This is a genomic window from Streptococcus sp. GS001 (genome assembly GCF_021595565.1).
GTDB classification, from domain to species: domain Bacteria; phylum Bacillota; class Bacilli; order Lactobacillales; family Streptococcaceae; genus Streptococcus; species Streptococcus xiaochunlingii.
The window spans coordinates 57,672-173,014 of the sequence record NZ_JACSYJ010000001.1 but is presented as its reverse complement, the minus strand read 5'-3'; the positions used below and the strand labels follow the sequence as shown (position 1 = coordinate 173,014).

Sequence of the window (115,343 nt, the reverse complement as noted above, 5' to 3'; positions counted from 1 at the left end):
GTCTGGGTGGAGAAAACAAAGTTAAGTACTTAATATTGAAAGCTCTTATCCAATTATTATGGATAAGAGCTTTTAGATTTTTTACAATACTATCTATCAAAAAAGAAATCAGAATAACTTCTGATTTCTTTTGAAATAAACTTATTTATTTACGTTTTCCCATTTCCAGTTGTGTACTTCTGGAATATCATCACCATGTTCACGGATGTAAGCATTGTGGAAGGCAATTGTTTCGTCCATTTGAGCTGCGAATTCAGCTGCTTCTGCTCCAAGAGCTGCATTGGCTGCATCTTGTGCCAAGTGGAAGCGATCCAATTCAGACATGACACGCATATCGAATGGTGTTGTGATATCTCCGTTTTCACGGTAACCATGTACACGAAGGTTATGGTTGTGACGGTTGAAGAAGATGTCACGGATCATGCCTTCATAACCGTGGAAGGCAAAGATCACAGGTTTATCAGTTGTGAAGACTTTGTCGAACTCTTCATCTAAAAGTCCACGCGCATCGACGGATGGGTGACGCAATTTCAAGATATCTACCACATTGACAAAGCGGATCTTCAATTCTGGGAAGGCCTTGTGCAAGATTGTAATGGCTGCAAGAGCTTCAAGGTTTGGCTCTGTACCTGCAGCTGCAATGACAAGATCTGGATCTTCATCTGCTGAAACAGTTGATGCCCAATCGATCACCTTGTATCCTTCACGAACCAATTCTTCCGCTTCATCAGCTGAGTAGAATTGAGGACGTGGGTGTTTAGAAGAAACGATCAAGTTAATCATATCTTCTGCCTTGAAGGCTTGGTCCATCACCGCAAGCAACGTATTCGTATCTGCTGGCAAGTACTCACGGATGTATTCTGGAGTTTTTTCTGCCAAGTGAGTCAAGATACCTGGATCTTGGTGAGTGTAGCCATTGTGGTCTTGTTGGAAAACAGTTGAAGTCGCAATCAAGTTTAAGGCAGGGTAGTTTTTACGCCATGTCGTGTGAGTCTTAGATTTACGCAACCATTTAAAGTGTTGAGTAATCATAGAGTCCACGACACGAAGGAATGATTCGTAAGAAGCGAAGAATCCGTGACGACCTGTCAAGACATATCCTTCGAGCATACCTTCTGCTTGGTGCTCTGACAATTGAGAGTCAATGACACGTCCAGCAGGGCTCAAAGCTTCATCGTAGTCTGGTTTCGTACGTCCTAACCATTGACGGCTTGTACGAGTGAAGACTTCTTGAAGACGGTTTGATTTGGTTTCATCTGGTCCAAAGATACGGAAGTTATGTGGGTTCGCATCCACAAGATCTGCCGCATACTTACCAAACTCGATCATATCTTGGGCCATGATAGCACCTGGTGTTTCGATCTTGAAGGCATGTTTCTTCCAATCAGCAGTGTCCATTGGTTTGATGACACCTGCGTTTGTGATTGGGTTCATAGCCATGCGACGGTCACCTTTTGGTGCAATTTCAGCAATTTCAGGAAGCAATTTACCAGTTTCGTCGAACAATTCAGCTGGACGATATGATTCCAACCATGAAAGAAGAGCATCCACATGCTCCATATGGTGAGCATCTACTGGGATTGGAACTTGGTGAGCACGGAATCCACCCTCGATTGGTGTACCTTCCCAAGCTTTTGGTCCAGTCCAACCTTTAGGAATACGAGCAATCAAGACAGGGTATACTGGTTGAGTTGCTTCTTCTGCAGAACCTTTACGAGCTTCTGCTTGGACTTTCTTGATTTCTTCAATCGCTTCGTCCAATTTTTCTGCAAACAAAGCATGAGCTGCTTCGTGGTCGTCAGAAATAGCCGTTACGTCTGCAAAGATTGGTTTCCATCCAAGACCTTCAAAGAAGAGGGCCAATTCTTCGTCTGTTTTGCGTTCGAAAATCGTTGGGTTGTGGATCTTCCCACCGTTGAGGTAGAAGATTGGAAGAACAGCACCATCGTTAACTGGGTTCAAGAAGGTATTAGCCAACCAACCAGCCATCAATGGACCAGTTTCTCCTTCGCCATCACCGATTACGGTTGCAGCAATCACATCTGGATTATCCAAAACAGCTCCAGCTGCGTGAGAAAGAGCATAACCAAGTTCTCCACCTTCGTGGATAGATCCTGGAGTTTCAGGTGCCGCGTGAGAGGCAATCCCTCCTGGGAATGAGAAGATTTTACATAGGTGTTTAAATCCTTCTTCATTTTGTGGGATATTTGGATTCAATTCTGTGTAAGAACCATCTAAGTAAGAGTTGGACACCATAACTTGTCCACCATGACCTGGTCCTTCAATGTAAAACATATCCAAGTCGTATTTGTTGATGGCACGGTTCAAGTGAGCATAGATAAAGTTTTGTCCTGGTACAGTTCCCCAGTGTCCGATTGGGTGAGCCTTCAAGTCGTTTTCAACCACTTCACGTTTCAACAATGGGTTGTCTTTTAAGTACATTTGAGCAGCCGAAATGTAGTTGGCTGCACGCCACCACGCATCCACTTTATCCAAGTAAGCTTTGCTGTTAAAATCAACAGTCATATTGTCTCCTCTCAAATTCTAGCTATGATTCTGATGAATTAGAATCCAGTGCAAGTATTTAGGTTATAAACATCCTGTTTCATTCATATGAAGACAGAACGAACGCGAACCAAATTTAATTCAATTCTTTTCTATTCTATCAATAATTTAGCTTTTTGTATATAGAAAAAATTAAAAAAAATATAGTTTTTTATAAAAAGTTGCAAATCTCTTTTAAAATCAAAGCATTTTTCAATCATTTTACAAACAAGTTTTTGCTTAAACCTCTCAAAAAGCCTTTGAAATCAGCTATCTATAAATTTCCTTGTCACATAAAATCTTTCATGATATACTTTAGATATCAAACTAAAGGAGATCGGTATGATAAAGGAAAAACGCAATAAAGGATTTGTGTCAGGTCTGGTGCTTGCCCTTGTCTTCCTTGCATTCGCAGGATTAGTATTTTCATTATGGATGGGACGCCAGAACCCTTCCACTAGCTTTGCGAAGGCAGAAAAGTCTGGGGACCCTGTAACGATGCAAGTCTATGATATTACACGAGAACCTGTCGGAACTGTGGACAACGGCCACGTCCTCTATATCGTCCAGTACGATATCCAAAACGATGGTAAGTTTGCAGGGATCGAAGCCAAAAAAGACGATGCGACGATTAAAGAAATCGTTGATAAGGCAAAAAATGGGGAACTGCTGACCAAACCTTATCGACTAAAAGGAACGCAATTAGCCCCTTTGGCAAAGGATAGCAAAAATACGTCTCGTAACGGTCGCCTTGTCGGCTATAGCGACTACATCCATTCCCTTCTCGACCCGACTTCTGTCGTGTCACTTAATATGACGACCAGCTATTACTTAAGCCTCACAGAGTACAACAAAGACTCCTTATTCCTCTTAATTGGTTCAGCTGCTCTTGCTGGACTTTCTATCATAATGGTCGTAGCCAGCTTCTCCGTACGGAAACGGACCATTGCTTCCTATCAGGAACTCCACCAAAACTATCCCGAACTCCAAGGAGATCTGTCCCGCCTGTCTGATGAAGCCAGCTACTACAATCAAGACTTAAAAGTTATCTTGTACAAAAATCATTTGATTACCTATTTCAGAGGAACGCAAACGATTGATTTACGAGAGGTTCAACAACTATACTTACATGTCACTCGAGTTCGTCAATCAGGGATTGCTCGCTCAATCTTCCAATTGTGCTACATCCGCAAGGACAAACCAAAGAAACAGCACCGCCTAGCCATTAAGAATAAGAAGAACGCTGAAGAACAACTCTACACTCTTTTTGCACAGGTATCTGAGAGATTCCCAGATGTCAAGGTTGGAATTTAAAGCTTTCCAACTCCCTTTGGAAATACTTTTCTCAGCACTAAAATCCCCTCATCAGAATCAGTTGATGAGGGGATTTTTTTCTATTTAGGTCACATTTGAAACGAGAGGATTAAATCACTTTTTTACCATTTTTATAGACATCTGTCACTAGGTTGGTCGCGAAGAAATAGAAGAGATAATCTAGATTTGGTGCATCGTAAATCGTGATATCGGCTTGTCAAACAAGATCTAAGCTTCCGATTTTTAGGATTACTATAAAAAAGTGTATCTTCGCATGTATTTTTCTTAAACAAAAAAATCAAAAGGGAGAGGAGCAAGAGGGTACTTTTGAATTCCCTCTGTTCTTCTCCCTATTTTTTGATTTCTCAACTCACTTCAAGTTTGGTTTTGTGGTGGAAGAGAGCTTCCGTAGCCTGATGCACTTGATGAGCTACTTCTGCATTATTCATCGTGTATAGATGAATTCCTGCTACATCTTGAGTAACCAAATCAACGATTTGATCCACCGCATAGGCTAAACCAGCCGCACGAAGGGATTTTGGATCATGTTCATACTTATCCAGAATGGCTTTGAATTTCCGTGGGATATGAACATTTTCACAAGTCTTCAACAAGCGAAGGGCCTGGTTTCTGTTAAGAATTGGCATCACCCCTGCATGAATGGGAACATCAATTCCCGCCAAGGTACACTTATCTTGAAAATCGTAGAAACGCTCATTGTCAAAGAAAAGCTGAGTCACTAGGCTCGAACATCCAGCATCCACTTTCTTTTTCAGATTTTGAATATCTGAAATTTGGTTTGGCGAATCTGGGTGACCTTCTGGGTAACAAGCACCGATCACATCAAAGTGAGGAGCTTCTGTTTTAATAAATTCAATCAAGTCCGTTGCATAACGAAAGTCTTTTAAAGGCTCAATACCAGGAATAATATCACCACGAAGGGCCAAAATCCGATGAACCCCTACTTGATCTAATTCATGAAGGGTATCTGCTACTTTTTCCTTGCTTAGATAGATGGCAGGTAAGTGGGCAATGGTCGGAATAGACAATTCATTCTGAATATGATTGGCTAAAGCAACCGTCGTCTCTTTGATATTGTATTTATTATTGCTAGCTGTCACACTGATAAAGTGTGGAGCTAATTCCTGCATATTTTCCAAGGCACGTAAGAGCTTGGCATTGCCTACTTCAGGATTTGGAGGGAAAACCTCAAAGGAGAGCGACGGTGTTTGCTTAGTCATCAAATGTATTCCTTTCTTGATTGAGCAATTTTTTTTGCTATCGAGCAAGCTTAGGAATTTCTACTTGCTTTATAGCGCTTTACGAGCAGCTTTTGCCGCTTCTACAAGACGGATCAAGCTTTCTTTTGTTTCTTTAATTCCACGTGTTTTCAAACCACAGTCAGGGTTGATCCAAACTTTTCTGCTTGGTACTTTGGCAAGGATCGCTTCGATAGTGTGATCGATTTCGCCTTCGTTAGGCACACGAGGTGAGTGGATATCGTAAACCCCAGGTCCAACTTCTGTTTGGAAGTTTTTCGCTTTGAGTTCGTCCAAGATTTCAAGGTTTGAACGGCTCGCTTCAAATGAGATGACGTCTGCATCCATGTTGTCGATGGCTGGGATGATATCTGTAAATTCTGAGTAACACATGTGTGTGTGGATTTGTGTGTCTGGTGCTACTGTTGAGTGTACCAAACGGAAGGCTGGAATCGCCCAGTCAAGATAGTCTTCGTACCAGTCGCTACGACGGAGTGGCAATTTCTCACGAAGAGCAGCCTCGTCGATTTGGATGATCTTCACGCCTGCAGCTTCAAGATCAAGAACTTCATCCTTGATCGCAAGAGCGATTTGAAGAGTAGAATCCTTGATAGAGATGTCTTCACGTGGGAATGACCAGTTAAGGATGGTAACAGGTCCAGTCAACATACCTTTTACAGGTTTGTCCGTACGGCTTTGTGCGTAGCTAGACCATTTGACAGTGATTGGGTTGAGACGAGTCACATCCCCCCAGATGATTGGTGGTTTCACCCCACGCATACCGTATGATTGTACCCAACCATTCTTAGAGAAGAGGTAACCGGACAAGTTTTGACCGAAGTACTCAACCATGTCATTCCGCTCGAATTCACCGTGTACAAGCACGTCAAATCCAACTTCTTCTTGCCATTTGATCCATTCGTCGATGGTTTCAGCAAGGAAGGCATCGTATTCTTCTTGTGACAATTCACCCTTACGGAAGGCCAAACGTTTCGCACGAACTTCTTTCGTTTGAGGGAAGGATCCGATGGTTGTTGTTGGAAGGGCTGGAAGTTTGAAGGCATCTTCTTGGATTGCTTCACGTTCAGCAAAAGCTGGCAAACGAGTGTAGTCTGCATCAGTCAATCCAGCGATACGCGCACGAAGTTCCGCATTTGCTCCGACACGTTCAGTCGCAAAGAGTTCTTTGTTTGCTGCAAGAGCTGCTTCACCTTGACCATTGCGGATAGCATCCAAGTCACGAAGTTCTTCCAATTTTTCAACTGCAAAAGCAAAGTGGTTCAAGATAGCTGGTTCAAAGTCTTCATTGGCAGTTGTAAATGGCACATGAAGCAGTGAGCAAGAAGTTGTCAAAACAATGTTTTCAGCTGGTACTTGTTTCAAGATTTCCAAGCTTGCTTCGTAGTTGTTGCGCCAGATGTTCTTACCATTGACAATACCTGCATAAAGAGTCTTATCAGCTGGGAAGCCACCTTTGACGAGTTCAAGAGTTTTCTTCCCTTCCACAAAGTCCAAACCAATCGCATCTACTGGCAAGTTCACAAGGTCATTGTAGACATCACGAACATCACCAAAGTAAGTTTGAAGCAAGACTTCAAGACCTTTTTTGTCAGCCAATAGCTTGTTGTAGATGTTCAAGAAGAAGGCTTTTTCTTCTTCTGTCAAGTCTTTGACAAGAGCAGCTTCGTCGAGTTGGATACGAGTTGCACCAAGTTCAGCCAATTTAGCAAAAGCATCTTGGTAAGCAGCCACTAAGCTATCCACGAAGTCTTCTGCTTTTACGCCTTCTTCGAAGTCTGATAATTGAAGGAAAGTGAATGGCCCAACCACAACCGGACGAGTATCGAGACCCAATTCTTTGGCTTCTTGGTACTCATCAAAAATCTTGTGACCAGCCAATTTGACTTCTGTTGTTTTTTCAAATTTTGGAACGATATAGTGGTAGTTAGTGTTGAACCATTTCTTCATTGGAAGAGCACGCACATCCCCTTTTTCTCCCTGGTAACCACGCGCCAAGGCGAAGTAGCGTTCAAGGTCAGACAAGTCCAAGTTTTGAACCGATGCAGGAACCACGTTGAAAAGGAAGGCTGCATCTAGGAAGTTGTCATAATGTGAAAAGTCATTTGATGGGATTTCAGTAATGCCTTTTTCTTTGACAATGTTCCAGTGTTTGGCACGCAATTCTTTTGCAGCATCCAACAAATCTTCAGCTGTAATTTCGTTTCTAAAATATTTCTCAGTTGTAAATTTTAGTTCGCGGAATTCACCCAAACGAGGGAATCCGATGATTGTAGTTGACATGTTTTGTCCTCCAAAAATTCAAGTTGAGTCTATCTTATCAGAAGAAGCCCCTTCTGTATAATTGCTTTTCAATGGTTTATGGTATAGCCAGAAGCTATAACCTTATAGATCAAGGGTTTTCGCCGCTTGCCATTGACCAGAACTAATAGTCCTTATAAAAAATAACTATAAGGCTTCTACCAGACAGACTGCCCCCCTCCCATTGGACAGTCCTCGTCCCCTCTAAAACAAAAAAAGAAGCTATCCGCTTCTTTTTTTGTAGGAACTTATGCTCAAGTTAGTTGCACACAAAAAGCATCCCAAGGTTCCAATACTTTTGTCTGTTTGACCTGCTCTACATTGGTATTGCTAATGAGGACCTCCTGATAGTCTTCCTCCAGTTCAAAGCTCTGAACTTGACTAGACAAATTGACCACAATCAAATAGCGTTGATTCCCATCTACTCGTTGGTAGGCAAAGACCTGGTCGACTGTATCCAGTAGCTCAAAGTCTGCCGAGATCAACCAGTCTTGCTCCTTACGGAGGGCAACCAATTGTTGATAGGTATAAAAAATGGATGAGGGATCAGCCAAAGCCGCTTCTACATTGATTTCCTGATAGTTTGGATTGACAGCTAGCCAAGGGTGACCGGTTGTAAAACCAGCCTGTGGGTGCTTGGACCACTGCATAGGGGTTCGAGCATTGTCCCGGCCAATATGTCGGATCTGGTCCATAATGGTGTCGAGATTCACTCCCTTTTCGAGGCTTTCCTTGGCGTAGTTAATAGATTCAATATCTTCGATTTCGTCCAGGCTCTTAAAAGGATAGTTGGTCATGCCAATCTCTTCCCCCTGGTAGATATAAGGTGTCCCTCTCATCAAATGAAGAAGAATAGCTAGGGCCTTAGCGGACTTCACCCGATAGGCTTGGTCATCTCCCCAGGCAGAAACAATCCGAGGGAGGTCATGGTTGTTCCAAAAGAGAGAGTTCCAGCCTTCGTCCATGCCCAGCTCCGTCTGCCACTTGTTAAAGATTTCTTTCAACTTAGGAACATTAAGCTTCTTCGCATAGTGCCATTTGGGCTGACCCTCTTGGAAGAGAAGCCCAATGTGTTCAAATTGAAAGACCATCGATAATTCTTCATTGTCAGGACCAGAGTATTGCTTAGCAATCTCAGGTGTCGCTCCCCAGGTCTCCCCGACCGTTAACAAATCCTTATCCCCGAAAGTCGCTCGATTCATTTCTTTCAGATAAGGGTGGAGCATGGGACCATTGGCTACGATCTTCTGATCAGGAATTTTCCCAATCATGTCGATGACATCCATCCGAAAACCACCGATCCCCTTGTCGATCCAAAAGTTCATCATGTCATAAATCTTCTGCCGAAGGGTCTCATTTTCCCAATTCAGGTCTGGTTGCTTCTTACTAAAGAAGTGCAAATAATACTGCTGGGAAGCCGGATCAAATTCCCAAGCTGAACCACTAAAGGTAGAGACAAGATCATTGGGTCGGTCCCTCCAAATATAGTAGTCTCGCTCTGGACTGTTTGGATTTTCCTTGGCCTCGATGAACCAAGCATGCTCATCAGATGTATGGTTGACCACCAAATCCATGATCATCTTAATACCGCGCTTTTGCCCCTCCGCAATCAATGTTTCCATATCTTCCATGGTGCCAAAGATGGAAGCAATATCCTCGTAATCAGATATATCGTAGCCATTATCATCCATAGGGCTTTGGTAGACAGGAGACAGCCAAATGGCCGTAATACCTAACTTCTCCAAATAATCCAGCTTACTGATGATCCCCTTGAGGTCACCGATTCCATCTCCATTGCTATCTAAAAAACTCTTGGGATAGATTTGATAAATCACGGCATCATGCCACCATTTTTTCTTCATGCGCTTCTCCTTTTTGGTTTCACTTGTAATCCCTTACATCATAACCAAACTGGAAAAGAATTGCAACTCTCAGCTGACCTATCAGTCTCCCTTAAAATAAAAAAGAAAGTCTCTCTAGAGAACTTCCTTTTCAAGACTTCTGTTTTTCTTTTCTTTTTGCCAAGAGTGATAAGAGAGCATGACCAATCCAAAGAGATGACTTCCCAACAAGGCCGTCACAAAAATCAACTTGCCCCTGTCTGGATAAGAAAGCGGGACATTGCTAAAGCCATAGCGAGCCCATTCGATAAAGATCGGATGCGAAAAATAAAGCGCCATGCTCATCTGCTTTAAGTACTGTAAATCATAGCTTTTCAAAAAGGACGATCGCAGACAAGCATTAACCAAATAGACCGTCACAAAGGGAAGGAGCAAGTAAAAGTTCTTATCGATTCCTTCATGTTGAAAAATGATGATGCCTTCCATACAGAACAAGCCAAAGGCGAGAGATAGCTTTTCCCAACGGTGAACCCTAAAGGTTTGTGCATGAAAATGATCATAGAGATAGTAACCCATAAAGATAAAAATGGGCGTGTAAAAGAGACCATTTCGAGCTGTAAAAAATAAATTGCTGTAGAGCTGGTAACCCTCGAGAAGACTCGTGGTGTCCAGATAAGCTGAATAGGTCTCGATCAAGCCCCAGCAGTAAAGAAGAAAGGTGATCACCCCCGTCCAAACCATACCTAAGCGTTTGACCAATTGATTGACCAAAAACAGGCCCAGCAAAAAGGCAGGGATATACCAGAGTTGGTAACACATTCCCAGATAGAGCAGAGCAATCAGAACGCCTGCTGGAAAGAGATAGACAGGGAGATGGAGACTAGAAAAAAAGACCCAGGCATAGGGAAGATAGACACAACTCCAAAATAAATAGGTTTTTACGATTTTGACCAGGTAGGCCTTCATTTTCCTTGCATCTCTTAGTGATGGCTTGAGGAAAAAGCTGGCACAGACGATAAAAAATGGCACCGCTAGCCGTCCAAGGATACTCTTAAGGCCAAAATGCACTGGCTCATAGGAAGTTAAGCGACCACTATGCACCAAAATCACTGCAATCGCAAAGAGGTATTGAAAAAGACTAATACTGGAAGTGTTATAGAGGGAATTCTTTTTCATGGTCCTACTCCTTCGCCAAATGCAGATTCTATGGTTATTTTAGCATGAAAGAGAGGACCAAGCAAGGAATCCTTGCCTCCTTATCTACCTTTTTTCCTCTATTTTTGATATACTCAAAGCATGCATAAACAAACAATTATTGATTTTAAAGAGCTTGGATTGCGACAGCTTTTCACCAAGCCGCTAAAGGAATTAAAAACAAGAGACCTTGACCAAGTAGAGACTCTTCTGAGAGAGGTGGAAGCCTATCAGGAAGCTGGTTTTTATGCCGTAGGCTATGTCAGCTATGAAGCCGCTCCTGCTTTTGAGAAAAAATTAGCCGTCCACCCAGCACCTCTCATGGGAGAGTATCTCCTCTATTTCACCATCCACGAAAAAGTAGAAACCCTTCCTTTCCCAGAGGACTACGAGGCAGTGGATCTTCCAGCCAATTGGCAGGAAGAGGTAGAGGCGCCTGCTTATCAAAAAGCCATCGAGACCATCCAGCACCACATCCGCCAAGGGGATACCTATCAGGTCAACTACACTGTCCAGCTTTCTCAAGAGCTAAAAGCTGACCCTTTGGCCATCTACAATCGCTTGGTGGTAGAACAGAGGGCCCATTACAATGCCTTCATTCAGCACGATGATGTGTCCATCCTCTCTATTAGTCCTGAGCTCTTTTTTAAACAAGATGACAGGCTACTGACCACGCGCCCTATGAAGGGGACGACTCGTCGTGGGCTTACCAACCAAACAGATCTTCAAGAGGCTGCTTGGCTAGAAGCTGATCCCAAAAATCGAGCAGAAAACATGATGATTGTCGATCTCCTCCGCAATGACATGAACCGGATTTCGGAAATTGGAAGTGAGCAGGTGACCCGTCTCTGCCAGGTTGAGCAATACTCTACTGTTTGGCAGATGACCTCGACCATTGAAAGTCGCTTGCGCCCCGAAGTCGACCTAGTCCAAACCTTCCAGGCCCTCTTTCCTTGTGGTTCTATCACAGGGGCACCGAAGATTTCTACTATGGAAATTATTCAACAGACAGAGGTTGCTCCTCGTGGCGTCTACTGTGGAACGATCGGTATCCTTCTTCCAAAAGGTAAACGAATTTTTAATGTGGCCATCCGAACCCTCCAAATGCAAGGGCATCAAGCCATCTATGGCGTAGGTGGAGGCATCACTTGGGACAGCAAATGGGAAAGTGAATACCGAGAGACCAAGCAAAAATCAGCAGTCCTCTACCGACAAGAGCCTCGCTTTGAGCTCCTGACGACCGGCCGCATCCACCAAGGAAAACTGACCTTCCTGGAGCAACACCTGACCCGTTTGAGAGAGGCCAGCCGCTACTTTGCCTACCCTTATGATGAGCCAAAACTCCTGAAAGAACTTCAAGAAGAGCTTGCTCGTTGTGATTCCAACCTTGACTATCGTTGTCGGATTGCCTTGCAAAAAAACGGGTCCTTCCAGCTGGCTATCACCGAACTGAAGGACTTGCCAGCTAGCTATCTGCAGGCTCAACTGACCGAGCAAAAGCTTGATTTAGCGAAGCCATTTACTTATTTTAAGACTAGCCAGCGAGCCCATCTAGTAGCTAAAGATCACGAGCAGATCTTCTATCTTCCTGATGGCAGCTTGTTAGAAACGACAATTGGCAATCTCATCCTTGAAATCAAGGGTAATCTCTATACCCCACCAGCTCACCTCCCTATCCTCGACGGGATTTACCGCCGCCATCTCTTAGAAACTGGACAAGTAGAAGAAAAACTGTTAACGCTGAAGGATTTAGGAGTCGCTGACCAAGTCTATGCCTGTAATGCCCTGCGTGGCCTCTATCCACTCGATTTCACTAGAGAGGAATCAGAATGAAACTTATTTTTATACATGGCCTAGGCCAGGATGCTCACTCTTGGCAAGGGGTCCAAGATGCACTTTCCCCCTTGCAATCTGAATCTTTCGCTATTTTCTCCCATCCAAGCGAAAGCTACCAAGAGGCCAAAGAAAGATTGACGGAGCACCTCCAGCAAGAAAGCGAGCCCTTTATTCTGGTTGGACTCTCACTGGGAGGCGTTCTCGCTCTCGATCTCTCCAGCCGAGACTTGCCACAACTCAAGGGCTTGGTGCTTTCAGGGACGCAATACAAACTCAACACCAATCTCCTCTATAGGCTCCAAATTCTCCTTTTTCGTCTGATTCCCAAACATGTCTTTGAAAAGCAGGGGGCCAATAAACAGCACATGTTGCAAATCTTTACCGAATTAAAAAGCCTCAATCTAACCGATACCGCTAAAACTTGCCCTCTTCCTAGCTTAGTGATTTGCGGCAGCAAGGATGGGGCCAATCAGGCTTCTTCTAAAAAGTTGGCCAATCTCCTGCCTAAAGGTCACTATCTAGAAATCGCAGACGGGGGCCATCTACTCAATACTCAGAAACCCCATGAACTTGCAGAAGCCATCAAGGAGTTTGTTGGTGAATTTAAAAATGAAGAGGCTAGCTTAAAAAACAGTTCCTCTTAATGTAGATAACGTATTTTTTCATGTTACATAACTTAAAAAATCAAGAAATGTTTATATTTTTAAGTTATGCATGAATATCTAGAGGCTTTCCGCCGTGAGAAAAGTGCCTGAAACACAATTGTTTCAGGCACTCGGGAGTTTTGGAACCTTAGGTCCAAAACTAAGTCATGGAACTTCTTCGAAGTTCGCTGACGTCCGTACTCACCTAAGGAAAGCCTCTAAGAAAACTTATTCTTAAAGTCACGGCTAACTTTTAAAAGGTTAGTCATTTTTTTAGAAATATTTTAGAATTGCTTGATAGTTATTTGAAAAGCAAGCTGTATACTAAGAGTGTAAAGAAAACAACTAGTCATTTGGACGAAGGAGAAAACCATGGAAAAAGTATTAGAAATTTCCCATTTGAGTAAAAAGTTCGGTCAACAATACGCCTTAAATGATGTGAATCTCACCATTCGCAAAGGCGACGTCTACGGCCTCATCGGTAAAAACGGGGCAGGGAAAACCACCCTCATCAAGGTCATCACCCAGCTGATTCAAGAAACTGATGGAAGCGTCTCCCTCTTCGCTTCCACGAATCGCTCTCAGTGGACACAAGCCCTGAAACGGGTCGGATCTGTCATTGAAAGTCCTGTGGCTCACAAGCATATGACCGCTTATCAAAACCTAATCTACTATTGCAAGGCACGCCATATCCCCAATCCCGACCAGGTCATCAAAGAAACCTTGAACTATGTCGGCCTGAATAATACGGGTAAGAAGAAATTCCGCGATTTTTCACTCGGGATGAAACAACGGTTGGGAATTGCGATTGCGCTCATTGCCAAGCCCGACTTCCTCATTTTGGACGAACCCATCAATGGTCTCGATCCTGTCGGAATCAAGGAATTCCGTCAGATGATCAAGCGCCTCAACGATGAACTCGGCATGACCATCCTCATTTCCAGTCACATCCTCTCCGAACTTTATCTGGTTGCCAATCGCTTTGGCATTGTCGACCAAGGACGCCTGATCAAAGAAATTAGCAAGGCTGAATTCGAAGAACAAGGAGAAGATTACATCATCCTCAAAACTAGCCAACTAGCTCTTGCCAGTCAACTGATCCAGGATCAGCTCCATCACCGTATCAAGGTCATCGATAAGGATGGAGAAATCCATATCTTTGGACAGACTCACGATATTAAAGTCATTGTCAAAGCGCTCGTTCAAGAGGATATTGACGTGGATGAAATCTACTATGCTCGCCAAGATCTGGAAAAATTCTTTACGGACTTGGTAGACTAGTCAACCCACCGTCTTGCATTACTTATCCCACATATTTCATTTAGGAGATTTATCATGTTGCATACCATTCAAGCAGATTTTTACAGACTTTTTCGCTCAAAAGGTTTTTGGATTACAGAAGCCATTCTCGTTCTCAACATCCTGTCTGGAGTCATCTTTGGAGCTACCGGCCACGTCGGCGTCAATACGGAATCCAAATTACCCCAAGCGACCGAAGTTTGGACGGGCTTTAAAGCCTTGACCAACTACTCTTCCAGCATCAGTGTGACTATCCTCTTTACCATTATTGTCATCACCTTGGTTCTAGGAACAGACTTAACGCAAAACTTATACAAGAATAATCTGGCCTATGGGGTTTCGCGCACCAGCTACTACTTTGCTAAAAGCGCCGTTGTCCTGACCATTGCCCTCTTCCAATTTCTTGTTTCTTATGGTCTCGTCTTCTTAATCGCGACCCTCTACAATGGACTTGGAACCATGCCAGAGCACTTCCTTGCTCATTTTGGACTGACCGTGCTGATTCAGTTCCTTTCCACCTTAGCTTGGGTCAGTATCATTTCCTTCCTCCTTTACGCTAGCCAATCCATCACCTTGGCCTTCGTCGGCTACTTCATTGGAAATATCCTCTTAAGCCTTCCTGCGCTTTTCTTTAAAGATATTGACATTCTCCACTATCTAAACTTGGAGTTCCAATATTCCATGGTACAGAGCACAACAGCAACGAACAACACTCTCTCGATTTCCCTTGGATTCATCCTTGTTTTCGGCTTCCTAGGACTCGCTACTTTCAAACACAAAGATTTATAACAAAAAGGCTTGAGCGATGCTCAAGCCTTTTTTCTTAGTGTAATGGTCAAAACAAACCAATCTGCCTCTGTTGCCAGTTGCAAGTCGCCCCCTAAGATCTCTACAAAATTTTGAATAATGTAGAGACCCAAGCCAGAAGACTCTTCTGTATCCGACAGATTTTCAGAGTAGAATCGACTAGCCAGTTGGTCTAAATGTTGAATCGGTTGTTGCACAATATTGCGCAGCTCTACCCGAATCGTGTCCGCGTCCGACATCAAGGTCAAACGCGCCTGCTCCTTTCCATGTTTGAGGACATTGCTGAGCATATTTTGCAAGAGGCGCTCCCAAAGCTCCGGATCCGTAGCATAATGAAGATGCTCCTCTATCTCCACTTCTAAGGCAATCCCCGCCTCAGACAAGCTATCATAATACTGGAACAACTGCTGGGTCAGGACTTGGCTGAGATTAACGTCTGTAAGCCGAGGCTGAATAGCTCCCTCCATCAAGCGTCTGTATTCCAAGAGAGATTCCAGGCGTTTTGAGACAACTTGAAGATTGGAAGCAATTTTCTTCAGCTTTTCCTCTTCCTGCGTCCCACCCTTGATGATTTGTTGGGTATAGCCCGATGCAATGGTCAAAGGCGTTCGGATATCATGAGCAATATTACTGATGGCCATATCCAAGGTCTTTTTCTCTTGAAAGGCAATCCGATTGGTCCGCTCGATCTGTTCAAAGAGATCACTTACCTGCTTGGTCAAGGCGACCATTTCTTTTTTTGAAACACGTGACGTTAACCGCACCCCACTCCCATTTTGGAGCTTCTTTTGAATCTGCTCCTGCAAATCTTTGAGAGCAGAGAGTAGGCGAAGGTAGCCAAGTCCCAAGAGAAGGACAAGGACGACTAGAATTAGAACCAATCCCCACATTACTTGTCTCCTTTCAAGCGAACACCCAAGCCCCAGACGGTTTCAATGTAATCCTCATTAGGATCAAGCTGGGCAATTTTCTTCCGGAGATTACTCAATTGGGCATTAAGGGTATTGTCTCCAGGCAGATAAACTTCTTCCCAGACCGCCTCATACAATTCTTCCTTGGTGAAAATTTTCTTTGGATGTGCCAGCAAGGTCTCAAAAATTTGAAATTCTTTTTTGCCCAAGCGAAGCGTCTGTTCGCCAGACTCCAGTTCAAAGGTTTCTGGGTTCAGGACCAGATTTTTAAAAGTCAGCTTTTTCGATGATGGAGGTTCCTGTGCCGGAGTGTTGTTATTTCTCAACTGCACCGTCACCCGAGCCGCCACTTCATCCAGATTAAAGGGCTTGACAATATAATCATTGGCACCGGCAAGGAGGTACTGGCTAATGAGGTGTTTGTCTCCAAGAGCCGTCATCATGATGACCGGCACCTGACTCTGCAAACGGATCTCCTCCAGGACCTGATCGCCATTTTTCCCAGGAAGCATGATGTCTAGGAGGACCAAATCAACGGCTTCTTGCTGGAAGAGCCGCAGCCCTTCTGTACCTGAAAAAGCCTGAAGGACCTCATGATCTTCACTTAAGAGACTGTATAAAATTTCTTGGATATCATTATTATCCTCGATTAATAAAATCCGTGCCACTTGCCTCGCTCCTTTTTCCTTTGAACTCCAAATCATTTCTATTACCCTAGCCTATCAAATAAAAGCTCCTTCGTCAATGAAAAATGCAAAGAAAACACTCGATCAAGAAGAACTTTCTTCCTAATCGAGTGTTGCATTAGTTGACAGAAGCTCCATTGGTCGCAATGACTTCTTTGTACCAATAGAAGGATTTCTTACGTGAGCGGGCTAAAGTTCCTTTTCCTCCATTGTCCCGATCAACATAGATAAAGCCGTAGCGTTTCTTCATTTCTCCAGTCCCGGCAGAGACCAGGTCAATACAGCCCCAAGTCGTATAGCCCCAGAGGACAACACCATCTTCATGGATGGCATCCCGCATGGCCTTGACATGGGCAGCCAGGTAGTCAATCCGGTAATTATCCTCAATCTCCCCTGCTTCATTTGGTGTATCAACTGCCCCTAATCCGTTTTCCACGATAAACATCGGCTTTTGATAACGATCCCAGATGGTATTGAGGGTAATGCGGAGACCAAGAGGGTCAATCTGCCAACCCCATTCCGAGCTTTCTAGGTAGGGGTTCTTCAGAGAGGCAAAGATATTGCCCGCTGTTTTCTCCCTTTCAGCTGGATCACCTGAAGCGACCCGACTGGCATAGTAAGAGAAGGAAATAAAGTCTACCGTGTGTTCTTTCAATAATTGAAGGTCCTGCTCGGTCATCTCAACCGTGATTCCCTGACGCTCCCACTCTTTCTTAGCATAGTTTGGGTATTCCCCACGCGCCTGCACATCGATAAAGAAATAGTTTTTGCGGTCTTCTTCTAGACCAGCCCAGACATCTCGCGGAGCACAGGTATGCGGATAGTTTTGCCCTGCTGCCAGCATACAGCCGACCTTATTGTTGGAATCAATCTCATGGGCTAGCTTGGTGGCAATGGCTGAAGCGACCAACTCATGGTGAGCCGCCTGGTATTTGACTTGCTCCTCATTCTCTCCTTCTTCAAAGCAGAGACCCGCTCCCATAAAAGGCGCATGGAGGATCATATTGATCTCATTAAAGGTTAGCCAGTAGTTGACCAAGCCCTTGTAGCGAGTGAAGAGGGTCCGGCAAAGACGTTCATAACATTCCAACATCTTGCGACTACGCCAACCTCCATACTCGGTAATCAAATGCATGGGACAGTCAAAGTGGGTAATGGTCACCAAGGGTTCAATGCCATACTTGTGGCACTCCTTAAAGAGCTCTTCATAGAACTGTAGACCTGCTTCATTTGGCTCCAGTTCATCCCCTTTGGGGAAAATCCGAGACCAGGCAATGGACAAGCGATAAGTTTTAAAGCCCATTTCCCCAAAGAGGGCAATGTCTTCCTTGTAGCGATGGTACATATCAATGCCATCCTTAGCCGGATAAAAATAGCCCTCTTCAAAGTCAAACATCTTTTTCTGACCCGTAATAATGGCGTGACGATCAGGACCAATCGGTACCACATCCACATTGGCCAAGCCACGGCCATCTTCATTATAAGCTCCCTCACACTGGTTAGCAGCCGTCGCCCCACCCCAAAGAAAACCATCTGGAAATTGAAGTTTATCGGTCATCTCTCTACCTCACTTGATTTGATAGTTCTATTATACCCTTCTCTAACCAGAAAATCTTACAACATCCTAGGAAAAACTGATACTATTCTAAGATTGTTTTTGTTCACGCGCAATACAAAAAGTCCGGAGGACTCCGATTTTTTAAAATGCATACCAATTATTTTTTGTCAAATATAAATATTGGTCTTTCTTAAATCTAATAAATTCTGTTAAAATAGAAAAATTTTATTCGTTAGAGTTATTCAATCATCTACTGAAACTTTCCGCCGTGAGAAAAGTGCTAGAAACACGATTGTTTCTAGCACTCGGGAGTTTTGAAACTTTAGGTTCAAAACTAATTGAACACTGGCTGCGGATTGTGTCAAAAAGATAAGCTTTCCTAGAATCAAAAGATTCTGCGTCAAACTTCCTATTTTGACTTTATCCGAAGACGCCCTTAGTATCTTGATTTAGTCATGGAACTTCCTGGATTGCTGAAATCATCCACTGGATAATTTCACCTAACGTCCGTACTCACCTAAGGAAAGTTTCAAAGAAGATTTTGTCTTTAATAAAAAAGACCGGATGGCTCCGATCTTTTCTATAGTTCATTTTCTCAAATTCTATTTTAAGAATAGCTAAGGTTGACGTTAAATGACCACGCCTCCTATTTCATACGATAAAAATCAATCACTAGACCAGCAGGGCCACTTACTAGCAGGGATTCGGTTCCCCAATCAGTTACAACTGGCCCATGTAAAATCTCAATCCCTAATTCTTTCACACGCTTTTGATTCTGTTCCAAATCTTCAACTTCAATGTGTAGAATGATTCCTGACTGAAAATTTTCCAAAGGAATCAAATGATTTTGGGATAACATGAGACAGTGACTGCCAATCGTGAACTGAGCAAAACTTTGGTCAACATAGTCCGCCTTTTTGTCCAAGATACGCTCCAAGCTAGCACATACTTGGGGAACATTTGAAACGATAATATCTAATTGATTTAAATTCATTTACTATCCTCCAGAAAAAGACCGGATAGCTCCGATCTTTTCAAGTTCTGCTCTAAGAAAATCAAAGTATAAACAAGGCATAGAACCGCAGACAGTACTGGAGTACGGCAAGGTGAAGATAACGCAGTTTACATTTGATTTTCGACGAGCAGGATTATTTGATTGCGCGTGATTGCAACCCTTCTTCTTCCAAGAAGAGGCGGAATGGTACAAGCTCTTCAGCTTCGTATTTTTCTTTGAAGGCTTTAATAGCTTCTTCTGAGTGTTGTTTTGGATCCAACTCAAGTACTTCTACTGGAAGTGGACGATGTGGAGTGATGTGAGCATCGATAACAACAGTTTTACCTTCTTTGTTCAATTTAACAGCTTCAGCAACGACTGCGTCGATGTCTTCGATACGGTCAACTGTAAATCCAATAGCTCCTTGAGCTTCAGCGATTTTCGCATAGTCAGCATTAGGGAAGTCACAACCAAACAAGTGTTTGTTTGTGTCTTCGTATTTGTCCTTGATGAAGGCATATTTACCATTTGAGAAGACAACGTTGATAACTGGAAGGTCGTATTGAACGTTTGTGATAACGTCTGGGTAGCACATGTTGAATGCACCGTCACCCATGATGTTCCATACTTGGCGATCTGGATTGTCTTTCTTAGCAGCGATACCACCAGGAAGGGCAATACCCATTGTCGCAAAGAGTGGAGATGTACGCCACATGTTCTTAGGTGTCATGTGAAGGTGACGAGTTGATGTTTGAGTAGTGTCACCTACGTCGATTGAATAGATAGCGTCTTGATCAGCATGTTTGTTGATTGCATTGTAAACTTGATACAATTGCAATTCACCCTCAGTTTTACCTTCGAGTTTGTTCATGTAATCACGCCAGTTTTGGTTATTCTTAACGTTTGCACGCCACCATGGAGTAGATTCAACTGGATTCACTTTATCAAGGATTGCTTTCGCTGCTTGACCTGCATCACCAAGGATTGAAGCGTCTAGGGCATGACGTTTACCAAGTTTGTAAGGGTCGATATCGACTTGGATGAATTTTTCAGTGTTCTTGAATGCTTCGTATACTTCAGCAAATGGGAAGTTTGAACCAAGGAAAAGAACTGTGTCTGCTTCAAAGACAACTTCGTTGGCTGGTTTCCAACCAACACGGTAAGCAGAACCTGTCAAACCTTCGTAGTTCCATTCGAACGCTTCAAAGTTTTTACCAGTTGTGATGATTGGTGCTTTGATTTTACGTGACAATTCAGTGATCACTTCACCAGCTTTAACACCACCGTAACCAGCATAGATCACTGGACGTTCAGCATTGTTCAAAATTTCAACAGCCTTGTCAATTTCAACTTCGTTCAAAGCAGGAGCGATGAATGAACGCTCGTAAGAACCTGATCCGTAGTATGAGTTTTCGTCGATTTCTTGGAAACCAAAGTTTACTGGAATTTCAACGACAGCTGGACCTTTTTTAGAAACGGCAGCACGGCAAGCTTCGTCAATCACTTTTGGCAATTGCTCAGCGTAAGCTACACGTTTGTTGTAAACAGCGATACCGTTGTACATTGGGTTTTGGTTCAATTCTTGGAAGGCATCCATGTTCAATTCGTTAACTGGACGTGATCCAAGGATAGCAAGGAATGGAGTGTTATCCATAGCTGCATCGTAAACACCGTTGATCAAGTGAGTTGCACCTGGTCCACCTGAACCAACTGCAACACCGATAGATCCGCCAAATTTAGCTTGCATAACCGCTGCAAGAGCACCTGTTTCTTCGTGACGAACTTGCAAGAAACGGATATCTTTGTCTTCAGCCAAAGCGTCCATAAGTGAGCTAAGTGTTCCTGATGGGATACCGTAGATAGTGTCTACGCCCCATGTTTTCAATACGTTGAGCATTGCTGCAGATGCAGTAATTTTTCCTTGAGTCATAAATATAACTCTCCTTCAATAAAAATAATTGTCAGTCTTTGAACTGAATTCGACAAAGAGTGAAAACGTTTCAAATAACTTTACTATATCAATTTATCACGTTTTATTGTCCTTGTATAAGAATATGCTCACTGAATGCCTGGAACTATTACATAACACAAAGCACATATCTGTTCTGTTTCTGCCAACTATTTTATAACAGAAGTCACAAACCGCATAAGGGCAAGGTTTTTGCTTGTTGTAGAATTAGTACAAAATAGAGTGTTTCCCCAAACTGTTTTATAGAAGACATTAAAAAATCCTAGCTGGAAAATCATTTTCCTTGCTAGGATGGGTTATATTTCTCTTTGAAGAGCCTTACTCAAGACCCTGTATCCTTCAATTGTTAAATGAAGTCCATCTGTTGTATAAGCCGGTTTGAGCTGACCATCTTCTCCAAGCAAATGATCAAAAACATTGATAAATTCAACATTTATCATCCCTTGGGCCAATTCGTGGTAGGCCTGGTTCAAGGTCTGAATCTTCTGATTGGTCCGAATATAGACTGTCCCCTTGTAAGGCTCTCCCTCATTCACAGGAAGAACCGAAACGAGTTTGATTTGCGCCAAGGGCAAGAGCCGCACCATCTCCTGCAGGATAATGCTCATGTTATCAATGGTTTCCGACAGGGGCATTTCCTTGCCAATGTCATTAGTTCCGATCAGTAAAAAGACCTTGTCCACTGCTTGACCGAAAATATGGGCATCTAGATGCTCTCTTAAGAGGTCTGTCTTGTAGCCTCTAATCCCCCGATTCACCATATACTGATTCGTCAACAGCAACTCTTGAAGGGGATAGTATTCGACGATAGAGTCTCCTATAAAAAGAATATCGGGTTCCCTCAAAGGATTTTGATTCAGTTCTCGGTAATTCTTCTGTATTTTTGCCTGTTCTTTCAACAGCCAGGTTTCTAATAATTGTACAGCCATAAAGGCTCCTTTCGATTCGTATAGTAGAAACTGTGCAAGGTAGGATAAGATCCTAGTCGAAGCTGATCCTTCCATCCAAGTAAGCTTCGATGACTTCGTAGACTCCATGATTCTGATGAGAAGGCGCCGTATAGCGGGCTGCTTGTCGCGCATGGGGATCCGCATTTTCCATTGCATAGGAATAGGTCGCTAACTCAAGCATCTCGAGATCGTTTTGGCTATCGCCAAATGCCATCAGATGCCCACCATCCACGCCCCAGCGTGCTTCTAAGAATTGAATGGCCGTAGCCTTATTGACACCCGGTTGCAGAATATCAATGGCTCCATAGCCACTAGCTGCTGGAAGCAGGCGCTCTCCAAACTTTTCTCGCAGCTCTTGCACAAAATCTTCGACTTTTTTAGTCTCCGTGACGACACTTAACTTCAAAACTTGCTCGCCATGTTCATGGACCAAATCATCCACAAAGCGCATCCGTTTGTAAAAAGCAGCTGCTAACTCAGGCGTCATCAATTGCTCTAAAAGAGGAAACTCTGTTCCTTTCTTGGCATAGCCTCCCGATAAGCTACTAACGACCAGATGAAGTTCTTCTTCTCGGCCTTCTAGATACTGCAAGACCTCCTGCACCAGCTCTTCCGGCCAGCTGCACTCTCGGATGAGCTTTCCCTTCTCTAATATCCGTGCCCCATTGGCCAGCACCAAGGTGACGCGATCTTTCAAGTCTCCCAATACATGAGCCATACGGCTATAGCCATTCCCTGTCGCAATGACAAAAGGAATCCCTCTTTGGTCTAGCTGATCCAGAATGCAACTCAAGCGCTCATGGTCCACTTCTCCTTGCTCGTCCATCAGAGTGCCATCCATATCTGTCGCAATCATTTGTAGCATACCGCCACCTCTTTCCATCTTTCCCCTATTATACACCATTCCCTCATCATTTTGGAGCCTTCTCTCCCATAAATCACCCTCTCCTCCTTCCTTAAAATTTAAGAAATTCCACTGAATCCTCTTTAATTTTTGGTCCAATTTTATTATAATATAGATAGTAGATTTTCCCTGTATGAGTAACTAGCAGACCCTTTCACACACCTGGTAAAAACGTCTGCTACTCCCGAAAAAGATCTAAGAGGTAGGCATGAACACAAAGACCTTATACCGCCAAACATCCTTTCCCAATAGCGATTTCCCTTTTTCAATCAGACAGATTAGAACACAAAATGGCCAGCCAGATATCTTATTTCACTGGCACACCGATATTGAGATTATTTATGTCAATGAAGGGACTGCTCAGTTCCATATCGACTATGAATATTTTAATAGTCAGCCTGGTGATATTATTTTGATCCGCCCCAATGCCCTCCACTCCATCCACCCCATCCAGAGTTCTTCTCATACTATGGATGTCCTGCATTTTAATCTGGACCTGATTGGGATTACCCATAAAAATATCGCCACTCTAAAATATTTACAACCCCTCTACAATGGGGATTTTGAATTCGTCCGACGCATTCAAGCCCAATCACCTGGTTACGAAGAAATCAAACAGAGCCTCTTAACCTGTATGGCAAACGGAAGAGAACAAGGACCCTACTATGAACTCCGACTTAAATCCCAGCTCAATGAACTCCTCTATCTCCTCTTCTCTCACAACTATATCGTCGAGAAGAAGTTCTCAACGGACGCTTACCGGAGAGAAGAAAAAATCCGTTTGGTCCTCGATCATATTTCGAACCATTACCAAGAGGAGCTCATGATCGAGCATTTGGCAGAGCTGTGCCATTTTAGCCCGACCCACTTCATGAATTTCTTTAAGAAACAATTAGGACTCTCTTGTATGGAGTACATCATTCAATATCGACTGAAAAAAGCAGCCCATCTCCTCCAGCATTCCGATCTGGCAATCATTGATATCGCGAGCCAATCCGGCTTCAACAACCTCTCAAACTTTAATCGCCAGTTTAAGAAATACTATCAGGTTACTCCAAGCCAATACCGAAAAGCTTGTCTATAACCAATAGATCAAACAATAAAAGCACATAAAACACAAGTGAAGTTTGCGTTTTATGTGCTTTTAATTTTTTACAACAGAAGGTCTGATAAAGCCTAGCAACCTTCCTCTTTATCACTCAACATTCTATTCAAAGACCATTTCCCTGTCTTTTCATATTGTCCAATTAATTCTTGGGAAGTTTGAGTGATTTCTGAAGGAAAATGAAGGCTTTTTAATGTATTGACCGCATTCTTCGTTACTGCAGCTCCCTGCTTTATCTGATAATCAAAGACGATTTTCCCGTCAACATAGCGACTGTCAAAATGATAATTATCATTGACTGCACCAGATGCCGCAACTAGCTCAATATCATGGCTTGAAATCATATACAGGCAATTGTGTCTCGATAGCCAGCGGACAATCCCTAAGCCAGAGCCAATTCGCTCAATGGTATTGGTTCCCTTAAAGAGTTCATCAATAAAGAAATAATGAAAACCTGACTTTTCCAGACTCTCAATCATTCGGAGGATCGTTTTGCTCTCTGTAATAAAATAACTATCTCCAACCTCGATATCATCGCTGACATCCATAGAGGTCATGACATGTCCATAAGAAAGCTCCAAACTGTCACCATAAGCGAAGCCCAAGCCCTGCGCTAAAATACAGTTAATGGCTACCATTTTCAAATAAGTGGATTTTCCGGAGGCATTATCCCCACTAATCACCATATTTTTTTCAAAAGTGACGTCATTAGCAACCGGATCCGCTAGTAAAGGATGGTAGATCCCCTTTCCTTTAATCCCAGCTTCTTCCTTAAAATTGGGATGACAAACCAAATTACCATCACGCTTATGGCGTAGAAGGCTGATGGCTACTTCCAATTCCCCCAAAAGATTGATTGTTTCCTGAGCTTCTTTCTGATGAGTCCTCACTTGCTGATAGATATAGATTTGAGCAATCTGCGGAATTAAGAAAAGAAAATTAAGGTAAATCAGGATAATTTCCATCTCGGAGCTTCCTGTTGGACTTTGTAAGATACTGGAAATGACTTTCGTCTTCTTAAATGGTTGGATAGCCTGTTTGAGGGCTTCTTGTTTTGGTAGCGCTAGACGGCTCAACTTTTCCGCTGAAGCAAAGATGCGAACCAGGTAACTAACTTGATCCAAGCGCATTTTATTCGACCAATTCCGAATGCTCGAAAAAATGATATTAAACGTCACACTCGCTATCAAGACTGACATGGCTTGAATTTGAAAAAACGGAAGAAAGAAAAGAGAGAGGACTGGCAAACACGCTAAAAAAATATAGAGAGAAAGATAAATCCTCGAATCTTGCTTCCCTGGATTCGCCACAATACTTCTAGCCATATTGTGGTTCTTTTTTCCTAACTGGTTCATAACAACCTGAACCTTCAGACGAAGATCCGGATGATGTTCAAAGAAATCTTCTAACTCCTGCAAAGATGCATCTGGTTGAAAGTTTATCAAACGCATCTTCTGGTACAAGGCCTCTGCCCCAATACTAGACTGTGTATGGTTCAGCTGATCAAAGACTCTATGCATGTCTAAATCATGCCAAGTTTGACCATCTACTTGACTATCCGTTGGCTGGAATGTAGATGCCAAAAGCATCGTTTCCACTAAACTCTCTTCACTATCATTTTTTATAAAAAAAGGTTTCCCCTCCCAAGCCTTGGCTAAATTTTTTCTCAGACGAATCGTTGATATCCGATTTGTTAGAACCATAATGATAATCAGTCCAACAAATCCAATTGGTAACCACTCCAGTTTGTCCATTCCTTAATCCTCCCTTCCTATTGCCAATTCAGATTCACATGTTCCTTCACTTCCTGGTAGGCTGTATCAACACGCGCCTTTGTTTCATCATCCAATTGATCCCGGTACTTGCCGCCTTCAATCCAGTCCTCCAAGATATAGGTCTGGAAATGATAGAGTTCATAACCTTCAGGAGAATAACTGTCCTTTGGCGTCCGGTTGACCCAAGTAGGATGAGCTGTGGCCGTTTTGATCCGTGTCTTGCGCCCTACCTTCTCAATGGTGATATCCATCAGGACACCCCGTTCGGTCCATTGCGCATTGTCTATCCCTTCCATGGTTTCCATCCGCTGATTGGAAAGGAAATTCCCCATAGAATAAACAATCAATTTCTGTTGCCCATCCTTATCCACAATCTCAGCAGGCTGGACAACATGAGGATGACCACCCAAGACGATATCCGCCCCCCAAGAAATCATCTTATGGTATAGCTCCTTTTGTTCCTCTGATGGCTCTAACTCATATTCATTTCCCATCTGAGGCATGACAATGGTCATGTCCGCTTCCATCTCCGCTTTTTGGATTTCTTGACGCATCCGCTCCTCATTGAGGTCCGATAGACGGTTGTCATAGTCCTCTTGTTCTAGATTATATTCCATCCCATTAAACCCGTAGGAATAGGCCAAAATCGCAATCTTGATCCCATTTACCTCCTTGATCAGGATAGGGGCTTGATCCCGCGTCTCATGTGGGTAGACACCAACCGTTTGGATCCCCGCGTCTTCAAAAGCCTTGGCAGTCGAAAACAGCCCTTCCAAGCCAGAATCGAGGATATGGTTATGTCCCAGATCCATCACCTGATAGCCTGCCTCCTTAATCGAAGCAACTACCTCCCCAGGGGCATTGAAAATCGGATAGCCCGAAAGCCCATAATCCGGATTAATGGTCCCTTCAAAATCCCCCAAGACCAGATTCCCTTGCTTTAACCATTCCTGAGCATAGTGATAATTCTCAGAAAAATCATAGCTTCCATCTTCCTTGGCGGCGCTCATATAAATCAAGTCATGATAGAGTTGATCTCCATTTGCCATGATCCGAGCCGTATGCGGTAACTGATCTGGATGAATTTCTTCTTGCTTTTCAACGACTTCCGGCATTTCTAGCGCTGTAATGGGAAAACCATTCCATTTTTGAACCCACAAGACCAGATTTGCTGCCGCAAATACTGTAATCAGCAAACCATAGACAAACTGTTCGTTGGTCAGGCGAAAAGCGGTCACCTTTCCCAAGCCAATATCAAGCCAGTCGTTGAGCATCCTGAGGATATCTTTCCCAAGCTCGCTCCATCTCTTTAAGAGATCCTTCCAATTCTTCATCATCTTCTCTTCCTATTTCTCTTGCACTTCTCAAAGGCCTCTCCCTAGCATCTTGATGGTACCTTTTACATTCTCACACTTCTCTAATCATCTCAGGTTTATACAATGAGCCACTAAAACCACATCAAACCTAGTATTCATTGAAATGCTTTCCCTTCATTGTATCACAAATTTTAAGAAGAGAAAAAAGAGAGCAGGACAGAAGCGCCATTGTTTAGAACTGCTTCTTTGTTCTGCTCCTACACAGTTGATTGATCCATGTATATGATCGATCATCACTTCTTATCGTTTGATTTGGACAAGCTAATCGCAACCATGACAAGACTTAGGAAAAAGGCCGAAATCAACCCTTTTGTCGTCCGATTCATAAAAGGTTGATGGAATACAAAATGATTATAGGCAGTAAATCCTAATCCAATCAGAGTTACCATAGCCGAAAGTGAAAAAATTGTTAACCACAAATTTCTATTTTTCATCATAAACTCCGTTTTTCGATCTACTAGAAAGGCCCTCTTATTTCAAAGCCTTTAACAAATAACCATAACCTTCTTGCTCCATTTCCTCTTTTGGAATAAAGCGCAGAGAGGCTGAATTGATACAATAGCGTAGGCCACCTTGGTCTTTTGGTCCATCGGTGAAGACATGTCCTAGATGGGCATTGCCTGAGCGGGAACGAACTTCGATCCGCTCCATTCCGTGGCTATGATCCTGATAATAGTGGACGACATCTTTGGCAATGGGACGGGAGAAACTTGGCCATCCACAGCCAGACGCAAACTTATCCTTGGCAAAGAAGAGAGGCTCCCCAGTCGTAATATCCACATAGATGCCCTCTTCAAAGGTCTGATCATAGACATTGTGGAACGGGCGTTCCGTCGCACTCTCCTGAGTGACTTGGTACTGCTCTGCTGTCAGTTTCGCCTTTAAGGTTTCTTGATCCGGCTTCTGGTAGGCTGCTGGATCAATCAAGGGCTGCTCAGCATCCGTCACATCGATATGGCAATACCCCCCAGGATTCTTCTTGAGATAGTCTTGGTGGTAGTCCTCAGCCAAGATATAGTGACGCAAGGGCTCTAGCTCCACCGCGATCTTGTGCCCCAGTTGCTCTTCTTGCTCCGCAAACAGGTGGGCGATCACCTGACGATCCGCCTCGTCTAGGTAATAGACACCTGTCCGATATTGGCGGCCTCGATCATTTCCCTGCTTGTTAACGGACAAGAGATCGATCACCCGGAAATAGTAGAGCAGAATTGCGCGTAAAGTAATCTTGTCTGGATCGTAGATAACTTGTACAGTCTCTGCATGATCCGTTTCTTTGATCAGTTGATAATTGGTCGTTTCTACCTGGCCATTGGCATAGCCCACCGTCGTCTTTTCTACACCGAGGATCCGAGAAAAATACTCCTCTAAGCCCCAAAAACAGCCACCTGCTAGATAAATCTCTGCCATCTTTTTTCCTCGCTTCCTGCATTCCCTAAGAGGAACGCTTAACATCTATTAGCTCCATCATAATCCAAGAGCCTCAGATTTTCAAGGATTCTGCATCAAAAATCCCTTCTACTATACTAGTAAAAGGGATAAAGGCACTCCCACTTATTTTTCAAATAAGAAAAAGAGCGAATAACCAAGATTTCGTAGAGACACTAAAAACTGATGGAAAAAATCATGCATGAGAGACATGTCCCACACCTCCTTTGAATATCTGTGGATAAACACAAAGCTAGCATCAACTACAAAACCACCGTCGGTCCGTAGACCTGTAACTGAGGCTTCACAACCTCGTAATGCCAGTGATCATAAGCTCGCCAAGATTGAAAGGTTTCTTCATTTAAACGCAACCCGCTCAGACCAATCAATAAACTAGCGGTCTGATAAAACTTCTCCAACTCGATCAACAGGTGATTGTCTATCCTTTGAGCCTTCAATAAAACTTTCAACATCTGATCTAGATTTTCTTTAAATCGAAAGGCATCATGACTGGCTTTGCATTCCCTAGAAAAGGCTGTTTGGAGAGTTTCGATCTTCGTCCTCGCCTCTTGAATCACATCCCTTTCTCCCATCGAAATCACCTTCCTTTTCACCTCCATTGTACACCTTTTTCTCTCTATAAAAATGGAAAATCTCTAAAACTAGGAACAGAATGTTGTCTCTGGATAAGAAACCATAAAAACTTCCCCAAGTTTCCACTCGAGGAAGTTCTTTTCAAAAAATTAGTCAATGTAGTGCAGTTTCCCACGGAAATCTTCCAGGCTTTGGTAGCCTTTTTCTTCCATGATGGCTTTGAGTTCCGCAGTGATGCGTTCAAAAGCCCCCACTCCTTCTTTATGAAGCGTGGTTCCGATTTGTACCATACTCGCGCCACAAAGGATATGTTCAAAGGCATCACGACCAGTCAAGACGCCTCCTGTCCCCACAATCTGAATTTCTGGATTCAACCGTTGGTAAAAAGCATGGACATTAGCCAGAGCAGTTGGTTTGATGTATTCGCCACCAATCCCACCAAAGCCGTTCTTCGGACGGATCACAACGGATTCATCCTCGATGTAAAGGCCATTTCCGATTGAGTTGACGCAATTAACAAACTTGAGCGGGTATTTGTTAAAGATCGCTGCTGCTTGATCAAAATGAACGATATCAAAATAAGGTGGCAACTTGATCCCAAGAGGTTTGGTAAAGTAGGCAAAGACCTCTGACAGGATTCGGTCCGTCGTCTCAAAATCATAAGCGATCTGGGGTTTTCCTGGGACATTGGGGCAGGAAAGGTTCAATTCTGTCAAACCTTTAAAATCACTTTCTTGCACCTTTTTCAAGATGGTATGGGTCTCTTCAGGAGACATACCGACGAGAGATAGGAAGAAAGTCCGATTGGGATCTGTTTCTTGCAACTCCAATAGGTAATTCAAATAATAGTCCAAGCCTTGGTTAGGTAGCCCCATCGAATTGATTGAGCCAAGTGGGACATCTTGGTAGCGTGGCTCTGGATTTCCAGAACGGAACTCCAAGGTGGCTGTCTTGGTCACAAAGGTCCCAGCAGCCGAATTCTTCACTTCTTCTAATTCCTCAGTGGTCATACAGGCCACACCTGCCGCATTCATCAGGCAGTTATCAAATTCAAAACCAGCAATTTGCGTCTTTGTCGATACCATCTTCTTCTCCTTGAAATGAATTCTTACAGCCATTATAGCACGAAAAGGAGGATTCATGACTAGAAAACCAGAAAAGAGCAAGAAACGTACGGAAATAGAAAAAATCACCTTAAACGTTATCCTTTTATTTTCTATATAGAGGGGAAAAATCAGACATTTTTCCAATCCTATCGTCCTTTCACATCCATTTTTTCCCACTTCATAGGCAGTTGTGAAAATTTTCAGAAAATTCAACTTTTTTCTTTACAAGTCAAAAAAAGTCTGCTATAATTATCGACGTAATAAAACATGACATTGCTCTCAGCAGTGCCTCCATATACCAGTAAGTTCGCTAACCTGCTGGAATTCGTTTCAATGAAAAAAGGAGAAACATGATGACAACTGCAAAAGAATATATCCAAAGCACTTTCGAAACCGTAAAAGCTCGCAACGGCCATGAAGCGGAATTCCTTCAAGCTGTTGAAGAGTTCCTTAGCACTTTGGAACCTGTATTTGAAAAACATCCAGAATACATCGAAGAAAACATCTTGGCACGTATCACTGAGCCTGAGCGCGTGATTAGCTTCCGTGTTCCTTGGGTTGACCGTGACGGAAAAGTTCAAGTTAACCGTGGTTACCGTGTTCAATTCAACTCTGCTGTCGGTCCTTACAAAGGCGGACTTCGTTTCCACCCAACAGTTAACCAAGGGATTTTGAAATTCCTCGGCTTCGAACAAATCTTTAAAAACGTTTTGACTGGCCTTCCAATCGGTGGAGGTAAAGGTGGATCTGACTTCGATCCTAAAGGAAAAACAGACGCTGAAGTAATGCGTTTCTGCCAAAGCTTCATGACTGAATTGCAAAAACACATCGGTCCTTCTCTTGATGTCCCAGCTGGTGATATCGGGGTTGGTGGACGTGAGATTGGTTACCTTTACGGACAATACAAACGCCTTCGCCAATTTGATGCTGGTGTCTTGACTGGTAAACCTCTTGGTTTCGGTGGTAGCTTGATCCGTCCAGAAGCAACTGGTTACGGTTTGGTATACTACACTGAAGAAATGCTCAAAGCCAACGGCGACAGCTTTGCTGGTAAGAAAGTCGTGATCTCAGGTTCTGGTAACGTTGCTCAATACGCTCTTCAAAAAGCAACTGAACTTGGTGCAACTGTTATCTCTGTATCTGACTCAAACGGTTACGTGATCGACGAAAACGGCATTGACTTCGACCTTCTTACAGACGTCAAAGAAAAACGTCGTGCTCGTTTGACTGAGTATGCTGCTGAAAAACCAACTGCTACTTACTACGAAGGATCTGTATGGACTTACGCTGGTAACTATGATATCGCTCTTCCATGTGCAACTCAAAACGAGATCAACGGTGAAGCAGCGAAACGCTTGGTTGCTCAAGGGGTAAAAGTTGTTTCTGAAGGAGCCAACATGCCTAGCGACCTTGATGCGATCAAAGTCTACAAAGAAAACGGCATCCTTTACGGACCTGCTAAAGCTGCCAATGCTGGTGGGGTTGCTGTATCTGCTCTTGAAATGAGCCAAAACAGCCTCCGTCTTTCATGGACACGTGAAGAAGTGGATGGACGTTTGAAAGACATCATGACCAACATCTTCAACACTGCTAAAACAACTGCAGAAACCTACGGTCTTGGTAAAGATTACCTTGCGGGTGCCAATATCGCAGCCTTTGAAAATGTCGCAAATGCGATGATTGCCCAAGGTCTTGTTTAATTTGATTCTTTTGCCACACCTCTGAAGCCCTTGGTTTCGGAGGTGTTATTCTTGATAAAAAAAGAAGATTGGAAAAACCAAATCTTCTTTTATTTTATAAATCATCCAAGGCATCTTTAACCTTATCAAAGAAGCCTTTTTTCTTTGGGTTGACCTTGATATCACCAGCTTCCGCAAATGCACGAAGGGCTTCTTTTTGCTTGTCATTTAGACCTGTTGGTGTCACCACATTAACAGATACATATTGATCTCCTACTGAGCCACCACGCAAGCTTGGTGCTCCTTTACCGCGGAGACGGAATTTCTTACCGGTTTGGGTCCCTTCAGGGATGACCAAATCAACATCGCCGTGAACCGTTGGAACATGGACCGTATCCCCAAGAGCAGCCTGAACAACGTTCAAGTTCAATTTATAGTAAATGGTTGATCCATCACGCTCAAATTTGTCGCTCGGCTCAACATTGACCACCACATAGAGATCTCCGTACGGCCCTCCATTAAAGCCAGCTTCTCCTTGACCAGAGAGGCGGATTTGTTGACCTGTTTCAACCCCAGCAGGGATTTTCACATTGACACTGTGCGCTTGTTTCTCGTGACCAGTCCCATGACAGGTTGTACAAGGATCTTTAATTTCTTTACCGCGTCCATGACAGACATCGCAGGTGATTTGACGACGCATCATCCCAAGTGGGGTTTGCGTATCCACATTGATAACCCCAGAACCATGACAGCGTCCACAAGTTACTGGACTTGTTCCTGGCTTAGCACCAGTCCCATCACATGTCCGACAGCTGGCTTCCCGATGGTACTTGACTTCCTTCTCAGTTCCAAAGATGGCTTCTTCAAACTTGAGATTGACGCGGTACTGAAGATCATCTCCCTGACGTGGAGCATTTGGATTGCGGCTTGCACCACCACCAAAGAAGCTAGAGAAGATATCTTCAAAGCCACCAAATCCAGCACCATCAAAACCACCAAAACCACCTGCTCCGCCACCGAAGCCGCCGAAACTACCATTGGCCCCTGCAGCACCGTATTGGTCATAAGCTGCCCGTTTTTGTTCGTCGCTCAAAGTCTCATAAGCTTCTTGAACTTCCTTGTACTTTTCCTCAGCACCAGGCTCCTTGTTGATATCTGGGTGATATTTTTTAGATAATTTCCGATAGGCTTTCTTAATCTCATCCTGAGACGCATTCTTTGAAACGCCCAAACGGTCATAAAATTCAGTATTGTTCATAATTCAAGATACAAAGGGCGTCAAACGGACACAGCCAAAATAGGAGTTTTGACGACGGACGCTTGCGTCCTAGAAAAAACTATCTTTTTGGCACCGTCCGTAGCCCGTGTTCAGTTGCGAACACCTTTGTTCCTTTCTATAATTTTTATGTACAGCTTTAGAGGCTGTTTTCTATACTCTGCTTCACTTGATCAAACTCTTGGTCTGATAGAGTAAATATCAAATCCTCTTCAGCATACTCGTTCTGTTCTTTAAAATAGTTGTCCGTATTCTCTGCCAACCCTAAGCTTAGAATCACTTTTCTTGCAAACTCTTGATGGGCAAAACCGATAGCCGTAATGATTTGTTTATCTTGCACAACCACTTTGGGTTGGAAATTCTCACGTGGAAGAAATTCAAAATAATCAAAGAAGTTTTGCCAAATTCCACCTGTAAATTTCGTGTCCTTCAACAGACCTGCTTTCGCTAATAAAAGAGGCGCTGAAGAAATGGCTGCAATGAGGATATCTTGCTCACCAAGGTCCCTCAAAAACGAAATCAATTTCTCATCCTGTAGAGCAGGCCCTATATTGACCATTCCTGGCAAAATCACACAAGAATACTCTTCTATACAGATTTGATCTAGTGTTTTGGTCGGTTGACAGAGCACCCCATCCTCAGAGACCACCATCGAATGATCTGAAGCGACATAATCAATCGTGACGTCAAAAGACAGAGCTAAAGTACTCGTTAAAGCAGTTATCTCATAAAGAGAAAAATTAGGATAAATCAAACAAAGTACTTTTTTCATAGGCAACATCCTCTATTTTACCGAAAAACAGAGGCTGGGTTGCAACCTCTGGATTTCTTTATCATTTACTAGTTAGGCGTTTAGGCAAATCGCTATAGCGATTGCCATAGAATGCCAATCATTAGAGTGAACAGTCATTCTTAACGCCTCGCTCCCCGATTTTCAAGCTCGGTATAAAATAGTCCACTGGACTATTTTATTTCTCCGTAAACTCTCCGTCTACGACGTCATCGCCTGCGTTGCCTGTTGCTTGTGCGCCTTCTGCTCCTGCTTGAGCTTGTTGTGCTGCTGCGGCTTGTTCGTAGAGTTTCACAGCAAGTCCTTGAGCTTTTTCGTTCAAGGCTTCAAGTTTTGCTTTCATTTCGTCCAAGTTGTTATCTTCTTGGGCCTTCTTAAGCTCATCAAGGGCAGCTTGTGCAGCATCACGTTCTGCATCGAAGCCTTTGCCTTCAGTTTCTTTGATTGTCTTTTCAGTCGCAAAGATTGCTTGGTCTACTTCGTTACGAAGGTCAACTTCTTCTTTACGTTTCTTATCTGCTTCAGCGTTAGCTTCTGCATCTTTCATCATGCGGTCGATTTCTTCGTCTGTCAAACCTGAGTTAGATTGGATAACAATTGTTTGTTCTTTTTGAGTTCCAAGATCTTTCGCTTTAACAGATACGATACCGTTCTTGTCGATGTCAAATGTCACTTCGATTTGTGGGATACCACGAGGTGCAGCTGGGATATCAGTCAATTGGAAACGTCCAAGAGTTTTGTTGTCCGCTGCCATTGGACGTTCACCTTGAAGAACGTGGATATCAACGGCTGGTTGGTTGTCTGCTGCAGTTGAGAAGACTTGTGATTTAGATGTTGGAATAGTTGTGTTGCGGTCGATCAATTTTGTGAAGACACCACCCATTGTTTCGATACCAAGTGACAATGGAGTTACATCAAGAAGGACAACGTCTTTCACATCACCAGTGATGACACCACCTTGGATAGCAGCACCCATAGCTACAACTTCATCAGGGTTCACTGATTTGTTTGGTTCTTTACCAGTTTCAGCTTTAACAGCTTCTACAACGGCAGGAATACGAGTTGAACCACCGACAAGGATCACTTCGTCAATATCTGACAAGCTCAAACCTGCATCTGAAAGGGCTTGACGAACTGGAACTTTTGTACGTTCTACAAGGTCACGAGTCAAATCGTCAAATTTTGCACGAGTCAAAGTCATTTCCAAGTGAAGAGGTCCAGCTTCACCAGCAGTGATGAATGGCAAGCTGATTTGTGTTGAAGTTACACCAGAAAGGTCTTTCTTAGCTTTTTCAGCCGCGTCTTTCAAACGTTGAAGAGCCATCTTGTCTGTTGACAAATCAATGCCGTTTTCTTTCTTGAATTCTGCTACCAAGTGGTCGATGATTTTTTGGTCAAAGTCGTCACCACCGAGTTTGTTATCCCCTGCAGTTGCCAATACATCAAAGACACCGTCGCCTAATTCAAGGATAGATACGTCAAATGTACCACCACCAAGGTCGAATACTAAGATTTTTTCTTCTTTATCTGTCTTGTCCAAACCGTAAGCAAGGGCTGCTGCAGTTGGTTCGTTGACGATACGTTCTACTTCAAGACCAGCGATTTTACCAGCGTCTTTAGTTGCTTGACGTTGAGCATCGTTAAAGTAAGCTGGAACTGTAATAACAGCCTTCGTTACTTTTTCACCAAGGTATTCTTCAGCGTAACCTTTCAAGTATTGAAGGATCATTGCTGAGATTTCTTGTGGAGTGTATTCTTTCCCGTTAGCAGAAACCTTTTCAGAAGTCCCCATCTTAGATTTGATAGAGATGACTGTATCTGGGTTTGTCACTGCTTGACGTTTTGCAGCGTCACCAACGATGATTTCACCGTTTTTGAATGACACTACAGATGGAGTTGTGCGATTTCCTTCTGGGTTCGCGATGATTTTTGATTCAGTTCCTTCAAGAACTGCTACTGCTGAGTTTGTTGTACCTAAGTCAATACCGATAATTTTAGACATATGTTTTTCTCCTTGTTGATTTTTCTTCTTTTTTTGATATTTCCCTTAAGTGGTGGGGACGTGAGCAACTCCCTTCGGGATTTCATCACTTATTTTTAAGCCTACTGTCTCAAAAATCCCCTGTCTCAGTAGCACAAGCTACTGAAACTTTCACCACGGCGGGAAATATCTTCCTTGCAAGCCTCCGGCTTGCATCTTATCTTTCTTTCATAGTTTAGTGTCGTTTCGGACAAGATTTTTTAAGTTTTCTAGCCTAATTGTAGACAACTACCATGGCTGGGCGCAGGATGCGGTCATGGAGTTTGTAGCCTTTTTGGAAGACTTGTGCGATAGTGTCTGCTGGATGTTCATTATCTGCAGGCAAGGTTTGGATAGCCATGTGGTAGTTATGGTCAAATTCTCCGTCTGCTGCAATTTCTTCAATTCCTTCTTCTTTCAGAGCATGTACCAAACTTTCTTGGACCATCTCCAAGCCCTTCTTCACATCATCTGTCAATCCTTCGACGGCAAGGGCGCGTTCGAGGTTGTCCAGTGATGGTAAGATCGCTTTTGCCAAATCTTGGCTACGGTATTTTTGTAATTGTTGACGTTCTTCATTGGCACGGCGCTGAATGTTTTGCATCTCAGCATGAGCACGAAGGTATTTGTTTTCAAATTCCTCGGCACGCGCTTGTGCTTCTTCTAACTCAGAAGGTTGGTTGCTTTCCTCAACAACTTCTTCAGTTGTCTCGGCAACTTCCTCTTCTTTCACATCTTCTTTTTTGATATCTTCTGTCAAGGCATACACCCCTTTCATTTGGTCTTAATTTACTTCATAATGGTTGCTGTTGAGGTAACGGTAATAATCCGTCAACTTCATGACCAGTACTCGGCCGATAACATTGACCAGGCTTATCACACGCCTGTAGTCCATCTCTACGGGACCAATCACATGCATGAGGGCCATCCCACGATAAGGAACTAAGAACTTGTGACTAATGACCGTCACATTTTTCAAGGCCTTCTCTTGAGATTCTGCAACCAGGATCTGGGTCATTTGGTCCTCTGGCATTCCCCCTCGTAACTCCAAGGCTACGTGTTGGGGATTATCTAAGAACTGATAGGTCTGAAGATCGGCATAACTCAAAGATGAAACCTTTCCTTCTACAAAGACCAGTTCTTGAAACAGTTGCGAGAAGACGTAATCGAATAGATCCAAGACATTGTCTGTCGTTTTGAAATAGCGCTGTACAATCTGTGGAATCTCCGTCCGCAAGCGGTAGTGGATATCCAAGACCGTATTTCCAATGAAACGTTCTTGAACTAGCTGATGAAAGATTTCCAAGTCACTGGTTAAGAAATTCTTTGGAATAGCAAACTGTACGGTGACAGGCTTTGATTCATCCAAGGTCAGAACTGCTAAGGCATCATGGTTGGATAATGGAACAATCTCAAAACCCGTCAAGCGCTGCCGTGTCGGCTCCACATCCTGAATCACTGCGGTGTAGCCCGTCATCTGGGCTAGTAACTTGGCCGTAGCATCCAAGATATCATCTAACTTAAAGGCTTCGAAATCAAAGGCCTTCACCACCTGGTAGACATCTTGCTCATCAATCAACTCTAGATCGAGCGAATTCTGAACGAAATATTGAAAACCAGCTCGGCTAGGCATGCGGCCACTCGAAGTGTGGGCCTTTTCTAGTAAGCCTTGTTTTTCGAGGGCAGCCATGTCGTTTCGAATGGTCGCACTACTGGATTGAATGACATCTTGTAGCGCTTTTGAACCGACTGGTTCGTGGGTCTTGGTAAAGATATCGACGACAAGATTTAGAATCTCATTTTGACGTTCTGTAACCACGACCTCACCTCTCTTTCATTTTTAGCACTCTAAACACTCAAGTGCTAAACCATGATTCTATTATACACCCTCTCAAAAGAAAGTCAAGAAAAAAATCCAAAAAATTAGCACTCTTTTTTCAAGAGTGCTAAAAATCATTCTTAAGACCGATACTAGGCCAAAAAAACTATAAACCTGCTTCTTTCAGCTTTTGAATATATTCTTCTAAGACCAGCTGGTGCTTGACCATATACTGGGCATTTTCTACACCGACGTAGCGGAAGTGCCAGTTTTCATAGTCCACACCCGTGATTGCGTTTTTCCCTTCTGGATAACGGAGAACAAACCCATATTGTGGCGCCAAGGCAATAATTTGTTGCACCACCTCTTCGGACAGCCCATTTGGGGCACTCATATCAATCGCAAGGCCTGTCTGGTGCTCACTAGCCCCTGGGACCTGTACTTGTGTTTGTGCTTGACGTTCTGCCTCTTCATGAGGAAGCCCAGTAGCTTCTAATTGAGCTACCCGCTCATTATAAACTTCTGTTTGCTCCTCTACACTTCGATAACCGGAAATCAAGGACTCCTCAGGAGCAACTGCCCTTGCCGCCACTAGAAATTGTTTGGTTTGTTCTGCGATCCGACTATCCACCTTGATTTCTTCAACATCGACTAACTGAGGATTCAGTTCAGCCAACTTGTTGTCTCGGTTGACCAGGACTAGGTTCCAATCCTTGCTAGAAACTTGTGGAAGGTCTGTCTTCGGTTTTTCTTCCTTTTTCTCAACCTTTTTAGGAGTAGTCGTTTCTACTTTTTTATCTTCAACAGAGCCCATATGAAGCCATTGAGGTTTCAAATAGAAAATACCCACTCCTGCTCCAATTAGACAGAGGCCTAAACAGCAGAGTACGATCCAGCTAACTTTCTTTTCTCTTTTCTTGGCAAGTTTATATTTAGTCATGATCTTCCTCTAACCATTTCGCTCCAACCTGGCGGTATGACAGATCTCCAACTGCTTCTAGTTTAAATTGGCCATCTTCATACTCAATAACAGTCACACTACCATTGTCCAAGACCAATTCTTTAAAGGCTTTTGGATCAATCAGGTAAATCAAGGTACTGATGGTCATCCCATGACTGACCACGATGGCATTCCCGCCACCTTGAGACTCGACATCCTTGGCAATCGTCGTAAAGCCATCCAAAATGCGGTCACGAAGAGTTTCCCAGGACTCTGCCCAGCCGGCTGTATCCACTTCGACAATCCCTTCGGCCAACTCCATCAAGCTCAAATGATGGAAGTCATCAACCCGAAAGACACGTGGTAGAACCCCCAAAAAGAGTTCCCCGTCATAGGCTCCATCAAAACTTCCAAAGCACCATTCGCGGATGCGCTTATCATAACGGTAAGGAATCTTACCCGTTAACCCTAATTCTTCTAGCACAATCCCCATGGTTTGAATGGTTCGACCGGAGTCGCTGGACACGGCTTGTTGGAACTGAATCCCGGCTTCACGTAGACCAATCCCCAATTCATGAATCCCTCGTTCCCCAGCTTCTGTCAAGGGACTATCAGACCAACCTTGGGCGCGACCAATGGTATTAAACATGGTTTTTCCATGACGGGCAATATACAATTTTGTCTTTGCCATTTTTATCCTCCTGCAATTGTTTTCTTCTTATATAAGGTTTCTTATTTTTTCAAACCAAGTTCTTCTGAGTGGGCTGCTAACCAGTTAGCACCCAGTTTGCGATAAGACTCATCTCCGATGGTCTGGATTGAAAATTGTCCATTTTCGTATTCTACCAAGGTGACACTACCATTTTCAACCCTTGGATCCAACTCAATCTCTGGATTCAAAATACAAACAAAGGATCCGATGGTCATGCTGTGACTAACAACCAAGGCATTTCCACCACCCTTGGCTTCAACTTCCTTGGCAATCTCCTCAAAGCCATCTACAATCCGTTTTTTCAACACATCCCATGGTTCAGCCCAACCAGCTGTATCTACTTGGTAAATCCCATTCGCTAGCTCTTCCAGACTGAGTTTCTTGTAGTCTTCAATATCTAGAACCCGAGGAACGACTCCACGGAAAAGTTCCCCTCCGTAGGCACCATCAAAACTTCCAAAACACCATTCCCGGATCTTTTTGTTGAAAGTATAAGGAATCTGATCTGTGAGCCCAAGCTCGTCTAAAACAATTCCCATGGTTTGAATGGCGCGACCTGAATCGCTGGAAACAGCACGGACAAAGTCTAAACCAGATTCTCTCAAACCAACCCCCAATTCACGGATGCCTTCTTCTCCTTGAGCAGTTAAAGGTGTATCCGACCAACCTTGGGCACGACCTATCGTATTAAACATGGTTTTTCCATGCCGAATAATAAATAATCTTGTTTTCGCCATGTGATCTCCTTTTACGTCCTTCTATTATATCATTTTTTATAAGGAAACTGGCAGCGATGACCTCTCGATTCACCTTCCCTTCTCCAGCCAACATTAAAAGCCCCGAACACGCGAAGTGCCCCAAGGCTTTCTTTTAATTTTTAAAACTATGAACTGGGGCCGGAATTTGACCACCACGGGCAATAAAGTCAGCTGACGAGGCCTTGTTGACCTTCATTACCGGAGCAGACCCAAGAAGTCCTCCGAGCTCTAACATATCACCTTCTTTTCCATAAGGAATGATCCGAACCGCTGTTGTCTTTTGGTTGATAACGCCGATAGCTGCTTCGTCGGCAATCATGGCCGCAATGGTCGAATCTGGAGTATCAGCTGGGATGGCAATCATATCCAAACCGACGGAACAGATAGCTGTCATGGCTTCCAATTTTTCCAGGTTGATATGACCGGATTGGACCGCGGCAATCATCCCCTCATCCTCTGAGACCGGAATGAAGGCACCTGACAAACCACCGACTTGATTACAAGCCATGATGCCACCTTTTTTTACTTGGTCATTAAGCAGGGCAAGGGCTGCGGTAGTTCCATGAGTTCCGACCACTTCAAGCCCCATGGCTTCAAGGACACGGGCAACCGAATCCCCAACAGCTGGCGTTGGAGCAAGAGACAAGTCGACAATTCCAAACTCAACACCGAGACGTTCACTAGCCATTTGACCGACTAATTGACCGACACGGGTAATCTTGAAGGCTGTCTTCTTGACTGTTTCAGCCAATACATCAAAGCTTGCTCCGGGAACTTTTTCAATGGCCCGTTGGACGACACCAGGTCCTGAAACCCCAACGTTGATGACGACATCGGCTTCACCGACACCGTGGAAGGCTCCCGCCATAAAGGGATTATCTTCTACCGCATTAGCAAAGACAACGAGTTTACCTGGTCCCATTGGATCTGCTTGGGAAGCTTCTTTAATGATGCGCCCCATGTCTCGGACAGCGGTCATATTGATCCCTGTCTTGGTCGATCCGATATTGACTGAAGAGCAGACAAAATCTGTCTCCGCAAGGGCACGAGGAATCGAATTAATGAGGATTTCATCCCCTTTTTGGTAGCCTTTTTGAACCAGAGCTGAGAAGCCACCGATAAAGTTAACCCCAACTTCCTTCGCTGCACGATCCAGCGCCTTGGCAAAGGGTACATAGTCTGTCGCATTGGTTGCGGCTCCGATAATAGAAATCGGAGTGACCGAAACCCGCTTATTCACAATGGGAATGCCAAGTTCTGCCGCAATCTCATCCCCAACAGCCACCAAATCTTTGGCCTTTGTCACAATCTTATTGTAGACTTTTTCTGCCGCCTTTTCGATATCCGGATCAATACAATCTAGAAGCGAAATCCCCATGGTGATAGTCCGAACATCGAAGTTCTGCTCCTCAATCATGGCAATGGTTTCTGTTACCTGTTTAATGTCCATAAATTCTCAACCCCTATCTTATAAATTGTGCATGGCATCAAAAATCGCTGCGCTTTGGATATTGATTTTCACATGAAGAGACTGACCGAATTCTTCTAACTCTGAACGAAGCTGGGTGAAATCTTTTTTCTCATCGGATGATACGACCGCCATCATGGTAAAGTATTCATCCAATACCGTTTGAGAGATATCATCGATATTGAGTCCTAATTCTGCCACTTTCGTTGCAACACCCGCTACGATTCCTTTTTGGTCTTTACCAACGACTGTAATAATTGCTTTCATTTCACTGCTCCATTCTATCTATTTGCTTCCATTGTAGCATAATCGCCTTAAAATCGCCCTTCTCAACTGGGAACGTTCGGATATTTTCCGCGTGTATAAAACAATAAAGAGGCTGGGACAAAAGTCCTAGCCTCTTTATTGTTTTTGGATTGTCGAGCAAGACGCAGTGGTTGAGTGGGCTCTACCACGCTGATTTCATCAGCTTTTACAGCCCTACTCAACTGTGCGGAGGTGAGACGACGAAATCGAATTCTAACGAATTACCGATTTCTGTCCCACTCTCTCTATTTTGACGATTCAGTTTCACCCTTTAAGAGCTCTTCCTTCACGCGCACGGTACTCTCATACTCGGCTCCAGCTAGACGGTCAAACGGAAAGCGACGACTGAGCAAGATGATGGCAAGGGTGAGGATCAGGTACAATAAGAGTACAAAGAAGAGCAATAAAATCATAGATAGAGTCAAAAGGGAATTGTCCGTCAAATCCTGATTCAAAAGCGAGATTAAATAGAACAGTCCTTGAGGAATCCAGTAGAAATAGCCTACCACTAGGATTCCTCGCCAGATGGTGCGAAGCCATTTTTTCTTGTCAAAACGCAAGCGGAATTTCAGTAAAGCCATTCCCAAGGTTTTGCCCCGCCACAAGGGAAGCAAACTAAAGTAAAGCACCAAAACCGCTACATAAGGAATCATCTCTAAACGCTCGATTACCGCGTAGAGAAGAGATAGCATCACAAAGTCAATCAAGAAAGCAAGACCAATCCGGAAACCAGATACTTTCGTCCCTACTCGGAAAGAATGCTCGTCAATCTCATCTCGTGTTGGCAATAACCAAACCAGGAACCAACCGAGCAGATAGCCCACTCCTCCACCAGTGGTATTTTGAATAATATCATCGACATCTGCTAGGCGGTAAGGACCCGGATACAGAAAGTAGAGACCTGACAACTGGGTCAGCTCCAAAAAGAGACTAAATAGGGCTGTTAGGAGAATCGTTTTCTTAAAACCACACTTGAAATAATAGCGTAAGTACATCCCAAAGGGAATCAACATTAGGACATTAAAAGCGGGTACATAAAAAGTTGGATGCTTGATGGCCTGAAGCCAAGTGCTTGTCTGCGCTAGATCAAAAGGACTCTCCTTGAAAAAATCTACCACAAAAGCAAAGGGATGGAGATTGACCATTTCCAAGTAGCTAGTATGGATCTTACTCGGATCTGGCAGAGGCAAGACCACCAAGAGATAGACCGTCATCAAGTAAAGCATAAAAGAATAGAAAATCAGCACCCGCAATTTATTGACCGAACCATATTTTCGATAATTCAAAATCATGTAGGGCAAGGTCAGCAAAAAGGCCAGGAAAGGAAAGAGCTGAACAGCTGTTTTGATTGTAGAAATGTATCCCATTGTGTCTCCCATTTACCGTTATAAAATCACCTTTTGCACAATGACAAAAGGTGATTTCTTCATTGATATAGAATATTATACGGCCTAGTAGAGGAAGAGTCAAGGAAGTATGATGAAAACCTCGCTCAATAGTTGGCTCCTCTAACTCCCATTTCACGCCCGGCCACAGAGACAAGGTTATTTAACAAGAAAATGCCAGTAGATATAATTGAAGATGAAAATCCAGATCGGTTTCCAAAAAGTGAGAAAATTGCTAAAGGCATGCAAGAAGATGGGCAACCGGATATCTTTAGTTTTCTTATAGACAGCTGCGAAGAAGAGTCCTGAACAGAAATAAAGAGAAAAGGTTACAGGATCCCGATATTGATGGATCAGATGAAAGGCCGCAAAGAGAAAACCCGAAAGCAAAACATCTAAATGAAACTTACTTTCTTTAAAGAAGACATTCATCAGATAGCCTCTAAAAATAAATTCTTCTATCATAGGAGATGTAACAGTTGCTAGGACAAAAAACAGAGTACCCGAAATACCAGGGCCATTTAGATAAATGGAGGATGGCAATTTGGTTTGATGAACGACAGGAACCAGCAAATCTTGAAAAGTTTGCAGCACCCATCTTTCAACAAAGAACCACAAGAGCACCAGAGCAAAATACCCCAGATAGTGCCACTTCCATTTCTGTATATTGGAACGAATGACTATCTTCTGTCTTTTGAACCACAATAAAATGCCAATGAGAAGCAAAGAGTAGAGAATCAAATAGATGAAATAAAGAAAACTTAAATCACCATTGAAAACTCCAGTTAGGTAGATACCAAGGCCTTCAATCCCAAAAACAAATAAATATAACAGGAACAGTAAAGCAAGTCCATGTTTGGCATATTTCATAACATCCTCCACCAACAAAAAAATTTAGCCGATACTCATTAAATTGCGAAGAAACTTCGCATTTCAAGTGGCGCAATCAACTTACGGAAGTATTCCCAACCATTCGGACCACCTGAAACTGGAGGCGGTCCCATATATATAGTATTAAAAACCCCACCACCTGCTACTGTTGAGAGAAAATCGCTATCTAAACTATCAAATTCTTCCAAAATCTTTGTATTCATTATGAATACCTCCTTATATTTATTAGATTAAAAAATATTGTCTAGTTGCAACTTTGACAATTTTAGTATAGCACACGAAAAATCTTTAAATCAACAAACTCCTAAATTGTCCCTTTTTGAACAGAAAGTGGCATCTTCTTTTGTTTTTTACTCCACTTTGCTAGGAGAAAACAGCCATTTAGATTTTCTAGCCTGACGATGCTACACTATATTATTCCTTAATCACCTGGACGATTTTATTTTGAAGTAGCGGAAGATCTATGCTTCTTCAATTAAAAACAAGGCAAGGACCTATTCATCCATCATTAGTTGCTATCTCATCATGACTCCTTCCCACTTTCAAAATACCGTAGCGAATATTTGACTTCCCATTTCAGAAGGCATATACTTATATTAATCTGAGCTAAATAGTTTTAATTTTTTAAATGAACTGTCTTGAATTCAGATTAATAAAACTATTTACTTAACGGAGGTGACACTATGTCATTAGAAGATAAATTAAACCAAGTTAAAGGTTCTGTTAAAGAAGGTCTCGGTAAAGTAACCGGTGATAAAAAAACAGAAGCTGAAGGCGTTGCTGAAAAAGTTGCATCAAAAGCAAAAGAAGTTGCTGAAGACGCAAAAGAAGCTGTCGAAGGAGCTATCAAGGGCGTGAAAAACATCCTTCACAAAGACGATAACTAATCGTTAACGTTCTAAAGCTACTCTATTTTCTACCGTCACGTTTGACTGTGGAAGATAGGGTGGTTTTTTGTTTATCTTTGATTTAGTTTGGGTATAGGAAAAAGCACCTCGAAAGGTGCTCTCTGTAAGTATAGTAATTCTTTTGAATGAACACTTAGAGTGCAGTGGTTGCCATCCAATTCAAACAACACTCGGGCTTTTACTGAAATTGAGCAAAGTAATTGCAGGTCCCTAAAACCATTTTACTTCATTCTCTCAAACCATTCTGAAACATTTGGGACAATATACTGCCCTCTTTCATACGATCACTTCCATTATCCCTTCGATCAGCTCCGTAAAACTTTCTGCCACATAGATAATTTCATCAGGGTCATGAATGTAGCAGATTATCTGCCCTTCTTGCCCTTCCTGGTCTGGATCAAAATCAAGCATGAGATAACAAGAATCGCAATACTCCGCGAAAGGAAGCCATTTTTTATTAAAAAGATAGGGTTTAACTCTGCTATCACGCATTTCTTCAACATCTTGGCTTGAAAAATAGTCAGGAAATTCCGTCAACAGAGCATCCCTATTTTGAAAAAATTTTTTTATCGACTCAATCTCTTGTAGGCTCATCAAAGAGAAAGCCATTTCTCTTTGGCCAATCACACAGGGTAGGACTGCTAAGAATTTACTGCCGTTTTTGTAACGATAGACTTCCTTAAGCTCATTTGGGAGAGAAATTCCAATTCTCTTCTCAAACTCCTGAATTTCCTCCTCAGATGCTCCAGAAATTTCCTGATAATCTTCTAGGTATCCTTCCTCTACAGGATCATCCAAACCCCAATCTTCAAAAGCTTCACAAATATAAGTTGCTATTTTCCTAACTTGGTTAACTATACACATAAGAACCTCCTTTTTTGATTTCTCTTACCCTTCGAATTTTCATCCCAAAATATGTTCAAAATATTGACAGACTTGCATCTTTACTTTTTCTAATATTATTTTTAGTATGGAATTGGATTTTTTTATTTCTTGATTAGATAAAGTCATTTCATCCGTTCGCTTTACTCAAGTTAACATTATAAACAATTTCTGCATTCGGACTGCCTTTGACATCCTTCACGACTCCTTTTAACTGACCATCTACTACTAATAATTCGATATTTTCATCTATAAGATCCTGTTTAGACAGTGTAACTTCATTATTCAGGAGGTATTTCCGTCATCGTAATCATCATATGACCAGTTATTTTTCCATTTTCCTCTTCAAACTTTTCAAGTACTCCTTGCTCACGGAGGATATTTTCTATTTTGAAGAACATTTCTTTAGCTGCCAACATTACTCCAGTCATATTTATTAGTGGTCTCTTGAGCAAAACCTTACATAAAAATACAAATAAAAAACAATTAGAATACATAATTAAAAATCTATTACAGCCAAAAAATTAGCAAGCATGTGAATTAGTACAGAGTATTCTATCCTTTTAGTTCTATAATAAATGTAAGACATTATACCGCCTAACAAACTATACAGTAAAATCGATCTAATAAAAATTCCAATACTAGGTTCGTTCATACAATGCACAAAACCAAACAATATATTTGATATGATGAAACCTTTCCTGCTCATATTATAGCAATAATTCATTATTGCACCACGAAAAGTTAATTCCTCTAAAACTGGTCCTACGAAAATTGCATAAAAATTGAATAACTCTACGCCCATAATATCTTTTAAAATTTGTAATAACGCATCATTTTGGGTATCTCCAAAAATGCCTACATACAAATGAACTATGAGTCTTAACAAAACAGCGAATGCTAAGCAATAAAATACTTTGTTCCACTCTAGTTTCTGAATACGATTAATGACATTATGTTTTATGCTTATTTTATAAGAGAAATATAATGTAAAAAATAAGAAAAGTACAAATAGCAACCTAGCATAGACTAATGAAATATCTTTCAAAATAAAACAACAAATCGGTAAATTTGAGAGTAAAAATAACTGCCCAGTCACTTTATATTTTTCTTTCATTTTTAACTACCTCCAATAAACCATTTTTAATATTTCAATCATTGCTTAATTCACTTAATTATTTTTCTGAAACTTAAAGCGGAAATGCTGAGATTCTTTGCATATACTTGTTCTGACATTTTATCTTTCCTAAAAATCCTCCTATCTTAAGAAAGAAACACAGATATCTTACAATATTAACCTCCCCAATAATCAAGTAAGCGCTTTTACATTTTTATTGTAACTAACTATTTTTATTTTTTCAAATAATTATATGCAATTCCCAATTTGTAAAATTAAAGTAGACAAAAAAAGACATCCAAGAGAATACTCTTGAATGTCTGTAAACGTTGATATAATCGTATTGATTAACGTTTTGAGAATTGTGATGCTTTACGAGCTTTCTTAAGACCTGGTTTGGCTAACCTAATAACTAAGTTCTTTCAATTGCCTTTAATCAAATCATTTTTAACTACCAAATATTTACTAGTTCTCAACTAATTTCAACTATTTTCATCTAAATAGGGCAAATTTTTCTACAAAAACAACCAAAACGAGTCAGCTTTATCAGTAATTTGCCCTAAATGATGAAATTTTATTATTAAATTCATTGAATATTTTTTTCTTGATAACTATTTATTATGTCTTTAATAATATGTCTTGGTAATTTACTGTAATAACCATCTAACATTTTCTTCAAAATTTCTTCTTTTAACATTTTTTCTACATCAGGATTCTTTAGTAGGGATATGAGTTCAAGCAGTTCAACTTCATCAATATCAATGTTAGCTAACCTATTTTCTGAATCAATATAATATACAACACTCGAGTTGTTTGACTCATTTCTTGCTCGTACATCTTTTTCTGCTTTATCTAAAATCCATTTTGGAAACGTAACAACATACTTCTTTTCTTCCTGAGCCTCTATCCTATCAATTTCATCTTCTGATAACTCTGTAATCATGTTTACGAGTGTAGTATTGTTTAATATATATAATTTTTTTCTACTACACATATATAATTCATTCATCAAGAAAATACTTGGACCAACTTTCATATTTGAAGTTTTATAAATTAAATCACTTTTTTTATTTGATTCTCCGTCATTAGTAATAAAGATAACTTTATCACCACGAGGTTGTTCCGTTGCTTTTTTTAATATATCCTTCCAAATAATTAAATCACCATATTTTTGATGATAAGATATGCCATTATATTTTCTTATTCCATCTTTATTTTCGTCATCAAATCCCGGTGGAATAGCTTCTGCAAAACGTTTTTCTCCTTCTTTCTCTATTTCATATATCCATTCCTGCTCATACATATCTCCAATAGAATCAGAAATAATATTAAGTAACTCTTTATAAACTTCATCTTCTTTATCAGTAATTTCATCTCTTACAAATGAACTCACCTTAGTCAAAAAATCATCAGTAAAAAGCTCCAAATTCCCAACCAAATGTTTTAGTTTACCATTTTCAATATCCATTTTAATTAAATCAGTATTCTGTACACTTGATTTTAATTGATTCAATGCAGATTCAACTTGTTTAAAGTATGAGTCTGCATTTCTCTTTTTAGTTTTCTTTTTATTACTTTTATTGAAATGAAATTCAAGAGCGACTAAATAAGGTATGTAAAGATTTCTCTTTATTGATTTTAATGAATCCACATACTTAGTAGCTATATCAATTGGCAACTCTAAAATCTGTAATAAAAAATTTGTATCAACTACAATTAAATTATTTTCATCTTTTATATCAGTTGTTTCTAGTTTCTCTTGGTGAAATTCTGGGAACATTTCAATTACTTTTTTCATATATATTTACCTCAATTACTTATATAGTTTATTATAACAAATATAGATACGAAAGGTAATGTAAATAGCCCTCTACATGTTGATTATCTCAATAACAAAATGAACTCCGTAAAAAGGCGACACCCAAAGTTAAAACACGCTACACCGCATAAATTGCGACATACAGGAGCGACACTTGCTAAGAAAGCTGGCATGAGCTTAGAAGCTATCTCAGAAGCATTAACCCATAGTGATACGATTACAACCAAGACTTATATCAATACTTCAAACGTTGTTCCCCTATCTGCTGGACATGTCGCCTATCAACACATTAAAAATGAATAGTGCAAATTTAGGGCAAATTTTATGGCAAATTCTCGTAGAAAGCATAGAAAAAAGCACCCATGAGATAAACTCTTGAGTGCTTTGAAACGTTGATATAATCGTATTGATTAACGTTTTGAGAATTGTGATGCTTTACGAGCTTTCTTAAGACCTGGTTTGGAAAGTATGGATTTCAGTTGGACTAAAAACAGCGTAATATCAAGGATTTTCTGAACAATATCTACTTTTTAATTTCATAAAATCTGAATCAATATTTTTAAAATAGGGGAATAGTTTAGGTCTCTAAGCATTAAAATAATACACCTAACTTTGGTCACCGTTTTTTAGTTATTCACTCTTTTTTCGGATAGTGTTTTTAAAGTTATGATGTAAAATGCCGCAATTAAAACACTATACATCATAATCGGAGGATAGAGAATTAAGGATAGAATCAATCCCACTCCTTTAATTATTAGGTCAGGTATCAATAACTTCCTATATTGTGCGGTAGCTTCAAGTAATTCTTTCTGATCTATATTGGGTTTATCAATTACTTTATGTAAAAACCAGTTTGCTACCGTTGAAACAATAACGATCAGTCCATAAAAGAGCTGTGCCGTATGATTCATGAAATGACTACTAACTATTCCAGTAGCATAGGGCATAAATGAAACAAAAAATAAAAGATACAAATTCTTTCAAATTTCTTCCTTTTCAACTTGGCTAACTTGACCTGCATTACCTAGGTCGCTTTGCTTTAAATTATACTTTTTTCTTAAACATTTGATACGAGTAGGTATTTCTTGTGAGTAATTTTCATCAAAAAATTTCATATATAATCTCCCTATAATCATGGAAAAGTAGTAAAAATAGTTGTTATCCTAGTTGATTAAAAAAATCTCTGATTTCCTCATCCTTTATAAAATAATATATAATTTTCCCCTCTCTTCTAGTGTCCAAGATGTTTTGATTGGCTAGTTTACGAAGATGGTGGGAGGCAGATGCCATACTGAGATTTAGTAAACAGGCTATATCACAGACACAGAGTTCTTCAACAGCAAGGAGATAAAAGATGATATTTATCTGTTTATTATCGGTAAATTTTGATAAAATGCGAAGTGATTTTTGGACTTTTTCCTTTCCAAGGTAGTTCGTTGCGGTTGTAACATTTTGTTGATTAATAACATCCACTTGACAGATACTATCTTTTTTCATAATTTTTTCTCCTAGCCTAACACAGCCCATAGCATGTCAAAGCTGTTGTTTTCAATCAGGATATACATCCCCAATCCTAAATAGACAACGGCAATAAACCATCTGCTATATTTTTCCAAAGTTTCTCCAACAGAAGGGACTTGTGCTAATTTTTGGGCAGAAAAAACCAAGAGATAAATCATGACTAGAAAAGTAAGTAAAGTCACTATCAAATTCGCTAAATTTAAGGTGGTAAAATATGGGACAAAGACACCAATATTGTCAGCGCCACAACTTGCAAAAGTAATCATAGCGACTAGAAAAATCAGGTTTTTATTGTCTTTTCGCAAACCATCTTTTGCAATAGCTTCTCCATCAGAATCTCCTAAAAGCAAAACTTTGAGGCCTAGGAAAATTGGAATCAAACCGAGTAAACCTAAAATCTCTTTACTAGGAATATAATTTAAGACAAATGCAAAAAGCAAACTTAGGAATATTAGACTAACAGAGCCTAGAAATTGTCCTAAATAGATGTTAATGATGTCCTTTCTGCTTTTTCTTTTGGCAAAAAATAACATTAGGATAATAAGTAAGTCTACGGCTGTCCCAGAATACAGGATTATTGAAGTAACAATATTTTGAATCATAAAACACCTTATTCAAATATATTTTTGAATGTATTCTAACATTAAACTTTGTAGATGTCAACTTAAAATCCACCAATTAATAATTGCATGTCAATATTTGTATTGTGAAACTAGTTTCAGAAATATATAGTCTTAAAGTATGTCCACTGCCAATGGTTTTTTCAATATTTAAAAGGAGAGAACCAATTTGGTCCTCTCCAGGGTATAATTTTCCATCAACCCACTACAGTTGACAAAGAGCCGTTATTCTCAAATGAGACAACTCCTTTTAGTTTTTATAACCTCAGCTTCTCGGTCTCTTACCTACTTTTAATAGAAAGACTACGAAGGACGATTCTTAAAGTAGTCAGATTGTGCAATATCGAAAGATTAGATGGGCTTAACCAATTTAACAACCCAAATCCAATTAAACTTCCATTTATTACAACTGTTTCTTGAATATTTCTTTGAATTAATTTCTGCAACGATTCAGATAAAGAATTCAATTCCTCGAAGAAATCTAAACGATTATCTAATAATAAAATATCACTCATCTGCTTAGAAATATCAGCACTTTCATTCATCACAACCCCAATATCTGCAAGCGTCAAGGCAGCAGAGTCGTTTAACCCGTCTCCAACCATCAAAATAGTTCGGCCAGCTTTCTGTAATTCCTGAACCAACTGAAACTTACCATCTGGTTTTAAATCAGTATAAACGTTGTCAAATGGCAGATCTTTAACCAACTCTTCTGTTCTAGCCAACGTATCACCAGTTGCCAGAATCAGTTTTTTCCCTTGGCGCTTTAGCTTTTTCAATGCAACTTTCGCCTCGCTTCTCAAGGGAGTGTGGATACAAAACATCCCAATTAATTCTTTCTTATAAGCCAAAAACAATAAATTGTAATGAGTCTTATATTGCTCAATCAAGGCCAGCTGCTCAGAACTAATTCTTACCTGTTCGTCTTGCATTAGTACATAATTTCCAATGACAACCGATTGACCATCAATTTGCGATTTAATCCCTTTGCTTGCAACATACTGAAGCTTGCCATGCATTTCTTCGTGTTCAATGCCTTCAATTTCAGCTTGTTTAACAATTGCATTGGCAATAGGATGATAGATATGTTCCTCCAAACATGCACTTATTCTTAAAATATCTTTCTCAGTATAATCTCCGAAAGGAAGAACCTTTTCAACCAAAGGATAACTCGTCGTGATGGTACCCGTTTTATCAAACAAGAAAGTATCCACTTCCAGATATTTTTCTAATACATCACCATCTTTAATAACCATTTCTCGATTTAGACCTTCCTTTATGGCCGTAAGGTAGGCTACAGGTGTGGATATTTTTAGAGCACATGAAAAATCCACCAATAAAAAGGAAATGGCTTTTGAAAACGAACCTGTTAACAGATAAGTCAAACCAGCACCTAAGAAGTTATATTTTACAACCTTGTCTGCCATCCTAATAAAATGACGTTGTTTTGTCTTCTTACTCTCTTCAGATTTTTTCATCAGATTGATGAGTTGCAAAATACGACTGTTTATCTGATTATCAGTCACACGAATTCTTAACTCTCCTGTTTCCAAAACAGTATTCGCACATACAGAATCTCCCTCTTTCTTTTCAACAGGGAAGCTCTCTCCAGTCAAGGAACTCTCATTGACCATGCCTAATCCTGAAACCACTTGGCCGTCAAACAAGATTTCATTCCCTTGGGAGACAACTAATACATCACCTACTTGAACATCAGAACTCTTGATGCTGATGACCATGTCTCCCCGCACTAAGAAAACATCACTTTCTTTAGCAAGAAGGCTTTGTTCCAAATCTGTTGCTGTTTTTTTTAAAGACCACTGATCCAGATGATTACCCAAATCAAGCATAAACATGATGTTGCTAGCTGTCTTGGATTGGTTCATAAACAAGGACAACAAAATGGCCGAACAGTCCAAGACCTCCATGGTTAGTTCCTTGCGCGCTAAAGTTTGATAGGCTTCTTTGACATAACCCAAAGCCTGATAACAAGTCCAAATATAACGAATAGGGTAGGGTACAAAACTTCGAAACAGCAAACGCTTAATCGCTGCACCCGATACAATTGAATAAGCACTCTCTTCTCTACGAATGGGAAGAGTCATCAAGTCCGAAACTTTCCCCTTGTCAATTTTTTTTAAAAAGGCCTCTGCATTTTCTAATACAGAGAAGCCTTCTTTCATACGTAGAGTAAAGTGCTGCTGATCCATATAAAACTGAATAGAGTCGATCCCTTTTTCATCTTTAGCCAAGGAACGAAGATAATCTTGAATATCCAAGGTCAGTGAAAACGAGGACGATAATCGGATATGTTGATATCCTCTGTGTAGCACTTTAAAAGACATATTATTCACCTGTCAGGCTATCTAATTGTTCTTCTTTCTTTTCCTGTTCGTATAAATATTTAGCGTCTTGTAAAACATCATCACCGTGTTGTTTTACAACAGAAACAGATGCATCCAGTCCATCTTTCAATTTGTAAGCTTTAGCCAAGGCCTTAGAATAGCCTTTCTTAGCTTCTTTACTTGCTAAGACTTTCAAGCCAAGCGTCCCAAATGCTACCCCTCCTAAGAAGAGAGATGATTTTTTCGCAACTTTTGCGACGTTTAATACTTCTTTTAACATGTTTATTTCCTCCTTGTAACTATTGTAGCGAAAAATGACAGCAAAAGCAATTGCTGATATCTGATATATAGATAAAATTCTCTATACTGATATTTAATTATATTATGATGAAAACAATATACTTTATTTTTTGATACTGTCAATAATTATGTGTAAACACTTAAGTAGAGTTACGGAGTGTTAATTAAATAAGCTTTCAAGTGTATCAGAACATTGACCAAACCCTTTATGGATTCGTTGACTTTGCTTGAAATTATAATCTTCAAACAACGTAACTAAGTAACGTTCCAGAGCCTCCTCATTAGGAAAAAGAACCTTCTTTTTCGTTTGATGTTTGATTTCTTTGTTAAGAGACTCAATGAGGTTTGTCGAATACATGCTGTGCCAAATCTGGTAGGGAAACTGATAAAAAGTTAAAAGATTATCCGTCTTCTCCAGACTTTCCATGACTTTCCTATACTTTGGTTTCTATTCGGCGAGAAAGTCCTCTAAAGCTTGTCCTGCCATTTCTAAATTTTCAGCACGATAAATCATTATAAATTGCCCCAGAATAACCGCTCTATCTGCTCGTTTCACTTTACTAGCTAGATTTCGACTAATATGAATTAAGCAACATTGTTGTTTAGCTAATGGGTGAGCCTGACTGATAATCTGCTCAAGCCCCTTAAAGCCATCTGTAACTACAAGAGAAATCTGTTGGATTCCTTGGTTTTGAAGCTTGTCTAACAGGGTGGACCAAGAAGCATTGTTTTCTTGAGGCAACTGTGCATAGCATATCTCTATGCGACTAAAGTCGCTAGAGCTATCCTAATTGCGCACCGCCAGTTCTCATAGAAAAAAACACCTTGCAAGATGCAAAGTGTTTTCGTTTGTATTCTGCTGTCCAGCAACGAATTAACGTTTAGAGAACTGGCTAGCTTTACGAGCCTTTTTCAAGCCTGTTTTCTAGTATTTTTATATCTACTGGCAGATTATCCGACTTATCCCCATCAACATCTGACTCTAACTCAACCTCTGAAGAAATCCTAATATTGCGTACTTTGATATATTCGATATTATTGTTACCTACTAGATCCCCTTTTTAATAAATCTGGGATAGCCGATAATTTAGAAATGATGGATGAATCCTTTAAAATCAAGATATTTCCATATTCATCTGTTTTTTCATCAAATAGTTATTTGTCTGCATAGTAATTGGATAGAAGAACTAAGACCTGAGTAGCTTCACCTTCATAATTGCCATTTTCGCTTTCAAAAGGTAATAATTGCTTGTTCATAGCTTGGCGAATCAGTTGCACCAGCCAAATTAATTGTCTTGACCGACGAATAAAGCGACTTCTTTCAAGGATTCGACCATAAGGAAACAGTTGGCAGATTCTATAAAAGTGTCGATGTGATTCGGCACGCTCATCAGACTCGCTACACAGAGCTGGTACATAATATCTGCTATAATTTTCTGGAAGATTTGGTCAAGCGGTCTTTTAGCCGTGTGACAGGCATACAGGAAAAACACTATTTATTTACTTTTTGCACGGGAGGCTTTAAGATGTTGCTGGACGCCTTTCTTGATAATCACTCAGAGTCGCCAGAGTGTCTGGGCTGGGATATGGCAAAGATATACCGCTGCCTGAAACTGTTCTTTGACGCTGATAAACGCGACATATCAATTAAAATGTCGCACTAAAATGATTGAAAAGTGATTGAAACTGTATTATAATGAAGGTGTATATTTAGAAAAGAGGTACTAACTATGGAAAACCTAGTAGTTTCAGTCTTTAACACTGAAAGCGAAGCTTATCAGTCCTTTGCGGATTTGAAGGCTTTCCGCCAAACTCAGACGACCAAGGTTGCTCAAATCGCCTTGGTCAAAAATGAAAACGGTCACATCGTTGAAAAAGAACGCTATGACTTTGAAGATTCAACGACGGATGCAACTCTAGAAGGTGGCTTGCTCGGTGCAGTTATCGGGCTTTTGGGTGGTCCTATCGGCGTCTTGTTTGGTTATGGTATTGGCAGCCTCTATGGTTTGGCTGCTGGTGATACCGTTGATACGGCAGAAGCTGGCTTGATTGACGTTGTGTCTCAAAAATTGATCGACGGCGAAACAGCCGTTGTCGCCTTGGTGCAAGAAAACAACGAAGCAGTCATCGATGCTTACTTCACCAAGTACGACACCCAAATCGTGCGTTGGGATGTAGCAACCGTCGTAGCCGAAATCGAAGCAGCTCTGCAAGTCCAAGAAGACCTCTACAACCAGGCACGTGCACAAATGAAGGCTGAACGTAAAGCCGAACGCAAGGCTAAACTTGAAGAATTCAAGGCAAATGTCAAAGCAAAATTTGACAAATTGAAAGCCTAACGTCTAAGCGTCTCATAAATTTAAATGTGACTGAGACGCCATTTAAAATTTATGTGCGTCGGATTCTCACAGTTAAATAATTGCGTTGACAAAGCCGTTACAGCCGTTCTTCCATTCTTTGAAAAGAATGTTTAATAGACAAGAAATCTGGACTAGTATTGGTCTGGATTTTTTTGTGAATATAGAGGTCATAGCTTTTTGACTATGCTTCGTTATAATTAGAAAAATTTTAAGTTTTATCAAGATGAAATCAGTCAGACGAAGACATCCCGAATTAGCACCAGCATCACCACACAAACTAAGACATACTGGTGCTACTCTTGCTAAACAAGCAGGTGTTTCTCTTGAAGCCTTCTCAGAAGCTCTTACTCATAGTGATAAAGAGATTACAAAAACTTACGTTAATATCAAAGATAAAGTCAATCAGACTGTAGGTGATATTGCTTTTCGTAGTTTAAAAAATTGATGGGGTGAATATGGGGTGAATTTTGGGGTGAACTTTGATTTTTTGAAACAAAAAAGACATCCAAGAAATAATTCTTGAATGTCTGTAAACGTTGATATAATCGTATTGATTAACGTTTTGAGAATTGTGATGCTTTACGAGCTTTCTTAAGACCTGGTTTCTTACGTTCAACTTTACGTGAGTCACGTGTAAGAAGTCCTGCGCGTTTCAATGAATCGCGGAAGTCTGGGTCTACTTGAAGAAGGGCACGAGCGATACCATGACGGATAGCTCCTGCTTGACCAGCGTATCCACCACCTACAACGTTAACGAAAACGTCGTATGAACCTGCAGTTGAAGTAACTGCGAATGGTTGGTTAATTACAAGACGAAGGTCAGCGTGTGGGATGTACTCTTCAACATCTTTTTTGTTAACAGTGATTTTACCAGTTCCTGGAACAAGGCGAACGCGTGCAACAGCGTTTTTACGACGTCCAGTACCTGCATATTGTGCTTGTGACATACTTTATTGTTCCTTTCCTTAGATAAGTCCTGAAATATCAAGAACTTCTGGTTGTTGTGCAGCGTGAGTGTGCTCAGCTCCAACGAATACTTTCAATTTCATACCTTGAGCGCGGCCAAGAGTATTGTGTGGAAGCATACCTTTAACTGATTTCTCGATCAAACGTACTGCATTTTTAGAACGAAGTTCACCAGCAGAGATTGATTTCAATCCACCTGGGTGGTTTGAGTGAGTGTAGTAGATCTTATCAGTTGCTTTTTTACCAGTCAATTTAACTTTTTCAGCATTGATAACGATTACGAAGTCACCTGTATCAGTGTGTGGTGTGAATGTTGGTTTGTTTTTTCCGCGAAGCACGCTAGCAACAACTGCTGAAAGGCGTCCAAGAGGTACATCAGTTGCGTCAACAACGTACCATTTGCGTTCTACTTGGCCTGGTTTAGCCATGAATGTAGTTTTGTTCATGATTTCTCCTATTATGAATATCGTTTTTGTTTACAGGGCGGATGTTCCGGTCCGCAAGTTATTTGAAAGGTTCCGGGGCCTTACAAATGGGGTAAACAATACCGCCTACTATTGTATCAAATTTTTCAGATAAAAGTCAACCGATTTGAAAAATTATTTGCGATTTTCTTTTCCTATAACAAAGCCGATGAGAGAATTAGGACCGACGTGGGCAGCAATGACTGGCCCTAGTGGCATGATCAAGACTTGGGAGATAGCTGGATTCTCCAACAATTGAGCCTTGAGCTCTTCTGCTCCTGCCAAATCATCTGTATAGGAAACCAAGGCTGTGCTGTGACCGATATCTTCCTGGATGAGGGTGAGCATTTCCCGCATGGCTTTTTTACGTCCACGTACCTTAGCGATTGGAGCTAACTTGCCTTCTTCATCAATCCAAAGAAGGGGTTTGATATTAACCAAACTTCCGACGATGGCTGAACTCTTAGAAAGGCGTCCCCCGCGCATAAGATGGTAGAGATCATCCACCAAGAAATAGGTCCGCAACTTAGGAGCGATTTCCATCAGTTCTTCCTTAACTTGATCCAAACTCTTGCCGGCATCACGCGCCTCAACTGCTAGCATAGACAAGTAGCCTTCTCCAATCCCTGCAGCTTTTGGATCGATGATTTCGATGACGGCTTCTGGGTAGTCTTCAAGGACCAAGTCTCTTGCCATGACCGCACTCTGGTAGGTCCCTGACAAGACTGAAGAAAAGGCGATATAAAGGAGATCTTCCTTGCCTTGAGCGAAGCCTTTGAAAATCTCTTGGAACTGTCCAACATTGACCTGACTGGTCGTTGGTTTAGCACCCTTTTGCATCTCTGCTAATAATTGGGGGCTGGTCAGTTTATCTGGACCTACTGTCTCATAATGGGTTCCATCAATTTGGATAGACAAACCGACGATCTCTACACCATGCTCCTTTGCCCATGTTTCATCTAAATCTGCAGTTGAATCTGTTAAAATTTTAAAGGTCATTTACTTGCTCCCATCTCTTTTTGTAGTTGACGTAGGCCCTCTTGGTCAAAAGGCCGTATCGGTGGTTTTTGATCGTTGACGACTCCTCGCGCTTGGTTCAAGTCGGCTTTGACAACAGCGACCCGTTTCTCCAACTCCCGCGCTGAAACACGGAGCGCTCCTTGAGCAAAGACCGTCCATTGCTCATTCAAGTCACTCGTCGCGACTGATACTTGGTGGAGGGGGGTATTGAGCTCTGCTGCCAAGCGTTCAATGTAGTCATCGGCGGTCTCCTCCTCCGCTGTGAAAACCACTTGGACCTGAAATTCTTCGTAGGTCTGGCGAATCCCCGGCATGTATTGGGCATCAAAGACACAAATCACGCGAATGCCTTCAAAGCTGGCATAGTGGCTAAGCTTCTCTAAGAGGATCGTTCGTGCAGCATCTAGCTCACTCTTCTTAAAGAGCTGGCGGGTTTCTTGCCAGAAGGCAATCATGTTGTAGCCGTCCACTAACAAAATTTTTTCTTTCATGGATTGCCCCCTTCCTTTGATTTCTTCTATTATAATTTATTGCGAAAGACCTCATACATAAGGATCGCTGCTGCGACACTGGCATTCAAACTTTGGACATGCCCCTGCATAGGAATAGTAATCATTTCATCCACTTGCTTTTTAATATTGGCTGAAATGCCCTTGCCTTCGTTGCCAATAATGAGGGCTAGCTTCCCACTGGTATTCCATTTGTGAGAAGGCGTCCCATTCATATCGGTTCCGAAAATCCAGAAGCCTGCTTCTTTGAGCTTATCCAAGGTTTGGCTAAGGTTGGTCACCCGAGCAATAGGGACATGCTCCACTGCCCCAGTTGAGGTCTTAGCGACAACAGGGGTCACTCCAACAGCACGGTGCTTGGGAATGATGACTCCCGCTACTTGGGTCGCATCAGCTGTTCGCAGGATGGATCCCAAGTTATGCGGATCAGTCAAGCCATCCAAAATCAAGAGCAAGGGATTGTCTTGATCAGCTACCTGGGTCAAGATCTCAGTCAAGTCCGTATAGGTAAATTCCGAAACCCGCAAGACAAAACCTTGGTGGACAGCTCCTTCTGTCATTTCTTGCAAGGTTTTCTTAGGGGTCCAAGAAATGGAGACCTTTTTTTCCGCTGCTAGATCTTTGATTTTTTCTACATTTTTCCCACGCAAATCATCCTGAATATACAATTTATTTCCTGTATTTGCGACTAGTGCTTCTGTAACGGCATGAACGCCATAAACAATATCGTTTTTTTTCATGAAACTAGTATAACACAATTGCCATATCTGGTGAAACATTTGGAGTAGGCCACTTTGCTTGTGGTATAATGAAACTAGTTTAGAAAAAGGAAAGAATCAGCATTATGCCACTTATTCACCGAACCATCAAGATGGTTCTCGCCACCTGTTTGGCCATCTTGCTTTCAGAGTTTTTGGGTCTGTCCTACGCCATCTCTGCGGGGATCATTGCCATTCTCAGCATTAGCGATACCCGTCGAAGCACCGCCAAACTAGCCTATAATCGCTTTATGTCCATGCTTCTTGCCCTCCTCCTTGGAAGCTTAGCCTTTCAGATTCTCAGCTTCAATCTCTGGGCCCTTGGTCTTTATCTGGCCACCTATGTCCCCCTTGCTTTCCTACAAGGCTGGGAAATTGGTATCACGCCCAGCTCTGTCCTGGTTACCCATCTCCTGCTAGAAAAATCCACTTCCCTTTCTTTATTGGGAAATGAAGTATCTATTTTCCTAATCGGAACCAGCTTTGCCCTCCTAGCCAATCTCTATATGCCTTCTCGACAGGAAGAAATTGATCGCTATCATGAAATTGTCGAGGAGCAACTCAAGAAGATTCTCTATCGCTTTGCAGAGTTTCTAGGAAAAGGAGATGGGAGCAACGATGCTAGCTTGATTCGTGAGCTAGATACCATCTTAAAAGAAGCTCTCGATTTAGTCTATTTAGACCACTCCAATCACCTCTTCCATCAGACCAACTACCATATCCATTATTTTGAGATGCGCAAGCACCAAAATAATATCCTGCGGGACATGGCCAACAACGTAAACAACTGTCAATTAGCCGCGAGCGAGAGTCTTATTTTGGCCCAACTCTTTGCTAAAACAGCCAGCCAGCTCAGTCAGGAAAATCCAGCCCAATTCCTACTTGACGAAATCAACCGCTATCTAGCAGTCTTCCGCGAGCGACCTCTCCCTCGATCTCGTCAAGAATTTGAAACCCGAGCGACCCTTCTGCAACTCCTCCGAGATCTTGAAACCTTTATCTCCATCAAGGTGGAATTCTATCAAACCTACCAAAAGGAGCTTCAAGCATAAACCCTTCTTTAAAGACTGGGAAGATTTTCCCAGCTCTTTTTCTTTGCCATCAATCTGTAACAAATTTCAAGAGAAAAACTTCCTCCTCTTGAAAAAGAAAGAAGTTGAGTAAGTTCCAGGTGTAGACTTGGATGACATGAAAAGAACCTTCGCAGACGCGAAGGTTCTTTCTATTCTGCTAATTCTAGCACGACAGTTTGGTAAGGGGCCAATTCTAATACTTGGTCTCCTTCTTGGAATAGTCCTGCGACATTGTTTAAAATAACCGTTTTAATCGGAGCTGGCAGCTCCAAGGTGGCCTGGCGATTTTGGAAATTGCTGATCACCAAAAGACGCTTGTCCCCACGGCGTTCGAAGGCGATGATGTTTTCACGGTCCCGATAAGCTGGAATCATATCTCCGAAACGGATGGTATTCCCATAGAGGGGATGGCGATACAAGGCCGTCAACTTGCGGTAATAATTCAAGATGGAATTTGGATCCTTTTCCTGGTCTTCCACATTAATAGAATAGTCTGGTTTGGGACTGATCAACCAAGCTGGCCCATCACTAAAGCCCAGTCCTGGTTCTGCTGACCATTGCATGGGTGTTCGCGCATTGTCTCGACTGTATTTGGCAATCGCTGCTAAGGCTTCTTCCTCGCTCAGACCAGCTTCTTTCGCAACATGGTAGCCATTGATGGTCGCGATATCATCAAAATCCTCCACCGATTCAAAGACTTGGTTTTCCATCCCAATTTCTTGGCCTTGGTAGATAAAAGGAATTCCCTTGCGCAAAACCTGAATGGTTCCTAGGGCTTTTTTACTGGTATCGTTTACTGGACCTTCTGCAATATAATGGGACACCCCACGAGGCTCATCGTGATTTTCGATAATGGTCGAGAGGACCCCAATACTATCTCCACGCTCATGGGCTTGGAAAATACTTTCCTTGAGTTCATCTGCTGTCGGAAGACTATGGTCAAACCAGCCTTTTCCTTCTTGCCCCAGCATGGTTTGTTTGAAGTCAAAGATGGAAGAGAAGACGCCATCTTTTCCAATGAAGAAATGTAGTTCATCATCGGTTTCATTGAAAACTTCCCCTACTGTGAAGGCATTATACTTGGCAAAAGTCCGCTCCTTTAACTCTTGCAAGAAAGGTTCAATCGGTTGGGCATTGACCAGCGATTCCGGCACTGGGACCAGGCCATTATCACGATCGGACGGAAGCGAACGCCATTCTAGGTCTTTTTTGATATTGATGATAGCGTCAATCCGGAATCCCGCAATTCCCTTGTCCAACCACCAGTTGATCATCTTATAAATCTCTTCGCGCAAGACAGGATTTTGCCAATTGAGATCCGGCTGATCCTTGTGGAAAGAATGGAGATAGTATTTGTTGGTACCAGGAACCGGTTCCCAGACACTGCCTCCAAAGTAACTTTCCCAGTTGTTGGGTTCCTTGTCGCTTTCGATGAAGTAAAAGTAGTCCGCATAAGGGCCATCTGGATCCGCTAGAGCTTTTTGGAACCACTCATGATGACTGGAGCAATGATTGACCACCAAGTCCATGATGATGGCAATGCCTCGCTTCTTGCCTTCCGCAATCAACTCTTCCATATCTTCCATGGCTCCAAAAAGGGGATCAATGGCATAATAGTCAGAAATATCATAACCCTGGTCAATAAAAGGACTCTTGTAAACAGGAGATAGCCAGAGAATATCAATCCCTAAGTCTTGAAGGTAATCGAGTTTCTCCGTGATGCCTTTCAAATCCCCAACACCATCACCATTGCTGTCTTTGAAGCTTTTTGGGTAGATCTGATAAGCGACCTTCCCCTTCCACCAGTCTTTTTCCATGTTTTGTCTCCTTAAAATGAAAGAGACCGAGACAAATCGTCTCAGTCTCTATAGCGTCAGTAGATATTAGTATACTGTCTTTTCAGTTTCTTTGTCGAAGAAGTGAGCTTTGTTCAAGTCAAATCCAAGCTCGATGGTTTCACCAGTTCCAAGATAGTCACGCGCATCCACTTTCGCGATGAATTCGTTGTCACCAACTTGGCAGTACAAGTGTGATTCAGAACCAAGCAACTCAGATACAGAGATGGTTGCTTTCACGACTGATTCTGGGAAAGTTTCAAGGAAAGCAGCTTCTGTATTCACGTCTTCTGGACGGATACCAAAGATCAATTCTTTACCATCATAGCCTTTTTCTTTCAAGACTTTCAAAGCACCTTCTGGAACTTTCAAATTCAAGCCGTTAGTAACGATGTAGCCACCTTCCAACTTGACGTTAATGAAGTTCATGGCAGGGCTTCCGATGAATCCAGCTACGAATTTGTTAACAGGGTTCTTGTACACTTCTTGCGGAGAACCAATTTGTTCCACACGTCCAATTGTACCAGTACCAGCTGGGTTTTTAGTCGCAGACATGATAACGATACGGTCAGCAAGTGTCATCGCTTCTGTTTGGTCGTGAGTTACGTAGATGGTTGTAGCTCCGATACGGCGGTGGATTTTCGCGATTTCAGCACGCATGGATACACGAAGTTTCGCATCCAAGTTTGACAAAGGTTCGTCCATCAAGAACACTTTTGCATCACGGACAATGGCACGTCCCATAGCCACACGTTGACGTTGACCACCAGAAAGGTCAGCTGGTTTACGATCCAAGAATTCTTTCAAGCCAAGGATTTCAGCTGCTTCTTGTACACGTTTGTCGATATCTTCCTTGCTGTATTTACGCAATTTCAAACCAAATGCCATGTTATCGTACACAGTCATGTGTGGGTAAAGAGCGTAGTTTTGGAATACCATGGCGATGTCACGGTCTTTAGGTGCTACGTTATTTACAACAGTACCATCGATGGAACATTCACCTTCTGTGATATCTTCAAGACCAGCGATCATACGAAGAGTTGTTGATTTACCACATCCTGAAGGACCTACGAAAACGATAAACTCTTTGTCTTTGATGTCCAAGTTAAAGTCTTCAACTGAATAGTGTTCGCTGTTGGGATATTTTTTGTAAATATTTTTAAGATTTAATTCTACCATGATGGTACTCCTTTGATTTTTATAGTTCTATTGTAAATGAAAACGCTTTACAATGCTATGGCAGATCTCACAAAAAAGAAAAAGAGTTTTGTGCAAGTTGCACAAAACTCTGGATTTGATTCCGTTTAAATCACATCTTGTAAGACCAAATGATAGCACAGGGCTAGATCGGTCAGATTTTTCAACTGGAGACCCGTCAACTCCTCCCACTTGTCAATCTTGTATTGAAGGGAATTGCGATGGAGATAAAGTTGCTGGGCCGCCTTGGTTACAACTGCCCCGTTGTCCCAGAGGGCAACAATGATATCCTGCAACTGGTCTTGACTCCCAATCAACTGATGCAAGCGTTCTTTGATAGGATGGAGATCCAAATCTGCCTGCTCAATTCCCCATAGGTAGAGTTGAGAAAAGCGGTAAACACCTTGATGCCCTTCTCGGATCCAGGCTCGAAAGGCTGCCCGTTCTGCTCGGATGACCGGGGATACTTTCCCAGCTTTTGACTCGGTCCATACCTGCCCGACCATGATGGATAAGCGAATATTAAAATCATACTCCATGGCAGAGACGGTATCTTTTAAGATATCAGCCACAGTCAGCGACTGCTCTTGATCTAGAATGAGTACATAGTCCTGTCCACTCAGTTGCAAGACTGCCCGAAAGTTGGGCAAAAGCGTCTGCATCATCTCTAACCAGGAAGCCGTCCCTTCCGCTGTCGAGTGCGAGAGGTGGCAATAGACAAGTTGCATTTTTTTAATGACTTGAGGGGCTTCTCCCTTTCCATCAATCAAGTATTGGTACCAAGGGTTGGGGGCAAAATCTTCCTCACTGCCCAACCAGGCAATCAATTGTTTCTCTCGTTCGGTTAGCTCTTCTTCCTTCAGTAGCAACCATTGCTGGGCCTGCAGAGGAATGGCTACATAACCAGCTGGTGGATTGGGGTGTTCCGTCACCTCTGCCTGAGGGAACCACTCTCTGATATTTTTCACTATTTTGTTCCTTCTTCCACTTTTTGGATACACCAAGCTACCAATTCCTCTAAGCGGTTGATTTCATCCATCAGATGCAGGTAACCCATGACCGCTTCAAAACCCGTCGACATGCGATAGGTCACGACATCTGCATTTTTTGCCTTGGTATGGCTATTGGTATTGCGACCGCGCTTATAGATCTCGACTTCTTTCTCTGTCAAAAGCTCTTCTTCCAACATCATCGCAATCAGACTAGCCTGGGCCTTGGCAGAGACGTAGCGGGTTGCAGCTTGGTGAAGTTTATTAGGCTTGGTCATCCCTTGAAAAATCAGGTGCTTACGAATATACATGGAATAGACCGCATCTCCCTCAAAGGCCAGGGCGATTCCATTGATTAGATTGACATCAATCACGTGTCCACCTTACACCTTCTTTTGTATCCAAGAGCTTGATTCCTTGCGCAGCCAATTCATCGCGAATCGCATCTGCTCGCGCAAAATCTTTATTAGCCCGCGCTTCTTGACGTTCCGCGATCAAGGCTTCAATATCTGCATCCAAGACTTCCTCGACAAAGACCACTCCAAAGACTTCTAGCATCTTGGTCAAGGCATCCTTAACGTCTTGGTTGTAGTGACCTGAATTGATCCATTTGGTCAATTCAAAGACGACAGTAATTCCGTTCGCTGCATTGATATCTTCATCCATCGCCACGATAAACTTGTCCACAAAGGCTTGCAAGTCTGCTGGATCCACTTCTCCTGTGAACGGTTGCTCATAGGTATTTTTCAAATACTTGAGGTTGGTCTCCGCATCGCGTACCGCTTTTTCTGTGAAGTTAATGGGCTTGCGGTAGTGCTGGGTCGCAAAGAAGAAGCGAAGGACTTGGCCGTCGATGGTCTTCAATGCATCATGCACAGTAATGAAGTTACCTAAGGACTTGGACATCTTGACATTGTCGATATTGACAAAGCCATTGTGCATCCAGTAGTTGGCAAAAGTTTTGCCTGTTTTGGCTTCAGACTGGGCAATTTCATTGGTATGGTGTGGAAACTCAAGGTCAGCTCCACCACCATGGATATCAATGGTATCGCCTAAAATCCCCGTTGACATGACTGAACACTCGATGTGCCAGCCAGGACGACCAGGTCCCCAAGGGCTGTCCCAAGAAACTTCACCCGGCTTCGCAGCTTTCCAAAGGGCAAAGTCGACTGGATTTTCCTTGCGAGCAGTTTCCTCATCTGTCCGACCAGAAGCGCCTAGCTCCAAGTCTTCTAGAGTTTTGTTGGCTAACTTAGCATAGTTGTGGGATTTTTCCACACGGAAATAAACATCCCCTTGGCTCTCGTAGGCATAGCCTTTTTCGATCAAATCAGCGACAAAGCGAATGATGTCGTCCATAAACTCGACCACACGAGGGTGGCGGGTTGCAGGTTTGACCCCGAGAGCCGTCACGTCTTCACAAAAAGCCGCAATGTACTTGTCTGCCACTTCCTGAGGACTAATGCCTTCTTCTTTAGCACGGTTGATAATCTTATCATCCACATCTGTAAAGTTGGAAATGTAGTTAACCTCGTAGCCACGATACTCAAAATAGCGACGAATCGTGTCAAAGGCTACCGTTGAACGGGCATTCCCAACGTGGATATAGTTGTAAACTGTTGGCCCACAAACATACATGCGGACCTTTCCTTCTTCGATTGGGACAAATTCTCGCAAATCACGAGACATGGTGTCATAAATTTTAATCATGCGGTCCACTCCCTTCTCTATTTCTGACTTTTTCGGCTGAAAACCAGCTCTGCAAAAGGGCCAAATTGTCTGAGGCTATCCAGTTGGTAAAAGCGCTGCCCTTCCTCTTGGGTAAAGAGGGGAACCCCCTTTCCTAGGATAAGGGGCGCTATCTGAATAATGAGGTGGTCGAAAAGATCCGCATCCAAGAGCGGTCCTACCAAGGAATTACCACCTATCACAAAGACATTTTTGCCTTTGTCAATCTGGCGAACAAAGTCCACCACATCCCCAGCTACTGGCTGGTAATTGCTGACAGGCAGGTGCCTATCATGCGTAAAGACATAGTTTTCCGTAGCTTGATAAAAACTTTCTACATCTTGCAAATCTTGGATTTCCTCAAAGGTCCGCTTGCCCATGATGGTGATATCCATTTGCCTGTAAAAGTCATCATAGCCTGTATCCTCTACAGAACCAAGCTGATGCAGCCAGTCTATCCTGTGCTGGCTGTCTGCCAAGTAGCCATCCATGGTGATACAGCCGTAAAAATAAACTGCCATTCTTGTAGTTACCTTTCTAGTTCCTTTGCTATTCAAAGTGATAGTGAAAAAAATCATGGCATCAGCTGTCCGCTCTTCATGGCGGGTATCCCAGGTTCGGTTATGATGATCTACATAGTCAGCTGTGTAGAAGAACTGATAGACTTTACTCTTGCGAAATTGACTCCAAGCCTTCTTTCAGTTCAAGGACTACCTGGTTCAAAATAGCATCTGGTAAATATGACAGGTTGGTTCCTCCTATCATATTTCACTTCGATAACTTTTCCAACCTTTTCTAAAGACTTGATGAATGGTGACTAGCTTCCTTGGCGTGCTCCATCTTATTCACGTAGTATTCGCGTTTTTCCTCTTCCTGGTGAATGATCGGCTCATCCTTCTTACCGTGAACACGAACAATTTTTGCAGGGACTCCGACAACAGTCACATCACTCGGTACATCCGAGACAACGACCGCCCCTGCTCCGACTTTGGCCTTGGCCCCAATCTCAATCGGACCGATGACCTGAGCATGAGCGGAGACCAACGCTCCCTCACGAACCGTTGGATGGCGCTTCCCTGTATCCTTTCCAGTTCCACCGAGCGTCACCCCGTGGTAGAGCATAACGCCTTTTTCAACAATAGCTGTTTCCCCAATAACAAGGCCCGCTCCATGGTCGATAAAGACACCCGAAGCAATGGTCGCACCTGGATGGATTTCGATCTGGGTCCAAAACCGCCAGAACTGACTGTGCATCCGAGCTAGAAGCTTAAAGCCATGATTCCACAAAAAGTGAGAAACACGGTGAGCAGCTAACGCTTTGACGCCTGGATAGGTCAAGAGGACCTCCAGCGAGGTACGTGCTGCTGGGTCATTTTCTTTTACAATATCAATGGTTTCACGCCACCATCCCATACCGTGCTCCTTTCTTTTAAATGCTTATTCATTCGTTGCTTCACCTGGATCTTTGGTAAAGTCTTTTCTAGGTTTATAATCTTTGTTGTGGTGACGAGGACGATCGCCATGACGATGACCCTTATCCCCTTTGTCTTCTGCATGTTCTGGTTTTGGAGGACGAGGCAAGAGGGCCTTCATAGAAGCATCGACACGACCTTTTTCGTCAATCTTGATAATCTTCACATCGACTTCATCACCGATGGCTACCAAGTCTTCGACACGGTTGGTACGAGTCCAAGCCATTTCAGAGATGTGAACGAGGGCATCCGTCTTGTCAAAGAGGTTGACAAAGGCACCGAATTTCTCGATACGCACAACTTTGGCATGGTAAACTTCGTCCACTTTTGCTTCACGAACCAAACCAGCAATGATTTCTTTAGCGCGGTTAATGGCAGCTTGGTCGCTAGAGTAGATAGACACGTTTCCTTCTTCGTCGATATCAATCTTAACGCCTGTTTCAGCGATAATCTTGTCGATTGTTTCTCCACCCTTACCGATGACAATCTTGATCTTGTCCACATCAATCTTGATAGTATCAATTTTCGGAGCAGTTGGAGCCAATTCTGGACGAACTTCTGGAATAGTAGCTTCGATGACATCAAGGATTTCAAAACGAGCTTTCTTGGCTTGGGCAAGAGCTTCAGTCAAGATTTCTGCAGTGATCCCTTGGATCTTGATATCCATTTGAAGGGCTGTAATCCCGTCACGAGTACCTGCAACCTTGAAGTCCATATCTCCAAAGTGGTCTTCCAAACCTTGGATATCTGTCAATACGGTGTAGTTGTTCCCATCTGAGATGAGACCCATGGCAATCCCTGCTACTGGCGCCTTGATTGGCACACCACCAGCCATAAGGGCAAGTGTTCCCGCACAGATAGACGCTTGAGATGAAGAACCATTTGATTCCAATACTTCTGCTACCAAACGGATCGCATATGGGAATTCTTCCAAGCTTGGCAATACTTGAGCAAGAGCACGCTCACCAAGAGCACCGTGACCAATTTCACGACGACCAGGCGCACCGTAACGTCCAGTTTCTCCAACAGAGTATTGCGGGAAGTTATAGTGGTGCATAAAGCGTTTCTTGTACTCTGGATCCAAACCATCGATGATTTGCGTTTCACCCATTGGTGCCAAGGTCAAGACAGAAAGGGCTTGCGTTTGTCCACGCGTAAAGAGACCTGAACCGTGCACACGAGGAAGATAGTCGACTTGTGCATCCAAAGGACGGATTTCATCGACCTTACGACCATCCGGACGAACCTTGTCTTCTGTAATCAAACGGCGCACTTCTGCGTGTTCCATTTGTTCCAAGATTTCAGCTACATCCCGCATGATACGGTCAAATTCTTCGTGGTCTGCATATTTTTCTTCGTAAACTGCTGTTACTTGATCTTTCACTGCTTGAGTTGCAGCTTCACGCGCCAATTTTTCTTCAACTTGAACAGCTTTTTGAAGGTCGCTGTTGTAGGCTGCGATGATTTCAGCTTGCAAGTCAGCATCTACATGAAGCAATTCTACTTCTGCTTTTTCTTTACCAACTGCCGCTACGATTTCTTCTTGGAAGGCAATCAATTCTTTAACAGCTTCGTGTCCTTTAAGAAGGGCTTCCAACATGATTTCTTCTGACAATTCTTTAGCACCAGACTCTACCATGTTGATAGCATGCTTCGTACCAGCTACTGTCAATTCAAGAAGAGAGCGCTCAGCTTGTTCTTGCGTTGGGTTGATGATGATTTGGCCATCCACATAACCTACTTGTACCCCAGCGATTGGTCCGTCAAATGGAATATCTGAGATAGACAAGGCTAATGATGAACCAAACATAGCTGCCATTGGTGCAGATGCATTTTCATCATAAGAAAGAACTGTGTTGATCACTTGCACTTCGTTACGGAAACCTTCCGCAAACATGGGACGGATCGGTCGGTCAATCAAACGCGCTGTCAAGGTCGCATCTGTTGAAGGACGACCTTCTCGTTTCATAAAGCCACCAGGAAATTTCCCAGCCGCATACATTTTTTCTTCGTAGTTGACTTGAAGTGGGAAGAAATCCCCAGTTGCCATCTTCTTAGACATAACGGCAGCCGTCAAGACAGTTGACTCACCGTAACGTACCACAACAGAGCCATTTGCTTGCTTAGCAACCTGACCAGTCTCTACGATCAACTCACGACCCGCAAAAGTCGTTTGAAACACTTGTTTTGTCATTGTAATCCCCTTTGGATTGATAAAATTATACGACTTGCCTACAAAGATCAAGATATTTTGGACGATTCGGCTTGCCGAACATTTCTGTAGAAAAATAGAAAGGTGACGTCGCACTCGATGAGTGCTAGGAAGCTTATCTTTTTTCCTAAGAAATGAGGCCAAAATTCAATTACTCAAGATACTACGGCCTCCAACTCAAAGAGATAGGAATTGCAAGAGCCTTTCTATATGTTATATCCTCATCTTTGTATCCAAGCACGTATACCTTTTATTTTAACATATTCAAGCCCAAAAGAAAAAGGATTTGAGGGCCTTTTTCTTTGAATCTTCAGCAAGTTCTATATAAAAATTTTAGAGCTAGATATAGCTTCTGATTATTTTTACAATTTCACTAATTCTGTGCTGTCCACATAAAAGCGTGTTTTGTAGGCTCCTCCCTTGTAGTTCTTGTTGTTGCGTTTCAAAACAAAGCGTCTGTAAGGTTCAGAAGTCCTTTGGATGGTCGTTGTCACTTCAACCGAATCTTCATTGATCACCCATTCATCGGGTAAAGGGATTTCCATCGGTGGCATCGCTCCGCCACGACCACCAGGAACAACTTCGTAGAATGCATTGTCTTTTGTCGAATAGATCCAGCCGTCTTTCTTTTCATTTGTGAGCTGGATCAGCTTGTCTTGTGAAAGACTGCGGACTGAGTTCGATGTTTCTTCTGCGTCCAATTTTTCAATAATATCTTGTAAATTATAAATTCTCGGCGTGTAGGTATTGTAGTAATCAATGAACAAGTCTTGTGAGTATCCTTCAACTGCACTATGATCATTTTTCAACTTCAGTAAGCGAGTCGGTTGCACCTGAAGGGAATAGGTCAAAGATGTACTATTTTCAATGATCGAATAGATATCCTCTTCGTCCGCTTTTGACAAGGTCCCAATGGCTTCTTTGTCATTTTCATCTGACTTAACTTCTTCCATCTTCTCTTTTTCTTGAGCCTCACCAGATGACTTTTAGACTGATGAAGACCCTACTGGGCCATGCTTACGCTCATACCGCTTCGGAGTACAAGCTACTAAAGAAAGCAAGAGGGTTGTAGCTAGTAGATAGGTTCCAATTTTTTATGTTTGACTCTTTTTTTCTTAGTTCACACGGTAGTACAAGTCGTTTCCATTCGTCACATCACTCTTGCTCCAATATATGGATTCACTTCCCCCTTCTCTTGAAGGAATGAAAATAATTGGCGTTTCACTCGTTGCTCCAGGCATGCGACTAAGCCCGTGTAAATTGCCTTCTTTAAAGTAGAAGTCAGAAAATTGAACACCACTCAGAGCACTACCATTGGCCTTCACAATTCCTTGCGCATTAAACTCAATGCTAGTTCCGTGCTTATTTTTCCATACGCCTGCCACACTTGAGAAATTTCCATTTTTAATTTCTTCTAGATTCATCCCAGTACTTGCAGTGTCAGGAGCAGGAGCTGATTCAGCATTTCCCCCTTCCACTCTCGTCGTAAATTCAAGCGCGATCCAGCCTTGGCCAGATTGGAGCTTGCCCCAGGTATAACCGTCAGCTGTAACCGTCTCAGTTATCGTGTAAACACCTTGCGGGATTATTCCGACTTCTTCCCCCTTGATCGATGCTTCTTTACGAATTCGAAGATCTGAAACTGCTACACGGACTTGGTAACTATTTGTTTGCTGCTCTGAGGTACTTGCTTGGCTGGTCGCCTTCTTTCCGGTCTCTAGTTCTTTCCATCCAAATTTTGCTTGATCCAATTCTTTTGCTGTAATCCCTAAGGCTTTTTCTGGCTTCTGACCGTCCCCATTTTTAATTTGGATCTTATTGACAGTCTCCAGCTTTCCTTTTTGGAACTTGTAATGGATTAAATCTACTTCTGGTTGAAGAGACGAAAAGCTAGCATAAATGACCGAGCCATCCTCAAAAATTTGAAAACCTGAACGAGAGCCACCAGAGGAAGCTACAAAAGCTGTATGCAGCAATTCTGGTTGCTGGCCTTTCAGATAGTAGATTGCTGAGACTGTTTGGCCATTCCCAATCAAGAGTTCATCCCGGCCATCCTTATCCAAATCTGTATAAAAATAGGAAAGATTTGGTTTACTACCCAAAGTTTGAAGATACATGGCATAGACATACTCATCCGATTGAGGATCTATTTCTTTTAGTTTGGTCTCTAGACCTGCACTATCACCTGCTTCGATAGCCCTAGAGTAGGCCTGGTAACGTTCAAGCACTGTTTGATAGTACTCATGCCCAGACGATGCTTTCTTGGAACTTTTTCCATCTGTTACTTCACTCTGAGCTGTAGAGGGTTGCGTCCGAGGACGTCGCTTAGGTCCACATGCCACCAAGGTTAGCAAGGTCATCGCTGCCAAGCTAACTTTATAGATTTTCTTCATCGTATACTCCCTAAAACTTTCTCCACTTTATTATACCAAAAGAAGGTAAAAAAGCTAGAAAATCCTTGGTTTCTTATTAGATCAAGCTGGCAGTGATAAGTTCTCCTTTCGCCTATCATTCTCCCCTATTTTCTGCTATACTGAGTATAGTTATTTGATCAAAAGGAGAACACTATGGAATTAAAAAAACGTTCTGAATTTCCTGAGAACGAACTCTGGGACCTCACAGCCCTCTACCAAGACCAGGAAGACTTCTTGCGCGCCATTGAAAAAACACGCGAAGAAATCAATGAATTTGTCCGCAACTACAAGGGCAAGCTCCACACTTTTGAAGACTTCGAAGCCGCCTTTTCGGTCTTTGAACAAATTCAGATCCAACTCAGTCACATTGGCAACTACAGCTTTATGCCCCAAACAACTGACTTTGGCGATGAAGCTTTTGCGGAAATTGCCCAAGCGGGGATGGATTTCGAAACTTGGGCGAGCGTCGAACTCTCTTTCTTTGATGACGCTTTGGTCGAAGTAGATGAAGAAGTCCTCGAACGCCTGGGACAACTCCCTCACCTCACTTATGCCATTCGTCAGGCTAAAATCAAAAAAGCCCACTACTTGGGAGCTGATGTCGAAAAAACTTTGACCAACCTTGGTGAAGTCTTCTACGGACCACAAGACATCTATACCAAGATGCGAGCGGGTGACTTTGAAATGGCTGATTTTGAAGTGGATGGAAAAGTCTACAAGAATAGCTTTGTCACCTATGAAAACTTCTACCAAAACCATGAGAATGCGGAAGTCCGTGAAAAAGCCTTTCGTTCCTTCTCAGAAGGTCTTCGTAAGCATCAAAACACGGCTGCTGCTACCTATCTAGCCCAAGTTAAGTCCGAAAAACTGATCGCAGATATGCGAGGCTATGACTCGGTCTTTGACTATCTCTTGGCTGAGCAGGAAGTGGATCGCTCTATGTTTGACCGTCAGATTGACCTGATCATGAAGGATTTCGCTCCAGTCGCTCAAAAATTCCTCAAACACGTAGCCAAGGTCAATGGTCTTGAGAAAATGACCTTTGCCGATTGGAAGTTGGATTTGGACAGTGCGCTCAACCCAGATGTTACTATTGATGATGCCTATGACTTGGTCATGAAATCTGTGGCACCCCTTGGAGAAGAATATTCCCGTGAAATTGCTCGCTACCAAACCGAGCGCTGGGTCGACTTTGCGGCCAATGAAGGCAAGGATTCCGGTGGTTATGCCGCTGACCCATACCGTGTCCACCCTTATGTCCTCATGAGCTGGACAGGACGCATGAGCGATGTCTACACCCTGATCCACGAGATCGGACACTCTGGTCAATTCATCTTCTCAGACAACAACCAAAGCTACTTCAACGCCCACATGTCGACCTACTATGTGGAAGCTCCTTCTACCTTTAACGAGCTCCTCCTCAGCGACTATTTGGAACACCAGTTTGACGACCCTCGTCAAAAACGCTTTGCCCTAGCACACCGCTTGACAGACACCTACTTCCACAACTTCATCACCCACTTGTTGGAAGCAGCCTTCCAACGCAAGGTTTACACCTTAATCGAAGAAGGTGGCACCTTCGGCGCTAGCAAGCTCAACAGCATCATGAAGGAAGTCTTAACCGAATTCTGGGGAGATGCCGTTGAAATCGATGACGACGCAGCGTTGACCTGGATGCGCCAAAGCCACTACTACATGGGGCTATACAGCTACACCTACTCAGCTGGCTTGGTTATCTCAACAGCGGGATACTTGCATTTGAAGAACTCCGAAAATGGAGCTAAAGATTGGCTAGACCTCCTCAAATCAGGTGGCAGCAAAACCCCACTTGAGTCAGCTATGATTATCGGAGCAGATATCTCCACTGACAAACCACTTCGCGATACCATCCAATTCCTTTCAGACACAGTTGATCAAATCATTGCCTATAGTGCAGAATTGGGAGAATAAGTACAATTTTCAGACTTAGTTTATTCTAAGTCTGATTTTTTATCAAAAATATCACTAAGCAGTGATTGAAAGCGTTATTATTTTGTGGTATGATGTCCTTGGATACTTATATCTAAAGGGAGAAAAAGTATGAAAAAATTATTAGGAAATCCAACTTTTAAAAAAATAGGTCGTCCATTAGCAGTTCTCTTTACAATCTTTTTAGCTCCGATTATCATGCCTTTAATGTTCTTAGGTGGATGCTTTGGTATTTGGCGATATAGCAAACGAAAACCCAATACTAAAAAACGAAATATTGCCATTGCAGTTACAATAATTGGAATGCTAGGTTCTTATACAATAGACAAACTGAATCTAAACTATTTAACAAATGAAACAGAAAAAAAACAAGTAGCTCATTTTGCTTCTGAACCGTCTTCTAAAAAAGAGGATTCTATTCCTAGTTCTACTACTTCTAGTAGTGAAAAGGGAACTGTAGAAAAGGAAAAACTAGAAAAAGAAAAGAAGGAACAAGAGAAAAAAGAAAAAGAGAAAAAAGAAAAAGAGAAGAAAGAAAAAGAGAAGAAAGAAGCTGAAGAAGCTAAAAAAGCTGAAGAAGCTAAAAAAGCTGAAGAAGCTAGAAAAGCTGAAGAAGCTAGAAAAGCTGAAGAAGCTAGAAAAGCTGAAGAAGCTAGAAAAGCTGAAGAAGCTAGAAAAGCTGAACAAGCTGAACAAGCTATTCAGCAGTTAGAAGGGAATCAAGTACCTGAAAACGTTGCTCCTGCACAGGCTGCTGTAGAACAGATTACTGACCCTACTGCAAAAACTAACTACATGCATCGTATAGAACTTGTTCAAAATGCAATTAATGTTAGAGCACAAGAAGCGCAACAGCAACAAGCGCAACAGCAACAAGCACAACAAGCACCAGGCTTCTCATATAGAAACTGCAGAGAGGCTCGAGCTGCTGGTGTTGCACCTCTTTACAGAGGACAGCCTGGCTATGGAACTCACTTAGATAGAGATGGTGACGGTGTTGCTTGTGAATAAGAAATTGACGATTCTCATTTTGTCCATTTGCACAACGTCTCTGCTTGCTATTTTATACTTGAATTTCAAAAAGAGAGAAATTATTACCCCAGATTCTTACAAGGAAGCAATGACTTACGTCAAAAAAATTCAGCTATCTGAAGTACAAGAGAAAATCAACAACAAAGAAGATTTTATCCTCTATATCGGTCGCGAATCCTGCCCATACTGCCAAAAATTTGCTCCCAAATTAGCAGTTGCTATTCAGAAAACGAATCAGACCGTTTATTACCTTGATAACGATTCTAAAGAACGAAAAGAGATCACCTCCTTTGCTCATGATATGAATGTCAAAACAGTACCAAATTTATCATCTTTTAAAAAAGGTAGTAAAGAAAACTATTTAACAAAAGGTAGTAAATCAAGCATTGATGAAATCATAAATCTCTTGACTCAATAATCCAATTTAAAAACATCTATACAAAAAGAGTAAGATCGAACGAATTGTTCCTCATCTTACTCTTTTTTACTAACCCAACTCCGCCACAATGGCCTTGATTTGTTCTGCTGTGTGAACACCAGCAACTTGTTTAACCACTTGTCCATCTTTTTTGAAAAGAAGAGTAGGGATAGACATAATGCCGAAAGCACGCGCTGTATTTGGATTTTCATCAACGTCCATTTTAACGATTTTCAAGACATCTTCTGAAAGTTCTTCAGACAATTTATCCAAGATTGGACCTTGCATACGACATGGACCACACCAGGTCGCCCAGAAGTCTACCAAGACCAATCCTTCTTTTGTTTCTGCTTCAAATGTTGCGTCTGTAATTGCTTTTGCCATTGTTTTTCTCCTTTAGTTTTTGTATTGATTGAGGTCTTGCTTCATCAAATAGAAGAAGACATCTCCGTAAGTTCCATGGTAATCGAGTTCGTGCCCATTATAGGTCAATTTTTGTACGGGATAGTAATCCGCTACACCGATCAAGCAGGTCTGTTGGGAGCGTTCAAATTCTTCATAAGAATCAAAATGCATGACTCTTTCTTGTTTTGCACCATCTAGATATGTAATATCAATCATATCGATAACCTCTATTTCTTAAGATGCATCTATTGTAACTCTGTCAATTACATCTGTCAAACAAAACGTCTTACTCAGAATAATGAATCTTGTCCGAAAAAATTAACAAAAAAGCCCTCTGAATTCAGAGGGCTCCATTCTTGCTGGATAAAACGTTTCTAGACAAGGCGACGAACCGAAGATTGTACTAGATTTCTTCTGAAAACAAAAAATCTCCTCGAAGGGAGATAGATCTGGTCTATTTTACCTTACGATGCTAGGAACCGCAGCCGAAGATTATACTATAATTCTAGTGAAAAAGAAAAGCTACTCTACAATAGAGTAACTTAACTTTTTTGTATTCAATTGAACACGGCCTAAGCACTTGGCAAAAAATAACAGCCCTCTGAATTTAGAGAGCTGTTTTGAGCTCGGGCTAAAATCCTAGTGAAAAAGATGAAACTCCTTGTGTTCATCGAACACTGTGTCGTTTCCCTATTTTCATACGGATTTTTGGCGCCCTTAGCATCATGATTAACGACGAAGTCCAAGAGAGTTGATCAACTCACGGTAACGGTTAACGTCGTTCTTACGAAGGTAAGCCAACAAGTTACGACGGCGACCGATTTTCTTCATCAAACCACGGTAAGTAGCGTGGTCTTTTTTGTGTTGTTTGATGTGGTCGTTCAAGTGGTTGATTTCCCAAGTAAGGACAGCAACTTGTACTTCTACTGAACCAGTGTCACCTTCGTGACGTGCGTATTGTGCAATGATTTCATTTTTTTTCTCTTTTGAGATTGCCATGATAAGCTCCTTTTCTTTATGCTCTATCTGAGTGGCAGGTTTGGCATAGCCTGCTACCAAGAAAGAGTTAGTTGTCTATTCGACCTATTCATTCTACCAAGATTTCATCTTTCTGTCAAACACTTCTGCTTTTTCCAACAGAGTTCTTCAAACCCAAGACTACAATGACTTCTCATTATAGGTTGACCCGAAAGTCAGTTAAGAGCTTTATTTCTTCTGCTGTCAATCTACGCCACTCCCCCAATTCGAGACTAGGATCCAAGCTCAAGGGTCCCATGGAAATCCGCTCGAGATCGGTGACTTCCTTGCCACAAGCTGCGACCATGCGCTTGACCTGGTGGAATTTTCCTTCAGCGATGCGGATCTGAACCAAGCAACTATTAGCTTCTCGATCAACTTCCAACATTTCCAACTCCGCTGGCAGGGTGGTGAAATCCTTCAATTCTATTCCTTCTTTGAAGCGGACGACATCTTCCTGGGTCATGATGCCAGCTACTTGGGCACGGTAGACCTTGTCCACATGTTTCTTAGGCGATAACATGGCATGAGCCAACTTACCATTATTGGTCAAGAGGAGTAAACCATGGGTATCGATATCTAGCCGTCCGACAGGAAAGACTTCCTTGTGTCTGGCCGTGTCATCTAGCAAATCTAAGACTGTTTGATGGTGGTCATCTTCCGTTGCTGAAATGACCCCTTTGGGTTTATTGAGCAGATAGTATACAAACTCTTCATGGAATAAACTTTCTCCCAGATAGGTCACTTGATCCTTATCTGGATCAATATGGACCTTGGCAGAGGTTTCCACCTTTCCATTGACCTGAATCTTTTTTTGCTTGAGGACTTGCTTGACTTCTGTCCGACTTCCCACTCCACAGTCCACTAAATATTTATCTAGACGCATGCTTGCCTCCTTCATTCTTCTTATTATTATACCATGAACCGGACTAGGATTCTTTCCTTTTCTAGTATACAGTCCATCCGGTCCATTAGCACCCCCTTAATCAATTGGGAAACTTTCATTCTAAAAGGAATTATGATATGATGGTTTCTAGAAAAAAGGAGTGAATGAGAACATGTCTGCAATCGAAACCATTACAAAAGCTGCCCATCTAATTGATATGAATGATATTATCCGCGAAGGCCACCCAACTTTACGTGCTATCGCTGAAGAGGTCACTTTCCCACTGTCAGATCAAGACATCATCCTAGGGGAAAAAATGATGCAATTTTTACACCATTCACAAGATCCTGTCATGGCAGAAAAATTGGGTCTTCGAGGTGGAGTTGGACTAGCGGCCCCTCAGTTGGATATTTCTAAACGCATCATTGCCGTTCTAGTCCCAAATCCAGAGGACGAAGAAGGAAATCCTCCAAAAGAAGCCTACTCCATCCAAGAAGTCATGTACAATCCTAAAATTGTCTCCCACTCAGTCCAAGATGCGGCGCTAGGAGATGGTGAAGGGTGTCTCTCTGTTGACCGCAATGTTCCTGGTTATGTAGTCCGCCACGCGCGCGTAACGGTAGACTACTATGACAAGACAGGAGAAAAACACCGTATCAAACTCAAAGGCTACAACTCCATTGTGGTCCAGCACGAAATCGATCACATCAATGGCGTTATGTTCTACGATCGGATCAATCCGAAAGATCCTTTCGCTGTTAAAGATGGCATGCTTATTTTAGAATAAGAAAAAAGACCAATAGGTCTTTTTTTGTTAGGGTGTGACAGAGAAAGTGGTTGGAATCTCGATGCCATTTTGTAAGAGGGCATCATGATAGAGTTTGTAATAAAGATGGTAAATGGCCACTTGGCTTCCCGACTGGACCATCATGGCGACGCGGAAGGAATAACGGCCTGTCCCCTTTTCGATTTGAGGGCCTAAAATCGTCGGACCATCTAAGATTTCTGGATGCTTTTGGGCTTGTTCATCGTTGACTTGCTGGAAGATTTGATAAATCTTGTCTAGGTCAGTTTGAGCTGAAATTGGCATATCGATGAGGACGCGCTGGTTCCCCCGAGAGAGATTGCTGACAACCATAATATTGCGATTGGGTACATAATGCAAGGTCCCATCTGCGTCTCGCACCTGAGTCGTCCGAATGCCCACACTAGAGACGGTTCCAGCGATGGTAATCGGACCATTGGTCAAACGAACGGTATCTCCGACGTCTATCTGACGTTCCAGAAGAATAAAGAACCCATTGACCAAGTCTGATAGGAAGCCCTGTGCTCCTAACCCAATGGCAACTCCGGCAATTCCTGCACCTGCTAAGAGACTGGAGACTGGTAAGCCCAAGATAGAAAGAATCCAGTAGATCAGGATAAAATAGAGGCAGTAATTCAACAGACTCTCTACCAGCCTTAAAATAGTATTCTTACGCGCTTCGTCTTGGCCTACATAATTCAGAGAAGGCTTCAAGATGCGTTTCACCAAACTATGGATTAGTTTTTTTGCAAGAAAAAATAAAACAAATAAAATAGCTAACGAAATCAATTTTGAAACCAATTCATCCATGATCTTGGTCCAATCAAACTGACTGACATAGCGGGAAAAAATATTCTTCATACCTTCTATCAATCTCCTTCTCTTTTTCTAATGGTTTGATTATATCAGATTTTAACCTTTAGAACCACTAACCTCCTCTTATGCTCACCTTGATTTTAAGACTTATCTATCGTATAATGGACGGTAAACTTTCAATAAAGGAGGTCCTTATGGCCAAACGACTCATTCAAACTTGGAACAAAACCAACCTGATGAAGCGGATTGCAATCGGAATCTTCGTTGGAGCCCTTTTAGCTCTGCTACTTCCTAAAGCATCTGCAATTGGTCTATTAGGGGAAATCTTTGTAGGAGGTTTGCGGGCTATTGCTCCTCTTCTAGTCTTCGCCCTTGTCGCTAACGCCCTCTCCCAGCACCAAAAGGGAACCCAAACCAATATGAAATCAGTCATTGTCCTCTACCTCCTGGGAACTTTTGCGGCAGCCTTGGTAGCGGTCCTGGTGAACTATCTCTTTCCTATTACCATTTCTTTAACAGGAACTAGTGCTGAAGGAACTTCTCCCGATGGACTAGGGGAAGTCATCAGCAACCTTCTCTTAAAAATCGTGGACAACCCGCTCAATGCCCTTATTCAGGCCAATTATATCGGGATTCTATCCTGGGCCGTCGTCTTTGGTGTTGCTATGAGAGAAGCGAGTGAGCACAGCAAGGACCTCCTTCAAACCCTGGCAGATATCACTTCCAAGATTGTCGAATGGATCATTAACCTTGCGCCATTTGGGATTCTTGGCTTGGTCTATACAACGATTGCAGGACAAGGATTTGATGGACTTAAGAGCTATGGCCTCCTCTTACTTCTCTTGGTTGGCACCATGTTCTTCGTCGCTCTAGTCATCAACCCGATTTTTGTCTACATCATGATTCGCAAAAATCCTTATCCGCTCGTCTTCAAATGTCTACGAGTCAGTGGACTGACTGCCTTCTTTACTAGAAGCTCTGCTGCTAACATCCCTGTCAATATGAAGCTCTGTAAGGATCTAGGTCTCAACCCTGATACTTACTCGGTCTCTATCCCTCTGGGATCTACTATTAATATGGCCGGAGCTGCCGTTACCATTAATACCTTGACCCTAGCTGCTGTCAACACCTTAGGCATTCAAGTCGATTTTGGGACTGCCCTGGTCCTCAGTATCGTTGCAGCTGTTTCAGCCTGTGGGGCTTCTGGAGTAGCTGGTGGTTCCCTCCTCTTGATTCCTGTCGCCTGCAGCCTCTTTGGTATCGACAATGATATCGCTATGCAAGTGGTTAGTGTAGGCTTCATTATCGGCGTTATCCAAGATTCTTGTGAAACAGCCCTCAACTCATCAACAGACGTCCTCTTTACAGCCATTTCTGAAATGAAAGATTGGCCCAAAGAAAAACGCTATTAAGACAGAAAGACCAGATCACACGATTTGGTCTATTTCTTTTTCTTAAAATATCGTTTGCTTTCCTTTAGAACAATAGGCGATAAGGCTAACAAGGCGATGAGATTCGGCAAGGCCATCAGTCCATTCACAATATCGGCAATGATCCAGACTAACTCCAACTGAAGAAAGCCTCCTACCCCCACCATCAGGATAAACAGAAGACGGTAATAGGGAATGAGTTTGACACCCGCCAAAAATTCGACACAGCGTTCACCATAATAAGACCAACCCAAAATGGTCGTCGTCGCAAACAGGACCAAACAAAGGGTCAGAATGATCCCACCGATGTGGCCAAAGGTCGAAATAAAGACCTGTTGGGTCAAATCACTCCCAACTTGCCCCACTGTTGTCCACTGGCCAGATACTAAAATAGCTAGACCAGTTAGGCTACAAATAATAATGGTATCGATGAAGGTCCCAGTCATAGAAATCAAACCTTGCTCCACTGGCTCTTCCGTCTTCGCTGCGGCTGCTGCAATCGGCGCAGATCCCAGTCCTGACTCATTGGAGAAAACTCCACGCGCCACCCCTTTTTGAACTGCCTCTTTCACCAAGGCTCCAGAAAAACCACCGATAGCCGCGGTTCTTGTAAAAGCACCTTGGAAAACTTGGGATAGAACGGTCGGCACTTGGTCCATATTCAAGACAATAATATAAACTGTCGCAAAGATATAGGCTGCAGCCATAAAAGGAACCACCTTTTCTGAAACCTTGGAAATCCAATGAATTCCCCCAAATATGACAGCCGATACAATTCCTGCAATGACCAGACTAGCGACTTGAGGAGAAAGTTGAAAACTAGTCTTCAAAGCGCCCGTAATGGCATTCACCTGGGTCATGGTTCCAATCCCAAAGAGAGCCACCAAGACACCTGCTAGGGCAAAGAAGATGGCAAGGGGACGCCACTTCTCTCCCATCCCGTAAAGAATGTAGTACATCGGACCACCAGAAATGTGACCATTGTCATCCTTGGTTCGGTAGCGAATGGCCAACAAACCTTCTGCATACTTGGTCGCCATTCCAAAGAAGGCTGCCATCCACATCCAAAAGAGGGCACCTGGGCCACCTGTCTGAATCGCTGTCGCTACTCCGACAATATTTCCTGTCCCAACTGTCGCCGCCAAGGCTGTTGCCAAGGCTCCGAAGCTAGAGATATCCCCTTCTCCTTGATCTTCTGTAAAAATGAGCCGAAAGGCTTGGGGTAAACGAAAAACTTGAAGCAAGCCCAAGCGTAAGCTCAGATAAATCCCAGTCCCCACCAAGAGGATCAAAAGGGGAGCCCCCCAGACCACATTATCTACTTGTTTAAAAAACGCCAACCAATTTGTCATCCTTATCTATTTCTCCTTTTATCATTTGTCTAGCTTTAGAAAGGGATAGCCATCCACTTCCTCCACATCTTCCAAGCAATCATCCAAAGAGAAAAAGAAAGAGCACATGTCAAAACATGTACTCTGGTGCTCCAAATAAAAACCAAAAAGGCTTCTATCTTTTGCTCTGTCCTTTTACCTGAGAGTTTGAGTAGAATGCTCTACCTTGCCCCTTCGGTGCCTTTACGGTCTCTCCAGAGTTCCGTCCATTTCACAGTCATAGGAAGGCCCTACTTCTGAAAAACTTCATCCGGTATGATGTTCAATTTGTTCTATTTTAGCATAATTTGAAAAGAAAATCAATATTTTCAGAAACTATCATGAAATAGTACAACTTGGTCCAACTAGTCACTCAAAGAGAAATGGTTGGTCATCAGGTTACTAGCATCCAACAAGACCTTATCCAATAAGCAATCCGTCGCTTCTTGAATCTGATCACTCATTTCCTGATTTTCTCTTTCGAAATCAACGGTTTGTCCTGCTGCCAAGGCTTGATCCACTCGTCCAATCCGGGCATGCCCAAGGGCCATAGTGCTTTCTTGGTAATCTTCTAAATCTCCAACATGATGACTATAGTGGGCATCTGCCAGACCAGCAATGATTCGATTGGTCCAATAGAAGGAATCTGTCGTCACTTTTTCTGTCGTATTGGCAAAATAATCCGGTGTCGTATCGACCTGGGTAAAGAAAGGAACGGCCGTATTGAAAGGCATTGACCCATAGCAAAGCCATTGAATCCCGGTTGTCTCTTGAGGACGATTTGGCCGCAACTGGAGAATGGCCGTCTGGCTGGTCCGGTTAATGCCAATGGTACGGAAGGTCCGACGACTATGACTATCCCCTTCTAAAGCGTAAGGATCATAGGCTGAATCCTGGTAGTGACTGCTGAGGACATATTTGACATCTTCAATCGTAATCTTGCGGTAAGGTTTTTGACACCAAGGAAGGAAGAAGGAACGAGGATCTTGCTCCACTTCTGGGTTGAGGAATCGTTGAATATCCCAAGCCCGTGGCGTGTTGTAATGGCGGTCCTTATCTCGTTGGCTCCCAAAAGCATAACGAGGGTTAAAAGACGAACCGTCAAAATCCAAGGCCAGGTGATGGCGTTCCACAAAATCTTTCAAGTCTGGGTCACATAAAAACTCTTCCGGGCGATCAAACTCAAAGCGATCACTTCCCAATTGATTGGGATTGGTCACATAGGCATCGTCTGGCACACGGCGGGCCATCCAGTGATGACCTCCGATGGTTTCCAACCACCAGATCTCATTGACATCGCTGATAGCTACTCCGTTAGACTCATAGGTTCCGTATTCTTCTAGAATTTTCCCCAAGCGAAGCACTCCTTCTCGGGCAGTCTGGACATAAGGAAGGACCAAGGTCAGCATGTCTTCCTCCCCAATTCCACTTTCCACCAGAGGGTCCGCCCCCAAGACTCGGCTATTGGTCGTAATGGTCTCTGTCTCACTCATAGCCACATTGTACCGATTGATCCCCGCTTCTCCCCAGATACCATCTTTTGGAATGGCATCTGGAACAGCTGTGTAACGAACAGGGTTATCTGGCAGGTCTATCTCAAAAGGAGATAGGACCGACCGATAATGACGGGGTTGATCCTCTGGCTGAACAACGATAAATTTCTTAGGGGTAAATACTCCATTTTGAGAGTCTTCCGTGCGAGCTACAATGGTTGAACCATCATAACTGGCATCTTTTCCGACGAGTATAGTGGTACAAGAATCAGACGAACGATTAGGGGTCATATACTTTCCTTCTTTCCGTTTAAACTGACTGTATTATAGCAAAAAGCGTGCCTGATTAAAAGGCACGACTGACTCTTTGCTTATTTAAAGGTCACAATTGTCGCTCCGCTTCCTCCTGCATTTTGAGGAGCGTACTCGAAGCTTTTGACATGCTTATTGCGACGGAGGTACTTGGTAACTCCTTCCCGGATGACCCCTGTTCCGATACCGTGGATGATATCGACTTGGGCCATATTATTGAGAAGGGCTTGGTCGATAAAGCTATCCAATTCTTCCATGGCTTCCTCATACCGTTTGCCACGAAGGTCCAATCGAGCCCGAGGCCCGTTGGTGTTGGAACGTTTGACTACGTGGACCTGGCGTTTTTTCGGTTGTGAAGCATCTTTTTCAGCTTTTAACAGATTAAATTCTTTTTCTTCCAAGGTCATCTTGATCAGTCCCACTTGGGCTTCCCAGCGACCATCCTTGAGCTGCTTAGTAAGACTTCCTCGTTGCCCATAGCTAATCACCAAGATCTCGTCTCCGACTTTTGGAGCACGGGCTTTCTTAGCCTGTTTCAAGACCTTGTTTTTCGATAGGTCGACCGTTTCTGGGGCCAATTTCTTCAACTGAGACTTGGCCTCAATAATTTCATGGGGCTTGAGTTGCGATTTGGCATGGAGACCTTGTAAGATCTGATCGCTCTCTGCTAGAGCAAGATCCACAATTTCTTGCGCTTCTTTCCGCGCCTTGTTGAGCTCTGTTTCCCGCTCTCGGGTCAACTCATTATACAATTTCTTGAGGACGCGGTTGAATTTCAGATTTTCCTGTTCAACATCTCGGATGGACTCGAGTCGTTTGCGACTTTCTAGGGTCTGAGCTTCCAACTTTTCAATGATGCGGTTGACATCCCGATCCTGATTGGTCAACCCCTGCGCTTGACGAACAATCACTTCTGACAAGCCTAGACGACGCGCGATTTCAAAGGCATTGGAACGTCCTGGTACCCCCTGCATAAACCGATAGGTCGGACGCAGGCTGTCCGTATCAAATTCCATGCTGGCATTTTGAACACCAAGTGTCTCAATCCCATAGGCCTTAAGTTCTGGATAGTGGGTGGTCGCCATGGTCTTGATCCCTCGTAAGCGGAGATCTTCTAGGATGGCGATCGCCAGTGAAGCCCCTTCCTGAGGATCCGTTCCAGCTCCCAACTCATCCAGCAAGACCAAGGATTCCTCATCGACCTGCTCCAAAATAGAGACAATATTGGTCATGTGACTGGAGAAGGTAGACAGGCTCTGCTCGATCGACTGCTCATCCCCGATATCAGAGAAGATTTGCGTGAAGACAGCTACCTTACTCCCAGCATCTGCTAGGATTGGCAAGCCCGACTGGGCCATTAATTGGGCTAGTCCCAGGGTCTTAAGCATGATGGTCTTCCCACCCGTATTCGGTCCGGTAATCACAATCTCTGTGAGGTCTTTGCCAAAGTGGATATCATTGGGAACAGCCTGCTCAATCAAGGGATGGCGAACCTGCAAGAGCTGAATCTCCCCTTGATCTGACAAGGTTGGAATAGTTCCTTTTCGGTCCTGTAAAAAGCGATGTTTGGCACGAACGAGGTCAATATGACCGATCAGCCAAGCATTGTTTCGGATTTCCCCCGCATGAGGACGAAGGAGGTTTGAAATTTCTTCCAAGATCCGGAGCATCTCGAAGCGTTCATCTGCACGATGGTTGGCAATCTCTTCATTAAGATTGACGACCGCCCGAGGTTCGATATAGACGGTATTTCCACTAGCTGAAATATCGTGCACCACACCGGCAATCCGATTGCGGTAGGTGTTTTTGACTGGCAAGACATTCCGTCCATTCCGGCTCGCTACGACCTGATCAGCCAGCATTTCGGACTTGGTCTTCAACAATTCTTGTAAAATGTCTCGCACTTGGTGTTCATTCTCTTGAATCCGTCGACGAATTTTTGCTAAGGTTTCACTGGCAAAGTTTTCAATAAATCCTGCCTCATTAATGGCATGGAGACTTCCCTGCAACTGTGGAAGGTCGACTAGATTTTCAAATATCCGATCCAGTTTTTCCAAGCGGACATTTTCTAATTCATCATAAAAATTTCGCAATTCATGGGTCACGCGCAGGACTTTCTTCACCGCTAACAATTCATCGATATTGAGCGATGTTTCTAGTTCTAAACGCTTGGTCACTGGACGAATTTCTTGGATGGTGGGCACGCTAAAGTGCGGATGCTCCACAAATATCTGAGCCATATCCGCCATTTCAAGAAAGGCGGTTTCAATTGCTTCTTTTTTTGTAAGTGGGGCTAATTCCTGCAACTCCACTTCGCCCTGCTCCGTTTGCAAATAGGGCTCTACTAAGTTTTTGACTTTTTGAAACTCTAAGGTTTCGAGAATTTTTTGATTCATGTTTCTCCACAACAGAAAAGGAGGCTGATTTTGGTTTGAGCCTCCCCTTCCTTTCTATAATAACTCTCATGAACTGTTAGACATGATGAGAAGTGATTACGCACCTAAGATTTTTACAACCCAAAGTTGTTTCAAGAGGCCTGCTGTAAGGGGGCTATGCTGCACCATAAATCGAATGAGGAAACTTCCATGAAGTCGATCTTGAATGGCTGCCATGGGGATGGTTGACAAAATCGTGAATCCCATTTGCAGAACAAAGTAGGTTACTAGGACAGCTAGCACACCACTGGCAATCTGAAACGGATACTCCTCCCATTTTTCAGGCGTTGGAATCAAGGGAATAAAGAGTCCAATCACTCGACCTATCGCATAGACTAAAACAAACAAGATGAAGTAAGCCAAACCAGCGTAAAAAACTTTGTCTAAGTGAAAGAGTTGGTCTGCACCATAAAAATAGCTTTTTGAAGCTTGTGTTGCACTCGAAAATGGAATCCATAGACTAATGGTTTTTGCCAAGGACTGATAGCCTGATCCTGCGACCAACATGGCCACAATCATGGTTAAAAAATAATATCCTTGAAGCAAAATCCCTCGTGAATACCCAATATAAAAACTCCAAGCTAGGATGAATAAAATCAGGATTGAAAACATGCAACTCCCCTTAATTAGATGATCTACCGACTAGGCCATCTAGGGCCTTGCGACGAAAATCTTCCAATTCTTTTTCCTTATCGTCAAACTCAATCTCACGACTCAATTGTGTTGACAAACTATTGATTGCTAGTAAAATGGCCAGGGTCTCATCATCAGCAGCTGGCATTTGTTCTTTAATCGCTTCATATTTTTCTTTCGCGACCCGTTCAACCTCTTCCATAAAGAGATTATCATGATTAGTTGTAAGAGTCAGCGATTTATTACCGAAAGTAAATTTGTATCTATTTAAGCTGGACATAAAAATCACCTCACGATATTATATCAAAATCTAGCCCGCTTGTCAGTAGGAAAATCCCCTTCCCATAGGAAATACCGAAGCACTAGGACCACGGTTTAACTTTTTTCGACTCAAGCGTGATACAATAGAGAAAGTAGGAAAGGACGTGTAAAATGACTATCTATGATTTCACCGTAATGGCCCAAGATGGGAGCCCCTTCTCCCTCGAAGCATATCGAGGCCAAGTACTCCTCATCGTCAATACTGCAACCGGTTGTGGGCTTACGCCTCAATACCAGGGATTACAAGAGCTCTATGAGCGCTACCATGACCAAGGATTTGAAATCCTTGACTTTCCATGTAATCAATTTATGGGCCAAGCACCGGGTAGTGCGGAAGAGATTAATCAATTTTGTAGCCTCCATTACCAAACCAGCTTCCCACGCTTTGCAAAAATTAAAGTCAATGGGAAAGAAGCCAGCCCCCTCTACCAATGGTTAAAAGAACAAGCTAATGGTCCCTTGGGCTCCCGCATTGAATGGAATTTCGCCAAATTCTTGATCAATCGCCAAGGCCAAGTTATCCACCGCTTCTCTTCAAAAACTGATCCTCAAGCAATTGAAGCAAGCCTAAAAGAAGTTCTTTCAGACTAAATTCGGCTGGTCTTTTTCTGGCCTTTCATCTAGCTTTTATGATACAATAAGGGCTATGGAAACAATTACATTGTCCCCTCAAAACGAGGACATCCAAGCATTTGTTCGTCAGCACCAAGACCATCTGCTACCTTCAAAAAATCCATATATCCGTTATTTTTTCAAGGCACCTGGTGCAACCATTTCGATTTACACATCAGGAAAGGTTGTCCTACAAGGTAGTCAGGCGACGCGCTATGCTGCCTTCTTCGGTTACCAACAAGATCCGATAGACCAAGCACTTGCCGGACAAGACTTCCCCTTAATCGGAACGGATGAAGTTGGAAACGGTTCTTACTTTGGAGGGCTTGCCGTCGTAGCTTCACTGGTCAGCCCGGAGCAACATGCCCGCTTAAAAAGTCTAGGAGTTGGGGATTCTAAGACCTTAGATGATCGAAAAATTCGAGCTCTCGCACCGATCCTCAAAAAAGAAATCCCGCATCAGGCCTTACTGCTGACACCTAAAAAATACAATCAGGTCATCGCCTCTGGCTACAATGCGGTATCTGTCAAGGTTGCTCTTCACAATCAAGCCATTTTTTTGCTCTTGCAACAAGGGACAAAAGCTCAAAAGATTGTAGTCGATGCCTTTACGACCAAGAAAAACTATGATCGCTATGTTCAAGCAGAAGCGAATCAGGTCCCACAAGTCGTCACCCTAGAAGAGAAGGCCGAAGGAAAATACTTGGCAGTAGCTGTGAGTTCCATTATTGCCCGTGACCTCTTCCTCCAAAATCTGGAAGATTTGAGTCAAGAACTCGGCTACACCCTTCCTAGTGGGGCTGGTGCGCCCTCAGACAAGGTAGCTGCTCAACTTTTAAAGGCCTATGGCATTCAAGCCCTTGACTACAGTGCCAAACTTCATTTTAAAAATACAGAAAAAGCAAAAAAATTGATAGAAAGATAAAGCATGAAACGTTCAAAAAAATCAACTAATCCAGTCCGTTCTTTCCTGAAAGAATGGGCGCTCTTCGGCCTCATTATTGGAGGCATTATTCTCTCTCGTATTTATCTGTGGACGCCTGTCCGTGTCGATGGCCATTCTATGGATCCGACCTTGGCAGATAGTGAATACCTTCTCGTTATCAATAAACTGCCTATCGACCGTTTTGATATCGTAGTCGCTAGTGAAACAGATAATGGAAAAACCAAAGAAATCGTTAAACGGGTCATTGGACTCCCTGGTGAAACCATCGAGTACAAAAACGATGTCCTCTATATCAACGGCAAAGAAACTGACGAGCCTTACTTGAAAGACTACATTCAAAAATTTAAAGAAGATAAATTGCAATCAACCTATTCTGGAAAAGGGTTCGAAGAAAATGGAGAGCTCTTCCGCCAAATGGCACAGATTGCCGAAGCTTTCACCGTTGATAAAGATGGAAGTGCGACCTTCACGAAAAAGCTCTTGGATGATGAGTATCTACTCCTTGGTGATGATCGAATCGTTTCAAAAGATAGCCGCCAGGTGGGGGCTTTCAAGAAGGAACAAATCAAAGGGGAAGCCGTCCTTCGCCTCTGGCCACTCCTTCCATTCCAGACTTATTAACCCATGATGAGGTTGGGACTCTTGTTCCAATCTCTTTCAATATCTTCATGAGAGATAAGCTCTCTCAGACCATTACTTAAAAGGAAACTCTGCATGGAATACTATTTCTCAGGAACCATTGAGCGGGTCATTTTTGAAAATCAAAGTAGTTTTTTCCGTATCTTATTGTTGGATATCAATGATACAGATGCAGAGGACTATGATAACTTTGAAATTATCGTCACTGGAACGATGGCAGATATCGTCGAAGGAGAAGATTATACCTTCTGGGGAGAACTGGTCCATCATCCGAAATATGGCCAACAGTTGCAAATGAATCGCTATGAACGAGCCAAACCCACTAGCAAAGGCTTGGTGAAATACTTTTCTAGCGACCATTTTAAAGGGATCGGACTCAAAACGGCCAAAAAAATCGTGGATCTCTATGGCGAGGATACCATTGATAAAATACTGCAAGCACCTGAAAAGCTAGCCTCCATCTCCGGACTTTCTAAAAAGAATCGCGAGGCCTTTGTCGAAAAACTACAGCTCAACTATGGTACGGAACGGGTCCTCGCCCAACTTGCTAACTATGGCATCCCTAATAAACTAGCCTTCCAAATCCAGGATTTCTACAAGGAAGAAACCTTGCAAATCGTCGAATCAGCTCCTTATCAACTGGTCGAAGATATTCAAGGAATGGGCTTTAAAATTGCCGACCAATTAGCAGAAGAATTAGGGATTGCCAGTGATGCTCCTGAACGCTTCCGAGCTGGACTAGTCCATAGTCTTTTAACCCTCTCCTTAGAAACAGGGGACACCTACGTTGAAGCCAAAGAATTGCTCCAAGCCACCATCCAACTCTTAGAAGCATCTCGTCCAGTCGAGCTCGATCCAGCCAGCGTCGCCCAAGAATTGGCCAGTCTCATTGAAGAAGACAAGGTGCAAAACATTGACACTAAGATTTTCAACAACAGCCTCTTCTTTGCAGAAGAAGGGATCCGAAGCCATATCGGTCGCCTGCTAGAAAAAGGAAAGCAAGAATCTTTCGAAGCAGAAAAAATCGAACAAACGATCGATGACATTGAAGAAGATCTCCATATCCACTACGACCCTATCCAACGGAAGGCTATCCAGGAAGCCATCCAGCAAAAGGTCTTCGTGCTAACAGGTGGACCAGGAACAGGGAAAACAACCGTTATCAATGGAATTATCGGAACCTATGCCCGTCTGCACCAATTGGATCTTCGGAAAAAATCTCAATTACCAATCCTCTTAGCTGCTCCAACCGGTCGAGCAGCCCGTCGAATGAGTGAACTGACAGGTCTTCCGAGCGCCACTATTCATCGTCACTTAGGAATGACGGGAGACGACGACACGAGTCACTTGGACGATTATCTCGATGCGGATTTTGTCATTGTCGATGAATTCTCTATGGTGGATACTTGGCTGGCCAATCAGCTCTTCAGCAATATCTCTTCCAATACCAAGCTCTTAATCGTTGGAGATGCCGATCAGCTTCCTTCTGTGAGTCCTGGACAAGTCTTGTCCGATCTCCTACAGATCCCCAGCATCCCTCAAGTCAAACTGGAACACATCTTCCGTCAAAGTGAAGATTCGACTATCGTCACTTTGGCCAGTCAGATTCGCAAAGGCCAACTGCCTCCTGATTTCACAGAGAAAAAACCTGATCGTTCCTACTTTGAAGCGCCGAGTGAGCTCATCGCTCCCATGATTGAAAAAATCACCAGCGCTGCCCTTCGCAACGGCATTCCGGCTCGAGACATCCAGGTCCTCGCTCCGATGTATCGAGGTTCTGCAGGCATTGACCAGATTAACAGTCTCATGCAAGAGCTTCTCAATCCATTAGAAACGGGTGCTCTATTCTTTCAAGCACTGGACTGCCAGTATCGAAATGGTGACAAGGTCATCCACCTGGTCAATGATGCCGAAAGCAATGTCTTTAACGGAGATATTGGCTACATCACCGACCTCTTGCCAGCTAAATATACCGAATCCAAGCAAGATGAACTCACCATCCAATTTGATGGCAATGAATTGGTCTACCCCCGCAATGAATGGTACAAGATTCGCCTGGCTTATGCCATGAGCATCCACAAGTCACAGGGAAGCGAATTTCCTGTGGTCATCCTTCCTCTGACCAATCAGAGCCGCCGCATGCTCCAACGCAATCTGATCTACACAGCCATTACCCGTTCGAAAAGCAAACTCATCCTCCTGGGAGAATACACCGCATTTGACTTTGCGACAAAGAATACTGGAACTGCTCGCAAAACCTATCTGATTGAGCGTTTTTCGGACGGAATCCCTCAAGGTAGAGACTCTTCCTCACATAGCCCTGTCCACCTAGAAAAGCCCATAAAAAAAACAGAGCCCCAAAAGGAGCTCGTCTCAGTTGAAAACCACTCTGACTCATCTGCTTCTCCAGCTTCTCAGCAAGGCTATCGATTAACAGAGGACAATTACTTAAGCATTGATCCCATGATTGGCCTCACCGAGGAAGAGATTCAACAGTTTTTCAAAAACTAGCTAAAAATTCCCCGTAGGTCAAGTATACCTACGGGGTTTCTTCTATTAGAGATCCTTCATGGGTTTCCCGAGACTCGGAAGAAAAATTAGTGAGGGTCACCCCTAAAAGGCGAATACCTGAGGAGTTACTTTCTAGGCTCTGGTAGAGCTCCTGGGCCAGTCTCTGAATGACTTCAGGGTCTCTGGTTGCTTCCTCTAAACTTCGTCTCTTGGTCAAGGTCGTAAAATCGGCATAACGAATCTTGATCACCAAGGTCTTACCAATTTTCTGATGCTTGGCCAAACTGTTCGCTACCTTTTCAGATAGGTTGGTTAATTCTTTTAGCACATCATCCTCGGCCACCAGCAATTTTCGATAGGTGCGTTCCTTCCCAATGGACTTGCGAATGCGATTGCTCTTAACCGGACTATTATGAATCCCCCGAGCCTTTCGATAGAGATCAAAACCAAAACGACCGAAGTGATCGATGAGAGTCATTTCCGGCACTTCTAAGAGATCTGCACCAGTATAAATTCCCAAATCATGAAGTCGCTCCACTGTCCGTTTCCCCACACCATGAAACTTAGCAACATCCAGCTGACTTAAAAAGTCTTGAGCTTGCTCGGGTAAAATGACGGTCAGTCCCTGAGGCTTCTGGTAATCACTGGCAATTTTTGCTAGAAACTTATTGTAGGAAACTCCGGCAGAAGCAGTTAGGTGCAATTCATTCCAAATAGCATGCTGAATCAAGCGAGCTACCTTGACAGCAGACTGAAGACCAAGCTTATTGTTGGTCACATCCAGATAGGCTTCATCAATGCTCATAGGCTCAATCAGATCGGTGTAGCGTTTAAATATTTCTCTGACTTGGAGACCGACTGCCTGGTACTTCTCGTAGTTTCCAGGGATGAAAACTGCCTGAGGACACCGTTCATAGGCCTCTTTGGAACTCATAGCCGAATGGACACCATATTTTCTGGCTTCGTAATTACAAGTCGACACCACTCCTCTTCCGCCAGACAAACGGGGATCATGGCCAATAATGACAGGCTTTCCCTTCAATTCAGGATGGTCACGCTCTTCAACGGACGCAAAAAAGGCATCCATATCGATATGAATGATTTTACGGCTCGTATCATTGACTAAAGGAAATATGAGCATGGGCAACCTCCTCTTTCATTATATCCCTATCAACGATTTTTTCCTACTAATTCCTACCTCTTCTAAGACAAAAATATAATACAGTTTATTCATATTTACCCTTCTGTATTATAAAAGAATCCAAAATCTTTTTGCTATTCCCTTTGTGAAACCGATTTCCATATGGTATACTACTATTGTAAGTGCAACAGATTTGTTGCTAGAAAGACAAAAGAGGATTTAAACATGGTTGTTAAAACAGTTGTTGAAGCACAAGACATTTTTGACAAAGCCTGGGAAGGCTTCCAAGGTGAAGACTGGAAAGAAAGAGCCAGTGTCTCACGCTTTGTACAAGCTAACTACACTCCATATGATGGAGACGAAAGCTTCTTAGCTGGCCCAACAGAACGTTCACTTCACATCAAGAAGATTGTTGAAGAGACAAAAGCACACTACGAAGAAACTCGTTTCCCATACGATACTCGTCCAACTTCTATCGCTGATATCGCAGCTGGATACATCGACAAAGAAAACGAAGTCATCTTCGGTATCCAAAACGATGAGTTGTTCAAATTGAACTTCATGCCTCGTGGTGGTATCCGTATGGCGGAAACTACTTTGAAAGAAAATGGATTTGAGCCAGATCCAGCTGTGCATGAAATCTTCACAAAATATGTGACAACAGTTAACGACGGTATCTTCCGTGCTTATACTACAAACATCCGTCGTGCACGTCACGCTCACACAGTAACTGGTCTTCCAGATGCATACTCACGTGGACGTATCATCGGGGTTTATGCTCGTTTGGCCCTTTACGGAGCTGACTACTTGATGGCTGAAAAAGCAAACGACTGGAATGCGATTACTGAAATCGATGAAGAATCAATCCGTCTTCGTGAAGAAGTAAACCTTCAATACCAAGCACTCCAAGAAGTTGTTAAATTGGGTGACCTTTATGGTGTAGACGTACGTCGTCCTGCCTTCGATACAAAAGAAGCAATTCAATGGACAAACATCGCCTTCATGGCTGTCTGCCGTGTGATCAACGGTGCTGCTACTTCTCTTGGACGTGTGCCAATCGTTTTGGATATCTACGCTGAACGTGACTTGGCTCGTGGTACTTACACTGAGTCTGAAATCCAAGAATTCGTTGATGATTTCGTTATGAAATTGCGTACTGTTAAATTTGCTCGTACAAAAGCTTACGACCAATTGTACTCAGGTGACCCAACCTTCATCACAACTTCTATGGCTGGTATGGGTAACGACGGACGTCACCGTGTTACTAAGATGGACTTCCGTTTCTTGAACACTTTGGACAACATCGGTAACTCTCCAGAACCAAACTTGACAGTTCTTTGGACTGACAAATTGCCATACAGCTTCCGTCGCTACTGTATGCACATGAGCCACAAACACTCTTCTATCCAATACGAAGGTGTAACAACAATGGCGAAAGACGGATACGGTGAAATGAGCTGTATCTCATGTTGTGTATCTCCACTTGACCCAGAAAACGAAGAACAACGCCACAACATCCAGTACTTCGGTGCTCGTGTAAACGTGCTTAAAGCTCTTCTTACTGGTTTGAACGGTGGTTACGACGACGTTCATAAAGACTACAAAGTATTTGACATCGATCCTATCCGTGACGAAGTTCTTGAATTCGAATCTGTTAAAGCAAACTTCGAAAAATCACTTGACTGGTTGACTGACACTTACGTAGATGCTTTGAACATCATCCACTACATGACTGATAAGTACAACTACGAAGCTGTTCAAATGGCCTTCTTGCCAACTCACCAACGCGCAAACATGGGATTCGGTATCTGTGGATTCGCTAACACTGTTGATACTTTGTCAGCAATCAAATACGCTACTGTTAAACCAATCCGTGACGAAGATGGCTACATCTACGATTACGAAACAATCGGTGAATACCCACGTTGGGGTGAAGATGACCCACGTTCTAACGAATTGGCAGAATGGTTGATCGAAGCTTACACTACTCGTCTTCGCAGCCACAAACTTTACAAGAATGCAGAAGCTACAGTTTCACTTTTGACTATCACTTCTAACGTTGCTTACTCTAAACAAACTGGTAACTCACCAGTCCACAAAGGGGTATACCTCAACGAAGATGGTTCTGTGAACACAAGCAAATTGGAATTCTTCTCACCAGGTGCTAACCCATCTAACAAAGCTAAAGGTGGATGGTTGCAAAACTTGAACTCACTTGCTAGCCTTGACTTTGGTTACGCAGCTGACGGTATCTCACTCACTACTCAAGTGTCACCTCGTGCTCTTGGTAAAACTCGTGACGAACAAGTAGACAACTTGGTAACTATCCTTGATGGATACTTCGAAAACGGTGGACAACACGTTAACTTGAACGTTATGGACTTGTCAGACGTTTACGAAAAGATCATGAGCGGTGAAGACGTTATCGTTCGTATCTCTGGATACTGTGTAAACACTAAATACCTCACTCCAGAACAAAAAACTGAATTGACACAACGTGTCTTCCACGAAGTTCTTTCTATGGATGATGCATTGAGCTAAGATTCAAATAGATTTTTCAAACCAGTCGGAAACGGCTGGTTTTTTCTTGTCCTGTCTTGACTAAATCCGTGGTAACACTAGTACAAATCAGTGAAATTTTGATATAATGGAAGCAATCTATTAACAGAACAGGAAGAACAATGGAATCGTCTAAAGATATGGACCGCGTGATTGATGTCCTCATGTTGGCAGGAACCCTCCTTTTAGAGAGTGGTTCTGAAATCCATCGGGTGGAGGATACCATGATCCGGATTGCTCATTCTCAAGGAATCGATGATTGCAATGCCTTAGCGATGCCAGTCGCTATTTTCTTTTCAATCGAAAATGCCAATATCACGCGGATGAAGCGGATCCTGCGGACCAATTACAATATCGAGAAGGTCTGTGATGTCAATCAGATTTCTCGCCAATTAGTCTCTGGGCACATCAATCTCGAAGAAGCCTACCAAGCCTTGATCCAATTGAAGCAGAAGGAAGTCCCCTATACCAATTTGCAGTTAACCATCGCGGCAACTCTTAGCGCCCCTTTTTTCTCCATTATGTTTGGCGGGAATTTTTATGATGCGATAGGAGCAGGTATTGCGACTGTCTTTGCCTATGCTTTCTCTCTAGTAGTTGAGAAATACGTGCGCATCCCTTTTGCCACTGCTTTTGCGGCAGCCTTTGTCTTTGGCTTTTTGGCCCATATTTGGGCCCGCTATAGTGGTTTTCCTTCCAATACCGATCTCATAATTGCTGGTTGTGTCATGCCTTTCGTTCCTGGGATTGCCATGACCAATGCCGTCAGGGATCTGATGAACAACCACCTCAACTCTGGGATGAGTAAACTCTTTGAGACCCTGCTCATTACTCTTGCCCTTGGTGCCGGAACGACCGTCGCTCTTGTCCTTATGAAATAGAATCATGAATCTAATCGAATTTTTAATCCAAGCCGTGGCGAGTTTGATTGCCATCATTACCTTTTTAATCGTCCTCAACGTGCAACGTTCCATGCTACTCCCTGGAGGAATTTTAGGGATGGCTATTTGGTTGCTCTACTATATCTTGAAAGGACCTACCAATGTTATCATTGCGACTTTTATCGCCGCCATTGTCGGTTCTTGTATCAGTCAAATTTTAAGTATCATCTACAAGACGCCTGTCGTTGTCTTTATGCTAGCTATTCTCGCTCCTTTGGTTCCTGGATATATTTCCTATCGGACCACCTCCTTCTTTGTTAGTGGCCAATATCAGCAAGCCGTGACCAGTGTGACCCTAGTTGTTATTCTGGCCTTGGTTATCTCTATCGGGATGGCTAGCGGGTCTGTCGTCTTGAAACTCTACCATTCTTACCAACGCCATCAAAAAAGAAAAATGACCAATGCCAACTAGCATTGGTTTTCTAAATTTTTATATGTAATCGCTTGCATTTTTATTTAAAAGGAGTACAATGATAGTGAAAAAAACAAATCCTTTAAAGTATGCGAGGTGATGTATGATGCTAAACAAGTATATCAAGTATCTTCCTTGGATGATCCTAGGAGCCCTCCCCTCCTATCAATCAGCGACTATCTATGCCCGTAATTCATTTGACTTGTTCTATCTGACCTTGAACTTTCTGATTGTATACATCGCTTTAATCGTCTTCTACGAAAATGTTCTAAGAGACAAATGCAAAGAGCTCTTCATACGAATCATGAGCAATCCTAAAAAAGATAAGCAAGCATAAGAGTTGAAAAGCCATCTAGGGATGGCTTTTTTGTTTTTCGTCCTCTTTTTTTCAAAAAATCCCCTTGCCCAACTCGGTCCTAAGAATGATTTCCAAACTGTTCTGGCTTTTTCAAGGGAGTTTTGCTCTCAAATATGGTAAAATAGTAACGAAATATACTAGTAGATATCAAATTAAAAGAGGTTATTTATGACAATCGGTATTGATAAGATTGGATTTGCGACCAGCCAGTATGTCTTGCGCTTAAGTGAGCTAGCGGCTGCTCGAAATACAGATCCAGAGAAACTCAGTAAAGGGCTCTTATTGAAAGAACTGAGTATTGCCCCTATTACAGAGGATATCGTCACACTTGGAGCAAGTGCCAGCCATAGTATTTTAACCGAAGAAGAAAAAGAAGAAATTGATATGGTCATCCTGGCGACCGAGTCAGGAATTGACCAGAGTAAGGCTGCTGCTGTTTTCGTTCACGGTCTCCTAGGAATCCAACCCTTTGCTCGGAGCTTTGAAATGAAGGAAGCCTGCTATGCTGCAACGGCCGCTTTGGACTATGCTAAGCTTCATGTTGAAAAGTTCCCACTGAGCAAGGTGTTGGTCATTGCCAGTGATATTGCAAAATATGGGATCGACACCCCTGGAGAACCGACTCAAGGAGCTGGATCTGTCGCTATGCTAGTGACGCAGAACCCACGTATCCTAGCCTTTAATGATGATAATGTAGCTCAAACCCGTGATGTCATGGATTTCTGGCGTCCCAACTACTCAAGCACTCCCTTTGTCAATGGGATCTATTCGACCCAACAGTACTTGGATTGCTTGAAAACAACTTGGACAGAGTATCAAAAACGGACTGGTCTGACATTGGATGATTTTGATGCGATCTGCTTCCACCTACCTTATCCCAAGCTTGCTCTTAAGGGCTTAAAAAAGATTCTTGATAAGAGTCTTTCTCCTGAGAAACAAGCCCAATTGCAATACAATTTTGAACAGTCCATTCTCTACAGCCAAAAGGTTGGGAATATCTATACGGGTTCCCTCTTCCTAGGTTTGCTTTCTCTCTTAGAGAATCAGCCTCAACTAGTGGCTGGCGACCGGATCGCCCTCTATGGATATGGAAGTGGCGCAGTCGCTGAGATTTTTAGTGCTCACTTAGTCGAAGGATATGAGCAAATGCTCCATCCAAATCGTATGGCAGAATTGGATCAGCGAAAAGCTCTTACGATTGCCGAATATGAGAAGATCTTCTTCGAAGAGGCACAATTAGATGCTGAAGGCAATCAAACCTTCCAAGGTTACCAAGATCAAACCTTTGCCTTATCAGAAATCAACGAACACCAACGAACCTATGTAAAGGTAGAACACCATGGTTAAATTAACTGGTTTTTCAAAAGCAAGTCCAGCAGAGCGTATCGAGAAACTGGCTCAGGCCGGACTCCTTTCAGAAGAAGGACTACAAACAGTAAGGGACAATGACACATTGCCCCTTTCTCTTGCCAATGAAATGGTCGAAAATGTCCTCGGCACCTTAGCCTTGCCCTTTGGTATAGCTCCTGGCTTCCAGATAGATGATCAGGAAATTCAGGTCCCAATGGTGACGGAAGAACCCTCTGTCATTGCTGCTGCTTCTTATGCTGCAGGGTTGATCAAGCGTTCAGGTGGGTTTCAGACCCAGGTTCACAAGCGTCAAATGATTGGGCAAGTGGCTCTCTATGATGTCAGCAATAAAGAAAAGGCCAGTCAGGCGATTACAGAAGCTAAAGAAGAACTGCTCCAACTGGCCAATCAAGCCTATCCTTCCATCGTTAAACGGGGAGGTGGGGCACGAGATCTCTGGACAGAGGTGAAAGGTGACTTTCTCATTTGCTACCTATCCGTTGATCCAAAAGAAGCCATGGGGGCTAACATGCTCAACACCATGTTGGAAGCTCTGGTCGACCCTTTAGAAGAGTTATCCGGGGGCCAAGGCTTAATGGCTATTTTGTCCAACCTAGCAACAGATGCCCTCGTCACTGCAAGGTGTCACATAGACTACCGCTTTCTCAGTCGTGATCCCAAGGAAGCTGCCGAAATTGCTCAGAAAATAGCTCTGGCCAGTCAATTAGCGGCTGTTGATCCTTATCGAGCAGCGACTCACAACAAGGGAATTTTCAATGGCATCGATGCTGTCGTCTTAGCAACTGGAAATGACTGGCGGGCGATTGAAGCAGGTGGCCATACCTATGCCAGTCGATCCGGACAAGCTCTAGGACTATCTAACTGGATGGATCATCCAGAACAGCAAGTCCTAGAAGGTCAGCTGACCCTTCCCATGCCTATCGCTACCAAGGGAGGCTCCATCGGACTCAATCCAAGTGTTCAAGTGGCTCATGAACTACTTGGAAATCCTGACGCCCAGACTCTTGCACGGATTATTGTATCCGTTGGCCTAGCTCAAAACTTTGCAGCGCTTAAGGCCTTGGTCAGCACCGGTATTCAACATGGGCATATGAAACTCCAGGCTAAGTCACTCGCCCTACTTGCTGGAGCTACTCCGTCAGAGGTGGCTCCGGTGGTGCAAGCATTGCTAGAGGACAAACCCTTTAACCTGGAAAAAGCCCAAGCTGTTTTAGAGGAAATTCGTCAAAGTAAGTAAAAAATCCTTCCGTGTAAACGGAGGGATTTTTGCTAGTTTCTTCAAGTTAATCATGGATGGAAGAGATTTGTTCGTGTCCTTCTTTTACTCGTCCGTAAAGAATATAGGGAACCTTTCTTAAATCGGCAATTGTCTGACAAGAAAGGGCACACATAATCAGGCGTAAATCCTCTTTCCAAGCATTGACTTGGGCGATGGCCTCGTCAATCGGCTTTGTCTCTACCAATTCTAAAATGGTCCGAGAAAGACCGACCCCCTTGGCTCCTAGAACCAGTGCCTTGATCATATCCAAGGGATGACGAACGCCACCAGAGGCGAGAACCTCGACCTGATCCATCAGTGGTTGAGCCCCAAGTAGGGCTTGGACCGTTGTTTGTCCCCAGTCATTGAGATAGGAGCGATTGCCTCCCCGACGGTTTTCGATATAGGCAAAACTGGTCCCACCTCTACCAGAAATATCAACTGTCCTGACACCTAGTTCGATAGCTCTTTGGATAGTTCCGGCATCCATACCAAAACCGACCTCTTTTAGCACCAAGGGCACTGGAAGTTGCTTTGCATAACCTGCTAAATGGCCTTGCCAGTTTCTAAAGCTTCGTTCCCCTTCGGGCATGAGAAGCTCCTGCATGAGGTTGACATGGAGTTGGAGAAAGAGGGGCTGGGTCTCTTCAATCGTCTGTATGCCCAATTCAAGCGGTTTGTCAATCCCGATATTGGTCGCAAAGAGTAGGTCCGGATGAAGGTCCTTGACTCGATAGGAGCTATCCTGAGGATCCTTCAAAGCTGCACTATAAGAACCTGTCACAAAGAGAATACCACAGGCTTCTGCCACCTGGGCCAACTTCCGATTGATTTCTCCCCCCTTGGCACTGCCACCTGTCATGGCATTGATATAAAAAGGGTAGTCCCAATCACGACCCGCAAAATGAGTTGTCAAGTCCACCTCATCTAAATCGATAGTTGGTAAAGAGGAATGAATCAACTCAACCTCATCAAAGCTATTGTAACCCGGAGTTTGTTCCAAGGCCAAACGAATATGTTCATCCTTTCGGTTGGTCGTCATACTCTCCCATCCTTTCTGAATATAATAAATCAATCCCTGCTTCTTGCCAGCGTCTGACGATTTCTTGGGCAGCAGCCTCCTCAAATGCGAGGGCGATTCCACAATCTCCTCCTCCAGCGCCACTGGATTTTGCAATGACCTTTAACCCCTCTTCTGCCCTCTTTAATTGGGCTAGTTTTTTGGTATAAATTACCTCATTAAGAGATAGAAGTAAGTCACTAGCCCGACCGATAGAGGACCAGGCTAAGTCTCTGTCTGCTTCTTGAAAGGCCACTAAGAGGTCTTGTACAGCCTGCTCCGTCCCCTCTAAGAAGACAGGATCAATAGCTGAACGAACCTGGTTAATCAAGTCCCTTGAAATAGCAGGTTCTTGGGTCCAACCCACTAAAAAAGTATAGGACAACTGAGGGGAAAGAGGCCGGATTTCATATCCCCAATCAAGGGCTAAGACCTGGTCCAGATCCTGATCTTGTAATTGATCAGCCAGCGCCCGTCTGTCAAAAGAGCGGTAGCTAACCAAGCCTTCATAGGCAATACAAGCTAGGTCTCCCATTGACCCATTGTCACCACGCTGAATCAAGACCAAACAGGCCAAACGAAAGAGCAAGTCTGCAGGCAGGGGGAAATCATAAAGAGCTGCCATGGCTTTGAGGGTCAACAAGACCACACTGCCACTAGAGCCAATTCCGAATTTCTTACCCTCTCGCTCAAATTTCCCCCCAATACGTAAATCAAAGGGAGAAATCGCTACTCCTTGTGACTGGAGGTAGGCGTTCATCAGATGCACGGTTTCTTGGATCAATGCATAGTCCGTATTCGGAGTCAAATCAACCGCAAAAGGAAACATGTCCGACTGAATCCGATAAGTAGATGCTGGTTGGATTTCTGCCTGCATGTAAATAGGGATAAACTGAATGATGGCTGTTTGTCCAGGAGTTAAGATAGAATATTCCCCAGCGACATACAGCTTCCCACCTGCACGAACTTCTTTCTTAATCTTCATGGGATAAATCCTTGGTCTTGGAGACAATGATACGGTAGTCTTGTTCAAAAAGTGGAACCAATTGGTCCAGATCCTCTTCTAGACAGAGAACCTTCACATTCGGACCTGCATCCATGGTGAAGTAGCAACGTTTCCCTTCTTCACGAAGAGAGCGCACGAACTCCATGGCCTCGTAGCTCTTATCCGTCAAATAGGAAAAGGCTGGACTTGCAGTCTTGGTTGTAGAATGCATGAGAAGAGCATTCCGTTCGGTCAATTCCCCTACTTTTTCAAAATCATTGTCCTTCAGGTAACCCAGCATATCTTGGTAATCCCGGGCTGACTGGCGGATCCATTCTTGGAAATTGGTAGAGGTTTCCGTGCACCGTTTCATCCCTTCCCGACTAGAAAGAATTTTTTGTTGGTCGTTTAACACTAGCATGATCATAGCCAGTTTGAGGTCCGTTTCCACCTGGTAAATTTCCCCAGTATCCTTGTCCCAAGCAGCTAAGGGGCCAAAGAAGGAACGAGAAGACGAACCGGAGGCAAACTTAGCCGCTTGAGCTTGTTCTGCCTGCGTCATTCCCAGTTGGTAATAGCGATTGCAGGCTTTTACCAAGGCAGATAAGCCACTGGAACTAGAAGAAAGTCCTGCAGCTGTCGGCATATTGTTGCTGGTATCAACCCGCACAAAGCCTGTCTCCCCTTCTGGTTTAAAACGGTCGATGACTGCTCCAATCTTGGCCTGCTCCGCTTCATTCTGGAAGACCCCATCAATAAAGAAGGCATGGGACTTGGCTTCAGGCCCCAAAGGACTAAGTCGAGTCTCCGTATACATATTTTCCAAGGTCAAGGAAATGGAACTAGTTGATGGCACCATTGCTTCACTGTTTTCCTTGCCCCAATACTTAATAATGGCGATATTGGCATACGATTTCACGCTTACAGGTTTTCGATCCATAACTCCTCCACTCCTTTATTTCTTAGTTCTTTTGCGATCATCTCTGCTTGTTCCTGGTCTGCAGCAAGGGCAATGATACAGCCACCGAGCCCACCACCACTCATCTTGGCTCCCAAGGCTCCACTCCCTAAGGCTAGTTCCACCAATTGATCCGCTTCTGGACAACTCACTCCCACTGCTTGCAAATGATGATGGCAGTCTGTTAAGATGCGTCCCAAGGTGAAAGCATCTTTTTGAGCAAGAGCTTTTTCTGCGTACTCAGTTAGAAGTCCAATTTCATGGAAACTAGCGAGGGCTGCTGTTCCCAACTCCTTGACCTTCTGAATGGCTTCTTTGGTATGGCCATGGATACCTGTATCTGCAATGACCAGCTTGGCACCCAAATTAACCTCTAATTCACTGAAGCCGACATTTCGAATGAATTTAATCGGCTGATCGCTGAGACAGGTCTTGGCATCCAGCCCACTTGGATTCACATGGGCAATCATTTCCGCTCGATTAACCAAGATTTCCAAAGTCTCTTGACTCAAATCTCGCCCAAAGTAATCAAAGACTGCTCGAATTGCCGCAATACTGACAGCAGCCGAGGACCCCATCCCCCGCTGGGACGGAATCATGGAGTCAATCCGGCAAGCGATAGCCGCCTCCTCAATCCCCAAATGCTCTAAAGAAGCGTAAACGGCCATAGATAAGCTATCATTCTCAAAAAGGACCCACGGACGCTCCGCAGGTACAATCTGACAAGTGACCTGAATGTTAAGGAGGGGCAAGGCAATGGCTGGATAGCCATAAACAACCGCATGCTCTCCTATTAAAATAATCTTGCTATGTGCTTGTCCGACACCTATCGATCTAGTCATATGTCTCTCAGTTATCTTCGTTCTTTCTGCTATAGATTGCTTAATACAATCCTCTCTCCTTCCATTTTAATATAAAAAAAGAAAAAAAGCGATGGCTAAACCACGCTTCTTTCTCCGTCTTAGGAAGGATTTTTTCCGGTTCCTTCCATTTCTCTTTTGATGAGCTCCATGAGTTGATTCCGATCCAGGATCCATTGGGCCCGCTCATCTTTTTCATAGGTCCGATTGGATAGGAAAATAGCTGCCAATTGGAGCTTGCGATTATAGAGAAGGAAGGTTCCTGTATAACCTGTATGGTCCAACCAGTCTCCTTCCAGATTCCAGGCCAGAGAGCGCATCTTCCCTTTTTCTAAAGCATAGTTCTGCGATAAAATCTCTGCAAAAGGATCCTGTAAGTAATGCTCCAGGAAAATTTCCATATCTCTAATGGTCGAAAACAGACCTGCACTTCCGGCATGGACTCCCAGTACACGCGCTTTCGGATCATGGACGACACCAGCTGGAACGCCACGAAGGGTTGGCACCGCTTGAGAAACCGGGCCAAAAGTAGTCTCCTTCATTTGCCAAGGTGCAAAGACTTGCTCCTGAAAAATCTGGGCCAAATCCTGACCATACCACTTCTCCAGAAGAAAGCCCAACAAAAGAAAATTGACATCTGTATAGTGGAACTGGCGATTGTCCTTGAGCTTCAAACGGTGCAGGGCTTCTTTTAAGCCCTCAGCATCCAAGTCATCTCGTCTAGGGATGAAAGGATCCAGCCCAGAAGTATGGGTTAAAAGCTGACGGATGGTCACCTCTGCCTGCTCCATATCCGGATAGTGAGAAGCTAAGGGACGATCGATATCAATTTGCCCTTGTCGGACCAGAAAAGCAAGAACCGTTCCAACTCCGACGACCTTACTCACACTGGCTAAATCATAGGTCAAGCCAGGAATAACTGGCTCTTGCTTGTCTGGATCAGCTAGTCCCAAGTAATACTCCTGCCAGCTTCCTTTCTGATAGAGCGCAAGAGAGGCACCTGGGTAGATGCCTGCTCCTATTTGCTCTTGAATTTTTTGGATGATTTTTTCCATTTTTCTTCACTCATTTCAATCAGCCAAAGACTTGCTTAGGCTTCGAACCACCATTCAATCTTGCTTGGATCCTCAACCAAGACAAATTGTTGCCTTTTTGGTACAAAAGTCACCTGATCTCCAAAGCAAGAGGCCACTTCACTTGCTACAAATGGCTCTAGAATGACCTTGACCTGACAAAGGTCCCAAGTCTGTCCATTAGCTAGTGTGAGGTCCGGACCATCTGATGCTTCTAAGTCTAAATACTCTTCTAAGCCAGGTAGTTGTTGATAGAAAGCTGTAGAAGTCTCTACATTAGGTACACGAAGAACTATCTTTTCTACGAAAAACTCCGTCAAGGTTGTAAACTCTTCATTCGCTTGAAAATCTGGAACTTCCTCAATTTCAGTTAAACTGTCCACTTGCTCTTCCGCATGGAGCAAGATACGATCTCCTTCTGGCGAAAGAGCTTCAAAGGCATAGCCATTTTCCCCTCTGAAGAGGCGATCAACTTGATGACCACGAGCCAGAAGCCACTCAATTTCTTGCGGGTTGGTCACGCGAATCTTTAAGCAAGCCAAGCGTTTTGGTCCCTCAACCTTACGGGTTCTCATACTAGGGGATTCCTCTAAATAGAGGCGGTCTGTCTTCGATTGATCTCCAAGGGATAATAAAGCCCCATCTTCCAACAGGGTTTTCATTCCTAAGACCTTTTCAAAAAATTCTTGATTGACATTTCGATTGTTTGTTTTTAATACGGGTGAAATACTACTAATCTTATTTATGCACATAATTCCTCCAAGTCTTTTATATTTTAAAAGATTTTCTTTTTTTTTACAAGAAATCTTGTGCAAAAAAGACAGATTTCTCAAAATTTTGAATCTGTCTTTCTTTACTTAATATACTGTTCGTGTATGGACCCGCCCGTTTGGAGCTTCAAATTCGTATTCTAAGTAATCCTGATAGGTCCCTGGTGCAATCACTCCACGCACATCTAATACAGCCGTTCCCGCCTGTCCCACAATGGAATCTGCTAACAGGCAGCAATTCGTAGACAGAACAAAGTAAGATTTAAAACGCGAAGAAGTAAATTTATATAGCTCAGCCCCTAAATCATATTTCAATTTGTAAGCGTAGGTCGGCTGACCGTCTTCCAGTAACCTACTAGGTGGATCCCAAGGTTCTAACAACTGATCAATTTCAGCTAGACGCTTCTCTACTGCCTGATTCTCTTCTTCGGTAAGGGATAGGCTGTAGCCAAACAGCGTCTTTTGACTCTCTTTTTTACATAGTTCGATGTATGGTTCCTTATCCACTTTAAACAGTACGCCATCCCCAATCGTCCCAAATAGACGCTCTGAAAAGGGATCGTAACTTCCGTAAGAAATGACCTTCCCCTGATAACAAATATCTACATGCCCAATCGCTCCAAATAAGTTGCTGTCAGAAGTATGAACCAAAATTTCTAATTCCCTTGCCTCTTCTTCTTTTTTCACCAATCGATAAGGGCCTGTGTGTCCCGCCGAGCTCCCTTTTTGAAGAAACTGGTTAAACCGTTTTAACTCCTTAGCAGGGATAAAGGCTGCAAAGATAACCGGTAGGCTAATACGAAAGCGACGTTTTAACTCTTGGCCTTGTTGGTCTTTGTCAAATAAAATACCATCTCGAATATTAGAAATCCCCAACAAGACCAGATAAGCCCCCAAGAGGATAAATTGGAAGTGCCCATCTGAACCAGGTTCCAAGACAGTTGCTAGACCAATCCCACCGTTTAAAAGCGCATCCCATAAATAGAGCCAGCCTCCTTTTACCCGATTGGCCTTATAAAGCCAAAATGTGATCCCATAGACAATGGCACTCCCCAACTGATATGCCCCTAAACAAATCACAACTAAGTTTACGGGCAGACTACTCAGTCGATTCAACCAGATCAACGCAAGTGAAAGAAAAATAAACCAAATAGAGTGGCTATAGGAAATAGACTTGCTACGTAACAAAAAGCGAAGAAGAAAGCTTCCTAGTCCATCAACTAAAAAGTAAATGGCTAATAGATCCAAGGAAAATTTTGTGAAACCAACACCGTTTCGAAAAATGAGGATCCCAAAAATGACGGCAAGAACCCCAAACAATAAAGTCCGTCTTCTTGCAACTTCTTCAACAGATAATTTTCTCACCATGACACCCTCCTTCAGAGATCAAAGGTCTTTAGACAAATACTATTTTATCACGTATAATATAAGAAGTAAAGAAACAGTGAAGCTGATAAAAGGAGCATCCTATGAAATTCAATCAATATAGCTATCTACCAGTCGACCAAGCAGACATTCTAAAGGAACTGAAAGAAATCGGGTTTGACCTTCCCCTTCATCTTACAGAGAAAGAACTGTTTGAATGGTTTGTTCGCAAGGTTTATTTCACCTACAAAAATACAGATTATCCTCTCTCTAACCTAGTGGCGGATGCTGAAACAGATCTCCTGAGCTATTTCCAATCTGACCGCGAATGGTCTCCAAATATTTTCTACACAGTGGCCCTCCAATTGCTCGGTTTCCGCTATTTTATTGACTTTGAAAATACGGACAGCTTCTTAAAAGAAGTCCAAATTCCGATTGAGTATGGAAACTTGGTTGAGAACCTCTATCACCTCCTCAATACTCGAACAGTCAAAGGGAATTTACTCATTGAACAGTTGGTCAGTGATGGCTTGATCCCTGAAGACAATCGCTACCACTTTTTCAACGGAAAAAGTCTAGCTACCTTTAACTGCCATGATGTGATTCGTGAGGTGGTCTATGTGGAAAGTCGGATTGATAGCGACCAAGATGGCCTTCCAGATTTGATCAAGGTCAATATTATTCGCCCTCGCTATGAAGGAAAAATTCCAGCCGTCATGACTGCCAGCCCTTATCACCAAGGAACCAATGACAAGGCCAGTGACAAGGCTCTCTATAATATGAATGTGGACCTGGAGAAAAAAGAAGCAAGAAGCATCCAAGTCAGTCAACCCACGCTCGAAACCGTTGACCCAGTTGGAGAAGCCCGACTGGTCTCTGAGGCTGAAGAAACCCTCACTCATATCAACAGCAGTTATACTCTCAATGACTACCTTCTCGCCCGTGGCTTCGCCAATCTCTACGTCTCCGGTCTAGGGACCAAGGACTCCCAAGGTTTGATGACTAATGGAGATTACCGTCAAATCGAGGCCTATAAAAATGTCATCGACTGGCTCAACGGACGCTGTCGTGCCTTCACAGACCATAGTCGCCAACGCCAAATCAAGGCTGATTGGTCTAACGGCAAGGTTGCTACGACGGGCTTATCCTACCTAGGAACCATGTCCAATGGACTGGCTACCACAGGGGTTGATGGCCTAGAAGTGATCATCGCAGAAGCTGGTATTTCCTCTTGGTACAACTACTACCGCGAAAATGGCCTTGTCACAAGTCCTGGTGGCTATCCTGGAGAGGATTTTGATTCGCTCGCTGAGTTGACCTATTCACGCGCCCTTCGGGCTGGAGACTATCTCCGCCACCATGCAGCCCATCTAGCGGATTTGGAACGGCTTAAAGAGCAAATAGATCGCAAAACAGGGGACTACAACCAATTCTGGCATGACCGCAACTATCTCCTTCAGGCAGACAAAGTCAAGGCAGAGGTCGTCTTCACCCATGGTTCCCAAGACTGGAACGTGAAGCCCCTCCATGTATACCAAATGTTCCAAGCCCTTCCAGCCAACATCAAGAAACACCTCTTCTATCACAATGGGGCCCATGTCTATCTCAACAACTGGCAGTCCATTGACTTCCGTGAGAGCATGAACGCCCTCCTTTCTAAAAAATTACTGGGCTATGATTCAAGTTATGAATTGCCAACCGTCATCTGGCAGGACAATACAGGAGAACAAAGTTGGACCTCCTTGGAAGACTTTGGCAATCAAGTTGCACTGCGGACCTTCCCACTGGGAGATGGTGAGAAAGTCATCCAAAACCGTTATGAGACGGAAGACTATGAGCGCTATGGCAAAGCTTATCCGACCTTCTTAACCGACCTCTACCAAGATAAGGCGCAACAAGTGACCATCGACCTTCCGATCGCAGAAGACCTACACCTCAACGGAAAAGCTCGCCTTCACCTGCGGCTCCAATCTAGCACAAACAAAGGCTTGCTCTCAGCCCAACTCATGGAGCTAGGAAGCAAGAAATATCTCCAACCCTATCCAGCTGTCCTATCCGTCCGCACCCTTGATAACGGTCGTTACCATATGTTAGACAACTTGACTGAGTTGCCCTTCAAGGAAGCCGGCCAACGGGTGATTACAAAGGGCTATCTCAACCTTCAAAACCGTCATGATCTCTTACAAGTCGAACCTGTAACCCCTGGAGAATGGATGGAATTCGACTTTGAACTCCAACCAACCATCTACAAACTGGAGAAAGGGACCACTCTTCGTCTCGTCCTTTATACAACCGACTTCGAGATCACTGTCCGCGACCAAACAGACTACCAACTCACTATTGATCTGGCCAACTCCAGCTTAACCCTTCCTGAGATGGATTAAGGAATTTCATGCTTTTTCCTTGTCGTCCCTTCCCTTGCTTGATTTGACAGCCTTGCCTACTTATGATAATATCTAAGAGAGTATTTCATAGAAAAAGAGTTTAGAGGATATTATGGCTATCGAAAAAACAGTCAGCGAAATTGCTGAAATTCTAGGAGTTAGTCGCCAAGCGGTCAATAACCGTGTCAAGGCCCTAGATCCTGAAGATACAGAAAAAAATGATAAGGGAGTTACCGTCGTAACCCGTAGTGGCTTGATTAAGCTAGAAGAAATCTACAAAAAGACCATCTTTGAAGACGAGCCCGTCAGCGATGATGTGAAACAGCGTGAATTGATGGAAATTTTGGTAGATGAAAAAAATGCCGAAATCGTCCGTCTCTACGAACAACTAAAAGCAAAAGACGACCAGCTAAAATCCAAAGATGAGCAATTAGCTAAAAAGGATGAGCAGTTGCGTGTCAAAGATGTTCAGATTGCTGAAAAAGACAAACAGCTCGACCAACAACAACAGCTAACCCTTCAGGCTATGAATGACCGTGAAACATTGAAATTAGAATTAGATCAAGCCAATGAAAAGGTTCAAGAACAAGAGAGTAAAGGCTTCTGGAGACGCGTCTTTGGTCGCTAAAAACTGACTTCGGTCAGTTTTTTCTATGCCTTTGACTCCCCTCAACAATTAGAAAATCCAAAAACACCCATTAGATGAAGGAGTTCCCTTGAAAGAATTAAGCCACTATGTCTCCTTTGATTTAGAATTTAATCAATTTGAAGGAAAGTACCACATTATCCAAATTTCTGCTGTCCGCTTTGCAGATGGCCAAGAAGTTGCCCACTATGATTCCTATGCCTATACGGATAAACCACTAAAGAGCTTTATCAATGGCCTCACCGGGATCACATCTGATAAAATCCTCCAAGCTCCCCCACTCGAGCAAGTTCTAGAGGAGTTTCGAGATTTTGTTGCAGATAGTCCCCTCATTGGATACAATGCCATCAAGAGTGACCTCCCTATCCTAGCGGAAAATGGGCTAGAGTTCACAGACCAATATGCTGTTGATGTCTTTGAGGAAGCTTCTAAACGCCGGCCTTCTGACCTCCATGGGATTAAAAACTTGCAGCTCCATACAGTTGCTCAGTTTTTAGGAGTGGCTGGAAAATCGCATGATAGTCTAGAAGATGCCCGAATGACTGCCCTTGTTTATGAATCCTTTCTCGAATCAGACCGAGCCCGGCAACTCCTAACCGAACAAGAATCCTTTTCTACCTCTCCTTTTGGTGGATTGGACCTCTCCAATTTTTTTAACGACTAAAAAAACCTCTATCATCTGATAGAGGTTTTCTCTGTATGCTTAGAATGGTAATTTACCAGCAAAAGCTCCCAATTTTTTCTTGGTTGCTGCATCAATTTCTTCGATGGCCGCATTGATAGCTTGAACAGTCATATCAGAAAGAGTTTCTGTATCTTCTGGGTCCACGACTGCCGGGTTAAATTCGATGGATACCACCTTTTTATCACCTGTCAAGGTAGCAACGACCAAGTCCTGAGCGGATTTGCCAACAAATTGAGAAGCCGCCAATTCTGCCTGACTTTGTTCCATTTGTTTCTGAAGCTTTTGTGCTTGCTTCATCATATTCTGCATATTCATCATAAGATTTTCTAGATTCCTTTCGTATCAAGGGTTTAGGCCCTCTTGTTTAGTTTTTACTGCCCACTTCTGCCCATTTTCTAGCTAGATGGGAACTTCCCTCCTATTATAGCATGTTTTCCCCGTCCGACAAAGCTGATTTTTTATTTAAAGAGCGTCGTCACAATGAGTTGGACGTTTAAAAGAGTCAGAAGAGTCGCTACTCCGTAAGCTAAGTAGGTATTCCATTTTGCATTGACAAATTCTCCCATGATTTTTTTATTGGAGGTAAAGTAAACCAAGGGAAAAATTGAAAATGGTAGAGCCAGAGACAAGAAGACTTGAGAATAGACCAACAAATCATCTAGAACACTTTCCTGGTCTCCAAAGAGAAAGGCGACAATCAGGACAGGAGTGAGGGCCAACATCCGTGTAAAGAGGCGGACAAGCCATTGAGGAAGGCGGAATCTAAGGAAACCTTCCATGGCAATTTGACCCGTCAGAGTGCCTGTAATTGTTGAATTCTGACCACTTGCTAACAAAGCAACAGCAAACAAAGTGGACAGAAAAGGACTTGCAATAGCTCCTGCAATGGCATTGTTTTGCAAGGCATCATACATACTAGAGAAGGCTCCAATTTCTTCTGCATGTCCAAAAAAGAGGGCCGCTCCGAGAATCAGCAAGAGAGAGTTGACAACAAAAGCCAGGGTTAATTCAATATTGGAGTCCCAGGTCATGAAACGCACAGCCCGACGAACATCTGCAGGATCCTCATAATCGACCTTGCGTGTCTGTGAAATGGAGGAATGCAAATAGAGATTATGGGGCATGACGGTTGCACCAATTATCCCCAAGGCCAGTGTCAAGGCTTGTGATCCCTTAGGAAGACCGATACCTACGATTTCCTTCTGAGGAAGAAAGCCAGCAAAAATGCCACCTATATCTGGTTTTGATAGGACCACAAGGTAGATAAAAATCCCCAGAATGGTCAAAATCAAGGTGGAGACAATAGCCTCAATCTTACGAAAACCTAAGTGCATAAGTCCGAGGAGGAGGAAGACATCCAGGATGGTGACCAAAATAGAAAAGAGCAAGGGCCATCCGAACAGCAAATGGAGTGCAATCCCGGAACCAATGACTTCTGCTAAATCTGTCGCCATCAAGGCTAATTCAATCACTATCCAAAGAATATAGCGGAGCCACTTGGGCAAATGCGTCGCTGTTGTTTGGGCCAAATCTTTCCGATGGACAATCCCTAGTTTCCCAGCCATCTGTTGCAATTGCATGGCAATCAAGGAAGACAAGAGAACCACCGACAAGAGCAAGTAACGATAGTGAGCCCCTCCAACAACGCTGGTGATCCAGTTCCCAGGATCCATGTAGCCCACTGCTACTAGGCTCCCCGGACCTGAAAACAATAACAAGGTCTTCCAAAAAGAAGTTCCCTTGGGAACCTTGACGGATTGATTGATTTCTTGGAGTGATTTCCGCTCTAACTGTTCTAAACTCATGATACCCTTCTTTCCATGACGTCACTTCCCCTTGATTATAGCACAAATGAAAGACTTCGGTAAATTTTCTTTGCATTTTCAAAAAATATGCCCTTCTTCGCCCCCCACTTCCCCATTTTCTTCGTATTCCTTTAGCGATTTTTTCTCCTTTGCTCCTCCAAAATGAACCGAATAGCTTCAAAAATGAACCAAATAGATTTTTCCCCCTATCTGACTCCAAAAGCTTGTATACTATTCGTAACTGAAAGATAGCTCAGTTATTTACTCAATAGCAAAGGAAAGAAACTATGATCTATGTCATTGAATACAATTATCCCTCTAAGATGTTGGTCGAACATATTAACAACTATCTAGAGAAAAAACGAGTTCGTAATCTACCAGTCAAGCTGGTCTATAATGGAAATATCTCTTATATCGACTATGACTTGAAAAACATTTACTTCTTCTCCTGTCAAGGAAATTCTGGAATCAACGCCTACAAAGAGCTCGAACGCATCCGGAGAAATGATCCCTTCGGACGCATTATCGTTCACTCTAACAAGGTAGACGGACGTAGACTTATGGACCATAAGCTACAAGTCTATGGTTTGATGGAACTAAGCCTTAGTGACTACGGAAAGCCAGACCTCTATTATCAAGAGCTCGACTTCTTGCTCGGTGATCTCTACGAAGAGCTCTGGGAAATGGCGGCAGAAGCCAAGTACGCCGCTGGGAAGAAAACCAATCAGCTCTTCCCACGCTGGGGTCCTGAAATCGGCATTTACCCTCCTAAGCGTTATTCCATCCACCTCCGTCAAAATCCAGACGAAGACAATTAACTCATAAAAAGTGGAGCCTGGGGACAGGGTCCATTTTTTATGTTACAATGAACTGGAAATAAAACGAGACGAGAAAAAGGAGACCTTATGAACCACTACGATACCATTGTCATCGGAGGAGGCCCTGCTGGTATGATGGCCACCATCTCTAGTGCCTTCTACGGGCAAGCAACCCTCCTCTTGGAAAAAAACCGCAAACTAGGGAAAAAACTAGCTGGGACTGGTGGAGGCCGGTGCAATGTGACCAACAATGGGAGCCTGGACGATCTCCTAGCAGGCATTCCAGGAAACGGACGTTTCCTTTACAGTGTCTTTTCTCAATTTGACAATCATGATATCATCCGCTTCTTCACAGAAAACGGGGTCAAACTCAAGGTCGAAGACCATGGTCGTGTCTTTCCAGCTTCAGATCGTTCCCAAACGATTATTCAAGCTCTGACAGATAAGATTGCCGAACTTGGCGGTCAAGTCCGCTGCCAAGTAGAGGTAACCTCTGTGAAGAAAATCGATGGACAATTCGTCATCAAATCAAAAGACGAGACCTGGACTGCAGACCGCTTGATTGTGACAACCGGTGGAAAGTCCTACCCTTCGACGGGCTCTACCGGCTTTGGCCACGATATCGCTCGTCACTTCCAGCACACTATTACAGAACTAGAAGCTGCTGAAAGCCCCCTCCTGACAGATTTCCCCCACAAGGCCCTTCAAGGGATTTCCTTAGACGATGTGACCCTCCACTATGGCAAACACCACATTACCCATGACCTCCTCTTTACCCACTTTGGCCTGTCTGGCCCGGCCGCCCTTCGCATGTCAAGCTTTGTCAAAGGAGGAGAGATCCTAACACTAGACAGTCTCCCTCACTATTCTAAGGAAGAACTC

General features: G+C 43.0%; 107 protein-coding genes, 3 pseudogenes and 1 riboswitch (2 of these 111 cut by a window edge). Of the genes and pseudogenes, 33 read left to right on the top strand and 77 right to left on the bottom strand.

The annotated features are described in order from the left end of the window. Window positions 1–33 carry the 3' portion of a hypothetical protein gene (locus H8S88_RS00795; protein ID WP_082162676.1) on the top strand. 384 nt of this gene lie to the left of the window's left edge, so the window shows 33 of its 417 coding nt (coding positions 385–417); its start codon lies off the left edge, out of view; its stop codon occupies window positions 31–33. Window positions 34–141: 108 nt separating this feature from the next. Here H8S88_RS00795 and H8S88_RS00790 read toward each other — a convergent pair whose 3' ends face one another. Continuing rightward, window positions 142–2,526 carry a phosphoketolase family protein gene (locus H8S88_RS00790; RefSeq protein ID WP_236127814.1) on the bottom strand — a complete coding sequence of 795 codons (2,385 nt, stop codon included), beginning with the start codon at window positions 2,524–2,526 and terminating at the stop codon, window positions 142–144. A gap of 360 nt (window positions 2,527–2,886) precedes the next feature. Here H8S88_RS00790 and H8S88_RS00785 point away from each other — a divergent pair, with 360 nt between their 5' ends. Continuing rightward, the gene (locus H8S88_RS00785) at window positions 2,887–3,858 is read left to right on the top strand and encodes a hypothetical protein (protein ID WP_048789790.1); all 972 of its coding nucleotides are present in this window, start codon (window positions 2,887–2,889) and stop codon (window positions 3,856–3,858) included. A 365-nt stretch (window positions 3,859–4,223) separates the two neighbouring features. Here H8S88_RS00785 and metF read toward each other — a convergent pair whose 3' ends face one another. The 4 genes from metF to H8S88_RS00760 all read right to left on the bottom strand — a co-directional run bounded on the left by metF (window position 4,224) and on the right by H8S88_RS00760 (window position 10,453). Beyond that, window positions 4,224–5,099, bottom strand: a complete 876-nt coding sequence (metF, locus tag H8S88_RS00775) for a methylenetetrahydrofolate reductase [NAD(P)H] (protein WP_048789789.1) — start codon at window positions 5,097–5,099, stop codon at window positions 4,224–4,226. Window positions 5,100–5,168: 69 nt separating this feature from the next. Beyond that, complete coding sequence (metE, locus tag H8S88_RS00770) at window positions 5,169–7,418, bottom strand: 5-methyltetrahydropteroyltriglutamate--homocysteine S-methyltransferase (protein ID WP_125334875.1); 2,250 nt, start codon at window positions 7,416–7,418, stop codon at window positions 5,169–5,171. A gap of 272 nt (window positions 7,419–7,690) precedes the next feature. After that, complete coding sequence (locus H8S88_RS00765) at window positions 7,691–9,298, bottom strand: glycoside hydrolase family 13 protein (protein ID WP_048691163.1); 1,608 nt, start codon at window positions 9,296–9,298, stop codon at window positions 7,691–7,693. Window positions 9,299–9,412: 114 nt separating this feature from the next. Then, window positions 9,413–10,453 carry an acyltransferase family protein gene (locus H8S88_RS00760; RefSeq protein WP_048691166.1) on the bottom strand — a complete coding sequence of 347 codons (1,041 nt, stop codon included), beginning with the start codon at window positions 10,451–10,453 and terminating at the stop codon, window positions 9,413–9,415. Window positions 10,454–10,573: 120 nt separating this feature from the next. Between H8S88_RS00760 and pabB the strand changes: the two genes are divergently transcribed. The 4 genes from pabB (at window position 10,574) to H8S88_RS00740 (ending at window position 15,039) form a co-directional block, all read left to right on the top strand. Beyond that, complete coding sequence (pabB, locus tag H8S88_RS00755) at window positions 10,574–12,304, top strand: aminodeoxychorismate synthase component I (protein WP_048691168.1); 1,731 nt, start codon at window positions 10,574–10,576, stop codon at window positions 12,302–12,304. Further along, window positions 12,301–12,951 carry an alpha/beta fold hydrolase gene (locus H8S88_RS00750; RefSeq protein WP_048691170.1) on the top strand — a complete coding sequence of 217 codons (651 nt, stop codon included), beginning with the start codon at window positions 12,301–12,303 and terminating at the stop codon, window positions 12,949–12,951. The genes pabB and H8S88_RS00750 overlap by 4 nt, the downstream gene beginning before the upstream one ends. Before the next feature lie 372 nt (window positions 12,952–13,323). Continuing rightward, window positions 13,324–14,232 carry an ABC transporter ATP-binding protein gene (locus H8S88_RS00745; protein WP_048690315.1) on the top strand — a complete coding sequence of 303 codons (909 nt, stop codon included), beginning with the start codon at window positions 13,324–13,326 and terminating at the stop codon, window positions 14,230–14,232. 54 nt (window positions 14,233–14,286) lie between these two features. Next, entirely contained in the window at window positions 14,287–15,039 is a 753-nt protein-coding gene (locus H8S88_RS00740) for an ABC transporter permease (RefSeq protein ID WP_048690317.1), read from the top strand. A gap of 20 nt (window positions 15,040–15,059) precedes the next feature. Here the strand turns inward: H8S88_RS00740 and H8S88_RS00735 are convergent, their stop codons facing one another. From H8S88_RS00735 to H8S88_RS00705, 7 genes are all read right to left on the bottom strand, one after another. Continuing rightward, the gene (locus tag H8S88_RS00735) at window positions 15,060–15,947 is read right to left on the bottom strand and encodes a sensor histidine kinase (protein WP_048690320.1); all 888 of its coding nucleotides are present in this window, start codon (window positions 15,945–15,947) and stop codon (window positions 15,060–15,062) included. Then, window positions 15,947–16,636 carry a response regulator transcription factor gene (locus H8S88_RS00730; protein WP_048690324.1) on the bottom strand — a complete coding sequence of 230 codons (690 nt, stop codon included), beginning with the start codon at window positions 16,634–16,636 and terminating at the stop codon, window positions 15,947–15,949. Before H8S88_RS00730 ends, H8S88_RS00735 begins: the two co-directional genes overlap by 1 nt. Before the next feature lie 136 nt (window positions 16,637–16,772). After that, window positions 16,773–18,212 (bottom strand): 6-phospho-beta-glucosidase, encoded by a 1,440-nt coding sequence (locus H8S88_RS00725; RefSeq protein WP_048690322.1) that lies wholly within the window; start codon window positions 18,210–18,212, stop codon window positions 16,773–16,775. A gap of 646 nt (window positions 18,213–18,858) precedes the next feature. Further along, window positions 18,859–19,206 carry a VOC family protein gene (locus tag H8S88_RS00720; RefSeq protein WP_048688664.1) on the bottom strand — a complete coding sequence of 116 codons (348 nt, stop codon included), beginning with the start codon at window positions 19,204–19,206 and terminating at the stop codon, window positions 18,859–18,861. A gap of 154 nt (window positions 19,207–19,360) precedes the next feature. Beyond that, window positions 19,361–21,136, bottom strand: a complete 1,776-nt coding sequence (gene spxB / locus H8S88_RS00715) for a pyruvate oxidase (protein ID WP_048688661.1) — start codon at window positions 21,134–21,136, stop codon at window positions 19,361–19,363. Between the two features lie 335 nt (window positions 21,137–21,471). After that, a complete protein-coding gene (locus H8S88_RS00710) occupies window positions 21,472–22,104 on the bottom strand; it encodes an SGNH/GDSL hydrolase family protein (RefSeq protein WP_048789787.1) in 633 nt (210 codons plus the stop codon). 52 nt (window positions 22,105–22,156) lie between these two features. After that, complete coding sequence (locus H8S88_RS00705) at window positions 22,157–22,990, bottom strand: Cof-type HAD-IIB family hydrolase (RefSeq protein WP_048789786.1); 834 nt, start codon at window positions 22,988–22,990, stop codon at window positions 22,157–22,159. 247 nt (window positions 22,991–23,237) lie between these two features. Between H8S88_RS00705 and H8S88_RS00700 the strand changes: the two genes are divergently transcribed. Continuing rightward, complete coding sequence (locus tag H8S88_RS00700; protein WP_125334883.1) at window positions 23,238–24,113, top strand: AraC family transcriptional regulator; 876 nt, start codon at window positions 23,238–23,240, stop codon at window positions 24,111–24,113. A 92-nt stretch (window positions 24,114–24,205) separates the two neighbouring features. Here H8S88_RS00700 and H8S88_RS00695 read toward each other — a convergent pair whose 3' ends face one another. The 5 genes from H8S88_RS00695 to H8S88_RS00670 all read right to left on the bottom strand — a co-directional run bounded on the left by H8S88_RS00695 (window position 24,206) and on the right by H8S88_RS00670 (window position 30,389). Further along, window positions 24,206–25,888, bottom strand: a complete 1,683-nt coding sequence (locus H8S88_RS00695; RefSeq protein WP_125334885.1) for a MutS-related protein — start codon at window positions 25,886–25,888, stop codon at window positions 24,206–24,208. 17 nt (window positions 25,889–25,905) lie between these two features. Continuing rightward, a complete protein-coding gene (locus H8S88_RS00690) occupies window positions 25,906–27,183 on the bottom strand; it encodes a CapA family protein (RefSeq protein WP_229100000.1) in 1,278 nt (425 codons plus the stop codon). 573 nt (window positions 27,184–27,756) lie between these two features. Further along, on the bottom strand, window positions 27,757–28,692 hold the full coding sequence (gene msrB, locus H8S88_RS00680; RefSeq protein ID WP_125334890.1) for a peptide-methionine (R)-S-oxide reductase MsrB: 936 nt from the start codon (window positions 28,690–28,692) through the stop codon (window positions 27,757–27,759). A 281-nt stretch (window positions 28,693–28,973) separates the two neighbouring features. Further along, on the bottom strand, window positions 28,974–29,330 hold the full coding sequence (locus tag H8S88_RS00675) for a helicase BlpT (RefSeq protein ID WP_125334892.1): 357 nt from the start codon (window positions 29,328–29,330) through the stop codon (window positions 28,974–28,976). A gap of 123 nt (window positions 29,331–29,453) precedes the next feature. Beyond that, a complete protein-coding gene (locus H8S88_RS00670; RefSeq protein WP_125334894.1) occupies window positions 29,454–30,389 on the bottom strand; it encodes a dihydroorotate oxidase in 936 nt (311 codons plus the stop codon). A 374-nt stretch (window positions 30,390–30,763) separates the two neighbouring features. On the opposite strand from H8S88_RS00670, the gene gdhA reads away from it, so the two are divergent. After that, window positions 30,764–32,110 carry an NADP-specific glutamate dehydrogenase gene (gdhA, locus tag H8S88_RS00665; protein ID WP_048789780.1) on the top strand — a complete coding sequence of 449 codons (1,347 nt, stop codon included), beginning with the start codon at window positions 30,764–30,766 and terminating at the stop codon, window positions 32,108–32,110. Window positions 32,111–32,204: 94 nt separating this feature from the next. On the opposite strand, the gene dnaJ is transcribed toward gdhA, so the two are convergent. The 13 genes from dnaJ to H8S88_RS00600 form a co-directional block, all read right to left on the bottom strand. Beyond that, window positions 32,205–33,347, bottom strand: coding sequence for a molecular chaperone DnaJ (gene dnaJ, locus H8S88_RS00660; RefSeq protein ID WP_125334896.1), 1,143 nt, complete (start codon window positions 33,345–33,347; stop codon window positions 32,205–32,207). 157 nt (window positions 33,348–33,504) lie between these two features. Then, complete coding sequence (locus tag H8S88_RS00655) at window positions 33,505–34,137, bottom strand: DJ-1/PfpI family protein (protein WP_125334898.1); 633 nt, start codon at window positions 34,135–34,137, stop codon at window positions 33,505–33,507. Window positions 34,138–34,333: 196 nt separating this feature from the next. Further along, entirely contained in the window at window positions 34,334–36,157 is a 1,824-nt protein-coding gene (gene dnaK, locus H8S88_RS00650) for a molecular chaperone DnaK (RefSeq protein WP_045763636.1), read from the bottom strand. Window positions 36,158–36,410: 253 nt separating this feature from the next. Continuing rightward, on the bottom strand, window positions 36,411–36,935 hold the full coding sequence (gene grpE / locus H8S88_RS00645; RefSeq protein ID WP_312023212.1) for a nucleotide exchange factor GrpE: 525 nt from the start codon (window positions 36,933–36,935) through the stop codon (window positions 36,411–36,413). Between the two features lie 24 nt (window positions 36,936–36,959). Beyond that, entirely contained in the window at window positions 36,960–37,994 is a 1,035-nt protein-coding gene (gene hrcA, locus H8S88_RS00640) for a heat-inducible transcriptional repressor HrcA (RefSeq protein WP_045759110.1), read from the bottom strand. Window positions 37,995–38,160: 166 nt separating this feature from the next. Beyond that, a complete protein-coding gene (locus H8S88_RS00635; RefSeq protein ID WP_125334902.1) occupies window positions 38,161–38,934 on the bottom strand; it encodes a M15 family metallopeptidase in 774 nt (257 codons plus the stop codon). Further along, entirely contained in the window at window positions 38,927–39,625 is a 699-nt protein-coding gene (locus tag H8S88_RS00630; protein WP_125334904.1) for a histidine phosphatase family protein, read from the bottom strand. The genes H8S88_RS00635 and H8S88_RS00630 overlap by 8 nt, the downstream gene beginning before the upstream one ends. A 41-nt stretch (window positions 39,626–39,666) precedes the next feature. Beyond that, window positions 39,667–40,383, bottom strand: coding sequence for a histidine phosphatase family protein (locus H8S88_RS00625; protein WP_048688614.1), 717 nt, complete (start codon window positions 40,381–40,383; stop codon window positions 39,667–39,669). Window positions 40,384–40,516: 133 nt separating this feature from the next. Then, window positions 40,517–41,854: a PFL family protein gene (locus H8S88_RS00620; protein ID WP_048688607.1), complete on the bottom strand. Its 1,338-nt coding sequence runs from the start codon at window positions 41,852–41,854 to the stop codon at window positions 40,517–40,519. Window positions 41,855–41,872: 18 nt separating this feature from the next. Further along, the gene (locus tag H8S88_RS00615; protein ID WP_003004214.1) at window positions 41,873–42,139 is read right to left on the bottom strand and encodes an ACT domain-containing protein; all 267 of its coding nucleotides are present in this window, start codon (window positions 42,137–42,139) and stop codon (window positions 41,873–41,875) included. A gap of 284 nt (window positions 42,140–42,423) precedes the next feature. Beyond that, a complete protein-coding gene (locus H8S88_RS00610) occupies window positions 42,424–43,545 on the bottom strand; it encodes a VanZ family protein (RefSeq protein ID WP_125334906.1) in 1,122 nt (373 codons plus the stop codon). A 177-nt stretch (window positions 43,546–43,722) separates the two neighbouring features. After that, a complete protein-coding gene (locus tag H8S88_RS00605; RefSeq protein WP_125334908.1) occupies window positions 43,723–44,433 on the bottom strand; it encodes a CPBP family intramembrane glutamic endopeptidase in 711 nt (236 codons plus the stop codon). A 38-nt stretch (window positions 44,434–44,471) separates the two neighbouring features. Continuing rightward, entirely contained in the window at window positions 44,472–44,657 is a 186-nt protein-coding gene (locus H8S88_RS00600; RefSeq protein ID WP_125334910.1) for a hypothetical protein, read from the bottom strand. Window positions 44,658–45,137: 480 nt separating this feature from the next. Here H8S88_RS00600 and H8S88_RS00595 point away from each other — a divergent pair, with 480 nt between their 5' ends. After that, window positions 45,138–45,341, top strand: a complete 204-nt coding sequence (locus tag H8S88_RS00595; RefSeq protein WP_125334912.1) for a CsbD family protein — start codon at window positions 45,138–45,140, stop codon at window positions 45,339–45,341. Window positions 45,342–45,638: 297 nt separating this feature from the next. On the opposite strand, the gene H8S88_RS00590 is transcribed toward H8S88_RS00595, so the two are convergent. The 4 genes from H8S88_RS00590 to H8S88_RS00580 all read right to left on the bottom strand — a co-directional run bounded on the left by H8S88_RS00590 (window position 45,639) and on the right by H8S88_RS00580 (window position 49,159). After that, a complete protein-coding gene (locus H8S88_RS00590; RefSeq protein WP_125334914.1) occupies window positions 45,639–46,226 on the bottom strand; it encodes an SMI1/KNR4 family protein in 588 nt (195 codons plus the stop codon). 299 nt (window positions 46,227–46,525) lie between these two features. Then, window positions 46,526–46,660, bottom strand: a complete 135-nt coding sequence (locus H8S88_RS09825; protein ID WP_268927054.1) for a hypothetical protein — start codon at window positions 46,658–46,660, stop codon at window positions 46,526–46,528. A gap of 83 nt (window positions 46,661–46,743) precedes the next feature. Next, window positions 46,744–47,361 (bottom strand): CPBP family intramembrane glutamic endopeptidase, encoded by a 618-nt coding sequence (locus tag H8S88_RS00585; protein WP_125334916.1) that lies wholly within the window; start codon window positions 47,359–47,361, stop codon window positions 46,744–46,746. Window positions 47,362–47,947: 586 nt separating this feature from the next. Next, window positions 47,948–49,159 (bottom strand): PIN-like domain-containing protein, encoded by a 1,212-nt coding sequence (locus tag H8S88_RS00580; protein WP_125334918.1) that lies wholly within the window; start codon window positions 49,157–49,159, stop codon window positions 47,948–47,950. 30 nt (window positions 49,160–49,189) lie between these two features. Between H8S88_RS00580 and H8S88_RS00575 the strand changes: the two are divergent. Continuing rightward, window positions 49,190–49,483 (top strand): annotated as a pseudogene (locus tag H8S88_RS00575) (tyrosine-type recombinase/integrase); the annotation flags it as partial. Window positions 49,484–49,806: 323 nt separating this feature from the next. On the opposite strand, the gene H8S88_RS00570 reads toward H8S88_RS00575, so the two are convergent. From H8S88_RS00570 to H8S88_RS00540, 8 genes and pseudogenes are all read right to left on the bottom strand, one after another. Further along, on the bottom strand, window positions 49,807–50,091 hold the full coding sequence (locus H8S88_RS00570) for a hypothetical protein (RefSeq protein ID WP_014334291.1): 285 nt from the start codon (window positions 50,089–50,091) through the stop codon (window positions 49,807–49,809). A gap of 69 nt (window positions 50,092–50,160) precedes the next feature. Further along, complete coding sequence (locus tag H8S88_RS09820; protein ID WP_000667627.1) at window positions 50,161–50,295, bottom strand: hypothetical protein; 135 nt, start codon at window positions 50,293–50,295, stop codon at window positions 50,161–50,163. 43 nt (window positions 50,296–50,338) lie between these two features. Further along, window positions 50,339–50,677, bottom strand: a complete 339-nt coding sequence (gene cadX / locus H8S88_RS00565) for a Cd(II)/Zn(II)-sensing metalloregulatory transcriptional regulator CadX (RefSeq protein ID WP_049528799.1) — start codon at window positions 50,675–50,677, stop codon at window positions 50,339–50,341. A gap of 11 nt (window positions 50,678–50,688) precedes the next feature. Further along, on the bottom strand, window positions 50,689–51,303 hold the full coding sequence (locus H8S88_RS00560; protein ID WP_002911684.1) for a CadD family cadmium resistance transporter: 615 nt from the start codon (window positions 51,301–51,303) through the stop codon (window positions 50,689–50,691). Between the two features lie 299 nt (window positions 51,304–51,602). After that, a complete protein-coding gene (locus H8S88_RS00555; RefSeq protein WP_002893754.1) occupies window positions 51,603–53,666 on the bottom strand; it encodes a heavy metal translocating P-type ATPase in 2,064 nt (687 codons plus the stop codon). 1 nt (window position 53,667) lies between these two features. Continuing rightward, a complete protein-coding gene (locus H8S88_RS00550) occupies window positions 53,668–53,946 on the bottom strand; it encodes a DUF6110 family protein (RefSeq protein ID WP_002893755.1) in 279 nt (92 codons plus the stop codon). Window positions 53,947–54,126: 180 nt separating this feature from the next. Further along, window positions 54,127–54,717 (bottom strand): annotated as a pseudogene (locus H8S88_RS00545) (IS256 family transposase); the annotation flags it as partial. A 148-nt stretch (window positions 54,718–54,865) separates the two neighbouring features. Beyond that, a pseudogene (locus tag H8S88_RS00540) lies at window positions 54,866–55,346 on the bottom strand (hypothetical protein); the annotation flags it as partial. 350 nt (window positions 55,347–55,696) lie between these two features. On the opposite strand from H8S88_RS00540, the gene H8S88_RS00530 reads away from it, so the two are divergent. Further along, complete coding sequence (locus tag H8S88_RS00530; protein ID WP_002893760.1) at window positions 55,697–56,305, top strand: DUF1269 domain-containing protein; 609 nt, start codon at window positions 55,697–55,699, stop codon at window positions 56,303–56,305. 244 nt (window positions 56,306–56,549) lie between these two features. Further along, window positions 56,550–56,771, top strand: a complete 222-nt coding sequence (locus H8S88_RS00525) for a tyrosine-type recombinase/integrase (protein ID WP_002893762.1) — start codon at window positions 56,550–56,552, stop codon at window positions 56,769–56,771. 109 nt (window positions 56,772–56,880) lie between these two features. Here the strand turns inward: H8S88_RS00525 and rpsI are convergent, their stop codons facing one another. The 5 genes from rpsI to rlmB all read right to left on the bottom strand — a co-directional run bounded on the left by rpsI (window position 56,881) and on the right by rlmB (window position 60,025). Next, on the bottom strand, window positions 56,881–57,273 hold the full coding sequence (gene rpsI, locus H8S88_RS00520; protein WP_002893764.1) for a 30S ribosomal protein S9: 393 nt from the start codon (window positions 57,271–57,273) through the stop codon (window positions 56,881–56,883). An 18-nt stretch (window positions 57,274–57,291) separates the two neighbouring features. After that, window positions 57,292–57,738, bottom strand: a complete 447-nt coding sequence (gene rplM / locus H8S88_RS00515; protein WP_002876943.1) for a 50S ribosomal protein L13 — start codon at window positions 57,736–57,738, stop codon at window positions 57,292–57,294. Between the two features lie 153 nt (window positions 57,739–57,891). Continuing rightward, window positions 57,892–58,755, bottom strand: coding sequence for a DegV family protein (locus H8S88_RS00510; RefSeq protein WP_236127812.1), 864 nt, complete (start codon window positions 58,753–58,755; stop codon window positions 57,892–57,894). Beyond that, the gene (locus H8S88_RS00505) at window positions 58,752–59,267 is read right to left on the bottom strand and encodes an NYN domain-containing protein (RefSeq protein WP_129822478.1); all 516 of its coding nucleotides are present in this window, start codon (window positions 59,265–59,267) and stop codon (window positions 58,752–58,754) included. Before H8S88_RS00505 ends, H8S88_RS00510 begins: the two co-directional genes overlap by 4 nt. Before the next feature lie 29 nt (window positions 59,268–59,296). Then, window positions 59,297–60,025, bottom strand: a complete 729-nt coding sequence (gene rlmB, locus H8S88_RS00500; protein ID WP_236127811.1) for a 23S rRNA (guanosine(2251)-2'-O)-methyltransferase RlmB — start codon at window positions 60,023–60,025, stop codon at window positions 59,297–59,299. Between the two features lie 104 nt (window positions 60,026–60,129). Between rlmB and H8S88_RS00495 the strand changes: the two genes are divergently transcribed. Next, entirely contained in the window at window positions 60,130–61,095 is a 966-nt protein-coding gene (locus tag H8S88_RS00495) for an aromatic acid exporter family protein (RefSeq protein ID WP_236127810.1), read from the top strand. A gap of 170 nt (window positions 61,096–61,265) precedes the next feature. Here the strand turns inward: H8S88_RS00495 and H8S88_RS00490 are convergent, their stop codons facing one another. The 10 genes from H8S88_RS00490 to H8S88_RS00445 all read right to left on the bottom strand — a co-directional run bounded on the left by H8S88_RS00490 (window position 61,266) and on the right by H8S88_RS00445 (window position 72,942). Beyond that, on the bottom strand, window positions 61,266–62,933 hold the full coding sequence (locus H8S88_RS00490) for an alpha-glucosidase (RefSeq protein WP_236127809.1): 1,668 nt from the start codon (window positions 62,931–62,933) through the stop codon (window positions 61,266–61,268). A 66-nt stretch (window positions 62,934–62,999) separates the two neighbouring features. Continuing rightward, window positions 63,000–64,130, bottom strand: coding sequence for an ABC transporter ATP-binding protein (locus tag H8S88_RS00485; RefSeq protein WP_048790010.1), 1,131 nt, complete (start codon window positions 64,128–64,130; stop codon window positions 63,000–63,002). Between the two features lie 125 nt (window positions 64,131–64,255). After that, complete coding sequence (locus H8S88_RS00480) at window positions 64,256–65,116, bottom strand: helix-turn-helix domain-containing protein (protein WP_048790009.1); 861 nt, start codon at window positions 65,114–65,116, stop codon at window positions 64,256–64,258. After that, entirely contained in the window at window positions 65,116–65,511 is a 396-nt protein-coding gene (locus H8S88_RS00475) for a Mini-ribonuclease 3 (protein WP_048790008.1), read from the bottom strand. Before H8S88_RS00475 ends, H8S88_RS00480 begins: the two co-directional genes overlap by 1 nt. Further along, on the bottom strand, window positions 65,504–66,847 hold the full coding sequence (cysS, locus tag H8S88_RS00470) for a cysteine--tRNA ligase (protein WP_236127808.1): 1,344 nt from the start codon (window positions 66,845–66,847) through the stop codon (window positions 65,504–65,506). The genes H8S88_RS00475 and cysS overlap by 8 nt, the downstream gene beginning before the upstream one ends. 17 nt (window positions 66,848–66,864) lie before the next feature. Next, complete coding sequence (locus tag H8S88_RS00465) at window positions 66,865–67,386, bottom strand: dihydrofolate reductase family protein (protein ID WP_000301981.1); 522 nt, start codon at window positions 67,384–67,386, stop codon at window positions 66,865–66,867. A 274-nt stretch (window positions 67,387–67,660) separates the two neighbouring features. Next, complete coding sequence (gene cysE, locus H8S88_RS00460; RefSeq protein WP_048790006.1) at window positions 67,661–68,278, bottom strand: serine O-acetyltransferase; 618 nt, start codon at window positions 68,276–68,278, stop codon at window positions 67,661–67,663. 24 nt (window positions 68,279–68,302) lie between these two features. Then, window positions 68,303–70,531: a polyribonucleotide nucleotidyltransferase gene (gene pnp / locus H8S88_RS00455; protein ID WP_185761503.1), complete on the bottom strand. Its 2,229-nt coding sequence runs from the start codon at window positions 70,529–70,531 to the stop codon at window positions 68,303–68,305. A 380-nt stretch (window positions 70,532–70,911) separates the two neighbouring features. Then, entirely contained in the window at window positions 70,912–71,502 is a 591-nt protein-coding gene (locus H8S88_RS00450; protein WP_236127807.1) for a hypothetical protein, read from the bottom strand. 162 nt (window positions 71,503–71,664) lie between these two features. After that, window positions 71,665–72,942 carry a DUF6287 domain-containing protein gene (locus H8S88_RS00445; RefSeq protein ID WP_125334932.1) on the bottom strand — a complete coding sequence of 426 codons (1,278 nt, stop codon included), beginning with the start codon at window positions 72,940–72,942 and terminating at the stop codon, window positions 71,665–71,667. A 174-nt stretch (window positions 72,943–73,116) separates the two neighbouring features. Here H8S88_RS00445 and pepF point away from each other — a divergent pair, with 174 nt between their 5' ends. The 3 genes from pepF (at window position 73,117) to H8S88_RS00430 (ending at window position 76,381) form a co-directional block, all read left to right on the top strand. Further along, a complete protein-coding gene (gene pepF, locus H8S88_RS00440) occupies window positions 73,117–74,913 on the top strand; it encodes an oligoendopeptidase F (RefSeq protein ID WP_125334934.1) in 1,797 nt (598 codons plus the stop codon). A gap of 129 nt (window positions 74,914–75,042) precedes the next feature. Then, on the top strand, window positions 75,043–75,942 hold the full coding sequence (locus H8S88_RS00435) for an excalibur calcium-binding domain-containing protein (protein WP_125334936.1): 900 nt from the start codon (window positions 75,043–75,045) through the stop codon (window positions 75,940–75,942). Next, window positions 75,935–76,381 (top strand): thioredoxin domain-containing protein, encoded by a 447-nt coding sequence (locus H8S88_RS00430; protein ID WP_236127806.1) that lies wholly within the window; start codon window positions 75,935–75,937, stop codon window positions 76,379–76,381. Before H8S88_RS00435 ends, H8S88_RS00430 begins: the two co-directional genes overlap by 8 nt. 69 nt (window positions 76,382–76,450) lie before the next feature. Here the strand turns inward: H8S88_RS00430 and trxA are convergent, their stop codons facing one another. The 4 genes from trxA to H8S88_RS00410 all read right to left on the bottom strand — a co-directional run bounded on the left by trxA (window position 76,451) and on the right by H8S88_RS00410 (window position 78,689). Continuing rightward, on the bottom strand, window positions 76,451–76,765 hold the full coding sequence (trxA, locus tag H8S88_RS00425; protein WP_048688449.1) for a thioredoxin: 315 nt from the start codon (window positions 76,763–76,765) through the stop codon (window positions 76,451–76,453). Window positions 76,766–76,777: 12 nt separating this feature from the next. Beyond that, the gene (locus H8S88_RS00420) at window positions 76,778–77,002 is read right to left on the bottom strand and encodes a DUF4649 family protein (protein ID WP_125334940.1); all 225 of its coding nucleotides are present in this window, start codon (window positions 77,000–77,002) and stop codon (window positions 76,778–76,780) included. A gap of 513 nt (window positions 77,003–77,515) precedes the next feature. Continuing rightward, window positions 77,516–77,785 (bottom strand): 30S ribosomal protein S15, encoded by a 270-nt coding sequence (gene rpsO, locus H8S88_RS00415; RefSeq protein WP_004193424.1) that lies wholly within the window; start codon window positions 77,783–77,785, stop codon window positions 77,516–77,518. A gap of 175 nt (window positions 77,786–77,960) precedes the next feature. Then, window positions 77,961–78,689 (bottom strand): pseudouridine synthase, encoded by a 729-nt coding sequence (locus H8S88_RS00410; RefSeq protein ID WP_125334942.1) that lies wholly within the window; start codon window positions 78,687–78,689, stop codon window positions 77,961–77,963. Between the two features lie 172 nt (window positions 78,690–78,861). On the opposite strand from H8S88_RS00410, the gene def reads away from it, so the two are divergent. Beyond that, complete coding sequence (gene def, locus H8S88_RS00405; RefSeq protein ID WP_048688441.1) at window positions 78,862–79,476, top strand: peptide deformylase; 615 nt, start codon at window positions 78,862–78,864, stop codon at window positions 79,474–79,476. Between the two features lie 27 nt (window positions 79,477–79,503). Here def and H8S88_RS00400 read toward each other — a convergent pair whose 3' ends face one another. After that, window positions 79,504–80,355 carry a mechanosensitive ion channel family protein gene (locus H8S88_RS00400; RefSeq protein WP_048688438.1) on the bottom strand — a complete coding sequence of 284 codons (852 nt, stop codon included), beginning with the start codon at window positions 80,353–80,355 and terminating at the stop codon, window positions 79,504–79,506. A gap of 149 nt (window positions 80,356–80,504) precedes the next feature. Between H8S88_RS00400 and sstT the strand changes: the two genes are divergently transcribed. Then, window positions 80,505–81,722, top strand: coding sequence for a serine/threonine transporter SstT (gene sstT, locus H8S88_RS00395; protein WP_125334944.1), 1,218 nt, complete (start codon window positions 80,505–80,507; stop codon window positions 81,720–81,722). 29 nt (window positions 81,723–81,751) lie between these two features. Here the strand turns inward: sstT and H8S88_RS00390 are convergent, their stop codons facing one another. The 5 genes from H8S88_RS00390 to zapA all read right to left on the bottom strand — a co-directional run bounded on the left by H8S88_RS00390 (window position 81,752) and on the right by zapA (window position 88,263). Continuing rightward, window positions 81,752–83,092, bottom strand: coding sequence for an alanine/glycine:cation symporter family protein (locus tag H8S88_RS00390; RefSeq protein ID WP_236127805.1), 1,341 nt, complete (start codon window positions 83,090–83,092; stop codon window positions 81,752–81,754). A gap of 156 nt (window positions 83,093–83,248) precedes the next feature. Further along, window positions 83,249–83,339: riboswitch (glycine riboswitch) on the bottom strand. A 136-nt stretch (window positions 83,340–83,475) separates the two neighbouring features. Further along, window positions 83,476–84,894, bottom strand: coding sequence for a C69 family dipeptidase (locus tag H8S88_RS00385; protein ID WP_048688430.1), 1,419 nt, complete (start codon window positions 84,892–84,894; stop codon window positions 83,476–83,478). An 80-nt stretch (window positions 84,895–84,974) separates the two neighbouring features. After that, a complete protein-coding gene (locus H8S88_RS00380; RefSeq protein WP_125334950.1) occupies window positions 84,975–87,311 on the bottom strand; it encodes an endonuclease MutS2 in 2,337 nt (778 codons plus the stop codon). Between the two features lie 96 nt (window positions 87,312–87,407). Beyond that, window positions 87,408–87,962, bottom strand: coding sequence for a CvpA family protein (locus H8S88_RS00375; RefSeq protein WP_048688423.1), 555 nt, complete (start codon window positions 87,960–87,962; stop codon window positions 87,408–87,410). A 10-nt stretch (window positions 87,963–87,972) separates the two neighbouring features. After that, window positions 87,973–88,263 carry a cell division protein ZapA gene (gene zapA / locus H8S88_RS00370; protein ID WP_023024429.1) on the bottom strand — a complete coding sequence of 97 codons (291 nt, stop codon included), beginning with the start codon at window positions 88,261–88,263 and terminating at the stop codon, window positions 87,973–87,975. A 152-nt stretch (window positions 88,264–88,415) separates the two neighbouring features. Here zapA and H8S88_RS00365 point away from each other — a divergent pair, with 152 nt between their 5' ends. The 4 genes from H8S88_RS00365 (at window position 88,416) to recD2 (ending at window position 93,012) form a co-directional block, all read left to right on the top strand. After that, window positions 88,416–88,895 (top strand): glutathione peroxidase, encoded by a 480-nt coding sequence (locus H8S88_RS00365; protein ID WP_048715183.1) that lies wholly within the window; start codon window positions 88,416–88,418, stop codon window positions 88,893–88,895. Window positions 88,896–88,950: 55 nt separating this feature from the next. Next, entirely contained in the window at window positions 88,951–89,841 is an 891-nt protein-coding gene (rnhC, locus tag H8S88_RS00360; protein WP_048715185.1) for a ribonuclease HIII, read from the top strand. Between the two features lie 3 nt (window positions 89,842–89,844). Next, the gene (gene lepB, locus H8S88_RS00355; protein WP_125334952.1) at window positions 89,845–90,483 is read left to right on the top strand and encodes a signal peptidase I; all 639 of its coding nucleotides are present in this window, start codon (window positions 89,845–89,847) and stop codon (window positions 90,481–90,483) included. A gap of 93 nt (window positions 90,484–90,576) precedes the next feature. Next, on the top strand, window positions 90,577–93,012 hold the full coding sequence (gene recD2, locus H8S88_RS00350) for an SF1B family DNA helicase RecD2 (protein ID WP_125334954.1): 2,436 nt from the start codon (window positions 90,577–90,579) through the stop codon (window positions 93,010–93,012). Between the two features lie 28 nt (window positions 93,013–93,040). Here the strand turns inward: recD2 and dinB are convergent, their stop codons facing one another. After that, window positions 93,041–94,153: a DNA polymerase IV gene (dinB, locus tag H8S88_RS00345; RefSeq protein WP_125334956.1), complete on the bottom strand. Its 1,113-nt coding sequence runs from the start codon at window positions 94,151–94,153 to the stop codon at window positions 93,041–93,043. A gap of 225 nt (window positions 94,154–94,378) precedes the next feature. Here dinB and pflB point away from each other — a divergent pair, with 225 nt between their 5' ends. From pflB to H8S88_RS00315, 6 genes are all read left to right on the top strand, one after another. Continuing rightward, window positions 94,379–96,694 (top strand): formate C-acetyltransferase, encoded by a 2,316-nt coding sequence (gene pflB, locus H8S88_RS00340; protein ID WP_125334958.1) that lies wholly within the window; start codon window positions 94,379–94,381, stop codon window positions 96,692–96,694. A gap of 140 nt (window positions 96,695–96,834) precedes the next feature. Beyond that, on the top strand, window positions 96,835–97,593 hold the full coding sequence (locus H8S88_RS00335; protein ID WP_125334960.1) for a threonine/serine exporter family protein: 759 nt from the start codon (window positions 96,835–96,837) through the stop codon (window positions 97,591–97,593). Between the two features lie 4 nt (window positions 97,594–97,597). Beyond that, entirely contained in the window at window positions 97,598–98,065 is a 468-nt protein-coding gene (locus tag H8S88_RS00330) for a threonine/serine exporter family protein (protein ID WP_048688397.1), read from the top strand. 106 nt (window positions 98,066–98,171) lie between these two features. After that, a complete protein-coding gene (locus tag H8S88_RS00325) occupies window positions 98,172–98,402 on the top strand; it encodes a hypothetical protein (protein ID WP_042759938.1) in 231 nt (76 codons plus the stop codon). Between the two features lie 189 nt (window positions 98,403–98,591). Next, window positions 98,592–99,770: a hydroxymethylglutaryl-CoA synthase gene (locus H8S88_RS00320; RefSeq protein WP_125334962.1), complete on the top strand. Its 1,179-nt coding sequence runs from the start codon at window positions 98,592–98,594 to the stop codon at window positions 99,768–99,770. Continuing rightward, window positions 99,763–101,031: a hydroxymethylglutaryl-CoA reductase, degradative gene (locus H8S88_RS00315; protein ID WP_125334964.1), complete on the top strand. Its 1,269-nt coding sequence runs from the start codon at window positions 99,763–99,765 to the stop codon at window positions 101,029–101,031. The genes H8S88_RS00320 and H8S88_RS00315 overlap by 8 nt, the downstream gene beginning before the upstream one ends. 46 nt (window positions 101,032–101,077) lie before the next feature. On the opposite strand, the gene fni is transcribed toward H8S88_RS00315, so the two are convergent. The 7 genes from fni to H8S88_RS00280 form a co-directional block, all read right to left on the bottom strand. Further along, a complete protein-coding gene (gene fni, locus H8S88_RS00310; RefSeq protein ID WP_125334966.1) occupies window positions 101,078–102,094 on the bottom strand; it encodes a type 2 isopentenyl-diphosphate Delta-isomerase in 1,017 nt (338 codons plus the stop codon). Next, the gene (locus tag H8S88_RS00305) at window positions 102,072–103,097 is read right to left on the bottom strand and encodes a phosphomevalonate kinase (protein ID WP_023027282.1); all 1,026 of its coding nucleotides are present in this window, start codon (window positions 103,095–103,097) and stop codon (window positions 102,072–102,074) included. The genes fni and H8S88_RS00305 overlap by 23 nt, the downstream gene beginning before the upstream one ends. Next, window positions 103,087–104,037, bottom strand: a complete 951-nt coding sequence (gene mvaD, locus H8S88_RS00300; RefSeq protein ID WP_123159582.1) for a diphosphomevalonate decarboxylase — start codon at window positions 104,035–104,037, stop codon at window positions 103,087–103,089. Before mvaD ends, H8S88_RS00305 begins: the two co-directional genes overlap by 11 nt. After that, window positions 104,019–104,897, bottom strand: coding sequence for a mevalonate kinase (mvk, locus tag H8S88_RS00295; RefSeq protein WP_125334968.1), 879 nt, complete (start codon window positions 104,895–104,897; stop codon window positions 104,019–104,021). Before mvk ends, mvaD begins: the two co-directional genes overlap by 19 nt. Window positions 104,898–105,016: 119 nt before the next feature. Further along, window positions 105,017–105,970 (bottom strand): serine hydrolase domain-containing protein, encoded by a 954-nt coding sequence (locus H8S88_RS00290; RefSeq protein WP_023027285.1) that lies wholly within the window; start codon window positions 105,968–105,970, stop codon window positions 105,017–105,019. Window positions 105,971–106,005: 35 nt separating this feature from the next. Next, complete coding sequence (locus H8S88_RS00285) at window positions 106,006–106,740, bottom strand: CppA N-terminal domain-containing protein (RefSeq protein WP_023024457.1); 735 nt, start codon at window positions 106,738–106,740, stop codon at window positions 106,006–106,008. A gap of 105 nt (window positions 106,741–106,845) precedes the next feature. Then, on the bottom strand, window positions 106,846–108,126 hold the full coding sequence (locus H8S88_RS00280) for a DUF308 domain-containing protein (RefSeq protein WP_023024458.1): 1,281 nt from the start codon (window positions 108,124–108,126) through the stop codon (window positions 106,846–106,848). 101 nt (window positions 108,127–108,227) lie between these two features. Here H8S88_RS00280 and H8S88_RS00275 point away from each other — a divergent pair, with 101 nt between their 5' ends. The 3 genes from H8S88_RS00275 to H8S88_RS00265 all read left to right on the top strand — a co-directional run bounded on the left by H8S88_RS00275 (window position 108,228) and on the right by H8S88_RS00265 (window position 111,817). After that, window positions 108,228–110,507, top strand: a complete 2,280-nt coding sequence (locus H8S88_RS00275; protein ID WP_125334970.1) for a Xaa-Pro dipeptidyl-peptidase — start codon at window positions 108,228–108,230, stop codon at window positions 110,505–110,507. Between the two features lie 112 nt (window positions 110,508–110,619). Further along, window positions 110,620–111,135 (top strand): DUF536 domain-containing protein, encoded by a 516-nt coding sequence (locus tag H8S88_RS00270; protein ID WP_048690819.1) that lies wholly within the window; start codon window positions 110,620–110,622, stop codon window positions 111,133–111,135. A gap of 88 nt (window positions 111,136–111,223) precedes the next feature. Then, entirely contained in the window at window positions 111,224–111,817 is a 594-nt protein-coding gene (locus tag H8S88_RS00265; RefSeq protein ID WP_048789981.1) for a 3'-5' exonuclease, read from the top strand. Between the two features lie 39 nt (window positions 111,818–111,856). On the opposite strand, the gene H8S88_RS00260 is transcribed toward H8S88_RS00265, so the two are convergent. Together H8S88_RS00260 and H8S88_RS00255 are read right to left on the bottom strand one after the other, a co-directional pair. After that, window positions 111,857–112,156, bottom strand: coding sequence for a YbaB/EbfC family nucleoid-associated protein (locus tag H8S88_RS00260; RefSeq protein WP_048690824.1), 300 nt, complete (start codon window positions 112,154–112,156; stop codon window positions 111,857–111,859). A 140-nt stretch (window positions 112,157–112,296) separates the two neighbouring features. Then, a complete protein-coding gene (locus H8S88_RS00255; RefSeq protein ID WP_048789980.1) occupies window positions 112,297–113,643 on the bottom strand; it encodes an Nramp family divalent metal transporter in 1,347 nt (448 codons plus the stop codon). A gap of 287 nt (window positions 113,644–113,930) precedes the next feature. Here H8S88_RS00255 and H8S88_RS00250 point away from each other — a divergent pair, with 287 nt between their 5' ends. Continuing rightward, entirely contained in the window at window positions 113,931–114,461 is a 531-nt protein-coding gene (locus tag H8S88_RS00250; protein ID WP_006595548.1) for a hypothetical protein, read from the top strand. 87 nt (window positions 114,462–114,548) lie between these two features. After that, on the top strand, window positions 114,549–115,343 hold the 5' portion of the coding sequence (locus H8S88_RS00245; protein ID WP_048690830.1) for an NAD(P)/FAD-dependent oxidoreductase. Its footprint extends 378 nt past the window's final position; only the first 795 of its 1,173 coding nucleotides appear in the window; its start codon is at window positions 114,549–114,551; its stop codon lies off the right edge, out of view.

Coding starts and splice junctions, on each gene's coding strand:
- H8S88_RS00790 (WP_236127814.1), bottom strand. CDS start 2,526: ATGACTGTTGATTTTAACAGCAAAGCTTACTTGGATAAAGTGGATGCG.
- H8S88_RS00785 (WP_048789790.1), top strand. CDS start 2,887: ATGATAAAGGAAAAACGCAATAAAGGATTTGTGTCAGGTCTGGTGCTT.
- metF (WP_048789789.1), bottom strand. CDS start 5,099: ATGACTAAGCAAACACCGTCGCTCTCCTTTGAGGTTTTCCCTCCAAAT.
- metE (WP_125334875.1), bottom strand. CDS start 7,418: ATGTCAACTACAATCATCGGATTCCCTCGTTTGGGTGAATTCCGCGAA.
- H8S88_RS00765 (WP_048691163.1), bottom strand. CDS start 9,298: ATGAAGAAAAAATGGTGGCATGATGCCGTGATTTATCAAATCTATCCC.
- H8S88_RS00760 (WP_048691166.1), bottom strand. CDS start 10,453: ATGAAAAAGAATTCCCTCTATAACACTTCCAGTATTAGTCTTTTTCAA.
- pabB (WP_048691168.1), top strand. CDS start 10,574: ATGCATAAACAAACAATTATTGATTTTAAAGAGCTTGGATTGCGACAG.
- H8S88_RS00750 (WP_048691170.1), top strand. CDS start 12,301: ATGAAACTTATTTTTATACATGGCCTAGGCCAGGATGCTCACTCTTGG.
- H8S88_RS00745 (WP_048690315.1), top strand. CDS start 13,324: ATGGAAAAAGTATTAGAAATTTCCCATTTGAGTAAAAAGTTCGGTCAA.
- H8S88_RS00740 (WP_048690317.1), top strand. CDS start 14,287: ATGTTGCATACCATTCAAGCAGATTTTTACAGACTTTTTCGCTCAAAA.
- H8S88_RS00735 (WP_048690320.1), bottom strand. CDS start 15,947: ATGTGGGGATTGGTTCTAATTCTAGTCGTCCTTGTCCTTCTCTTGGGA.
- H8S88_RS00725 (WP_048690322.1), bottom strand. CDS start 18,212: ATGACCGATAAACTTCAATTTCCAGATGGTTTTCTTTGGGGTGGGGCG.
- H8S88_RS00720 (WP_048688664.1), bottom strand. CDS start 19,206: ATGAATTTAAATCAATTAGATATTATCGTTTCAAATGTTCCCCAAGTA.
- spxB (WP_048688661.1), bottom strand. CDS start 21,136: ATGACTCAAGGAAAAATTACTGCATCTGCAGCAATGCTCAACGTATTG.
- H8S88_RS00710 (WP_048789787.1), bottom strand. CDS start 22,104: ATGGCTGTACAATTATTAGAAACCTGGCTGTTGAAAGAACAGGCAAAA.
- H8S88_RS00705 (WP_048789786.1), bottom strand. CDS start 22,990: ATGCTACAAATGATTGCGACAGATATGGATGGCACTCTGATGGACGAG.
- H8S88_RS00700 (WP_125334883.1), top strand. CDS start 23,238: ATGAACACAAAGACCTTATACCGCCAAACATCCTTTCCCAATAGCGAT.
- H8S88_RS00695 (WP_125334885.1), bottom strand. CDS start 25,888: ATGGACAAACTGGAGTGGTTACCAATTGGATTTGTTGGACTGATTATC.
- H8S88_RS00690 (WP_229100000.1), bottom strand. CDS start 27,183: ATGCTCAACGACTGGCTTGATATTGGCTTGGGAAAGGTGACCGCTTTT.
- msrB (WP_125334890.1), bottom strand. CDS start 28,692: ATGGCAGAGATTTATCTAGCAGGTGGCTGTTTTTGGGGCTTAGAGGAG.
- H8S88_RS00675 (WP_125334892.1), bottom strand. CDS start 29,330: ATGGAGGTGAAAAGGAAGGTGATTTCGATGGGAGAAAGGGATGTGATT.
- H8S88_RS00670 (WP_125334894.1), bottom strand. CDS start 30,389: ATGGTATCGACAAAGACGCAAATTGCTGGTTTTGAATTTGATAACTGC.
- gdhA (WP_048789780.1), top strand. CDS start 30,764: ATGACAACTGCAAAAGAATATATCCAAAGCACTTTCGAAACCGTAAAA.
- dnaJ (WP_125334896.1), bottom strand. CDS start 33,347: ATGAACAATACTGAATTTTATGACCGTTTGGGCGTTTCAAAGAATGCG.
- H8S88_RS00655 (WP_125334898.1), bottom strand. CDS start 34,137: ATGAAAAAAGTACTTTGTTTGATTTATCCTAATTTTTCTCTTTATGAG.
- dnaK (WP_045763636.1), bottom strand. CDS start 36,157: ATGTCTAAAATTATCGGTATTGACTTAGGTACAACAAACTCAGCAGTA.
- H8S88_RS00635 (WP_125334902.1), bottom strand. CDS start 38,934: ATGACTAAATATAAACTTGCCAAGAAAAGAGAAAAGAAAGTTAGCTGG.
- H8S88_RS00630 (WP_125334904.1), bottom strand. CDS start 39,625: ATGGCAAAGACAAAATTGTATATTGCCCGTCATGGAAAAACCATGTTT.
- H8S88_RS00625 (WP_048688614.1), bottom strand. CDS start 40,383: ATGGCGAAAACAAGATTATTTATTATTCGGCATGGAAAAACCATGTTT.
- H8S88_RS00620 (WP_048688607.1), bottom strand. CDS start 41,854: ATGGACATTAAACAGGTAACAGAAACCATTGCCATGATTGAGGAGCAG.
- H8S88_RS00615 (WP_003004214.1), bottom strand. CDS start 42,139: ATGAAAGCAATTATTACAGTCGTTGGTAAAGACCAAAAAGGAATCGTA.
- H8S88_RS00610 (WP_125334906.1), bottom strand. CDS start 43,545: ATGGGATACATTTCTACAATCAAAACAGCTGTTCAGCTCTTTCCTTTC.
- H8S88_RS00605 (WP_125334908.1), bottom strand. CDS start 44,433: ATGAAATATGCCAAACATGGACTTGCTTTACTGTTCCTGTTATATTTA.
- H8S88_RS00600 (WP_125334910.1), bottom strand. CDS start 44,657: ATGAATACAAAGATTTTGGAAGAATTTGATAGTTTAGATAGCGATTTT.
- H8S88_RS00595 (WP_125334912.1), top strand. CDS start 45,138: ATGTCATTAGAAGATAAATTAAACCAAGTTAAAGGTTCTGTTAAAGAA.
- H8S88_RS00590 (WP_125334914.1), bottom strand. CDS start 46,226: ATGTGTATAGTTAACCAAGTTAGGAAAATAGCAACTTATATTTGTGAA.
- H8S88_RS00585 (WP_125334916.1), bottom strand. CDS start 47,361: ATGAAAGAAAAATATAAAGTGACTGGGCAGTTATTTTTACTCTCAAAT.
- H8S88_RS00580 (WP_125334918.1), bottom strand. CDS start 49,159: ATGAAAAAAGTAATTGAAATGTTCCCAGAATTTCACCAAGAGAAACTA.
- H8S88_RS00570 (WP_014334291.1), bottom strand. CDS start 50,091: ATGAATCATACGGCACAGCTCTTTTATGGACTGATCGTTATTGTTTCA.
- H8S88_RS09820 (WP_000667627.1), bottom strand. CDS start 50,295: ATGAAATTTTTTGATGAAAATTACTCACAAGAAATACCTACTCGTATC.
- cadX (WP_049528799.1), bottom strand. CDS start 50,677: ATGAAAAAAGATAGTATCTGTCAAGTGGATGTTATTAATCAACAAAAT.
- H8S88_RS00560 (WP_002911684.1), bottom strand. CDS start 51,303: ATGATTCAAAATATTGTTACTTCAATAATCCTGTATTCTGGGACAGCC.
- H8S88_RS00555 (WP_002893754.1), bottom strand. CDS start 53,666: ATGTCTTTTAAAGTGCTACACAGAGGATATCAACATATCCGATTATCG.
- H8S88_RS00550 (WP_002893755.1), bottom strand. CDS start 53,946: ATGTTAAAAGAAGTATTAAACGTCGCAAAAGTTGCGAAAAAATCATCT.
- H8S88_RS00530 (WP_002893760.1), top strand. CDS start 55,697: ATGGAAAACCTAGTAGTTTCAGTCTTTAACACTGAAAGCGAAGCTTAT.
- H8S88_RS00525 (WP_002893762.1), top strand. CDS start 56,550: ATGAAATCAGTCAGACGAAGACATCCCGAATTAGCACCAGCATCACCA.
- rpsI (WP_002893764.1), bottom strand. CDS start 57,273: ATGTCACAAGCACAATATGCAGGTACTGGACGTCGTAAAAACGCTGTT.
- rplM (WP_002876943.1), bottom strand. CDS start 57,738: ATGAACAAAACTACATTCATGGCTAAACCAGGCCAAGTAGAACGCAAA.
- H8S88_RS00510 (WP_236127812.1), bottom strand. CDS start 58,755: ATGACCTTTAAAATTTTAACAGATTCAACTGCAGATTTAGATGAAACA.
- H8S88_RS00505 (WP_129822478.1), bottom strand. CDS start 59,267: ATGAAAGAAAAAATTTTGTTAGTGGACGGCTACAACATGATTGCCTTC.
- rlmB (WP_236127811.1), bottom strand. CDS start 60,025: ATGAAAAAAAACGATATTGTTTATGGCGTTCATGCCGTTACAGAAGCA.
- H8S88_RS00495 (WP_236127810.1), top strand. CDS start 60,130: ATGCCACTTATTCACCGAACCATCAAGATGGTTCTCGCCACCTGTTTG.
- H8S88_RS00490 (WP_236127809.1), bottom strand. CDS start 62,933: ATGGAAAAAGACTGGTGGAAGGGGAAGGTCGCTTATCAGATCTACCCA.
- H8S88_RS00485 (WP_048790010.1), bottom strand. CDS start 64,130: ATGGTAGAATTAAATCTTAAAAATATTTACAAAAAATATCCCAACAGC.
- cysS (WP_236127808.1), bottom strand. CDS start 66,847: ATGATTAAAATTTATGACACCATGTCTCGTGATTTGCGAGAATTTGTC.
- H8S88_RS00465 (WP_000301981.1), bottom strand. CDS start 67,386: ATGGCAGTTTATTTTTACGGCTGTATCACCATGGATGGCTACTTGGCA.
- cysE (WP_048790006.1), bottom strand. CDS start 68,278: ATGGGATGGTGGCGTGAAACCATTGATATTGTAAAAGAAAATGACCCA.
- pnp (WP_185761503.1), bottom strand. CDS start 70,531: ATGACAAAACAAGTGTTTCAAACGACTTTTGCGGGTCGTGAGTTGATC.
- H8S88_RS00450 (WP_236127807.1), bottom strand. CDS start 71,502: ATGGAAGAAGTTAAGTCAGATGAAAATGACAAAGAAGCCATTGGGACC.
- H8S88_RS00445 (WP_125334932.1), bottom strand. CDS start 72,942: ATGAAGAAAATCTATAAAGTTAGCTTGGCAGCGATGACCTTGCTAACC.
- pepF (WP_125334934.1), top strand. CDS start 73,117: ATGGAATTAAAAAAACGTTCTGAATTTCCTGAGAACGAACTCTGGGAC.
- H8S88_RS00435 (WP_125334936.1), top strand. CDS start 75,043: ATGAAAAAATTATTAGGAAATCCAACTTTTAAAAAAATAGGTCGTCCA.
- trxA (WP_048688449.1), bottom strand. CDS start 76,765: ATGGCAAAAGCAATTACAGACGCAACATTTGAAGCAGAAACAAAAGAA.
- H8S88_RS00420 (WP_125334940.1), bottom strand. CDS start 77,002: ATGATTGATATTACATATCTAGATGGTGCAAAACAAGAAAGAGTCATG.
- rpsO (WP_004193424.1), bottom strand. CDS start 77,785: ATGGCAATCTCAAAAGAGAAAAAAAATGAAATCATTGCACAATACGCA.
- H8S88_RS00410 (WP_125334942.1), bottom strand. CDS start 78,689: ATGCGTCTAGATAAATATTTAGTGGACTGTGGAGTGGGAAGTCGGACA.
- def (WP_048688441.1), top strand. CDS start 78,862: ATGTCTGCAATCGAAACCATTACAAAAGCTGCCCATCTAATTGATATG.
- H8S88_RS00400 (WP_048688438.1), bottom strand. CDS start 80,355: ATGAAGAATATTTTTTCCCGCTATGTCAGTCAGTTTGATTGGACCAAG.
- sstT (WP_125334944.1), top strand. CDS start 80,505: ATGGCCAAACGACTCATTCAAACTTGGAACAAAACCAACCTGATGAAG.
- H8S88_RS00390 (WP_236127805.1), bottom strand. CDS start 83,092: ATGACAAATTGGTTGGCGTTTTTTAAACAAGTAGATAATGTGGTCTGG.
- H8S88_RS00385 (WP_048688430.1), bottom strand. CDS start 84,894: ATGACCCCTAATCGTTCGTCTGATTCTTGTACCACTATACTCGTCGGA.
- H8S88_RS00380 (WP_125334950.1), bottom strand. CDS start 87,311: ATGAATCAAAAAATTCTCGAAACCTTAGAGTTTCAAAAAGTCAAAAAC.
- H8S88_RS00375 (WP_048688423.1), bottom strand. CDS start 87,962: ATGTTTTCAATCCTGATTTTATTCATCCTAGCTTGGAGTTTTTATATT.
- zapA (WP_023024429.1), bottom strand. CDS start 88,263: ATGTCCAGCTTAAATAGATACAAATTTACTTTCGGTAATAAATCGCTG.
- H8S88_RS00365 (WP_048715183.1), top strand. CDS start 88,416: ATGACTATCTATGATTTCACCGTAATGGCCCAAGATGGGAGCCCCTTC.
- rnhC (WP_048715185.1), top strand. CDS start 88,951: ATGGAAACAATTACATTGTCCCCTCAAAACGAGGACATCCAAGCATTT.
- lepB (WP_125334952.1), top strand. CDS start 89,845: ATGAAACGTTCAAAAAAATCAACTAATCCAGTCCGTTCTTTCCTGAAA.
- recD2 (WP_125334954.1), top strand. CDS start 90,577: ATGGAATACTATTTCTCAGGAACCATTGAGCGGGTCATTTTTGAAAAT.
- dinB (WP_125334956.1), bottom strand. CDS start 94,153: ATGCTCATATTTCCTTTAGTCAATGATACGAGCCGTAAAATCATTCAT.
- pflB (WP_125334958.1), top strand. CDS start 94,379: ATGGTTGTTAAAACAGTTGTTGAAGCACAAGACATTTTTGACAAAGCC.
- H8S88_RS00335 (WP_125334960.1), top strand. CDS start 96,835: ATGGAATCGTCTAAAGATATGGACCGCGTGATTGATGTCCTCATGTTG.
- H8S88_RS00330 (WP_048688397.1), top strand. CDS start 97,598: ATGAATCTAATCGAATTTTTAATCCAAGCCGTGGCGAGTTTGATTGCC.
- H8S88_RS00325 (WP_042759938.1), top strand. CDS start 98,172: ATGCTAAACAAGTATATCAAGTATCTTCCTTGGATGATCCTAGGAGCC.
- H8S88_RS00320 (WP_125334962.1), top strand. CDS start 98,592: ATGACAATCGGTATTGATAAGATTGGATTTGCGACCAGCCAGTATGTC.
- H8S88_RS00315 (WP_125334964.1), top strand. CDS start 99,763: ATGGTTAAATTAACTGGTTTTTCAAAAGCAAGTCCAGCAGAGCGTATC.
- fni (WP_125334966.1), bottom strand. CDS start 102,094: ATGACGACCAACCGAAAGGATGAACATATTCGTTTGGCCTTGGAACAA.
- H8S88_RS00305 (WP_023027282.1), bottom strand. CDS start 103,097: ATGAAGATTAAGAAAGAAGTTCGTGCAGGTGGGAAGCTGTATGTCGCT.
- mvaD (WP_123159582.1), bottom strand. CDS start 104,037: ATGGATCGAAAACCTGTAAGCGTGAAATCGTATGCCAATATCGCCATT.
- mvk (WP_125334968.1), bottom strand. CDS start 104,897: ATGACTAGATCGATAGGTGTCGGACAAGCACATAGCAAGATTATTTTA.
- H8S88_RS00290 (WP_023027285.1), bottom strand. CDS start 105,970: ATGGAAAAAATCATCCAAAAAATTCAAGAGCAAATAGGAGCAGGCATC.
- H8S88_RS00285 (WP_023024457.1), bottom strand. CDS start 106,740: ATGTGCATAAATAAGATTAGTAGTATTTCACCCGTATTAAAAACAAAC.
- H8S88_RS00280 (WP_023024458.1), bottom strand. CDS start 108,126: ATGGTGAGAAAATTATCTGTTGAAGAAGTTGCAAGAAGACGGACTTTA.
- H8S88_RS00275 (WP_125334970.1), top strand. CDS start 108,228: ATGAAATTCAATCAATATAGCTATCTACCAGTCGACCAAGCAGACATT.
- H8S88_RS00270 (WP_048690819.1), top strand. CDS start 110,620: ATGGCTATCGAAAAAACAGTCAGCGAAATTGCTGAAATTCTAGGAGTT.
- H8S88_RS00260 (WP_048690824.1), bottom strand. CDS start 112,156: ATGATGAATATGCAGAATATGATGAAGCAAGCACAAAAGCTTCAGAAA.
- H8S88_RS00255 (WP_048789980.1), bottom strand. CDS start 113,643: ATGAGTTTAGAACAGTTAGAGCGGAAATCACTCCAAGAAATCAATCAA.
- H8S88_RS00250 (WP_006595548.1), top strand. CDS start 113,931: ATGATCTATGTCATTGAATACAATTATCCCTCTAAGATGTTGGTCGAA.